Here is a 113,122-nt window from a genome sequence, read left to right as displayed (position 1 = left end):
ATGGAAAGCCGCCTACAAGCGAGGCTTCGTCATGCAGGCTTCTCTGGCCGTGATCGGCGCCCTCCTCGGCGCCGTCGCGTGGTGGCAAACGGACCATTGGCTCTGGCTCGCCGGAGCGCTCGTGCTGATCGCCAACTGGCCTTACACGCTGATCGTGATGATGCCGCTCAATCGCAGGCTGATGGAGACCGATCCGGAAAATGCCGGTGCCGAAACGCGCGAAGGCCTTGAAACATGGGCGCGGCTGCATGCCAACCGCACCGTGCTCGGTTGCGCGGCGACCGCCATCTTCCTCGTTGCGTCGCTCGGCTGATCCGTTCGGTCAGGCGGAAACGGCGCTCACCGCGCGGCCGAGCGTCTGGAAGACCGCCCGGACGATGCCGGCATGGTCGAGGCCGGCATCGGCATACATCTTCTCCGGCTTTGCATGGTCGGTGAACTCGTCGGGCAGGATGAGCGGCCGCACCTTCAGCCCCGTATCGAGCAGGCCCGCATGGGCCAGGAAATGAAGGACGTGACTGGCGAAGCCGCCGATCGAGGCTTCCTCGACCGTGATCAGCACCTCGTGCTCGCGGGCAAGCCGGCGAACGAGATCCGTGTCGAGCGGCTTGGCGAAGCGGGCATCGGCAACCGTCGTCGAAAGACCGGCGGCGTCGAGTTCTTCCGCCGCGAGCAGGCAATCCTGCAGGCGCGTGCCGAGTGAAAGCAACGCGACCTTGGTACCTTCCTTGATGATGCGACCCTTGCCGATCTCCAATGACGAGCCGCGCGCCGGCATCTCGACGCCGACGCCGTTACCACGCGGATAGCGGAAGGCAATCGGACCCTCGTCATATTCGACGGCCGTGCGCACCATGTGGCGCAGTTCCGCCTCGTCGGCGGCGGCCATGACGACGAAGCCCGGGAGCGAAGCCAGGTAAGTGACGTCGAACGCCCCGCAATGGGTCGGACCGTCCGCGCCGACGAAGCCCGCGCGATCGATCGGGAAGCGAACCGGCAGCTTCTGGATGGCAACGTCGTGAACGACCTGGTCGTAGGCGCGCTGCAGGAAGGTCGAGTAGATGGCCGCGAATGGCCGCATGCCCTCGGTCGCAAGCCCGGCGGCGAAAGTCACCGCGTGCTGCTCGGCAATGCCCACGTCGAAGATGCGGGAGGGAAACGCCTCGCCAAAAAGGTCGAGGCCGGTGCCGCTCGGCATCGCCGCTGTGACGGCGACGATGCGCTCGTCCTCCCTCGCCTCCTGGATCAGGCTCTCGGCGAAGACCTTCGTGTAGCTCGGTGCGTTCGCCGGTGCCTTCGCCTGCGCGCCGGAGATGACGTCGAACTTGTTGACGCCGTGATATTTGTCGGCCGCGGCCTCGGCGGGGGCGTAGCCCTTGCCTTTCTGGGTGACGACGTGGATCAGGACCGGACCTTCGCCATTGTCGCGGACATTCTTCAGCACCGGAACGAGGTGCTCCAGATTGTGCCCGTCGATCGGACCGATATGGAAAAAGCCCATCTCCTCGAACAGCGTGCCGCCGGTGACGTAGCCGCGCGCATGCTCCACGGCCCGCGTGATCGCGCGGTCGGCGCGCTTGCCGAGATAGGAGGTGAGCTTCTTGCCGATGTCGCGGATGCCCTGATAGGTGCTGCCCGAGGCGAGCCTGGCGAGATAGGCGCTCATCGCGCCGGCGGGCGGCGCGATCGACATGTCGTTGTCGTTGAGGATGACGATCAGGCGCGCGTCGAGCGCGCCGGCATTGTTCATCGCTTCGTAGGCCATTCCGGCCGACATCGCCCCGTCGCCGATCACGGCGATGACATTGTTCCTGCCGCCCTTGAGGTCGCGCGCGACCGCCATGCCGAGGCCGGCTGAAATCGAGGTGGAGGAATGCGCTGCGCCGAACGGATCATATTCGCTCTCGGCGCGCTTGGTGAAACCCGAAAGCCCACCCTCCTGACGGAGCGTGCGGATGCGGTCGCGCCGACCGGTGAGGATCTTGTGCGGATAGGCCTGATGGCCGACGTCCCAGATGACGCGGTCGCCCGGCGTGTCGAACACATAGTGCAGCGCGACCGTCAGTTCGACAACGCCCAGCCCGGCGCCGAGATGACCGCCCGTCTGCGAAACGGCATCGATCAGTTCGTTGCGCAACTCGGCGGCGAGCTGGGGCAGATCGCTCTCAGGCAGGCCGCGCAGATCGGCCGGAATGCGGACCTTGTCCAGCAGCGGTGTTTCGGGGGGCGATTTCACGGGCTCTCAATCTTCTTTCCTTGAGCGTTTCCGGGAAATAGGACGTTGGGCACAGAATGTAAATGCGGGGCTTTGGCACAGCCTGAACCGCAAGTCGGCACTTACGCCTCCGGCAAGGGTACGAATTCCTCTTCGTCGCCGGGCACGATATCGAAGCGGCCGGTGCGCCATTCCTCCTTGGCCTGCTCGATCCGTTCCTTGGAGGACGACACGAAATTCCACCAGATATAGCGCTTCGAGCCGAGCGAATCTCCCCCGAACAGCATCACGATCTCGTCGCCCGGCTTGAAGACAAGCAGCCGGTCGCTCGGGAAACGGTCACCACCAGCCTGCGCCGGGCGGTTGGCAACACGCGGCGCACCTGAAAACCGTCGATGTCGCGCGCATTGGGAATCACCATCAGCTCGATGGCATCGCAGGCGAAGGCGTCGCCGGGCAGAGGATCGTTGCCGGGAAAGAAACTCATTCGCGTTTCCTTTCACACCAAGGCCGCGCCGGTCTGCCGGCACCCTAGGGCCAGGTCAGAATGGCAGCATCATAGCGCGAGAGACGGCGATCGAATGTCACGAACTGGAGATTCTCGATTATGGCCTGTGCCAGCATCACCCGGTCGAACGGGTCGGCATGAACCAGCGGCAGGCGCTCGACGAAAGCCGCATGGGTGGCGTTGACGTCGAGAAGGGAAAAGCCTGCGCTCTCGAACTCAATGATGGCCTGGTGTCCCGAGAGGGGTGGCGCATCGGGCCGGCGGAGCTGATGCTTGATCGCAATCTCCCACACAGCGACAGCCGACACCCGGACTTCGGCGCTAGGGTCTTCGATCGAATGGCGTATCGCGGCTGGAATGCGCTCTGGCCTGTTGACCGCCCAGATCGCGACATGCGTGTCTAGTAGCAGCCTCACTTCTTTTCGGTCTCGCCAAGGAAGAGCGCCTCGATCTCCGCATCCATGGCCTGAAACGCCTCGAAATCGAGGGGAGGATACTTGTCGCGGGCGAGACCCAGCCGGCGCTTCTTCTTCGCGCCCACGTCGAGCGGCACAAGCTTCGCCGCCGGCTTGCCGTTGCGCGCAATGATGATCTCTTCCTCGGCGCCGCTTTCGACGGCCTCGACGAGACGTGACAGCGACGTCTTCGCCTCAAGCATGTTCACCGTGGTCATAGCAAACGCTCCTTAGCCAATTCTAGCTAAGGTAATCGCTCCGGCGACAAGGTTCAAGCGGCGGCTCAGTCCGGATCGAGCGGCTCGACGCCCGCCGGCTTGCCGTCGCGCGAAAGGCGGATCTTCTCCACCTTGTCCTCGGCGGCCTTGAGCAGGCGGTCGCAATGGGCCTTCAGGGCCTCGCCGCGCTCGTAGATGCGGATCGACTGGTCGAGCGGCACGTCGCCGCGCTCCAGATCGTCGACGATGCGCTCGAGCGCCTCCAGCGCCTGCTCGAACGTCATCGCCTTGATGTCTTCGTTGGCCTGTTGTTCCGCCATGGGTTCACCCCTTCATGAGACGATCGACATGGGCAGCGACGGAGAATGCGAGCCCCTGCAGGTCGTAGCCGCCTTCGAGCAGGCTCACCAGCCTGTTGCCCGACCAGCGTTCGGCCCGCGACATGAGCTCGCCCGTCGCCCAGTCGAAATCGTCCTCGTTCAGATTGATTTCGGCGAGCGGGTCGCGATGATGGGCGTCGAAGCCCGCCGAAATGATGATCAGGTCCGGCCGGAAATCGTCGATGGCCGGCAGCACGCGCGACAGGAAGGCGTCGCGGAACACGTCGCCGCCCGTCTGGGCGGCGAGCGGTGCGTTGACGATGTTGCCCGCGCCGGTCTCGTTCTTCGCGCCGGTGCCGGGAAAGAGCGGCATCTGGTGGGTCGAACAGTAGAGCACCGACGGGTCGTCCCAGAATATGTCCTGCGTGCCGTTGCCGTGATGCACATCCCAGTCGACGATGGCGACGCGTTCGGCGCCGTGCGCCTTCTGGGCGTGGCGCGCGGCGATCGCGGCATTGTTGAACAGGCAGAAGCCCATCGCCGTCACCTTCTCGGCGTGGTGGCCGGGCGGGCGCGAGGCGACGAAGACGTTGTCCGCCGCGCCGGAAAAGACGTCGTCGACAGCGGCATTGGCGGCGCCGATGGCCGTCAGCGCGGCAAGCCAGCTCTTCGGGCTGACGGTGGTATCGGAATCGATCCGCCCCAGTCCCTCCTCGGGAATCACCGTCCTGATGCGCTCCACATAGTCTTCCGGATGCGCGTAGAGGATCGTCGCCGCGTCGCCTTCCGGCGACTGCTTCCGGTCCAGCCGATCGAATCGTTCGTCCGACAGCACACGTTCTATCGCCCGCAGCCTGTCCGGCCGCTCCGGATGGCCCGCCGGTGTCAGATGCTCAAGATAGATCGGATGCGTGTAGAGCCGGGTGGTCATACCCCGATATAGGACCGTTCGTCCGATTTGGCCACGGCCCATGGCTTGCGGCAATGCCGTGTTCAACAGGCTTCTGCGCGGCAAAAACGACAGCCGGACGCGGGCGTGGTCAGTGCGACGCGGCCGCGCGTCCGCCGGCGATCTTCCCGTGCCGTTCCTCCAGAAGCCCTTCCAGCAGGGCCTTGTACGCCTTCACCGCTTCCGCGGAGGTTTTCTGTGCATCGTCCGAATTGGCGATCCATTGCGCGGCATGAAGCGACGCACCGCTGATCAGCCTGGCCGCGGCCTCCGGGTCGACATCGTCGCGGACATAACCCTCTTCCTTGAGGCCGCGCAGGCTCTTCGTCATCGACGCGATGCAGCCGTCCTGGCTCGCCCAGAGCGACGGGTCGCCTAGGACGGCGGGACCATCGCGGTGAACGATGCGCTGGATTTCCGGATCGAGGGCGAGATCGAGATAGCAGGTGCATTCGATCAGGAAGGCCTCCCACGGGTCCGAAGCCTTGCTGGCCAGGGCCAGTGTCCGCTCCGACATCTCGCGGTCGAGCTCGGCCACCACGGCTTCCAGAAGCCCCTTCTTGCCACCGAAATGATGGTAGAGCGCGCCGCGCGTCAAGCCGGCCTCGGCCGTGAAGTCGTCCATGGAAGCATCGGCATAGCCGACCGTGCCGAAGGCCCTCCGGCCAGCGGCGATCAGCTTTGTCCGCGTTTCAGCGATCATCTCCGTGCGAGGTCTGTGCGCCATTGTCTGCCTCAATCGACATACGTGTCGTATGCCAATTGACATACGACACGTATGTAATTATTTGAAACTCATACGCTCCGTATGTAGTCACCCGCGGACGAAAAATCGAGGAGTTTCTTCAATGTCCAATCCCTATGCGGAAATCTTCAGGGCCAAGGGGGCCAAGGGTTTCGCCGCCGCCGGCTTCGTCGCGCGCCTGCCGATAGCGATGGCGCCGATCGGCATCGTCGCCATGCTGTCGCAAACCCATGGCGAATATTGGCTGGCGGGCGCGGTGTCGGCGACGTTCGCCTTCACGAACGCCTTCATCGCCCCGCAAATCTCGCGCCTCGTAGACCGCGTCGGGCAGACACCCGTGGTGATCCCCGCAACGATCGTCTCGGTCGCCGCATTCTTGGTGCTCATAACCGCGACCAACCAGGACTGGCCAGCCTGGACGCTGTTTGCCTCCGCCTTCTTCGCCGCCACGATGCCGAGCATGCCGGCGATGGTGCGCGCCCGCTGGACCGAAATCTTTCGCAATCGTCCCGAATTGAATACTGCCTTCGCGTTCGAATCGGCGGCGGACGAACTGGTCTATATCTCCGGAGCCTCGATCTCCGTCGGACTGGCGGTCGCCCTCTTCCCGGAAGCAGGCATGCTGACCAGCACCACGTTCCTTGCCGTCGGAACAATTGCCTTCATCCTGCAGCGATCGACCGAGCCCAAAATCCGAGGGGCTCACGAGGACGCCCCGCAGGTGTCCGCGATCCGGCTGCGCTCGGTGCAGATCATCACAATCGCCCTCATTTTCGTGGGGTCCATCTTCGCGACGGCGGAGGTAAGCGCCGTGGCGATCACGAAGGAGCTCGGCCAGCCGGGCGCCGCGAGCGTCGTCATCGGCGTCTACGCGGTGGGCTCGTTCGTCGTCGGCCTGATCCTCGGCGCTCTCAACCCGCGCATGCCGTTGCAGCGACAATTGTTGATCGCCGTGAGCGTGCTTGCCCTCACGGCGCTGCCCCTGCTCGTGGCCGGCACCTCGGTAACGCTCCTCGCGTTTGCAGTCTTCGTCAGCGGCATCGCTGTCTCGCCGACCTTCATCACCGCTTTCGGCCTGATCGAGCGGTGTGTGCCGGAATCCATGCTCACGGAAGGGGTGACCTGGGTGATGACCGGCATCGGCATCGGCATGGCCCTCGGCGCCTTCGTCACCGGCTGGGTCGTCGACAATTTCGGTGCGCAGAACGGTTTCTGGGTGTCCGTGGCGGCCGGCGCCGCGACCGTCCTGACCGTGGCGATCGGCCAGAAGAGCCTCGCCGGCGCCCGGCATGGACATGCCTCGCAAGCCGTGGCGCTGCCCGCGGAGTGATCGGCACATGCGGCAGGTTCAGGCGGCCCGCCTGAACCTGCTTCGCCTACAGGATTTCCGTGGCGCTGATTTCGATCCCGAAGCCCTCGAGGCCGATATAGTGGCGCTCGCGCGAGGCCAGCAGCTTGATGGATCCGATGCCGAGATCGCGAAGGATCTGCGCGCCGAGACCGATTTCACGCCATTCGCTTTCGCGCCGCAAGGCTTCCTCATGCGCCTCGCGGTCGTCCTGTCCAGGACGCTGCCGCTGCTGATGGGCAACGCCCACGGAGCCCGCGCGCAGATAGACGATGACGCCTCGCTTCTCGTCCGCCATCGTCTTCATGATGTCGTTCAGCCGTGTGCTTCGGCCGAACACGTCCTCGACGACGTCCTCGGTGTGCAGCCTGACCGGTATTTCATGGCCGTCGCGAATATCCCCGAAAACGATCGCCAGGTGCTGCATCACCTCCCAGGGAAGACGGTAGGCGTAGGCGCGCGCCTTGCCGACCGGCGTCTCCACGTCAAAGCAGGCGATGCGCTCCACCAGCGTTTCCTGCCGCTGGCGATAGGCGATGAGATCGGCGACGGAGACCTGCTTCAGCCCATGCTTTTCGGCAAACGCGGAAACCTGCGGGCCACGCATGACCGTACCGTCGTCATTGACCAATTCGCAGATGACGCCGACGGGAGGAAGGCCCGCCAGCTTGCAGAGATCGACCGCCGCTTCCGTATGACCGGAGCGCATCAACACGCCGCCCTCGCGCGCGACGAGCGGAAAGATGTGGCCGGGGCGAACGAAATCGGACGCACCGACATTGCCGTTCGCCAGATTGCGCACGGTGAGCGTGCGGTCCTCGGCGGAGATGCCGGTGGTCGTGCCGTGCTTGAAATCCACGCTGACGGTGAAGGCGGTCGAATGCGGCGCATCGTTTTCGGCCACCATCGGAGCAAGATTGAGCCGCTTGGCCTCCTCACGCGGCATCGGCGCGCAGACGATGCCGGAAGTGTGGCGCACGATGAAGGCCATCTTGTCGGGCGTGCAATGGACGGCGGCGACGATCAGGTCGCCCTCGTTCTCGCGCCCGTCATCGTCCATCACCACGACGATCTCGCCTTTTTCAAAGGCCCGCAGCGCCTCGACTATCTTCTTCTGGTCATATGCCATTCGTGCGATCGTCCCGAACCGTGCCGTCTCGATTATACGCCCCGGCCGGTCTGGCCGCGATGCCGCAGATAGTGGTCGGCTATGGTGCAGGCAAGCATCGCCTCGCCGATCGGAACGGCGCGGATGCCGACGCATGGATCGTGCCTGCCCTTGGTGCGGACGTCGACCTGCCTGCCGTCCTTATCGATGGAAAGGCGCGGCGTGAGAATCGACGAGGTCGGCTTCACTGCGAAGCGGGCGACCACCGGTTGCCCGGTCGAGATGCCGCCCAGGATGCCGCCGGCGTGATTGGACAGGAAGATCGGCTTGCCGTCGTTGCCCATGCGCATTTCGTCGGCGTTCTCCTCGCCGGTCATCCGCACGGTTTCGAAACCGTCGCCGATCTCGACCCCTTTCACCGCATTGATCGACATCAGGCTCGACGCGATGTCCTGGTCGAGCTTGGCGTAGACGGGCGCGCCGAGGCCGGGAGGCACGCCTTCCGCCACCACCTCGATCAGCGCACCGATGGACGAGCCGGCCTTGCGGATTTCGTCGAGATAGTCGGCGAAGCGGGGCACGGCCTGCCTGTCGGGCGTGAAGAAGGGATTCTCCGCATCCTCGATGAAATCCCAATCCCAATTGGCGCGGTCGATCTCCTTGTCGCCCATCGCGACGAGCGCGCCGCGAACGACCAGTCCCGGCACCACCTTGCGGGCGATCGCGCCGGCCGCCACGCGCGCCGCGGTCTCGCGCGCGGAGGCGCGGCCGCCGCCGCGATAGTCGCGGATGCCGTATTTCACGTCATAGGTGTAGTCCGCGTGGCCGGGCCGGAACTGCCTGGCGATCTCGCCATAGTCCTTCGAGCGTGGATCGACGTTCTCGATCATCATCGAGATCGGCGTTCCGGTCGTCACCAGGGTCTCGCCATCCTCGTCCATCAGCACACCGGAGAGAATGCGCACCTCGTCCGGCTCGCGGCGTTGGGTGACGAAACGCGACTGGCCGGGCTTGCGGCGGTCGAGCTGGTGCTGAATTTCCGCCTGGGTGAAGCGGATGCCGGGCGGGCAACCATCCACGACGCAGCCAAGCGCCGGACCGTGGCTCTCGCCCCAGGTGGTCACGCGAAAGAGATGGCCGAATGTATTGTGCGACATGCCGTGTTCCTAAGCGGCCGCAGGCCGCTCGCTTCGTGTTTTCCCGCCCGCTTCTATTGGCGTTTTCAACAGGGGTCAAACGATCCGCGAGAAGGGTTGAACTTTTGACACAATCGCTGTTCTCCATGGGAGCAGGAATGCGTCCCCGAAGCGGACGTCAATGGAAAGGCATCATGATGCGCATCGTTTCCGGATTGCTAGCGGCGTTTTTGATCGCCTCAAGCCTTTCGTTGTTTTCCGGCGTAGCACTGGCGGCCGATGACGAAGGCAAGATCGTCTCGATCGACCGCCAGGAGCTCACGATTACGCTGGACAACGGCAATTCCTACAAGCTTCCCGGCGAATTCGACGTGGAGGCGTTGCAGGAAGGCATGGAAGTGCTTCTGGCCTACGACACGGTCGACGGCGAGAAGCTCGTCACGGACATGGAAATCGAGTAACGCTCAGATCCATTCCAGCCGGCCGTCGCTCATCCTCAGGATTCTGTCCTGGGGAATGGTGAGCGCCGAGCATTCCTCTGGACCCAGTGACCCTGTCAGCCTGAATATCGAGCGTATGACGCCGCCATGGGTGACGCAGACGGTCGGCCCCGCGATCTCCTCGACGAAGGAACGCACGCGCGCGGCCAGCATCTCGTAGCTCTCCGCATGCTCTCCCGGCGGCAGGAAGTGCCATTTGTCGGCGTCGCGGCGGGCGGTGCAGCCTGGATCGACAAGCTCCAGCTCGTCGAAAGTGTGGCCCTGCCAATCGCCGAAATGGACCTCGATCAGGCGATCGTCGGTCTCATAGCCTTCCGGCGGCAGGCCCATCGCCCCGCGGATGCGTTCCATCGTCTCGCGCGTGCGGCGCAATGGGCTCGCAACGAAGCGGAAATTTTCGGGCGTTCCGATCAGGCCGGCCAACCGCCGTCCGTTGCCGTCGGCCTGCGCGCGGCCGACCGCATTGATGTCCGTGTCGGCCTGCCCTTGCAGCCGGTATTCTGCGTTCCAGTCGGTCTGGCCGTGGCGCACGAAATAGCAGATGAAGTCCATGATCCCCGTTTTCAGGCGCGCGGCGGCCGTCAGTCCTTCACCACCGAAATGTCGGGCGCGTCGACCGCCTTCATGCCGACCACATGGTAACCGGCATCGACGTGATGCACCTCGCCGGTAACGCCGCGCGAAAGATCGGAAAGCAGATAAAGGGCGGAATCGCCGACCTCCTCGATGCTCACCGTCTTCTTCATCGGCGCGTTGTATTCGTTCCACTTGAGGATGTAGCGGAAATCGCCGATGCCGGACGCCGCCAGCGTCTTGATCGGCCCGGCGGAGATAGCGTTGACCCGGATGTTCTTCGAACCGAGATCGACGGCGAGGTAGCGGACGCTTGCCTCCAGTGCGGCCTTGGCCACACCCATCACATTGTAGTGGGGCATGACTTTCTCGGCGCCGTAATAGGTGAGCGTCAGCATCGAGCCGCCATCCGTCATCAGCGCCTCGGCACGCTGGGCAACCGCCGTGAACGAATAGACGGAGATGTCCATGGTGCGCTGGAAATTGTCGCGCGTGGTCTCGACATAGCGGCCGGTGAGCTCGTCCTTGTCGGAGAAGGCGATGGCGTGGACGAGGAAGTCGAGCTTGCCCCACTTCTTCCGGATGCCTTCGAAGACGGCATCGACGCTCGCGAGGTCGGTCACGTCGCAATCGCCGGCAATGTGGGCGCCGAGTTCGGCGGCCAGCGGCTCGACGCGCTTCTTGAACGCTTCGCCCTGATAGGTCAGCGCCAGTTCCGCACCCTGATCGACACAGGCTTTGGCAATGCCCCAAGCGATCGAGCGATTGTTCGCGATCCCGAGGACGAGGCCGCGCTTGCCTGCCATAAGGCCGTTTCCTGCTGCCATTGGACGTTTCTCCGCAAAATCATGTGGTTGCTGTGCCTATCGCACAGCAACCCTGGAGCTTCAAGCGCGGAGAAGTCGCTTCTAGCGGGCGTCAACCGTCTTTCAGCTTACGCATCAGCGCTTCCAGCTCGTCATTACCGCCTTCCGGCAGCATGATGCCGACATGGGCGTAGAGATCGCCGTGGCCGCCCGCCTTCAGCGGCAGGCCCTTGCCCTTGATGCGCAGCTTGCGGTCGGAGCTCGACCAGGCGGGAACGGTCACGGCAACCCTTCCGGTCGGCGTGTCGACCGCCACTTTCGCGCCGAGCACCGCGTCCGCCAGCGGCACCGGCACATCGACATGCAAGTCCCGGCCGTCGACGCGATAGCGCGAATCGCGCTTGAAGCGGATCTTCACCAACGCATCGCCGGGATTGCCGAACGGCGCAGGAGCGCCCTGCCCCTTCAGGCGGATCGTCTGGCCGTCCTCCACATAGGTCGGCAATTTCACGCCCATCCTGCGGCCGTCGGGGAAGACTGCCGTGACCTTCGTGGCGTTCGCCGCCTCCTCGATGCTGACATCGAGCGCGATGTTCACATCCGCTCCGGCTTGCGGCGCCTGCCGCCGGGCATGGGAGGCCCCGGCACCCGGGTGCTGCTGCGAAAAGGCGTGGCCGAAGATTTCACTGAAGATGTCGCCGGCATCGCCGAACGTCTCGCCGCCGCGCGGCCCGGAAGACCGGAACTCGAAATGCGTGCCGCCAGGCCCGCTCTGCGTGCTTCGAAAACCCGCGAACGGATCGCCGCCGGCACCGCCCTCGAAGCCGGTGAAGCGCGGCTTGCCGCTCGCGTCGATCTCGCCCTGGTCGAATTGCGTGCGCTTCGCCTCGTCGCCGACGATCTCGTAGGCCTGGTTCACCTCCGCGAAGCGGTCCTTGGCCTTGGGATCGTCCGGGTTCTGGTCCGGGTGGTATTTCTTGGCCAGGCGGCGGAACGCCGACTTCACGTCTTTAGCAGAGGCGTTCTTCGCAACGCCCAAAACTTCATAGGGATCGCGCATGGTACCTTTCTGCCCGAACGGGGAAAATGAAATGGGTTGTCGCGGATAATATGCGTTCGCCTAGGAACAAATTCCAGTGAAACCGCTATTCGACCCGATCGAACGAGTTCATGGACCATATCTTCGTCGGTCCGAGACAGGCGCGGCCCGCGTAGAGACTAACCCCGTCGAAGCTCTCGCGCGAGGCCACGAACTGCCGGCACAACATGCCCTGGTCGCGCATTTCGATGATCTGCCCGATGGATCCCTGCGAGCCCGTCTCGACATTGGCCCAGCTCAGCGCGCCGCCGGCGATCGCTTCTATGTTGGCGGAGGTGACGGCATTGCGGATGGTCGTCTCGTCCGAAACGCGCACCGGATCGGGCAACACCACCGGCTTGGGCGACACCGAGCCCGTCACGATGCTGCGGTCGACGGCGATATCCTCAAGGGTCACACCCCTGGACCCGCACGCGGAAAGGATCGCGACGGCGCCAAGACACAGCAATATCCCCGGACCGATCGTCAAACTTCCAGAACGCCCCATTCAGCGAAAAACTTGCGCTCCGCGCAGCCATCGACGTCCGCCGTCCAACCGCGCGCATACGAGCGTTCCTTATCGCCGAGGCAGAGTTAACAGACGGTTCCCCGGCAGCCTCGGCCTATCCCATGACTTCCAGGCCGAGCTTGCGCTGCAATTGTTCGACGCGCCGCCTGAACAGGGCGTGGCGCTCATCGGGAGGCGTCACGGACAACACCATTGCGAGAAGCTGTTCCTTCTCGCCTTCGTCCAGGCGCGACTTCAACAGCAAGGCCGTCTTGTCGATGACCGTGGGCACGTCCGCTACCTGGTTGGATGCCCATTTCGCGTAGGCGATCGCTTCGTCCAATGCCTTCTCGCTCGCCGCGATCGCGCTGATCTTGTTCCGAACCCGCTTTTCCAAGGCGTCGGAAACCACGACGTCCTCGGCCGCTATCGCCATGACGACGGTCGCGGCCGCGGTGACGGGATCGTCTATCGCGGTGACCGGAGCCAGCGCCGCCTTCTTGCGAAGCTTGTTTCGCCGCAGATTTCCCTGGACCCGGCCGACGGCATCGGCGACCTCGCCCGCGGCCTCCTTCATGAATTTAAGCCGGTACCACCAGATCGCGCCGACGCCCAGCAGGCCAAGAATAGCCAAGACAATATGCATCCCCGAAAACTCCAGCATATCGAAAATGCCGGCATAGCTTAAAACGCCATTGCTCGCCAGAGTTGTTCCGATGCGATTTTCCAAGAGAACAGCGCTCAAATGCACCTTGCAGCGCAGGCACGGGAGAGGCTAACACATGGCCCGAGCATGCGTCGGAGGCTAGGGGCCTCGTTTACGAAACTTGACGCATCGATTCGGAAGCTCGCTTAAAAGGACCGATCTCGCGATATGAGCACCGAAGCAGAAGGCGACTTCACCGAGAGTTCCGAGCCCTACGCGCTCTTCGCTCGATGGCTGGAAGATGCGACCTCCTCCGAGCCGAACGATCCCAACGCCGTCGCGCTCGCGACCGTCGACGCCGACGGCCTGCCCAATGTGCGCATGGTGCTGCTGAAGGGATTCGACGAGAACGGCTTCGTCTTCTACACGAATTTCGAGAGCACGAAGGGAGGCGAAATCCTTTCTTCGATGAAGGCGGCGATGTGCTTCCACTGGAAGTCGCTGCGCCGCCAGGTGCGCGTGCGCGGCCCTGTCGAGGTCGTCTCCGACGCCGAAGCCGACGCGTATTACGCGTCGCGCCCGCGCGGCAGCCGCATCGGGGCATGGGCGTCGGCCCAGTCGCGCCCGCTCGAAAGCCGCTTCGCGCTGGAAAAGGCGGTCGCGCAATACACCGCGAAACATGCGGTCGGCGAGATACCGCGCCCGGCCCACTGGTCGGGCTTCAGGATCAAGCCGCAATCGATCGAGTTCTGGCACGACCGGCCGTTCCGCCTGCATGACCGGGTGATCTTCACCAAGGCCGGCGACGGTTGGGAGAAGGCGCGGCTTTATCCTTGAGGCGATCCGCCCTCTCGGAGGAGCGCGTCTAACCTTTCTTGCGGTTCATGAAGGCCATGAAAGCCTCGCGCGCCTCGTCGGATTTCAGGCGCGCGCGGAACTGCGCGCCTTCCTCCTTGATCCTTGCCACGAGAGCCTCGCGGGAACCGAGCATGAGGTCGCGCGCGATCCTGAGGGCCTCGGGCGGCTTGCGTGCGATCGCATCGGCGGCGGCAAGCGTCGCCGCCTCTAGTTCCTCCTCCGCGACGACGTCGTAGATCAGGCCGGCGGCCTTGGCTCGCTCGGCCGAAAACCCCTCGCCCAGCCCAAGCAGCGCGAAGGCGTTCTGCCGGCCGAGCACCGCCGGCGCAAGCAGGCTCGAGCCCGCCTCGGGCACGAGGCCGAGATCGACGAAGGGCGTACGGAACTCCGTGCGCGGGGTCGCCAGCGTCAGGTCGCAATGCAGGTTGATCGTCGTTCCGATCCCGACCGCGATGCCGTCGACGCCGGAGACGATCGGCTTCCCGGCGCTCGCGAGCGCCAGCAGGAAATCGTAGACCTCCGTTCCGCCTTCCCCGCCCGTGGCGATGGCCATGAAGTCGGCGAGATCGTTGCCGGAGGAGAAGGCGCCGGGGACGCCGAAAAGAACGCGCACCCGCACGTCCGCATCTGCATCGCTCTCAGCCAGCGCCTTTGCCATCGCCGCATACATGGCGCGGGTGATCGCGTTCTTCTTGTCGGGACGGTTCATCCTGACGATCGTAACGGCGCCGCGCTTTTCAACCAGAATATGCTCGTTCATCGTCGTCCCCCTTCAGGATGCGAGCGCGGCTTCGGCCGCTGCAAGGCTTTGCGATCCGCCGACGACGCGCTTGCGGAGGGCGGCGGCCTCGTCCAGCAGGTTCTCGGCGAAGAACCGGCAAAGCGCTGCGTTGGCCGCGGTCTCATCCACAATCGCGCCCTTCGCCAGGTAAACACCGCCGGCGGCGAGCGCGAAAAGCCGCAGATAGGGCGTCGCGCCGGCCAGCGCCTCCTCCATGCGACCCTCGGCGAGCGACGCCTTGAGGAAGGCGGTCGCCTCGGCAAGCTCGTCCAAAGCCTCGGCGCATTTTTCCGCCGTCAGCCCGAGCCCCTCGCGATTGGAGGCACGCACCGCTTCCACCGTCTCGCGCAATTCGTCGATATAGCCGTCCACATGCGCGCCACCGGACTGCGGCAGCTTGCGGGTGACAAGGTCGATCGCCTGGATGCCGTTGGTGCCCTCGTAGATCGGCGCGATGCGCGCGTCGCGATAGTAGGACGCGGCGCCCGTCTCCTCGATATAGCCCATGCCGCCGTGTACCTGGACGCCAAGCGACGCCACCCCCACGCCGACATCGGTGGAGAAGGCCTTCGCGACGGGCGTCAGCAGATTGGCGCGCTCCTGCCAATGGCGCTTATCTTCCCCCTCGCCCGCATGTGCCATGTCGAGGGCGTGCGCGCATGAATAGGCGATCGCGCGGGCCGCCTGGGTCAGCGCCTTCATCGTCAGGAGATTCCGCCGGACGTCGGCATGGTGGATGATCGGCGCCATGCCCTCGCCTTCAAAGTCGGGCGCCTTGCCCTGACGGCGCTCGTTGGCATAGGCGAGCGCCTTCTGGTAGGCGGCCTCGGCCACCGCCACGCCCTGGATGCCAACCGCGAGGCGGGCATTGTTCATCATGGTGAACATGCAGGCGAGGCCCTTGTTCTCCTCGCCGATCAGCCAGCCGACGGCGCCCGGCTCGCGTTCCTTCGCGAAGCCGTCGCCGTAGATCATGGTGCAGGTGGGAGAAGCATGGATGCCGAGCTTGTGCTCGATCGACGCGCAGAAGACATCGTTGCGCGCACCGGGCGATCCGTCGGCGTCCGGCAGGAATTTCGGCACCAGGAACAGCGATATGCCGCGCGTGCCGGCCGGCGCGTCGGGCAGCCGGGCGAGGACGAGATGCACGATGTTGTCGGTGAAGTCGTGCTCGCCATAGGTGATGAAGATCTTCTGACCGAAGATGCGGTAGCTGCCGTCTTCCGCGCGTTCGGCGCGCGCGCGCAGCGCAGCGAGATCGGAACCCGCCTGCGGCTCCGTCAGGTTCATCGTGCCCATCCATTCGCCGGAGACGAGCTTTTCGAGATAGATCGCCTTCAGTTCGTCGGAGGCGTGCTTGTCCAGCGCCTCGACCGCGCCCATGGTCAGCGTCGGCCCGATACCGAAGGCCATCGAGGCCGAGTTCCACATTTCGAGGGTCGCGACGCCGAGCATCATCGGCAGGCCCTGGCCGCCGAATTCGGCGGGCCCGGTCAGGCCGTTCCAGCCGCCCTCGATCCATCGCGCATAGAGTTCCTTCCAGCCCTTCGGCATGGTGACGGCCGCGTCCTTCAGGACAGCGCCCTCCTCGTCGCCGATCCTGTGGAGCGGCGCGACCTCTTCGCTGGAAAAGCGCCCGGCCTCGGAAAGAATGGCCTCGACCAGATCGTCGGAGAGGTCGCCGAAGCGGCCGGCCTCAATTTCCTTCCGCAGGCCCACCACGTGTTTCAACGTATGTGCGATCTGTCCGACAGGCGCGCGATACATGCAGTTCGAACCTCCCTCTAAGCCGCGCCGGACGGTTTTCCTGCGCGGGAATCCACCTAATTCAGCCGTTCAACCTGCTAGTTCCTTTTTACGTAAACGTCAAACGACCCTGGCCGCATCACGATGCAGCCGTTCGAAAGCTACATAGTGCGCGGGGACAAAGGCAATGCTCTCGCGTCCGGAAAACCGCCGCATCGAATGCGGCGCGCCCCGTGCCCGATGGCTTCGAAGCATTTCGTTAACCACGAAGATCCAAGATCGAACCTCATCCATCGGGAGGGTCCCGTCGCATGTCAGTATCCCGCGTCACGATCGCGACCGCGTGCGGCGGGCTTGCGGCATTGCTTGGCCTCGTCATGGCGGCAACGGCCTTCGCCTCGGATTTCTCCGCGCCCTGGAACCGCCGGGACCGCGCGATCGTCATAGACGCCTACGAGAACAATCCGATCGACTGGACGAAGCTCGCGACCGACAAGCGCATCACCGGCTTCATCAACAAGGGTTCCGACGGACTGCCGCCTCCCTATCGTTGCGAGGGCAACGAAACGGAGCAGCGGCTCTGCAAGGCGCTGTGGCTGCGCTACGCGGTCGCCAAGGAGCTCTTTCACACGCGCAAGGCGATGGCGAAGTCACTGGGCCTCGAATGGGGTGCCTATCACCTTGGCAGGCCCGGCAATCCGATCGACCAGGCCAATCATTTCATCGATTTTGCCCAGCCCGGTCCAGACGATCTGATCGCGATCGACATCGAGGACAACGATCCCGAGAAATGGATTTCGCTGGAGGACGCCGAGGAGTTCGCCCGGCACATCCAGCGGCGGCTCGGCCGCTTCCCGGTGCTCTACACGAACGGCTCGACAGCGCAGTTCATCGCCGATAACCGCGCCAAATATCCGCTGCTTTCCAGGCTGCCCCTCTGGTACGCCCGCTACAAGCCCGAGATCGGACTGCATTTTCCGAAGGGAAACTGGGACAGCTACGCGCTATGGCAGTTCTCCTCCAAGGCCAATTGCGACGACAGGAAATGCCCCTATCGCGTGCCGGGCACACAGAACGACATCGACGTGAACGTCGCCTCGATGGACGCCGAAAGCCTGCGGGAGGCGTGGCCGTTCGGCGGCTTGATCGAGGCGAGGGACTTGCTGGTCGCCAGCGTTCCCGTGCCGGTCCGACGCGAACTGGGGCTCGCCGGCGAGGTGACGATCACCTTTGCGGAAGTGTCGAACCCCGACTTCGGCGCGCTTGCGGCAGCGCCGCCATGGCCCCATGCGACCGGCCTCGCCGAAGTCCTGGCGGTCCGCCGCGACATCGAGCTCGGCTATCATTCCTCCCGCAGGGGACTCGCAGGGCTCGACAAGATGACGACCGGCGGCATCCGACTGCTCGACGCCGGAAAGGCGATCCGCGCCGGAGCGCGGTAGGCGACCTCCTCACCCGTCGGGGAACGGGTGGCAGGCTGCATCCGCTTCAGCGCTCCCTTTCCCGCTCCACGGCGCGCCAGCCGATGTCGCGGCGGCAGAAGCCCTCCGGCCAGTCGATCCTGTCGACCGCCTCGTAGGCGCGTCGCTGCGCCTCGGACACCGTTCCGCCGGTGGCGGTGACGTTCAACACCCGCCCGCCCGCGGCAACGAGCCTGCCGCCGTCCTCCAACTTCGTTCCGGCGTGGAATATCTCGATATTCTCGGCCTTCGCCGCGTCGAGGCCGGAAATGACGCTGCCCTTTTCCGGCGCGGCAGGATAACCCCGGGCCGCCAGCACCACCGTCAGCGCCGCATCGTCGTACCAACGCGCTGAGCTGTGCGCCAACTGGGCGTCGACGGCGGCATTCATCAGAACGAGAAGATCGTCCTTCAAGCGCATCATCAGCACCTGGCATTCCGGATCACCGAAGCGGGTGTTGAACTCGATCAGCTTCGGGCCCGTCTGCGTGATCATCAGCCCGACGAAGAGAACGCCCGTGAAGGGGGCGCCCATCTCCTCCATGCCGCGCATGGTCGGCTCGACGATCTCGCGCATGACGCGCGCCTCCATTTCCGGCGTCATCGCCGGCGCCGGCGAATAGGCGCCCATGCCACCGGTGTTGGGGCCGGTGTCGCCATCGCCGACGCGCTTGTGGTCCTGCGCCGAGCCGAAGGGCAGCGCGGTTTTTCCGTCGCAGATGCAGAAGAAACTCGCTTCCTCGCCTTCGAGGAACTCCTCGACCACCACCTCGGCTCCGGCGCTGCCGAATGCACCTTCGAAGCATTGGGCGACCGCGTCGAGGGCTTCGTCCAGCGTCATGGCGACGGTAACGCCCTTGCCGGCGGCGAGCCCGTCCGCCTTGACGACGATCGGCGCGCCCATGCGCTCCACATAGGCGCGGGCGTCCGCCGCGTTGTCGAAGCGGCCATAGGCGCCGGTGGGAATGTCGTAGCGCGCGCAGAGATCCTTGGTGAAACCCTTCGAGCCTTCAAGTTGAGCCGCCTTCTTCGATGGGCCGAAGACGCGAATGCCCGCTTCGGCCAGTTCATCGGCAAGACCGGCCACCAGCGGCGCTTCGGGTCCGACGACGACCAGGTCGATGGCGTTTTCCACGGCGAAGGAGACGATGCCGGCATGATCGGAAATCTCGATCGCGGCCAGTTCGGCCTCCTCGGCGATGCCTGGATTGCCCGGCGCGGCGTAGAGCTTCGTCAGCATCGGCGATGCGGCGATCTTCCAGGCGAGCGCGTGTTCGCGGCCGCCCGAACCGATAAGCAGAACCTTCATCGAAGCATTTTCCTTGCCGATCCCATCACTGCCGCCTCCGCTATTGCCATGAGAGGACGGGGTCAAGGCTTGCGCCGAATTTTGGAGGACAATTCGCCTGCTTGACGCCGCGGCATTCGCCTGCCACTCCACGGATCATGGAAAACATCCAGTCGAAAGAGGAGCAGGGCCGCGTCTCGGACGCGCCCTCGGGTCATTGGGTCTACCGCACGCTGTCGCGTTCGATGTGGCCCTACGCGCAACTGGCGCGCTGGGATCGCCCGATCGGCTGGTGGCTTCTCATGTGGCCGTGCTGGTGGTCGACCGCGCTTGCCGCCAGCGCCCACGCACAGCCCGGCGCGCCGCTCGCCGAGGTAATGCCGTCGCTTTGGCACCTTCTCCTTTTCGCGGCAGGCGCGATCGCCATGCGCGGCGCGGGCTGCACCTACAACGACATCGCCGACCAGGACATCGACGAGAAGGTCGCGCGCACCCGCTCCCGTCCCCTGCCCGCGGGCAAGGTGACGCGGAAGCAGGCATGGGCGTTCCTTCTCCTGCAATGCCTGGTCGGGCTTGCCGTGCTCCTCCAGTTCAATTCCTTCGCAATCGCGGTCGGCATCGCCTCGCTCGTGACCGTTGCGGTCTATCCTTTCATGAAGCGATTCACGAACTGGCCCCAACTCTTTCTGGGATTTGCCTTTTCCTGGGGCGCGCTGATGGGCTGGGCAGCGCATTTCGGAAGCCTGGAACTCGCTCCCGTCCTGCTCTATCTCGGCTCGATCCTGTGGGTGATCGGCTACGACACCATCTACGCGCATCAGGACAAGGAGGACGACGCGCTGGTCGGCGTCCACTCCACCGCGCGCCTCTTCGGCGACCGGACCAAGCAATGGCTGATCGGCCTCTACGGCGGGGCGCTGCTGCTTTTCGCCGTCGCCTTCGCGAAGGCGGAGGTGCCGATGCCCGCGCTTGCCGGACTACTCGCGGCCGGCGTGCACATGGCGCGGCAGATCCGGGTCCTCGACATCGACGACCCGGACCAGTGCCTGAAGCTCTTCAAATCCAACTCGGTGGTCGGCTGGCTGATCTTCCTCGGCCTGCTGGGCGGCGGCGTCTGGGCCGCCATTAGCCCGCAATTCTGAGCCGGTTCAGTTCCTGGCGATGATCTCCTCGCCATTGACGACGAGCCGCAGGCCGAGATTGCCCGATTTGCGCCGTGCGAGGAAACGGGGGCGGCGGCCGTTGGAGACCTTGCCCTTGCGCCGTGGTATCGCGGCGGCCGCGCGCATCGCGATGCCGAGCGATTCCTCCAGCGTCCGCGCCACGCCGTCCGCCTCGATCAGCAGCATCGGCAGGCGATAGGCATCGGCCCAGGCGCGCCAGTCGGCGGCGATATCGTCGAGGTTATGCGCCACCAGCAGCGGCACCGACAGCATCGGGTCGTTGTGGAGAAGCTCCAGCGTGACGGTCACGTTGCCCTCGCTGTCCTCCATCGCCCGCGCCGCCACGCCCTGGAAGGCATTGGCAGGCAGGATCACCGTGGCCGGCAGGCGACTCATCTCCAGGACACGCCTGATGGTCGCGCCGCGATAGTCGATGGTGAAATTGACGTCGCCGAGATCGTCGCGGGCCGCGTAGCTGACCGATTGCGGCAGCCGAAAGGGGTCGAGCCGCATGTTGCAGCCCGCCCACACGGGTTTTAGCCGGGTGTTCATATGTTGCGCCTTCCTGTCTCTCCTGAGAGCCGGTTTTCCGGTCTTCTCACGGGCAGATTTTTTCCTGCCTCGTTATGCGGGGAGACTAGCGGGCGGTCCTTACCGGTCGCCTTAAGAAGTTCGGTTAAATTTATCTAGACTTTTTGGATGGTTATCGATTTCCAACCTGGCGTAACGGCTCGGCAAGCTTTCTCACTAAAATCCTAAATCATCTTGCCGGGGTTCATTATTCCGGCGGGATCGAAGGCGTTCTTCACGCGCCGCATCAGATCGATGCCGACCGGCGGGGCCGTGGCGATCAGCTCGGCGCGCTTCATCTTGCCGATGCCGTGCTCGGCGGAGATCGAGCCGTTGAAGGCCCGCACGACGGAATGCACCGCGCCGTTGATTTCCTCATAGCGCGCGAGGAACGCGCCCGGCTCGCCGCCCGCAGGCTGGGAAATATTGTAGTGGAGATTGCCGTCGCCCATATGGCCGAAGCAGACGAGCCGCGCCTCGGGCTCTAGGCGCCGTACCGCCTGCCAGGCCTCGTCGATGAAATCCGGGATCGACGCGACCGGCACTGAGATGTCGTGCTTGATCGATGCGCCTTCCGGCTTCTGGCTTTCCGACATCGCCTCCCTGAGTTTCCAGAATGCCTGCGCCTGGGCGAGGCTTGCGGCGATGGCCGCGTCTTCGAGTAGCCCCGCCTCCATCCCCTCGCCCAATACCTCCTCGATCAGCTCGCGCGCGTCCTCCGCCGAACGGCCGGAGGAGATCTCCATCAGCACGTACCAAGGGTAGGCCGAGGCGAGCGGGGCGATGGAGCCCGGAATATGGGTGACGGTGAAGTCGAGCGCCCTGTCGATGATCAGCTCGAAGGCGGTGAGGCTCGCGCCCGCCCGCTCGGCGGCAAGGCCGAAGAGCTTGAGCGCGTCGGCCGGACTTTCCACACCTACCCAGGCGACCTCGCGCCCCTTCGGCTTCGGAAAGAACTTCAGTACGGCCGCTGTGATCACGCCGAGCGTGCCTTCCGCGCCGACGAAGAGGTTCTTCAGGTCGTAACCCGTATTGTCCTTCTTGAGCTTGCGGAGATCGTCGAAGACCTCGCCCGTCGGCAGCACGACCTCGACGCCGAGGCAAAGCTCGCGCGAGTTGCCGTAGGCGAGCACGCCGGTCCCGCCGGCATTGGAGGAAAGATTGCCGCCGATCTGGCAGGAGCCTTGCGATCCGAGAGACAGGGGAAAAAGCCGGTCCACCTCGTCGGCCGCGTTGTGAAGCGCGTCGAGCACGACCCCCGCCTCGGCCGTCACCGTGTTCGAGGCGAGATCGATCTCGCGGATGCGGTCGAGCCGAGACAGGGAGAGAATAACCTGCGCGCCGGACTGATCGGGCATCTGGCCGCCGACGAGGCCGGTATTGCCGCCCTGCGGCACGATCGCCGTTCGCGTCCCGGTCGCGAGCCGGAGGATGTCGCTCACCTCGCCGACGCTTCCCGGCCGCAGCACGAGCGGCGAAACGCCGCCCCACAGGCCGCGCGGCTCGGTGACGAAGGGCGTGATCGCGGCCGCATCGCGCAGTGCATGCCGCTCACCGACGATGGCGGCGAAACGTTCGATGATTTCGGAAGAAAGGACGGAGGCGGGCATTTCGGAAGCCATCTGCGGAACCTATGTGTGAGCGGACGGATTGGCGCGGGGCGCGGCGGCACGGCGAAGGCGATCGTTGACGGCCTCGCACAGCCCTTCCTCCGGGATCGGCTCTACGGCGATCATCCGCGCGCCGGAGCGATCGAGTTCCTGCAGATAGGCGTAGAGGTTGGCGGCCGCCTCGCGCGGGCGCGCGTTTTCGGAAAGGTTCAGCACCGCGACAGCCTCCTCCGCTCCCGCCGCGCGGGTCGGACCATAAGCAAGCAGCGCCTCGCCGTCGGCCACGTCCGTCGCGTTCAGCCTGATGCGCGCGCGCGGAGCGTAGTGCGAGGTGAGCATACCCGGCGCCTCGATGCCCGCCGCTCCGCCGCGGATCACCTTGACACCGAGCGCCATCTCGATCTCCTCCGCGGTCACGCCGCCCGGCCGCAGGATGCGCGGCGCCTCGGGCGTGACCTTCACGATGGTCGATTCGAGACCGACCGGGGTCGCCCCGCCATCCACGACGAGCTTGATCCTGCCGCCGAGGTCGGCCTCGACGGCTGCCGCGTTCGTCGGGCTGATACGTCCGGAGGAATTGGCGCTGGGAGCCGCGAGCGGCCTGCCCAGCCTGCCGACGAGGTCGCGGGCGAAGCCGCGCGGCATCCGCAGCGCCACCGTGTCGAGCCCCGCGCTGACCAGCGCATGGATGCCGTGCCCCTCGCGCAGCGGCAGGACCATGGTCAGCGGCCCCGGCCAGAAGCCATGCGCCAGAAGCCGCGAGGCCGGATCGAAAACGGCGATCTTCTCGGCCATCTCCATGCTCGACACATGGGCGATCAGCGGATTGAAGCGCGGCCTGCCCTTGACCTCGAATATCCGCGCGACGGCCTCGCCATTGGTGGCGTCGGCGGCAAGCCCGTAGACGGTTTCGGTCGGCAGCGCGACGACCTCGCCGGCCTCGAGCAGCGCGAGCGCGGGTTCGAGCGCTTCGTCCACGGGAAGGATTTCGGCCACGATCTGTTTACCCTGTTTCGAATGGACCTGCCTAGCGTGCGACACCGGGCTCGGCAAGAGCCGCGACGTCATCACTTGTTAATGCGCCGGCCCCTAGGCTTGCTGACCTTTTTCAAAACCGGCGACAACCGTCGGCATGCAGTCGGGAGTCCGCGGTGTCACGCGTGCTTGCAGCAATCATCTCCATTCCGCCCATGCTTGCCTCGGCGCATGCGGGCTCCTTCGTCGAGATAGACGCGACCGAAAAGCAAGGCGCCTCGATCTCGGTGATGGACGAGGCGGTCCTGCCGCCGCGAGCGGAGGCGGCTTCCCCCTCCGAAGCCGGCGAGATCGTCGCCGTTTCCCGTTCGGTCGTGGCCGTCGGCGCCGACGCCGCGCCCTCGATGGAAAAGGTCTCCGCAATCGGAGCGAAGCCCGGTTGGCGCGACATGGAAGTGCCGATGGTCATCCGCGGAGGCGTCGTCGACGACATCTTCGATAAGAGGGCAACGCCGGAAGCGGCTGCGCCTAGCGAAGCCGTCGACTCTCATCCATCCTCGAGGGTCGAGGCGCAAGCGTCTCCGGCGCCGCTCGCCGACGTGCCGATCCGAAGGCCTGAATAACTCCGGCCATGCCTTGACGCGCGCCGGTGCGCCCGCCACGATCTCCGCATTCGGGGAGCAAGGGGCAATGATCGAATTTACAGTGAACTTCGTCCTGAAGTTCTTCCACCTTTTCGGGCTGCTGCTGGGCGCCGCGGCAGGCTTCGGCTCGATGGCCGTGGCGCGCCAGGCGCGCCGCAGCGGCGGCAAGCCGCCGGCCGAGCTTCTGGCGCTGCGGCCGTTCTTCGCGCGGATGGCGCTGGCGGGCATAGCGCTTCTGTGGGTGACGGGCCTCGGTCTCTGGGCCTTCCGCTACGATTTCGTCCGCCTCGGGCTCGCCTTCGACCTGAAGATGCTGGTGGCGCTGCTGCTTCTCGCCGTCATCGTCGCGATCAACATGATCATGCGCCGTGCGACCGCGGCAGGCACGCCGCCACCAGCCTGGCTGCCCAAGCTCGGCATGACGACGCCGGTCCTGACGCTGACCGCCGTCGCGCTGGCTGTGTGGGTGTTTGTCTGATCAGCCAAATCTGGCATGGCCGTACTTACCCCTCCCCATGAGGGGTGGGGTAAAACCAGATCGAAAGGGCCGATCAGCCCGCGATTTTCGAGAAATCCGCGACCTGGCCGGTAGCGCCCCTGATGCGGGCGAGCAGCGCCAGGCGGTTCGCCCGGACACGCACGTCCTCGTCGTTCACCAGGACCGCCTCGAAGAAGGAATCGACCGGCTCGCGCAACGCGCTGAGCGCACGCATGACGGCCGAAAAATCTTGCATTTGAATCGCTTGCGCGGCTTCGCTCTCAGCCTGATTCACCGCCGAGAACAGCTTCTTTTCGGCGTCCTCGGTAAACAGTGCGGGATCGACGGCAGCGGCGACCGCCGTACCCTTCTTCTCCTCGGCGGCGAGGATGTTCGCCGCGCGCTTGGTGCCGGCGAGCAGGTTCGCGCCGTCCTCGGTGTCGAGGAAGATGCCGAGCGCGGCGACCCGGCTGACGACGAGCAGGAGGTCGTCATTGGCCGATGCCCCCTCATCCGGCTCGGCCATCGCCTCGCCACCTTCTCCCCGCTGGGGAGAGGAGGTCGCCAGCACGGCGTCGATCAGGTCGTGCCGCGCACCCTTGTCGCGCAGATACACCTTCAGGCGATCGTGGAAGAAGGAAAGGAGGTCGGGAAGTGCATCCGCCCCCGGCCCGGAAACGCCCTCGGGATTCCCGAGAACGAGAATGGCGGCCTGGCGGAGAGGCTTCAGCAATTCGAGCCGCACCCCATTCTCCACCACGATGCGGATAACCCCCAGCGCAGCCCTGCGCAGCGCATAGGGGTCCTTGCTTCCGGTCGGCTTCTCGTCGATCGCCCAGAAACCGACGAGCGTGTCGAGCTTGTCGGCCAGCGCCACCGCCACCGAAACCGGATCGGTCGGCACGACGTCGGACGGACCCTGCGGCTTGTAATGCTCCCCCATCGCGGCAGCGACCGAGGCGTGTTCGCCTTGCAGGAGAGCGTATTTGTGGCCCATCGTCCCCTGCAATTCCGGAAACTCGCCGACGACCTCGGTCTGCAGGTCGGCCTTGGCGAGCACGGCGGCGCGCTCGGCCAGATCGGGATCGGCGCCGACGATCGGCGCGATCTCGCGCGCCAGGCGGCGGATGCGCTCGACGCGCTCGCCCTGAGTGCCGAGCTTGGCGTGGAAGGTGACGTTCAAATGGTCGAGCCGTGCCATGCGCTGGTCGAGCGGCCTTGTCAGGTCGAGCCCGAACTTCTCCGCCGAGGCTTCCAGCTCGCCGAGATCCGGCAGGTCGTGCTGGTCGGTCTTCCAGAAATGCACGGCGTCGGAAAGGCGCGCACGCACGACCTTGCCGTTGCCGTAGGCGATCTCCTTGCCGCCGTCCTTCGCGTCGATATTGGCGGTGAGGATGAAGCGGTTGGAGAGCGCCCCCTCACCCTCGTCCTTCGAGGCTCGCGGCGCTTGCGCCTCAGGATGAGGGTTCGGGTCGGTGCGACCGTCCTCATGCCTAGGTGCCGGCGAAGCCGGACTCGACGCACGCGTCACGAAACACTTCTGGTTCGCCCGGATCGTCAGCCGGATAACCTCCGGCGGGATCGACAGGAACTCCTCCTCGAACTCGCCCATCAGCACGACAGGCCATTCGACGAGGCCGGCGACCTCCTCCAGCAGGCCCTCGTCCTCGACGAGCTCCAGGCCGGCGGCGAAGGCGATGTTCTTGGCGTCGTCGAGAATGATACGCTTGCGGCGCTCGGCGTCGAGCACCACCCTGGCGGCCTCGAGCTTGGCGACGTAATCGTCGAAGCGCCTGACCTCGATCGCCTGCGGCGCGTGGAAGCGATGGCCGTAGGTGAGGTTGCCGGCGCGGATCCCGTCGATCTCGAAATCGACCACCACCGGCTCCTCCGTCTCCGGCCCGAAGGTGCACAGGATGGACTGCAACGGCCTCACCCAGCGCAGCGAGCCCGGCTTTGCCGAAGCCGCGCCCCAGCGCATCGATTTCGGCCAGGGGAAGTCGCGGATGACGCGCGGCATGATCTCCGCGATGATCTCGTCCGCTCCGCTGCCGGGCTTCGAAAGATGCGCGACGTAGAAATCGCCCTTCTTCGGATCGGTATGGACATGGGCCTGCGACACGTCGGAGAGGCCTGCCTTGCGCAGAAAGCCCTGGATCGCCTGTTCCGGCGCCGAGGTGGAGGGACCCTTGATCTCCTCGCGCACGTCCTTCGAACGCGCGGTGAGACCGCGAATGTCGAGGGCTAGCCGGCGCGGCGTCCAATATTCGGTCGCCGCCTCGTAGGTCAGGCCGGCATCGACCAGGCCGTCGGTCACGAGCTTCTTCAGATCACCCGCGGCCTTGCGCTGCATACGGGCGGGAATTTCCTCGGAACGGAGTTCGAGAAGCAGGTCGGGCATCGATCAGCCTACGAGTTCGGCGGTGGTGCAGATGATGGAAAAGCGGTCGGAAAGCGCTGCCAGCTCGGCGGCATGAAGGTCGGCGGCCGCGATCGTTCCGCCGTCCAGGCGCGGCAGATCGCGGGTCGCCGACGCGTCACTGACCACGGTCGTCTGGAAGCCGAGGTCGAGCGCGGCACGGGCGGTGGAGGAGACGCACATATGGGTCATGAAACCGGCAAGGACGAGTTTCTTGCGGCCGATGGCGTCCAATGCGTCCTTAAGGCCGGTACCGGCAAACGCATTGGGAAGCCCCTTTTCGATCACCGTCTCTCCATCGCGGGCGGCAGCTTCGTCGGCAAGCTGGAACGCAGTCTTTTCCGGATCGAAGAGCCCACCGGGCCTGCCGCGATGCTGGACATGGACGACCGGCGCGCCCGCTGCCCTGGCGGCTGCCAGCAGCCGCGCGATGTTTTCCAGTGCCGGCCCGACGCCGGGCAGCGGCAGAATGCCGTCGACATATTCGCGCTGCGCGTCGATCAGCACCAGAACTGTGCCGGCCAGGTCCGGCGGCGTCAGGTCCGCGCCCGCGAGCTGAAGAAGCGTCTTTGCCATCACGCGGCACTCCTTGCGCCGACCATGCCGCCGGCCTCGGTTTCGAGAAACGCCTCGCCGCAGGCCTTGGCCAGGTTGCGAACGCGCAGGATGTAGCTCTGCCGCTCGGTGACCGAGATCACGCCGCGCGCGTCGAGCAGGTTGAAGGCATGCGATGCCTTGATGCACTGGTCGTAGGCGGGGAACACCATCTGGTGCGGATGGCCGTCCATCCTCTCCGCCCCTGCGGCCAGAAGCGCCTTGCACTCGGCCTCGGCATCCTCGAAGTGGCGGAACAGGATAGCCGTGTCGGCATGCTCGAAATTGAAGCGCGAATATTCCTGCTCAGCCTGCAGGAAGACGTCGCCATAGGTCACCTTCTCCGCTCCCTCGCGGCCGTTGAAGTTGAGGTCATAGACATTGTCGACGCCCTGCACATACATGGCCAACCGCTCGAGCCCGTAGGTGAGCTCGCCGGCAACCGGGGCGCATTCGATGCCGCAGACCTGCTGGAAGTAGGTGAACTGCGACACCTCCATGCCGTCGCACCAGCATTCCCAGCCGAGCCCCCAGGCGCCAAGCGTCGGGCTTTCCCAATCGTCCTCCACGAAGCGGATGTCGTGCAGCAGCGGGTCGATGCCGATCGCCTCGAGCGAGCCGAGATAGAGCTCCTGCAGGTTGGGCGGATTGGGCTTCAGGATCACCTGATACTGGTAATAGTGCTGGAGCCGGTTCGGGTTCTCGCCATAGCGCCCGTCCTTGGGTCGGCGCGAAGGCTGAACATAGGCAGCGTTCCACGGCTTCGGACCGAGCGCGCGGAGCGTGGTGGCGGGATGGAACGTTCCGGCGCCGACCTCCATGTCGTAGGGCTGCAGCACCACGCAGCCATATTCCGCCCAATAGTTGTGAAGAGTGAGGATCAGGCCCTGGAACGAGCGTGTCGGGTGCATATGCGCGGGCGGATTCGCTGTCACGGCGTGTCTCGGTTCAAGGTTTCAAAAACGAGGCACGTCGTAGAGCGGCACAGGATGGCCGTCAAGCCGACCATTCGGCGCGCCGGGCATTCGCACCGGCGCGGCTTCCCATCTCAATTCAGTTCGACGGAGCCGGCAGGTTCAGCTCCTGCCCCGGAACGATGCGGCCCGGATCGCCGCGAAGCTGCGGGTTGAGCCGCAACAGTTCCTGATAGCGGTTGCCGTCGCCCAGAACTTCCCGCGCGATCGACCAGAGCGACTGACCCGGCTGAACGGTGTGCCGCGAGGGCACGGCCGAGGCCGTCTCCACCGCCGGCTCGCCGGAGCCTTCGCGCCCGTCGGCCCTCTCGGGCATCGGCACGACGCCAGGCGCATCGGCCGGCGCCTCCGTCTCCGCGCGATCCTCGACGGGCGGAAGCCCTTCGACGAGCTTCTTCTGTACGGCGGCCAGAACCGTCTCGTCGGGGTCCATGTCCCTGGCGTGGGCCCACTGGAACGTGGCTTCGAGCTTGCGGCCCACGCGCCAATAGGCGTCTCCCAGATGATCGTTCAGCACCGGATCGTTGGGCATGAGACCCACGGCGCGCTCCAGCTCGCGCACGGCATCGTCGAAGCGGCTGAGCCGGTAATAGGCCCAGCCGAGGGAATCGACGATGTAGCCGTCGCTCGGCCGCAGCTCGACGGCGCGCTTGATCATGTCCAGCCCCTCGTCGAGGCGGATATTCATGTCGACCCAGGAATAGCCGAGATAGTTCAGGACCTGCGGCTGGTCGGGATAAAGGTCCAACGCCTTGAAGAAATTCGGCTCGGCCTTCTTCCACTCCTTCAACCGTTCATAGGCGATGCCGCGCTGGTAGAAGATGTTCCAGTCGGAGCGCTCCGGTTTCTCTATCAGCCCGACGGCCCGGTCATAGATGTCCGCGGCAGCGCGAAAATTCTCCTGGGAGGCATAGACGCCACCGAGCGCGAGATAGCCGCGCATATCCTCGGGATCGCTTTCCAGCACCGCCTTGAGATGCCCGATCGCCTCGTCGTGGCGGTCGAGATCGGCAAGGTTGAGCCCCATCTGGAGCTCGGCGATGCGCTTGACCGGAGAATCGTCGGGTATCTTCGCGTAGCTGTCGATCGCGGCTTCGGCATCGCCCTGCTGCTCGGCGTTGCCCGCGAGCTGCAGCAGCACGGCGTCGCTGTCCGGCTTCAGGGCGATGGCATATTGGAGATAGAGGCGGACGAAGGACTCGCCGCCGCCGCGATTGAGTGCGGTGGCGAGATTGAGCAGGGCCTCGGAAGCGCCTGCCTGCGCGTCGGCGACGAGCGGCTTCACTTCGGCGTCGCCCTCGATCTGCTCCTTCAGCGCCTCCACGGTCACGCGGCCCCTGGCAAACTCCTCGGCCTTGCCGATCACCTCGAGCGCCTTTTGCTTGTCGCCGTTGCGGGCGAGGAAGGCGGCATAGGATTCGAGCGAGCGGAGATAGGCTTCGGGCGCCGCGCCGGCCGCCGCCACATTGGTCAGCGTTTCCTCATAGGCCTGGCCGGCCCTGTCCTCGAGACCCGCGAAATCGGCAATCAGCGCGCGGTGATAGCTGAGGAAGAGCTGATACCAGTCGGGGCCCTCCATCGTGTCGATGAAGGCAATCGCATCCTCCGCCTCACCGGCCCCGGCCTTCGCCCAGGCGGTCATCAAGCCGGTGATGAGCCGGTCCAGGTCGGATTCCAGCGCCAGCTTGAGCCAATTCTGCGCCCCGGCGTAGTCCTTGCTGCGGACGGCATCGACGCCGAGCGCGAGCCGCGAGAAACGCTCCACTTCGGGCACTTCCTTGAGCTTTCGCGCGAAGGGAAGCGCCTCGTCGAACGAACCCTGCGAGATCAGGCCGAGAAGCAGGCTCTGCTGCAATGTCTGATTATCGGGGTCGAAACTCAGCGCGCGTTTGTAATAGGCGATCGCATTGGTCAGGTCGTTGTCGGTCTCGGCGATGCGAGCGGCGAGAAACGCGCCGGAAAGCGAGCCGACCCTCATCTCGCTCGCGCTTTCGCGCGCTGTCGCGGGTACCGATACGAGCGCGGCACCCGCCGCGAGACCGATGGCGGTGATCCAGTTCGTCGTCTTCAGCCGCATTTCCACCCTTCCTGCCGATCCGACATACATCGCGGAATCAGCAATGCTTGAAGGCGAAAAGGATGGCCTTTTTGCGATCAAGGTTCAATCCGCGCCATCTTCACGAAACGGTCAGGCGGATCGGCGCCCGCCCGGCCATCATTGGTAGATCGGCCGCAGGGGCTACGTCACCCGGCTGATGCAGAAGTCGATGACGTCCAGAAGCGCATTCTTCTGGGCCGATTTCGGCAACGGCGCCAGCGCGTCGCGCGCGATCTCACCGAAATGGCGGGCGCGGCCGATCGTGTCGCCGATCGCGCCGTGCTTGGCCATCAGGCCGCGCGCCTTCTCGAGCGCGGCATCGTCGCTCTGATCGTTCTCGATCGCCGATTTCCAGAACTCGCGCTCGGCCCCCGTGCCGCGGCGGTAACTGAGGATCACCGGGAGCGTCACCTTGCCCTCGCGGAAATCGTCGCCGACATTCTTGCCGAGATCCTTGGTGTTGCCGCCATAGTCGAGCGCGTCGTCGATCAATTGAAACGCAAGGCCGAGATTGGTGCCGTAGGAGCGCAGCGCGGCGCGGTCCGTCTTGGAGGCATCCGCTATCACCGGGCCGACCTCGGCGGCGGCGGAAAAGAGCGCCGCCGTCTTCGCCTTGATCACGGCGAGATAGTCGTCCTCGGTCGTGTCCAGATTCTTCGCCACGCCGAGCTGCATGACCTCGCCCTCGGCAATGACCGAGGCGGCGGCGGAAAGGATGTCGAGCGCTTCCAGCGAGCCCACTTCCACCATCATGCGGAAGGCCTGACCGAGCAGGAAGTCGCCGACGAGCACGCTCGCCTGGTTGCCCCAGATCATCCGGGCGGTGCGCTTGCCGCGCCGCATGTCGCTTTCGTCGACGACGTCGTCATGGAGAAGCGTCGCGGTGTGCATGAACTCCACGCTTGTCGCCAGCTTCACGTGGCCGTCGCCGGAATATCCGAACATCTGCGCGGCCGCGAGCGTCAGCATCGGGCGGAGACGCTTGCCGCCGGAGGAAATCAGATGGTTGGCGACCTCGGGGATCATCTGAACGTCGGAGCCGGCCTTCGACAGAATCAGCTCGTTGACCCGCGCCATGTCCTTGTGAGTCAGCTCGATCAGCTTCTCGATCGACGCGTTTTCGCGCTTGCTGCCTTCCAGATTGAGTACAACACCCACAGATAGTCTCCAGTCTGTCCGCCGCCCGGCAGTTGAAAATTGGCGGACTCTAGGCATTCTCACCCGTGACGGGCAAGTGGCGAATTGGCGCGCATGCCACAATTGCCTTATTTAGAGCCAATCAATTTTCCTAGATCAGGACAATCGACATGATGGAACTCATCCGCACCAACGACCCCGTCCTGATCTCCTTCGTGGAGGCGCTGATGCGCGACGCGGAGATCGGCTTCTTCGTGGCCGACCAGAATATGAGCATCGTGGAGGGGTCCATAGGCATCCTCCCGCGGCGCGTGATGGTCGACGGCGAGGAGTATGAGAGAGCACGCCAGATCCTGGTCGAGGCGGGCATTGCCGACGAGCTGAAGCCGTGACCAGCAACCCACCGGTCGACAAGGTGGAGATCGAACAAGGCTACACCGTCGACGCGTTCCATCGCGGCGACTTCATGCTGGTGCAGCCCCGCAAGGGTCATCGCGCGGGAATGGACGCGATGATGCTCGCGGCCGCCGTGCCCTCGTTCTTCTCGGGCCGGCTCGCCGATCTCGGCGCCGGCGCGGGCGCGGCCGGACTGGCGGCCGCCTCGCGTTGCGCGAGGGCGGAGGTCGTGCTCGTCGAACGCTCGGCGGAGATGGCCGACTGCGCCAGGCGCACGATCGCCCATCCGGCCAATTCCCGCCTGAGCGGCCGCGCGCGGGTGCTCGTCGCCGACGTCACGCTGACCGGCAAGGAACGGTCGGCGGCGGGCATGGAAGACACCTCCTTCGACTATGTCGTCATGAACCCGCCCTTCAACGCGGCTTCCGACCGCGGCTCGCCAGACGAATTGCGACGCTCGGCGCATGTCATGCATGAGGATATCTTCGAGAAATGGCTGCGAACGGCGGCCGCCATCACCAGGCCACGCGGCGGGCTCGCGCTGATCGCAAGGCCGCAGTCGCTGCGCGAGATACTCGACGCGCTGCAGGGCCGGTTCGGCGAAGCGCAGATCGTGCCGATCCTCCCACGCATCGACGAGCCCGCGATCCGCATCGTCATCCGCGCCAGGCGCGCATCACGCGGCGGTCTCACGCTGATGCCGCCGCTTGCCATCCACGATCCCAGGGGCGAGCGCTTTTCCGCGCGCGCCGACGACATCAACAACGGACGCACCTCACTCTTCGGAGATTAGCACCGATCGATATTGCGCTTTCGGCGCGAACACCTACATCCCCTTCGCAGCATGGAGAAACCCGCCCTGTGAGACGACTTTTCAGCCGCCTTCTTCCCAAATCGATGCGCTCCAACGCCATCACCATTCCGGTCATCCGTCTGCACGGCGCAATCATGTCGGGCGGAAGCCAGTTCAGGCAGAACATTTCGCTGGCGACAACCGCCGGCCTGATCGAGAAGGCATTCGCCTTCCCCGACGCTCCGGCGGTGGCGATCTCGATCAACTCGCCCGGCGGTTCGCCGGTCCAGTCGCGCCTCATCTTCAAGCGCATCCGCGACCTTGCGCGGGAGAAGAACAGGCGTGTCCTCGTCTTCGTCGAGGACGTCGCGGCCTCCGGCGGCTACATGATCGCCGTCGCCGGCGACGAGATCATCGCCGATCCGTCGTCCATCGTCGGCTCGATAGGCGTCGTCTCCGCGTCGTTCGGCTTCCAGGACCTGATCAAGAAGATCGGGGTGGAGCGCCGCGTCTATACGGCCGGCAAGAACAAGGCCGTCCTCGATCCGTTCCAGCCGGAAAAGAAGGAGGACGTGGAAAGGCTGAAGAAGCTGCAGCTTGAGATCCACCAGACCTTCATCGATCTGGTGAAGGATCGGCGCGGTGCCAAGCTCGCCGACGATCCAGACCTGTTCACCGGCATGTTCTGGACCGGCGGAAAGGGACTCGAGCTCGGACTGGTGGACGGACTCGGCGACATGCGCGCCTTCCTCAAGGACCGGTATGGCGAGAAGACGCGGCTGCGGCTCATCACGGCGCCGCGCGGTCTCTTCGCTCGCAAGCTCGGCATTTTCGGCTCGAGCATGGGCGGCGGCGCCCCAGAACTCGCCGCGGCCGCTGCCGAGAGCGTGATCGATGCGGCGGAAGAACGCGCCCTCTGGTCCCGCTTCGGCCTTTGAAGGACGGCGCAAAGAAGGTAGGATAGCAGCCTGTAGTCCAGCCGTTTCCAAGAGAGAGGAGACTGCGACATGCCACAATTGATCTTCTTCGCAATCATCGCGATCGTAGCCTATGTCGGCTACAGGTCCTTTCTGAAGGAAGCGGAACGGGTGACCGCGAAGGTGCGCCGCGCCGAACAGGAGGCGCGCACGGGCACCCAGGGAACGCTCGTCCGGGATCCCAAGACCGGCGAATACCACCTGGCAAAGGACTGAGGGAGCTTCCTTCTCCTTCCGCGCATGCCCGACACGATCGTTCAACCCGCCCCGGCCAAGGTCAATCTGGCCCTTCACGTCACCGGCAGGCGGGCGGGCGGGTATCATCTGCTCGACACGCTCGCGGTCTTCACCGAGCTGGGAGACGTCGTCACCGTCGCGTCTTCCGACCGCGACAGCTTCCTGATCGAGGGCCGGTTCGGCGACGCTTTGGCGGCCGACGGCGAGAACCTGGTGCTGCGCGCGCGCGAAATGCTGCGCGGGCTCGCATCCGCCCGGAGCGGCCCCGTGGCGATCCGATTGCGCAAGGACCTCCCGGTCGCTTCCGGGATCGGCGGCGGCTCGAGCGACGCGGCGGCGACGCTGAAGGCGCTGCGCACGCTGTGGAACCTCGACATTTCGGACGCGGCACTCGCCGAAGCCGCGCTGCATCTCGGCGCGGACCTGCCCATGTGCCTCGCCGCGACGCCGCTTCTGGCGCGCGGCATCGGTGAGAAGCTGACGCCTGTCGACGGTTTTCCGCGCCTCGATCTCGTGCTCGTCAATCCCGGCGTTTCGGTCTCGACCCCGGAAATCTTCCGGGCGCTCCACAGCCGCGGAAATCCGGCCCTGCCAGCGCTTCCCCGCCATCTCTCGGGCGAGACGCTAACCGGCTGGCTCGACCGAGCACGCAACGATCTCGAAACTCCGGCGCGGAAGATCGCCCCCGTGATCTCCGAGGCGCTTGACGCGCTTGCGGAAAACGGCGCCCGCATCTCGCGCATGTCCGGCTCCGGCGCGACCTGTTTCGGCATCCATGACGACGCGGCCGCCGCCGCGAGAGCAGCGGAAGCGATCGCAGCCCGGCATCCGGGCTGGTTCGTGGCCGCGACAACGACGACAAGGGAGCTTGAAGCAGATGCCGTCGCTTGACGAGACACGCCCCTTCATTCCCGTCGGCATAGCGGTTCTCACCGTGTCGGACACGCGTTCCATCGAGGACGACCGGTCGGGCCGGACGCTCATCGAACGCATCGGGGCGGCCGGGCACCGGCTCGCCGCGCGCGCGATAGTCACCGACGATGTCGAGGCGATCCGCGAGACCGTTCTCGCCTGGTCGCGCGATCCCGCCGTCGACGTCGTCATCACCACCGGCGGGACCGGCTTCACCGGCCGCGACGTGACGCCCGAGGCGCTCGAGCCGATCTTCGAGAGGAGGATGGACGGCTTCTCCGAGGTGTTTCACCGCATCTCCTACGACAAGATCGGCACGTCGACGATCCAGTCGCGCGCGACCGGCGGCGTCGTCAACGCCACCTTCGTCTTCGCCTTGCCCGGTTCGCCGGGCGCCTGCCGCGATGCCTGGGACGGCATCCTCCGGCAGCAGCTCGACTATCGTCACATGCCGTGCAACTTCGTGGAGATCATGCCTCGGCTCGGCGAGCACCTGAAGCGCGGCGGAGGGAAAACGGCGTAGCTTCGAGGAAAGCCAAGCCGCTTACAGCCACGAGACGCCTTTCGGAGTCGTCCACCGCTCAATGCGGACTGGCCGTCGGTCGCACGACGATCTCGCTCATCGACATCCTCGGACTGGCCGTCGCATAGGCGATCGCCCGGGGCCACCGCGGAATGACTTCATCGCGTCGCGCGCCGTCCTTCGCCGCTCCGCTAGCGGTCCGGCGCCACCACGATCTCGGCGGCGAGCCTGCGGGCCGCAACCGGGCGAGCGATTGCCAGCCGCCCTCCCCCCGCCAGGTCCAGCGCCTGTCGCTTGGTGAGAATCAGCCCGTCGAGGAACGGCCGCCTTGCCGAGAATATCCGGGCGAGGAACGGCAGGCGCGAATGCCGCGACCGCGTAAAGCGCGCCGGACCCGCGGCGGCGCCATCCGCATGGATCACGACCGCCTCCATCCAGCCATCCATGAGGCGTGCGCCGGGCTCCAAAAGGAGCAGCCAGTCGCTCTTCGCCTGGCGGATGCCGGCCGCGAGGTCGGACCGCGCGAGGAAGTGACAGCCCGCATGTTCGGCCACGCGATGGGTATGGTCGCTCGAGCCGTCGTCGCACACGATGACCTCGCGCACCACGCCCTCCACGGCACCGCCCACGAGCGACGCGAGCGTGCGCGCGAGCGCCTCCTCGTCATTGCGGGTTTCGATGAGGACCGAAAGCATCCATTCGCAATAGCTTAAACGCCGCGCCGACGCCAGTTCCCGGCCGCTTGAGAGAAAGTTCTTGCTTTGTTCTCGTTTGCGAAATAGGAATAGATTCATCATCTCGGCGAGTCGCCAAGGCGAATCATGCGCTTCACGGAGCCTGTGGACATGGAACCGATCATACGTGCCGACGTTGCTGCCTTCGCAAGCGGAGGCTCCGCAATGGCCAATGCAGTGATCGACGAAAGCGGCATGCGGGTCGGTTTCGACCGGCGCCGCGGTCGTGGATCGGGCATCAACCCGTCCGGCCGCTTCGAGCCGTTGACGCGGCATGTTTTCGACGACGGCTGGGAAACGCTCGAGGAATTGCCCCCTTTCAAGACCGAGGTTCAGGTCGAGAAGCCGCGCACGATCATCACGCGCAACGATTCGCCCGACATCTCCTTCGACCGCTCCATCAACCCTTATCGCGGCTGCGAGCATGGCTGCGTCTATTGCTTCGCGCGTCCCACGCACAGCTATATGGGCCTGTCGGCAGGGCTGGATTTCGAATCGAAGCTCTTCGCCAAGCCTGACGCCGCGAAGCTGCTGGAGCGCGAACTGTCGAAGAACGGCTACGAGCCGCGGACGATCGCGATCGGCACCAACACCGACCCCTACCAGCCTATCGAGAAGCAGTGGCGCATCATGCGCGAGGTGCTGGAAGTACTGGAGGCGCACAACCATCCCGTCGGCATCGTCACCAAATCGGCGCTCGTCATGCGCGACATCGACATCCTCTCGCGCATGGCCGAGAAGGGCCTGGCGAAGGTCGCGCTGTCGGTCACCACGCTCGACCGCAAGCTCGCCCGCACGATGGAGCCGCGCGCCGCGACCCCGCCTCGGCGGCTCGAGACGCTGCGAGCGTTGAGCGAGGCCGGCATCCCGGTTTCGGTGATGGTCGGTCCGGTCATCCCCGCGCTCAACGACCAGGAGATCGAGCGCATACTGGAATCCGGCAAGACCGCCGGCGCAACCGAAGCCGGCTACGTCATACTGCGCCTGCCGCTGGAGGTCAGCCCGATCTTCAAGGACTGGCTGTTGCGGCACTATCCGGATCGCTACCGCCACGTCATGTCGCTCGTGCGCTCGATGCGCGGCGGCAAGGACTACGACGCGGAATGGGGCAAGCGGATGCGGGGCTCCGGCCCATATGCGTGGCAGATCGGCCGCCGCTTCGAGATCGCCGCCAAGAAGCTCGGCCTCAATGTCGAGAGGCGCAAATTGCGCACCGACCTCTTCAAGGCACCCAAGAAGGAGGGAGAGCAACTGGCGCTCTTCTGACAGCTATCCGCCAAGGCCGCGAAGCCGGCTGCAGGCGTCACCGATCCCGTCCGGCCTTTCCTGTCCCCCTCAAGCCGACGGAACCTTCCCGCGCCGCCTCCCCTTATCGGTCGGGAAGGACTTGCGGAGAATCGGAGCCGATGCGAGCATTGCCGCACCATGTCTCGCACGCGCTCCGATTCTCCAACTCTTTTCGAACTCCCCATCCGCCCGGATTTCTCCTTCGAGCGCCAGGCTCTGCGCGAGGGCCAATGGCCGGTCGCCGGCACGGACGAAGCCGGCCGGGGTCCGCTCGCGGGCCCCGTCGTGGCGGCCGCGGTCATTCTCGACCCGGAACGAATCCCGGAGGGCCTCGACGATTCCAAGCGCCTCGTGATCGAGGAGCGGGCGGAGCGGTTTGCCGAAATACTCGCGACCGCCCGCGCCGTGTCGGTCGCGTCGGTTTCGGCACTTTCGATCGATGCGGCAGACATTCGCAAGGCAAGTCTGGAGGCTATGCGCCGCGCCGTGGCGACGCTTTGCGTGCGCCCGCTGCTGGTACTCGCCGACGGGCGCGACGTGCCGCCCGGCCTCCCCTGTCTCGGCCGTGCGCTGGTGAAGGGCGATCAGCGTTCGCAATCGATCGCGGCGGCCTCGATCGTCGCAAAGGTGATGCGCGACCGCATGATGATGCGCGCCGGCGTCTGCGACATCCGCTATGGTTTCGAGCAGCACATGGGCTATGCGACGGTGCGCCACCGCACCGCCCTGGAAACGCATGGGCCGGTCATGCGCCTCCATCGCATGTCCTTCGCGCCGTTCCGCGAGTAGGCGCACCAATCCAGGCGCGACGCGATCCTTCAGATCAGCCGACCTCGTTTCTAGGGCGTTTCCAGATGAAATGGAATCGTCGCTTGGAACGCCCCTCCACCACGCTTCGCGCGGTCCTTCAGGGCGAGCCGCTTGTCTCGCCCGTCCTTCGAATCCCCTGCTCCGCAGGGGAGGAACCAGCGTCGCGGCCGGCCGCTTCATGGAGGAGGGGGACCACGAAGTGGTGGAGGGGGGCGGTGAAAACCTGAACTGCCCTAGCCCTTGCTTTTACACATGCTCCGAGGCCGGATCCCAGCGCGTCGGCCGCTTCGCCAAAAATGAAAAACGCCGCGCGGCAGAGCCGGCGGCGTTGATCGTTCGAAAATCCCGACAGATCAGTTGAGACGAGTCTTCACGTCGTCGAGCGCGGCCTTGAAAAGCACCGCATCGGCCTTGGCGTCCACCTTGTCGGCGAGCAGACGGCCGGCGGCGGCCACCGCGATGTCGACGGCGCTCGCACGCACCTCGTTCACCGCGTCCCGCTCGGCCTGGGCGATCTTCTGCTCGGCAAGTTGGGTGCGGCGCGCGACATAGTCTTCCGTACGCTGCTTGGCCTCTTCCACGAGCTGATCGGCCTCGCGCTTGGCGGCGGCGACGATGTCGCCGGCTTCCTGCTCGGCTTCCTTGCGGCGACGCTGATACTCGGCGAGAAGCTGCTGCGCTTCCTCGCGCAGGCGGCGTGCCTCGTCCAGCTCGTTGCGGATCCTTTCGGCGCGGGCGTCGAGAGAGCGCCCGACCATGCCCGGAACCTTGAGATAGACGAGCAGCGCCAGGAAGATGACGAGGCCGACCGTTGCCCAGAATGTAGCGTCCATCGTCCTAGCTCCTCGCCGCCTTGACCGCGGCCGAAACGGCCGACTTGTCCACCTTGGCTCCGACGAGCTCCTGAACGATGGCGCCCACCGTGTCCTCGGCTATCGTGCCGACGTCGCTCATCGCGGCATCCTTGATGAGCGCGATCCGCGCTTCGGCTTCGGCAAGCTTCTTATCCAGGCTGGATTCGACCCGCTTGCGTTCGACTTCCGCGTCGGCCTTGGCGTTGTCGCGCGCTTCCTGGCCGATCGCGTTCGCCTTTGCCTTGGCGGTGGCGAGCTCCTGCTCATAGGCCGCGACGGCCGCGTCGGCTTCTTCCTTCATCCTCGCCGCCTGGTCGAGATCCTGGGCGATGCGATCGCTGCGCACCTCGAGGATGCCGCCGATGCGGGGAAGAACCACCTTCTGCAGGAAAAGGTAGAACAGCCCGAACGTGATCGCCAGCCAGAGGATCTGCGAGGGATAGGTCGAGGAATCGAAGGGCGGGAACGCGCCCCCGGCCTCGTGAGCAACGCCGGTTTCGCTATGCGTCTCAGATTCCTGCGCGAATGCAGGTGCCACGAACATGCACTGCCCCTGTCATTGATGAGCCGGCCGCCCGATTGCGGCCGGCAAATATGGCTTCAGGCTTAGACCGCGAAGAGCAGCAGAAGCGCGATCAGAAGCGAGAAGATGCCCAGAGCTTCCGTAACGGCGAAGCCGAAGATCAGGCGGCCGAACTGGCCATCGGCAGCGGACGGGTTGCGCAGCGCGCCGGAAAGATAGTTGCCGAAGATGTTGCCGAGGCCGAGCGCCGTGCCGGCCATACCAAAGCATGCCAGACCAGCGCCGATGTACCTTGCTGCTTCCGCTTCCATGTCAGAACTCCTTTGATGAACTTGAGATTGCGGTTTTTCGATTGGCGAGAATTCGCCGTTGAACTTGTGCCCGTCAGTGGCTCGGATGAACTGCGTCGTTCAGATACATACAAGTCAGGACTGCAAACACATAGGCCTGGAGGAAGGACACCAGGAATTCGAGACCGGTCAGGGCGACCGTCATGAACAGCGGCAGGATGGCGCCGCCGATGCCGAGCGCACCGAGCGCGCTGAGCGAGGTGATGAAGCCCGCGAACACCTTCAGCGTGATGTGCCCGGCAAGCATGTTGGCGAAGAGACGGACCGAGAGGCTGACCGGGCGCGACAGAAACGAGATCAGCTCGATCAGCACGACCATCGGCAGCACCGCCTTCGGCACCCCGCTCGGGACGAAGAGATGAAGAAATTTCAGCCCGTGTTTCCAGAAGCCGTAGACCACCACCGTTCCGATGACGAGCATGGCAAGGGCGAAGGTCACGATGATGTGGCTGGTGACGGTGAAGAAATAGGGAATCATGCCGAGCATGTTCGCCACGAGCACGAACATGAACAGCGAGAACACGAGCGGAAAAAACCGCATGCCCTTCGTTCCGGCCGCATCGCGCAGCATGGACGCGACGAACTCGTAGGACATCTCAGACACCGACTGCAGGCGGCTCGGAATGAGACCGCGGCTCGACGTCGTCAGATAGAGGAACGCCCCCGCGGTCGCGACCGTCGCCACCATGAAGGCGGAGGAATTGGTGAAGGAAAAGTCGAGCCCGCCGACTTCGATCGGAATCCATTTGGAGATTTGAAACTGGTGGATCGGATCGTCGGCCACTCGGTCATCCTCGTTTCGTCACGTGCCGCCTGGCACAGTCATTTCTTTTCCGGATGAGCCTTCCGGCTCTCTTCCGCCTTAGGCCCGGGTTCCGCCACCAGCCCCGCAGAGCGCAGGACGTTCAGAACGCCGGCGACAAAACCCAAGAGCAGGAAGATGATCAGACCCCAGGGCGACGTTCCCGCCACCTGATCGATGAACCATCCAAGCCCTGCCCCTACAGCCACACCAGCGATGAATTCGCTCGAGAGCTTCATTGCTTGACCGAAACCCGCCATGGAGCCGGTCCCGGATTTGTCTTGCCCCTCGTCCGTCTTCGGCCGCCTCGCGGCCAGTGCCGCTTCAAGCTCTCGCTTGCGGCGCACGAGGTCTTCATCGCGAAGGTTGCCTTCGGCCGATTTGCCCGAGCCGGTCTTTCCGGTTTCGTCTGGCCCATTCGTCCCGGCCATCGCAACCTCCTGCCCCGCAAAGCGCCTTTGGCTCTCCGCTTCTAAGTCGCGCGCAACATAGTTAGGGGCATTGCGCCAGTCAAGCCGAGTCGGGGAGACTCGACCGCTGTATTTTCCAATGTAGAATCAGAGAGATAGCCATCTGCGACAATGCGCCCGCCCCCGGCGGAAGCAAGGATGGGGCGAATCCCCGCTTTTCGGGGCCTCGGGCCGGCGGCGCTTAGCTCCAGCCACCGCCATAGGTGCGGTAGAAAATATGCAGTCCGATCTTCTTCACCTTCTCCATCGTGCGCGCCCAGCGCGGATGCACGTAGGTGGCATGGTAGTGCGTCGCCGAACCTACTTCCGGGATGAATATCTTGCCCGCCGTCACCGCCATGGCGATGTCCTGGGCGACCTTGTAGTTATAGGGGCTGCGCACGCGCGGCCGCGTGCCGTCGCAGGCGAAGGAAAACTGGCAGCGGTTGCGCCAATTCTCGTTCTGATAGACGACCCCGCAGATCGTGGCGGGATAGGCTGGGTTGCGGACGCGGTTGAGAATCACCTGCGCCACCGCGGCCTGACCCTTCAGATCCTCGCCGCGCGCTTCGAAATAGATCCCCTCGGCAAGGCATTTCTGCTCCTTGTCCGAAAAGACGCTGGCCGGCAGCGGCTTGCTCATCCACGCATGGTCGCCCTGCGCAATCGGCGGGACGAAGCGGCCGGCGTTGGGATCCTCGTCCTTCAACAGGCTCGCAAAAGGCGAAGCGGCCGCGTAGTCCGGCTCCGACGGCGCATAGGCCGTCGCGAGGACGTCGGCCTTCTCGCTGGTGATAAGCGAGGCCAGCATGGCGGGAACGCCGGGATCGAGCTTCTTCTCCTCCTTGAGGTGGAATGCGCCGGCGATCTGGATTTCATGGCCCTTTATGTCGGGTGCAACGAAGGCCATCCTCAATTGGGGGGCGACGCCGGTATCCAGGAGCGAACTGGTGCGATCGAAGACGGAGCCGGCGGAAAAGGATTTCGGCGGGGCCACCGGCGCCACGTTGACGATGCGGCCGCGCTTCTCGCCGCGGTTGACGCGCAGCTCGTCCGGCGTCTCGCTGACGCTTCCGTTCTTGCCCACGAAAGCCACCGAACCGACGCCGGGCGCCTGCAGGCCGCTGCCCGAGAGCGATCCCGTCATCGTCGAATCGACGAACGGCATCTCCGCCTGATGGACGGAACCTGCCACCGATTTCTCGACGAACGCGCCCCAGCGCTCCTTCTGCCCTTCCAGGCCGGAGACGAAGCTCACCATATCCTGATAGGCGACCGCGGACGGGAAGCCCATCCATATGCCGAGGCCGATTATCAGGGGAGCAGCAAGAGAACGCTTATTGCCGGCGATGTCTCGCCTGCGCAAAAACTGTCGACGCAGCACAGAAACTCTCCAGAAACGCACCACAACCCAATCGCCGGCGATAGTGATGCATTAACCTTGATGGAGCGTTAACGGAGTGTGTGAGGCGTCAATGTGGCGGGCACTACGTGACGCTGCGGCAGTTGAAAATATCGTGATCGACCGGCTCAGCCGCGCTTCTTCGCCCGGCCCGCAAACGGGTTTTCCGACGCGCGCAGAACCATGCGGATCGGAACGCCCGGCATCTGGAAGGTTTCGCGCAGGCCGTTGACCAGATAACGGATATAGGATTGCGGCATCGCCTCGGGGCGCGAGCACGACAAGACGAAACCGGGCGGCCGCGTCTTGACCTGGGTGATGTATTTGATCTTCAGCCTGCGTCCGGCGACGGCCGGCGGCGGATGATGCCCGACGACGCCTTCGAGCCAGCGGTTGAGCCTGCCGGTGGAAACGCGGCTGTTCCAGACGCGGTGGGTCTTCTCGATCGCCTCCATGAGCTTGTCGAGCCCGCGTCCGGTCTCGGCCGAAATCGGCACCGCCTGCAGGCCGCGCACCTGCGGCAGCAGACGCTCGGTCTTCTCGCGCAGCTCCGCCAGCAATTCCTGGCGGTTCTCGATCATGTCCCATTTGTTGAAGGCGAGCACGGGCGCGCGGCCTTCGCGAATGATGAGATCGGCGATCTGGAGATCCTGCTTCTCGAAGGGAATCGTCGCGTCGAAGACGATGACCACCACCTCGGCGAAGCGAATGGCGCGAAGTCCGTCGGCCACGGAAAGCTTTTCCAGCTTCTCCTGCACCCGCGACTTGCGACGCATGCCGGCCGTGTCGAAAAGCTTGATCTTGCGGCCGCGCCAGTCCCAGTCGACCGAGATCGAATCCCGGGTGATGCCGGCTTCTGGTCCCGTCAGCAGCCGTTCCTCGCCGACCAGGGCATTGATCAGCGTCGACTTGCCGGCATTGGGTCGCCCGACCACCGCGATCCGCAACGGCTTCGTCTCGTCGTAGGCGGGGAGGATTTCGGCGTCAGGGTCGTCGATGTCGTCGCCGACCAGGCCGCTGGTCGCGGCCGTCGCGACCGCCTTGTCCTCTTCCTCCTCGAAGGCGCGCTCCTCGCCCAAAACGGCGATGATCGCCTCGCGCAGGTCGGGCATGCCCTCGCCGTGCTCGGCGGAAATCGGAATGGGCTCGCCAAGCCCGAGCTCCCAGGCCTCCAGCATGCCGCCCTGCGCCCCGCGCGCCTCCGCCTTGTTGGCGACCAGCACCACGGGCTTGCCGGTGCGGCGGACCACGTCGGCAAAGGTGCGGTCGTCGGGCATCAGCCCGACCTTGGCGTCGATGAGGAAGAGGACGAGGTCGGCCTCGTCGATCGCGGTCTCGGTCTGGGCGCGCATGCGTCCCTCGAGCGTCGTCGCGCCGGCGTCCTCGAGACCGGCCGTGTCGATCACCTCGAAACGCAGATCATAGAGCTTCGCCGGATGCACGCGACGATCACGCGTGACGCCCGGCGTGTCGTCGACGAGCGCGAGCTTGCGCCCCACCAGCCTGTTGAAAAGCGTCGACTTGCCGACGTTCGGCCGGCCTATGATCGCGATCTTGAAGCCCATCGCGGCGGATCAGGAAGCAGCGCCGGAGCCGCGGATGAGTTCGGCCATCAGCGTAGCTCTCTGCCGCGTGTTCGCGGGCGCGGTCTGGTCGTCCGTGATCTGGTCGAACAGGGCCAGCGCGTCGGTCGCCCGTCCTTCCTTCCACGCCGCAAGGCCGAGCGCCTCGCGCGCCGAATGACGCAGCGGATTGGTGTCGGCGGTCAGGGTCTCCACACGGGAGGAGACGTCCGCATAGGAGCCGTGGTCGACCAGGAGGAAGGCTGCGCGAAGGCGCGCCATGTCGCGGATCGACATCGGCACGGAACCGTCGGCCGCGACCGCATCGAATGTGGATACGGCGCCCGCGGCGTCACCCGACTGCGCGGCAAGCGTCGCGGAACGCATGCGCGCCAGCACCGGATAGGCGCCATAGCCGCTTTGCTCGAGTTCCTTCAGGGCCGCCAGCGCTTCGTCGGTCTTGCCGTCGCTGGCAAGCGCGAGGGCCTGCGTATAAGCGTCGCCGGAACGGTTCGCGCGCACTTCGTTCCAATAACGGAAGCCGACATAGGCACATGTCAGGAGGATGATCAGCACCGCGGCAGCTATGGCGATGGGGCCATAACGTCTCCACAGCGCCTTCGCCTGATCCTGGCGAAGCTCCTGGTTTACCTCACGAATGAAACTGTCGTCGGACATCGAGCTAACAACCCCGCAATGTTGGCATGGGTTTTAGCGGAATTTCGTTGGCATGGAAGGGGGAGGGAAGAAAAAGCCGCAGACCGCCTGCGGCACGGTTTCGCATCATCGCCACAATTGCCCCGCAGTTTGCCGCGCTTTCAACCTATCCGAGTTGCACCTCCTCGATGATTGTTTCGCGTTGTCTGCTTTCCCTTGCGCTTGTCCTCACACCATCGCTCGCAATCGCGGACGAGCGGCCGCAATATGTCGTCATATCCTTCGACGGCGCGCTCGATGTTCCGCAATGGGAACGCAGCCGGGCGCTGGCGCGGAAAACCGGGGCGGAATTCACCTATTTCCTTTCCTGCGTCTACCTTCTGTCGCGCGAAACCAGGAACGTCTACCAGCCGCCGGGCATGAGCGCTGGCCGGTCGAATGTCGGCTACGCATATTCCAAGGACGACGTCGCCGCCCGTCTCGGCCAGGTCTGGAACGCGCATCTCGAAGGGCACGACATAGCCAGCCATGCCTGCGGCCATTTCGATGGTGGAAAGTGGAGCAAGGCTGACTGGCTTCAGGAGTTCGCCGAATTCCGCAAAATTCTGGTTGATAGCTGGAAGCTCAACGATATTCCCGGCGAGCCGGAAGGCTGGCGCGATTTCGCCACGCGCGACATCGTCGGTTTTCGCGCACCCTATCTTTCGGCGAGCAAGCAGCTCTACGCCGCGCTTGCCGCCGATGGCTTCGCCTATGACGCGAGCGGCGTGTCGAGAGGCCCGGCACAGCCGGACGTCGAGGACTCGACGCTGCGCTTCTCCCTGCCGATGATACCGGAGGGGCCGAAGGCACGGCCGGTGATCGCCATGGACTACAATCTCTATGTCCGCCATTCCGGCGGCAAGGAGACGGCCGACGAGGACGGCGCATTCGAGCAGCGCACGCTCGATGCCTTCAACGCCGCGTTCGAGGCGCAGTACCGTGGCGAGCGCGTACCGCTCCAATACGGTTTTCACTTCACCCTGATGAATGGCGGCGCCTATTGGCGCGCGCTGGAACGCTTCGCCGAAAAGGTCTGCGTGAAGGCGGAAGTGCGCTGCGTCAGCTATCGCGGCTACATCGACGAGGCGATCCGTGCGGAAGTGCCGGCGGGCGGCTGACGCCGCCACGCCTCACGCATCCTGCGCGGCCTCGCGCTCCAGGAAGCGCCGGTCGATCTCGGGCAAGGGTTCTCCCTCGATCGTCGCTTCGAAAGCGCGCAGGCGCTTGTAGATGGAAAGCAGCTCGACGATCGTCGTCCAGGACGTCACCAGATATTGGAACGACATCCGCACCTGCTCGAAGACGTTGAGGATCTGCGTCATCACGCCGAGCGTCAGCTTGCCGGCGACGATCGACGGCGCGAGCACGAAGGTGCCGAATATGTTGTCCGCCTGCAGGTAGAAGATGCGGGCGATGTTGAAATACATGTAGTGGAAATAGAGCCGGAAATAGTTGCGCCGCACATTGTGGAAGAGCTGCGCGACGGAGACCGGGTCGGCGCGATTGGAATCGTCCTCGCCATAGACCAGCTCCTTTCGATAAGCCGCCTCGACGCGCTGGTTGCGGAATTCGAGCCCCGGCAGCTTGATGCCGACAAGCGCGAGGAAGGCGGTTCCGAAGACCGACCAGAACACGGCTGCGACGACCAGGGCGTAAGGCACCTCGCCGACGAAAGGCAATTCCGTCACGTCCGCCGACAGCGTGAAGAGCACCGGCAGGAAGGCGATCAGCGTCATGACCGCGCGGACGAGATTGACGCCCAACCCTTCCATCACGGTGGAAAAGCGCATCGTGTCTTCCTGGACGCGCTGCGCCGCGCCTTCGATGTGCCGGAGCTTGTCCCAGTGAAACATGTAGTATTCGTTCATCGCCGTGCGCCAGCGGAAGATCCAGTGGCTGACGAAGAAGAGGCTGAGGACGCCGACCGTGACCGCCACGAAGGCGATGCCCGCGAAGACCAGCATACCGGAATAGAGTTGGCCGATGGTGACCGGGGCGGTCTTGGCCAACGCCTGCTGGATGAGGTCGTAAAAAGGTCCATACCAGGCATTCACCGCCACATTGACCTCCACCGAGAAATAGGTGGTGAAGATGATCAGCGCGGAACCCAATATCGACCACATCTGCCAGCGATGTGGCCGGTACCAGAACCAGAACGCGGCGAAGAGGCCGACGGCCACCGTGTAATAGATGTAGAACCAGAGAAATGCCGAAGACCAGAAAACCTGGACGCCGATGATCGGCTGCTGGCCTTGCGCAAGCGGCGGCAGCCCGAAAACCGCGCCGAATTGCGCGCCGCCGAAATACCAGAGAAGAATTGCCAGCAGGCTCCACACCACAGCAGAGGTGAAGAACAGCCTTGGCTGAGGAAAAAACGATACGAACACTGTGGGATTCCCGTAATGTGATCGATGGGAGCCGTTCGACCTTCGATGGATCTTCGCCAGGTCTTATCGGCCGTTTGACACCGCCACAAACGGCGCGAAGTGCGGCAAAAGCAAGGAAACGCCAGCTCGGCACGCTTGTCACGCCTTGCGCGCGGCGACCCCGAACGCAGCGGTGACGACGAGCGCGAACGCGGCGAGCAGCGACGGAGCGACGAAACTTCCGGTCCTGTCGGCGACGATGCCGGCGACGATCGGGCCGAGTATCTGCCCGACGCCGAAAGCGGCCGTCATGAGCGCGAGCGCGCGGCGCTGGGCAGCGCCCGCCAGCTCGCGCCCGAGCTGCAGGCCGATCGCCGTGACGGCGATGAAGGTTCCGCCGAGCAGCACCGCCGCGATGAGCGGACCGGCATAGCCGCCGAGGCTGACGCTCGCCACCACGCCCACGGCCTCGACCACGCAGCCGGCGGCGAATACGGCGGTCAGTCCGAAGCGGCGCGCCAGACGGTTCCAGATCCACACCGAAGGCAGGCCGGCAAGGCCGGTCGCGAGCCAGACCACGGATTCGAACAGCGGGCCCGCGTCTCCCTGCCGGACGATTGCAACGAGGAACGTCGCGGTGACGATATAGCCGAAGCCGAATATGCCGTAGGCAATGATGATCTTCGTGAGCGCCGCGTTGCGCGGCAGCGGCGGCTCGGCCTGTGGCCGACCGACAGCGACCTTGTCGCCGTCGACGAGAAGCAGGACGACCAGGAAACCCGCCGCCGAAAGCGCCCCGGCCCAGAGCCAGCTGGCCGTCCACGCGGCATCGGCGAGATGGAGCGCGCCGGTCATGACCGCGGAGGCCGCGATGCCGAGCCCGACCCCGCCGAAATGCCAGGCCTGCAGATCGCTCCTGCCGGCCTGTGCGAGGCGCATGAAGATGATCGTGGTCAGGAATACCATGACGAAAGCGCTGGCCAGACCTGCCAGAAACCTGATCGCGACAAAGGAAGCGAGTTCGCCGGTCAGACCCATCAGGGCGGCAAGCAGGGCGCTCGCCGCCAGGCTGCCCATGGCGAGCAGCCGCTCATGACCGCGTGCCCAGGCTCCCGCCGCCAATATCGCTCCCAGGAGGTACCCGGCGTAGTTCGCGGATGCGATCAATCCGGCGTCGGAAGCGGACAGGCCGAGACCGTCCATCATGCCGGGCAGGATGGGCGTGTAGACGAAGCGTCCGATACCCATGGCGACGGCCATGGCGAGCATGCCGGCAACCGCGTAACGGACGGAGGAGCGCGAGGATGAGTCCATGTCCGCGCAAACTATTTGCTCGGGGCGGCGGCACAACCCGAAAATCGTGCTGGCCCAAGAATCCGTCCCGCGATGGACCTCATGCGGCGATGCGTTGACCCAGCGACCTCGAGCCAGGGCCTGAGCGACCGTCAGCCTTCCGACGCCAGCGCCTGCTCGTAAAGCTCGGGCTTGAAGCCCACCAGGATCCCGCTCTCCAGTTCGAGCACGGGACGCTTGATCGCCGAGGGATTCGCAATCATCAGCGCTACCGCACGATCGGCGTCGAGACCCGCCTTCTCCTCGTCCGGAAGCTTGCGGAAGGTCGTGCCCGCGCGGTTCAACAGGATTTCCCAACCGAGCTCATCGCGCCAGCGCGTGAGGCGGGCGCGATCGACACCCGCCGTCTTGTAGTCGTGGAAAGCATAGTCGACACCATGATCCTCAAGCCATTTGCGCGCCTTCTTCACGGTGTCGCAATTCTTGATGCCATACATGGTGATCGTCATTCATTCGTCCTTTCGTTGGCGTCGCGCCATCATCGGCAGGAGGCCGCATGGAGATCATCGAAGCGCAGCATCCCCGAGATAGCAGAACGACGCCTCAAACCGCCAGCGGCCATTCCTCAACCTCATTGTAAATCCCGAGCCCAACCTCGCTGTGGATCAGGAAAAACCGGTCGAAGACGACGGTGATCGGTTCTATCGGCTGCATGGGAACCGTCTTGAACCCATAGAACAAGGTCATATGAGGCCTGAAATGTGCCACAGCCCTCAGGCCGTTCCTCTCCATTGCCACGCCAAGTTTTCTGTGGAGCTCGAAAAGCCCCTCCCCTTCGCACAGAAGCACCAGCGGCCGGCGGCGCGGCGCGCCTGTCGACGGCGCGCCCTCGAAACTCCCGATCGAACGGAAGACCGCCTCGAATGGCGGCATCGCGATCGCTTTGCCCGCCTGCGTCGCCGCATAGACGAACTTGGTACGAAGGTGGGGATAATCCCCAACATGCTGCAGCGAGACATGCAGCCTCTCCTCACGCAACAAAGACCCCGTCAATTGATTGTCACACACGAAATCGCTCGCGAGCCGCACCACGGACGCACGCGCACAAGCCTTCGGAAACAGCAGGAAGATCAGCCGCTCCGGCCGCCTCGGTCTGCGAGGCAGCGGATCGCGGCAAAACTCGAACACACCTTGCATTGGCACATGCCCATTTACTCAGCAGCGCCGCACCTGTTCCTTTGTGGAACAAATAGTGAACATTTGCAATATGGGAGCGTCGATGATCCATGTTCCGGAAAACGTTCGGCAGTCAGCCCGCCGTTTCACCGGCATGACCGCGCCGCACCTCGTCGGCGACGGCGCCGTTCAATATTTCCTCGAACTTCTCCAACGCCCTGGCGACGACGGCGCCATCCATCACGCGATGATCGTAGTGAATGCGGACGGTCACGGATCCGTCCTTGCCGATCGTGCCGTAATTGAGAAGCGTGGTCAGGGGCGTGAGCGGATTGAGCGATTCCGCGCCAAGGCCCGAATAGACCGAAAACTGGAACGTGCCGAAATAATTCGCCCGTTGGCGGCCGAAATTCAGTCCAAGCCACATGACGAATCGCCGGAGCGGGGTCGGCATTCGCGCGAGTTTCAAGGCGCGGCGGAAATCCCTGACCTCCATCACCGGAAGTGTTCGGGCTTCCTTGAGCAAGGCTTCGAGCTCCCCGATCGAATGGTGCTCCGGTCCCTTGATGCGGCTCAGAAGCACCGCCCGTTCACCGTCATGCTCGCGCTCATAGGCGACCGAGGCCACGCTCGTCGGATATTGGTAGAGCTGCGGCCAGGGCAATTTGACATAGGCCTGGCGAAGCTCCGGCGTGGAGCGGGCAAGAAGTGCGTAGCCCTTGAGAAAGAGTACGCTCCAGGAGGGCCTCGCCTCCTGCCCGGCCCTGGCCTGGACCAGGGGCCGGATGTTCATCTGGCGTTGAACCGTGATCCTCGGCACCCCGATCGAGAACCTCATCAGGTCGCCGACGAGGCGTCTGGGCGCCGAGAGTTTTATCGCGCGGCCTCGCATCTGCCCCCTGCTAGTAAAGGTAAGGGATCAATCTCTTGGTTCTTCCCATATAGTCGCGATACTGCTCGCCGAAGCTCTCCAGCATCATGCGTTCCTCCTTGCCCACCCTTGCAAAGAAAAGCACCGCGAAGCCGGCAAGGCCGGCCAGCCCCGCGACCCAGTTCGGCAGCAGGAACGCCTGGCCAAGCCCCATGAGCAGAAACGAGGTGTACATCGGGTGGCGGACGAAGGCGTAGGGCCCGTCGCAGATCAATTTGTGGCGCTCGCGGATTTCGAGGGTGATCGACCAGTAGCGTCCGAGTTCCTTGTGTGACCTTCGGAACATCCACAGCGCCGCGATGAAAACCACCGCCCCCAGGGCGACGGACCAAAGGCTGGCGGGACGGTCGGCCGCCTGGGGAATTCCGGTGACGAGATAGAATATCGGCAGGATCGCCATGCCGAACAGAGCCGCCATGAGAGCCACGGTATCCGAAAGCGAGCGCTGGTCGCTTACCACGCGCGTCCGCTTGGCGCGCCGCTCGAAAGGGTATCGGATGATATACCATGCGACGATGCCAAGCACCCAAACGACCTCGCCGGCTGAAGCCATCGTAATGCTCACCTCGTCACATCATCTCCCGCCGAATCGCCTTGCGTCCAAACGTACAAGAAGCGACCCATCCCTTGCTAGAGCATCGGACCAGCTCGAAAATCGGAGGCCAACGTCCAATGCCGTTCAAATCATAATACGTCGCCAAGGCATGGCCATCCAGCCTTTTCGATCGCCGGCCGGGCGGCGAGCTCACTGAGCGGTTTCCAGGGGACCGGTGTAGCCCGTGCCCCCGTTCATCTCTCTCAGCTGGATGATGAATTGCTGCGGTCGAAGCCAGATGAAGGGCGTCTTGTATCCCATGGAGCGGGCGATATCGGCGACGAAGGCGTTGCAGTTATAGAGGGCCGCATGCCACATGGGCGAGCTCGCCTGCAGATTGCGTATGAAGGCGACGACCTTGCGGTATTCGGCTTCGCTCAGCATGACCCGCCAGCTCGCCGAGCGGTATTCGTCTTCCAGATCGCCGTCGCTCTCGCCGGTTTCGGCCGGAACGGGCATGACGTGCCCCAGCACATAGGGCGCGGCGCTGTCCGAAGCCGGGTGAAGACCTGCCACCTCGGGATTGATCATCCTGCCCGACTGGTCGAGGCGGCCGAAAATGACATAGGAATGGCCATAGCTGAGAGCGTATCGCGAGCGGTACTCGATGAAGTAGCGCGAATTCGTGACCTGGTTCTGTTGCGCCGAACCGGCCGCGCCGCCATTGCCGCCGTCGGGGCGCGTCTGTGTATCTCCGCCTGTCTGGCACGCCGCCACGATAATCGCGAGGAAGGCTGCAAACAGTAGACGGCTGCTTACCAATATCATCTCGTCCCTGAACCTGGAGTTCAGAAGTAAAGCCACCCGGACGCCTGACCTACGCGGTGGCGTACCTCAAGGCCAGCCTGCCAGGGCTGGAGATGTGTCGGGAAGGGCCCGATTGGACCCTTCCCGAAAACCGACCAAGGCCAGTTGCTACTTGTAGACCGGAGGCTGTTCCGGAACCGGCTCAACGACTGGCGGCGGAGCTTTCCCCTTCCCCTTGCCGATCGTGTCGCAGGCGCTCAGGCCGGAAACCGCGAGGACGGCAACTATAGCGATTAAAAATCTGCTCATTTAGCTATCCTTTCAAGAGACGGAAAAAGACCGCCATATGTACAGAACTAGTAATAATGGTGATTCGTTCCAGTGCCTAGTGCAGGAAAGCAACAGTTTGCATCTAGTTTCCGTAACGGAATGTTACATAAAATGCAATGAGTTGAAGCCGTTTCAGCATCCGATGCATTCGAACCGTCTCATATGACCACCACCGTCGACTTCACCTCGGCGCGCTCATAGAGATGAGTTATGTCGTCATTGGTCAACCGGATGCATCCGCTCGACACGGCGCTGCCGATCGTCCATGGCTCGTTGGTGCCATGCAGCCGGAACATCGTGTCGCGACCGTTGCGGTAGAGATAGAGCGCACGCGCGCCCAGCGGGTTGTGAAGGCCGCCACTGACACCGCCGGCATATTGCACGAGATGTGGCTTGCGCCTCATCATGTTGGCGGTCGGCGTCCAGGACGGCCATTCGGCCTTGCGACCGATGGTGGCCTTGCCTTTCAGCGTCAGCCCCTCCTCCCCGACCCCGACGCCGTAGCGGGTCGCCCAACCGTCTTCCTCCAGGAAATAGAGGTAACGCTCGGAGGTGTTGACGATGATCGTTCCCGGGCTCTCGCCGGGATATTCATATCTGACGCGTGTCCGCCTGAATGCCGGATCCACGCCCGCCTGAGCCGGAGACGCGAACGACAGGGGCTGGTCCGACTGCCCCATCGACGTGCATCCCGAAGTCAAAAGCGCCAGACCACCCAGCATAATTCCCCGTCGCGTAAGCGTGGCCTTATTCATTTGCCGATCTCCGAAACCGGGCGGACCGGATGAGATCGTAAACGGCAGCAATGTACGGATGAACGCATTGTCATTGGTCGATGCTCGTCTTTCTTGAGGATGGTCAATTCTTCCGGGCATTCGTCTTTCCAAGATTTTCCCGAGCCCGGTATTTCGCCATCGCTCCGATGAGTTCGAGAGGAATGGGCTTGTTCTTGGGAAATTGCACGGTGGATTTGGACTGCGCGTAGGGGCGAAGTTCCTCCTCGAACGCCGTGAACACGCTGAAAGGCGGCGGGCAGGAAAGCGAATAGTGCTTCGCGTAGGCGGAGAAATAGAAGACCCAGCCATGAAACTTGAGCGCCGGGATCTGGTAGCTGATCACTTCCTCGGCTTCGGGTACCGCATCTTGGATAGCGCTGCGTATTGCCTCGAGATTTTCCCGAACATCGGGCGGAAACGTCTGGATGTATTCGTCGATGCTCTTGAAATCCGTCTTGGCCATGGGTCCCCTCCACAGCTTAAACGATAAACCTGCAGTCATAGTAGCATGCATTTACCGCCTGTCCCATCACGATATAGTGGCGGCCGCTTCCCTTCCCCCTCCCCGAAGAGGCACGTCGGCGGAGGGCTTCCTAGTAGCAGTTTCACATCGAGCGGCTTGCCAGGATGAATAAATATGATAATTAGGCTCATATTAGGAGCGCTGGCCGGTCGAATGAATGACCGCGGCGCGCTCGCTGGGACACCGTCGGACAAGCCGACCAGATGAAGCACTTCATCACAATAGCTCGTCAGGCAGGCTTGTCATCCTCAACATCACGCGTGGACGGCTTACGACATTGAGTTATCGGCATTCGATGACTTGCCATACGGAAGGCATTCGGGCGCTGGCGCCGGTCAAATGGCGCGGGCTCGACGGCCTGATGAGCGTCTTCTGGGACGCGGAAGGCCAGCCCGGCGCAACGGGCTACTACCTCTCCCCCGATCCGCGCATCGTGTTCTTTTTCAACGACGTGTCGTCGCAGATCCGCATGTCCAACGTAGGCGGAGGTTTCGAGCGGCATTCCCGACCGATGACGCGCGCGATCTATGTGCCTGCCGGCGTGCCGCTGTGGACCAATTTCACGTCCATGCATCGCTTCTCGCATCTGGATCTGCATGTTCACAAGGACCGGCTGTTGAGATTCCTGTCACCGTCGGTCGGATTGTCGGTGGCACAGTCGGCGTTGCGCCGTCCGGTGGAAATTCAGGATGTCGCGGCTATCGAAGCGCTGGCGGGCCTGCTGGTCGACGAAGTGTCGACGCCCTCGAAACATGCGGTCTACGCGGAAAGCCTCGTAGGCAGCATCGTAACCGGCCTTCTGGATATTCCCGAGCATGACAGCGAGCCCGCCAATGGCAGGCTCACTCAAGCGCAGATGAACAAGCTCGTCTCGCGCGTCGACGCCCGCGGCGATTGCCGCCTCACCGTTGCAGAGATGGCCGCGACGGTCGGTCTGTCCGAAAGCTGGTTCGCCCACGTCTTCAAGCAGACGACCGGCAAGACCCCATTGCAGTGGCAGCTTGGAAAGCGCATCGATCTTGCACGAAAGCTGTTGCTGGAAAGCGACGCGTCGGTGGCAAGCATCGCCGCCCAGCTCGGGTTTTCAGACCAGGCTCACCTGACGAAGGCGTTCCGGCAGATCGCCGGAGAAACGCCAGCCGTATGGCGGCGCATGCAGCGGATCCGCTGAACCGGGACGTCCCATCCGAAAAATGAGCTTCGGACGGGACGGGGCCGTCACCAGGTGTGGCGCAGCGTTGCGTAAACCGCGCGGCCGGGATTGTAGAAATCCGCTCCGAAGCCGCCATTGGCGATGTGTTTCTTGTCGAACAGATTGCTGACATTCACCTCGAGCGAGGTGTTTTCCTGGACTTTGTAGCTGAAAGCGGCATCGAACACGATGCTGCTTCCAGTCCCGGCGGTGTTTGCGTCATCGAAGTAATAAGAACCTTTGTAACGCGCGCCGAGACCGAACGTCATGTCGCCACGGGCCCCCTCGCCTTCCAACGTATAGTTGGCCCACAGCGACGCAATATGCTTTGGCACCATGGCCAGGCGATTGCCCTTGTTGCCGGTATCGCCGTCCTCGATGATCTCGGAATCGAGGTATGAGTATGCCGCGGTCAGGCTGATATTGTTCGTCAGCTCCGCCTTGGCCTCGAGATCCAGTCCGCGGACGCGGACTTCGCCGATCGTGGTTTGACGCGGGAAAGGATCGGTGACGTTGACGGTGATGTTCTTCTTGGTCAGATCGTAGACGGCCGCACTGAACAAGGCGGGAAAACCTGCGGGCCGATATTTGACGCCGACCTCGAACTGCTCTCCGCGCTCGGGCTCGACGCCTACGGTCGGCGGAGCGACGGACTCGGCGTAGCTCGCATAGGTCGCAAACTCATCGGTCACCTTGTAGGTCAGACCCAGGCGGCTCGTGAACTCGCTGTTGTCGCCCTCGGCCACAGTGTTTGTGAGCTTGTTTGTCTGCGTGGTGTCGAGCCAGTCATTCCGCAACCCGACAGTCGCGATGAATCTTTCCGCGAAGGTCAGATCCTGCTGGAAATAAAGGGCCGTGGTCTTCTGGTCGCTTTGCGTGCCGACGATGGCCGGAAGCGATCCCGGCGCTCCGGTAAAGACGGGATCGGTCCAGTCTATGTCCGGCGCAGGTCCCCAATATGTGTCGTTGTCGGACGACAGGGAATTGTATTCGACACCGACGAGCGTGCGACTGTCCACATTGCTGAAGCTCGTATCGTATTGCAGGCGCGCATCGACGATGAAATTCTCGCTCGAATAATCGTTGGCGAAGAAATCCCGGCCGGCAATCGTGGAGCCATCCGTCGGCGTGCGGGCAACATAGGCGTAGCCGAAGTCGGTTTTGGTATCGCTGTAGCGAGCGTTCGAGCTGAAGCTCAGACCGGAGCCGAAATCATGGTCCAGCATGACGCTGACCGTGTTTCTGTTCGTGCCGCGATAGTTGAAATCAGGTTCCCCGAAAAAACGGCTTCTGTCGAAATTCGAGCCCACCGGATGGCCGCCGCTGCCGGGAACGCCGTCGCGATTGAGGTGATCGTAGACGACGGTCAGGCTGGTGGCGTCGCTGGGACGCCATGTCAGGCCGCCCATGAAAAATTTCTGATCGTCTCGCGAATAGTCGTACTCGTCGTCGGCATCCCTGAACTTGCCGGTAAACCGATAGGACAGCGTGTCGTCACTGGTGATGTTGTCGCCGAAATCGAAGCCGACCTCCGCGCGCTTGAACGATCCGCCGGTGACGAAGGCCTCGCCGAACCTCTCATGCTTCGGCCGCTTGGTGACATAGTTCACCGAACCGCCCGGGTCCGCGACGCCGAAGAGCGTGGAATTCGCGCCCTTCAGTACCTCCACGCGCTCGAAGGCATAGGCTTCTTCCCGGACACCGCCGAAGGGACGGCCCAGCGTCAGCCCGTCGCGATAGGTGTAGGCGTCGAAGCCCCGAATCTTGAAGAAGTCGAACCTGTCATCCGATCCGTAGAAATCGGTGGTCACGCCGGCGGTGTACTGCAACACCTCCTCGACGCTCTGCGCGCCACGTTGCTGGATCTCCTTGGCGGTGATCACGGATACCGAAGCCGGCGTGTCCAGGATGTCGGTGGCCATCTTGCTGCCGCTGGAGGTCTGCGTGGCGACGATCGACCTTGCATCGTCATCGCCACCGGTCCCCTCGACGGTGATCGCTTCGAGTACCGTGACGGGACCGGAAGCCTCGACCTCCTGGGCCAGCAATGAGGCCGGCGTGAAAGCGACGATCGCCGTACCCAGAAGTGTCGCATTCCGATAGCGGATGAGGACCGGTCTCTTGCTGCCGTCCGTTGTTTCGATATGCATGGTCGAGTTCCAGAAGTTGATGTTGCCGACAGGCGGCTATGGAGCGCCGACCTTGCCGGGAATGCGTGCCTTGGGGATGATCATGGGAAGCATTCTAACCACCCGGAGCCCCTGGCCGCGGTCACCGGCGGAAAATGCCTGATATCACCTGATGGCGCCAATAACTTGAGAGACCTTATCCAGTATTGTAGATTCCTGCGGTTTTGTAGAAACCCACGGAAACTTCGCCGCTCTTTCCCAGAGGCGTCGGCACCGGAGTTGACGTTGCCCATTGAAGCTGAGAATGGAGGTCAACTTAAAGCGTCTTGGAGTTATGCCGTTGCTGCGGTTTTTCCGTTCGTCCGTACCCTTGGCCGCGACATGGCTGTCGATCATTGCGTTCAGCTACGCCTGGGCCGGGGACGGCACCTCCTATCCCATCGTCATCAAGCATGCGCTGGGCACGACGACCATCGCCGAAAAGCCCGAACGGGTGGCGACGGTCGCCTGGGCGAACCACGAAGTTCCATTGGCGCTCGGAATCGTGCCGGTCGGTTTTGCCGCAGCCAATTTCGGCGATGACGACGGCGACGGGGTCCTGCCCTGGGTGGCCGAGAAGCTGGCCGAGCTCGGCGCCGACAAGCCGGTGCTTTTCGACGAGGGCGACGGCATCGATTTCGAGGCGGTCGCCGCCACCAATCCCGATGTGATCCTGGCATCCTATTCCGGCCTGAGCCAGACCGACTACGACACGCTGAGCCAGATCGCTCCGGTCGTGGCCTATCCCGAATCTGCCTGGGGCACCGACTGGCGCGAAATGATACGCCTCAACAGCGCCGGGCTGGGCATGGCCGCCGAGGGCGAGACCCTGATTGCGGAGATCGAGGCCGAAATCGACGACGTGGTTGCCGGATACCCGGATCTTCAGGGCAAATCGGCGATGTTCATCACTCATCTCGATGCAACCGATCTGAGCACGGTCAATTTCTACACCACCAATGACACGAGGGTGAAGTTCTTCGCCGATCTGGGATTGAAATCGCCGAAAAGCGTCGTGGAGGCTTCCGCTCCCGGCCGGTTTTCGGGCGCCATCAGCGCGGAACTGATCGATGCGTTCGATGACGTCGACATCGTCGTGACCTATGGCAGCCGGGAGCTGCTCGATGCGCTGGCGGCCAACCCGCTCACGTCCAGAATGCCGGCCGTCGCCAATGATGCGGTTGTCATGCTGGGCGGGGATCCCCTCGGCACGGCCGCAAATCCGACGCCGCTTTCGATCTCGTGGGTGTTGAAGGATTACGTGGCCTTGCTCGCCGGGGCTGCCAGACATTCCCAATGACGAGCAACCAAGTCGAACCATCCGGCCGGCCCCTGCTTCCGGGCAGGTCGAGCCGTATGCAGAGCCTCTGGCTGGCCGTGCTGATCGCGGCCCTCGCGGTGCTGTGCCTTCTCTCGGTAGGCATCGGCACGCGCGAAATTGTCTGGAGCGATGTCGTCGCGGCCCTTGGCGGCCAGGTCGACAGCATCGGCCAGGCCGCCGTCACGGTGCGAATTCCGCGAACCCTCCTTGCCCTGCTCGCCGGGGCAGCGCTTGGACTGGCGGGAACGATCATGCAGGGCGTGACACGCAACCCCCTCGCCGATCCAGGCATTCTGGGCGTCAATATGGGGGCGTCGCTCGCCGTCGTCATCGGCGTCGCCTGGTTCAACATCGCCTCCGCCTATGCCTATATCTGGACGGCCATTCTGGGCGCCGGATGCTCGGCGGTCTTCGTCTATACCATCGGCTCGATGGGACGGGGCGGAGCGACGCCCCTCAAATTGGCGCTCGCCGGTGCAGCCACCTCCGTCGCCTTCTCCTCCCTGGTGATTGCGGTGGTGCTGCCGCGAAACGACATCGCCGGCGGCATCCGTTCCTGGCAGATCGGCGGCGTGGGCGGAGCAACCTTCGACGGCATTTCCCACGTGCTGCCGTTCCTCGCGGTGGGTTTTGTCATCAGCCTCATGTCGGCACGAAGGCTGAACTCGCTGGCCCTGGGCGACGAGCTCGCGGCCGGGCTTGGTGAAAATGCGGCCGTGGCCCGCGCCGTCGCGGCGTTCGGCGCGATCCTGCTGTGTGGAGCAACCACGGCGGTTTGCGGGCCGATCGGCTTCGTGGGACTGGTCGTGCCGCATCTGTGCCGTTTGCTGGTCGGGGTCGATCATCGGTGGCTGCTGCCGTTTTCCGCGCTGATCGGCGCATGCCTGCTGATTTCCGCCGACATCGTCGGACGGATCGTCGCCCGACCGGCCGAGCTTGACGTCGGCATCGTCACCGCCTTTGTGGGCGCGCCGTTCTTCATCTGGATTGTCAGGCGCCAACGGGTCCGCGAGCTGTGACGACGCTTTCCTCCACGACCGGTTCCATCGTCGGCAGCCGGCGCCACCGCGCTCGCAGGCGCCATGTCGTGATCGCCGTTCTGCTGATCCTTCTGGCAGCATTCTTCGCTCTGACCCTGTCGCTGGGGCAGTCCTTCACGCCGCCGGGCGAAGTCATTCGCGTGCTGCTCGGCGAGCAGGTGCCCGGCGCAAGCTTCACCGTGGAACAGCTACGGCTGCCGCGCGCCGTTCTCTCCGTCCTCGCCGGGCTGAGCTTCGGGCTGGGCGGCGCGGCCTTCCAGATCATGCTGCGCAATCCCCTCGCCAGTCCGGACATCATCGGCATCAACTGGGGCGCGAGCGCCGCGGCCGTGTTCGCCATCGTCGTCTTGTCGTTGAAAGGACCGGCCGTTTCGATCCTTGCGGTGACCTCCGGCCTGGGTGTCGCGCTGCTGATCTATGTCCTGTCGTTCCGGAACGGCGTTGCCGGAACGCGGCTCATCCTTGTCGGGATCGGCGTGTCGGCCATGCTGGAAAGCTTCATCGCCTATATCCTGTCGAACGCGCCCGCCTGGAACCTGCAGGAGGCGATGCGCTGGCTGACGGGCAGCGTCAACGGCGCGCAACTCGACCAGGCGCCGCCGCTTCTGTTGGCGCTTGCCGTGCTCGGGGGGCTTCTGCTGAGCCAGGCGCGAAACCTGGAGGCGCTGAGGCTGGGCGACGACACGGCCGCGGCGCTGGGCGTCGGGGTTGCCAGGACCCGCATCATCGTCATCGTCTCGGCGGTCGGCGTGATCGCCTTTGCGACCGCGGTGACGGGACCGATCGCCTTCGTCGCCTTCCTCTCCGGGCCCATTGCGGCCCGCACGATAGGGAACAACGGATCGCTGTTGATTCCGGCGGCGCTGGTCGGGGCGCTGCTTGTGCTGGCGGGCGATTATTGCGGCCAGTTCCTTTTGCCGAGCCGCTATCCGGTGGGCGTGATCACCGGCGCGCTGGGTGCCCCCTATCTGATTTTCCTGATCGTGCGCGCCAATCGGAGCGGAGCCTCGCTATGATCACCAATTCCCTCGTCGCGAGCCAGCTTTCGGCGGGCTATGGCGACAACATCATTCTGGACGGGCTCGACCTCGCGGTGCCGCCCGGGAAGATTACGACGATCGTCGGCGCCAACGCTTCCGGCAAGTCCACGCTCCTGCGCACGATGTCGCGGCTGATCTCGCCGCGCCACGGACATGTGCTTCTCGACGGCAAGTCGATCCACCGCACGCCGTCGCGGGAACTGGCTCGCAGACTGGGACTGCTTCCCCAGTCTCCGATCGCACCGGAAGGAATCGTGGTCGCCGACCTCGTCAGCCGCGGAAGACATCCTCATCACGGCACGTTTTCGCGCTGGACGGCCAAGGACGACGAAGCCGTGGCCGCCGCGCTCACGGCCACCAAAACCGCCGAGCTTGCGGAAAGGCCGATGGAGGAGCTCTCGGGTGGGCAACGCCAGCGTGTCTGGATAGCCATGGCGCTGGCGCAGCAGACCGAGATTCTGCTGCTGGACGAGCCCACGACGTTTCTCGACATCAGCCATCAGGTCGAAGTGCTGGATCTACTGACCGATCTCAACCGTACGCGCGGAACAACGATCGTCATGGTGCTTCACGATCTCAATCTCGCGGCGCGCTATGCGGACTACCTCGTCGCAATGGCGGAAGGGCGGCTGCACGTCTCCGGCAAACCGGAAGATGTGCTGACGGAGGAGAACGTGAGGCAGGTCTTCGGCCTTGAAAGCCGCATCATCACCGATCCGACCTCGGACAGGCCGATCATGCTTCCGATAGGCCGGCATCGCATGACGACGGGGCAAGCTCGCTGACGACCCGTCGATGCGTGCGCTGACGACCGGCTCTCCAGCCAGCGCCTTGAATAACCAATCTGATTGAAAACCTCGACGGTTCCGGCAAAAGCCGGCCGGCTAGCCTAGGCTTTCAGATGCAGCGTGACCAGCACGGCGCTGGTTGCATCGGCGTCGAAATCCGCCGCTATGCGAAGCCATCCGCCGAAATGTTTTACGCGCAGCCCGGCGATCTGATCCTTGTGCGCCGGCATTGCCGCTTCCGTTCCCTCGGCAATCCAGTGCATGCCGTCAGGTGAGATCTCGACGCGGACTTTCGGCTGGCTTCCGGTCGGCTCCTTGAGCGCGCGCACGAAGAAGACGGCCTCATGCGCCCAGCCGGCCTCGTAGGGCTCGCTCGCCGCGGATCCCGCCCAGTGTTCGTTGCGGGCGACGATGGCGGTGATATTTTCCGGCAGCATCAGAAATCCCCCGAAATGCAGATCGAATCGACATAGAGGAAGGCGCGCTTGTCGGTATCGGTTTCCGCGAACAGCACGAAGTTCAACATGCACCAGAGGTTCTTCATCGCCGGTATGCGGATCGAATCGAAGGTCGACAGGTCGAATTCGCGGTCGTTGCAGCGGAAAGACAGGGCCTTCATCGCATCGAGGTCGAAGTCGAAGCAGAGATAGGTCCAGTTTATCTTGGTGGCGATCTCGTTGTAGCAGAGGCGTTGGTCGCCCCCGGGCAGATCCTCCCACCCCTCGGGCGCCAGGTGATAATGGCTCATTATCTTGTCGCCGCCCATCGGATGGAACTCGGTGGTGCGCTGCTTGAACTGCCATTTCTGTATGTGCCTGCCGTCGAGCGCGTTGAGGAAGCGCAGATGCGGCATCACCCGTTCGCCGCCCTTGTCGGTGTCCCCCGACTGGAGATCGAACAGGAAGCCGACCGACCGCACGTCGGTCTCGCTGAGCTTCAATTCGCGCGCCTCGGGCTTGAAGGTGAAATAGGCCTCGAAGCGAATCCTGCCGCGATGGCGGAAGGTGTGGCGCTTGATCGCCGCGTTCTGGGCTCCCACGCGCGGGCGGGTTGCGATCTTCAGCGCATAGGACGAGCCCATGCCTCCGTGCGAGCCGGCATCCCAGTGCGGCAAGGTCGACAACATGGCGCTGGTGTGCTGCGCATAGCCGGGCAGCATCGTGTCGAGATCATCCTGATAGTTGCCGACAAGCTGCGACCAGCCGCAATGACCGTTCGCGAATTCGTCGTGACTGATGATGCGCGGCAGGGGATCGAAACGGCTTAGCTTCGGATTGGCGTGCAGCATTGCGAGCCGCATCGCTTCGGTCATTTCCTTCGTCGTCTGTGTCATCTTGAACCCCTACTGCACGCGAAGACGGGCGACCGCGTCCCAGTCGACCTCGATGCCGAGACCGGGACCGGTCGGCACGGGCAGCATGCCGTTCTTCTGACGGTCCGCGCCGGGAGGCGAGCCGGTGATCCAGGTCTTGAACGGGCTCTCGTCCGTCTCGCATTCCATGGCCTTCACATTCGGCATGGCGGCGGCGAGATGCACGCTCGCGGTTTCGCAGACGATACCGGACATGCCGATATGCGGCGCGTATTGAACGTCATGCGCGGCGGCGAACTCGGCCATCCGCCTGGTTTCCGTGATGCCGCCGGATCGGGCGACGTCCGGCTGCAGGTAGGACAGGGTGCGGTTGGAGACGAGCCGCATCGCCTGGTCGAGCGTATAATTGCTCTCTCCCGCCGCCAGAGGCGTGTCGCAGCGGCGGTGAAGCTCCTCGTAGCCCGCCTCGTCCTCCGGCCGGACCGGTTCCTCGAACCAGAAATAGCGATTGGCGCTCAAGGCGCGGCCGACCTCGACGGCCTCCTCCAGCGAATAGGCCCAATTGGCGTCGACGCACAGATCGATGTCGTCGCCGGCGCGCTTGCGCAGGAGTTCGATGCGGCGACAGGCATCCTTCACCGGGTTGGCGATCTTGATCTTGATGCGGGGAAACCCCTTTTCCAGATAGCGGTCCAGTTCGCGTTCCATGAACGCGTCGTCGCCCCAATTCACCGATGCCGCGTAGCAGGGCACCTCCGTACGGCCCATGCCGCCCAGCAGACGATAGATCGGAAGGTTGGCAACCTTGCCCAGAATGTCCCAAAGGGCGATGTCCACGCCCGAGATGGCTTCGAACAGCATTCCACCCGCACGGCCCGAGAGCGCCCGGCGCATCGTGCGCCAATGGGCTGTGATGTCGGTCGGGTTCTGGCCGACGAGGCGCGGCTTCAGCGATGTCTCGATGACGTCCGCATAGGCGCGCGGCGAAAAGCGGGCAAGGGCCTCGCCGACGCCGGTGATGCCCGCATCGGTGCGCACCTCGACGAGAACGATGGAAACCTCCGAATACTTGCCCCACGAGGTGACGGTCGGCTGAGGCAGCGTCTGCGTCAGCGGGTGGGCGATGATGTCGGTGATCCTGATATCCGCTCCGGGCGGTGCAGTCTCTGTCACGGAAGCTCCTCCAGCCAGTCGCGTCGAAATCGCGCGCGCTCTGCTTGTAGCCGTGAACAGGATTGCTTGGCAACTGATAAACTTAGTTGCTAAGTTGTCGACGTCATGTTACGGCTCGCCAACGAAAGGGAGGATCATGAGCGCGGACACGGGCAGGAAGACGTTTTTTTCAGCCAAGCCGGCGACACCGGCGCGGCTGGCCGACACGGTATCGGACGCGATCGCGACCGCGCTATTGGACGGGCGCATCGCGCCCGGGGACGCCCTGCCCGCCGAAGGCGAAATCGCGAAGGAGTTCGGCGTCTCCAAGCCGATCGCCCGCGAGGCTCTCCGCCAACTCACCTCCGCCGGCCTCATTTCCACGCAGCAGGGCAAGGTGGCACGCGCCAAGGAAATCAACGGCGAGCCGCTGGAGAGGATCTACGGCTACGCCGTGCGTTCCAGCCTGGAGCGGCTGCGCGAGGCGAACGAGATGCGCCGCGTCGTCGAGACGGGAATCGCGCGGCTTGCCGCCGAGCGCCGGGAGAAATCGGGCCTTGGGGTGATGGAGCGCGCGCTCAACGAGATGCGCCTCGCGCTCAAGGAGCCCGAGGGATTCACGGAAGCCGACATTCTCTTCCATCTCGGCATCGCGCTGGCGACCGGAAACACGATGATCCGGGTGCAGATGGAAGGCATGCGCGCCGTCCAGCGCGAGGTTTCGGAGCTGTTTTCCCGCCGATCCAATCGCACCGACGCCGACTGGGAAGCAACGATCGAGCGGCACAGGAAAATCTACGAAGCAATCATAGCCGGCGATGCGGACGAGGCGCAAAGACGCATCGAGATCCATTTCGAAGCCGCAGACATCGCATCTCTCGAGGTCGCGGACCGGCTCGGCAGGCAGGCGGGCGAACGGTGAACACGCCCCTCCCCCTGGCTGGGCGCCGCGCGCTGGTGACCGGCGCGGACTCGGACATCGGTGCAGCGATAGCCCGCGGGCTCGCGCGCCAGGGGGTGGACCTGATCCTGCATCATTTCGCGGGAGCGGAAACGGCAAGCCGGCTCGCCGACGAGCTGCGCGCCACGGGCCGCGGCGCTGCCCTCGTGCAACAGGATTTTCTGGACGCCGGATCCGTCGGTCCGTTCGCCAGAAGGCTGCTATCCGGTGCCGACGCGATCGACATTCTCGTTCACTGCGCCGCGATCGAGCGGCGGCGACCGTGGGCAGAGACCCCGCCGGGCCATGTCGAGCAGCACATGGCCGTCAACGTCGCGGCATTTCTTTCCCTGGCGAGCACGCTCGTCCCTCCGATGGCCGAACGCGGCTGGGGCCGGGTCGTGGCGATCGGCAGTGTGATGGCGGCGCGGCCGCGAGCAGAAACCGTCGCCTATGCCGCGACGAAAGCGGCGCTGTTCACGGCGGTCCGTGCGCTGGCCCGCGATGTCGCGCGCCACGGCGTGACGATGAACGTGGTGTCGCCCGGAGCGATCGAAACCGCGCGCATGGCGGAGCGCTACGCCGATCCGGATTTCCGCGCCGCCGTCACGGCGAAGATTCCGGCCGCGCGTCCCGGATTGCCGGCGGACATAGCCGGACCGGTCGCGTTCCTGTGTTCCAACGAAGCCGCCTACGTGACCGGCATCAACCTTCCGGTGGACGGCGGATGGACGATCGGCGATGCGCCGGGCGTTTTGCCGGGAGAAACAAAATGAGCGCGGACGTCGAAGTCCTGCATCATGCGCCCGACCTCGTCGGCGAAAGCCCGCTCTGGGACGCGCAAAACGCGGCGATCTGGTGGGTCGACATTCCCGGTCGCGCTCTTCGCCGCCTCGACCTTTCGGAGAACCGGGTCGTGTCCATGGCGATGCCGTTCCTGCCCGGAGCACTTGCGCTTTCCGATGGCGGAAAGCCGGTGATCGCCGGCGGCGGCGGATGGTACGGATTGGAAGCCGACGGTACGTTGAGGAAGCTCGCGGACGCGCCATCAGTCGCGAACGACATGCGTATGAACGACGGTGTCGTCGATACGGCGGGACGGTTCTGGGCGGGAACCGTGCCGTTGGCGCCGTCGACCGACCCGCGCGGCGCGCTCTACAGGCTTGACCGCGACGGCACGCACGAGGCGCTCGACGGTCTGCGAACACAGAACGGCACGGCCGTCTCGCCTGACGGCCGCACCTTCTACCTGGCCGACAGCCATCCGGATGTGCGGACGATCTGGGCGTTCGATCTGAATGTCGAAAGCGGCGACCTCTCCAATCGCCGGCTGTTTCACCGGCCCGAGCGCGGTAGGCCCGACGGCGCGGCGATCGATGCCGAGGGCTGCTACTGGTTTGCCGAAATCGATGCCGGCCGCATCGTGCGACTGAATCCCGACGGGTGTGAGATCGGCACCATCGAGCTGCCGGTCTCGCGGCCGACCAATCTCGCCTTCTACGACGAAGACTTGTCCTTGCTTGCCGTCACCTCGATGTCGGCAGGTCTGAATGAGGAGGACCGCGCGCGGGAGCCTTTGGCCGGCGCGTTGTTGAGCGTGGAGGCGGGAACGACAGGCTGGCCGCAGCCGAAATTGTCCCGATTGCCCGAGCCTTCGCCTGAAAGGATGGCAATCCTTCGAACCGGATAGAATCTCAAGGGAGGAGTGAAATGAAATCCGCACTGAAATGCATCACCGTGTCGGCGATGGCGCTCGGCATGATGTCGAGCGCCCTGGCAGCCGCCGAGCTTCGCTTCACGGTCTGGACCGGCAACGAGGCGCACCTGGCAATGCTCAACGGCATCGCCGAGAGCTTCAAGGAAACGCATCCCGACGTGACGGTCCGCTTCGAGACCATTCCGGCGGCGGACTACACGCAAAAGCTGACCTTCCAGCTCGCGGGCGGCAATCCGCCAGATGCCGGCTGGATGATGGAGGACGCCGCGCCGACCTTCGCCAATGCAGGCGTTCTGGAGGATCTGGCGCCGGCGCTCGACGCGGCCGAGGGCTACGATCTCGCCGACTTCTCGAAGCCCGCCATGGGCCTGTGGAGCAGTGAAGAACAGATATGGGGCGTTCCGTTCTCGACCTCGCCCTTCGTGATCTTCTACAACAAGGACATGTTCGATGCCGCCGGTCTCGAAGACCCGCTGGCGCTCGCCGCGAAGGGCGAGTGGGACATGGACAAGTTCCAGGAGGTCTCCAAGGCCCTGAAGGAGGCCAATGGCAAGTTCGGCTTCGAGTTCAAGGACGGCCAGGGCTACGAATCGCGCATCATGCACGCGCTGATGCCGCCGATCCGCGCCTATGGCGGCGACGTCTGGGCGGGCGGCGAATGCGGCTTCGACAAGCCGGAAGCCGTCGCGGCGGTCAAACAGCTCCACGACATGGTCTTCGTCGACAAGTCGATCGTGCCGCCGGGCGAGCAGGGAGATTATTTCTCCGGCAACGCGGCAATGACGATCAACCAGATCTCACGCGCCTCGCTGATGCCGAATGCCGGCTTCAAATGGGGCATCGCGCCGCTGCCCACCGGTCCGGGAGGCGAGTCGCCGGTCATCGGCCAGGCAGCCGTCGTGGTCTTCACCGCCAGCCGGCAGAAGGAACTCGCCGCCGAATTCGTCGCCCACATGACAAACGAAGCGAACGTGGCCGAGATGGCGCAGTTCTTTCCGCCGGCGCGCAACAGCGTGCTTGCCAGCGACGCCTTCGTGAACTCCAACGAGCTCATTCCCGCGGACCAGATGGCCGTCGTCGCCGACGCCATCGCCAAGGGCAAGGTGCTGCCTAGCCATGAGAGGAGCCCGCAGATCCTCGCGGCGATGAAGCCGCGCGTCGACGCGCTGTGGCGCGCCGACGCGAATGTCGAGGACTCGCTCAAGGCCGTCTGCGCGGCCATCCAGCCGCTGCTGTAGGAGCGGAACGTGGAACGGAAGCCGTCGACAGGTTCCGCGGCGCGGGGGAGCGCGCCCTGGCTCACGCTTAGAATGCGCGAGGCGATGGAGGCATGGCTCTTCCTCAGCCCCACGCTGGCCGGCTTTCTCATCTTCTTCGCGGGACCGCTGGTCGCGGTCGTGTGGTACTCGCTGACGGAGTGGAACCTGCTGACCCAGCAGGCCACCTTCGTCGGCCTCGACAACTACGACGACGCGCTGTTCCGCAATCCGGACTTCTGGCACGTGGTGCGCAACTCCGTCGTGTTCGCGCTGGGGCTCGTGCCGCTGAACATGGCGCTGGCATTGATGCTGGCGCTCGCGCTGACCCGGCGTTTCCGGGGCGTGGTGTTCTTCCGCACCGTGTTCTTCGCACCCGTCGTCACCTCTGCCGTCGCCTGGGCGATCGTCTGGAAGTTCCTGCTTCAGGGAGAAGCGGGCTTCGTCAATCAGATGCTCGCCGGGGTCGGGATTTCGGGGCCGAACTGGTTGCGCGAGCCCGACTGGGCGATGGTGGCGGTGATCGTCACCCGCGTCATCAAGATGGTCGGGCTGAACATGATCCTCTATATCGCCGCCCTGCAGGCCATACCGCGCGACTACGAGGCGGCCGCGCAGCTCGAGGGCGCGTCGAACTGGCAGATATTCCGCATGATCATCTGGCCGCTTCTGGGGCCGACGACGCTCGTCATCATGGTCATCACGACGATCGGCTCGTTCAAGGTCTTCGACCACATCTACCTGATGACCGGCGGCGGCCCGGAGAACGGCACACTGGTGCTTGCCTTCTACATCTACCAGCAGGGCTTCCAGTTCTTCAATGTCGGCTATGCCTCGGCGCTGGCCATGATCATGTTCGTCATCGTTCTGGCGCTGACCGTCGTGCAACTCGCCTTGCGCAGGAAGGACACATGATCGGCTCCCTCACCCAAAGGCAGCGCCGGATCGTCAGCCAGCTCTGCTGGACGATCTCGCTTTCCATCGTCGCGATCCCCTTCGTGTTCCCGTTTCTGTGGATGATTTCCTCGGGCTTCAAGGGGCCGACGGAGATATTCGGGCAGCCGAGCCTGATCCCGCGCATGTGGCGCTGGCAGAACTTCCTCGACGTGTTTTCTTACCAGCCTTTCGCCCGGCAGTACTTCAATTCGCTCTACATCGCCGTGGCGGTGACGTTGCTGACGCTGCTCGTTTCGTCGCTTGCCGGCTACGCGCTGGCACGGCTGCGCTTTGCCGGCTCGGCTCTCGTGGGGCTTTTCCTCGTCTCGGCGCTGATGGTGCCCGACGAGGTGACCATCATCCCGAACTTCTTCCTCATGCGCTGGGCCGGCCTGATGGACACGCACGGGCCGCTGATCCTGCTGCCGGTGTTCGGCTCGCAGGGCATCGTCGGCACCTTCCTGATGCGCCAGTATTTCCTGGCGCTGCCGAAGGAGCTGGAAGAGGCCGGCAAGATGGACGGGCTGTCGCGCCTCGGCATCTGGTGGCGCATCGCGCTGCCGATGTCGCGCCCGGCGCTCGCCGCCGTCGCCATCATCACCTTCCTGAATTCGTGGAACCTGTTCCTCGAGCCGCTGATCTTCATCTCCTCGCTGGAGAAATTCACCCTGCCGCTCGCACTGTCGAACTTCACCGACCCGTACGGCGCGCCGCTGTGGCACCTGCAGCTCGCGGCCACCAGCCTCGCCGTCGTGCCGATCCTCATCGTCTATCTGATCGCCCAGCGCCAGATCATCGAGAGCTTCGCTCTCTCCGGCGTCAAGGGATGAGGCCGGTGCCGCTTGCCATAGTCAGTTACCCAGACCGCTTCCGGGAGACCCCATGTCCAGCCTGACCCTCCGCAACATCCAGAAGCGCTTCGGGCGTGTCGACGTGATCCGCGGCGTCGATCTCGATGTCGCAGACGGCGAGTTCATCGTCTTCGTCGGCCCGTCCGGCTGCGGCAAGTCCACGCTGCTGCGCATGGTGGCCGGGCTGGAGGATATCACCTCGGGCGAACTGCTTATCGGCAAGCGGGTGGTCAACGAGGTCCAGCCGGCAAAACGCGGCGTGGCGATGGTGTTCCAGTCCTATGCGCTCTACCCGCATCTCAACGTGCGCGACAACATGGGTTTCGGGCTGAAGGTGCGCAAGGTAGTCGCGGCCGAACGAGAGAAACGCATCGGCGAAGCGGCCGCGCTGCTCAAGCTCGACGCGCTGCTCGAACGCTTTCCACGCGAATTGTCGGGCGGCCAGCGCCAGCGCGTGGCCATCGGCCGCGCCATCGTCGGCAACCCCGACGTCTTCCTGTTCGACGAGCCGCTGTCCAATCTCGATGCCGAGTTGCGAGTTCACATGCGCTCCGAGATCGCGGCACTGCACAAGCGGCTCGGCAACACGATGATCTACGTCACCCACGATCAGATCGAGGCGATGACCCTGGCCGACCGGATCGTGGTCCTGCGCGACGGGCTGGTCGAGCAGGTCGGCTCGCCACGCGAACTCTACGAGCGGCCCGACAACCTGTTCGTGGCGCAGTTCATCGGCAGTCCCAAGATGAACATCCTGCCGGTTTCCTCCGCCGCCGCCCTCGGCCCTGCGCCGGAGAACGCAGCGAGCGTGGGCGTGCGGCCGGAACATCTGCGTATCGTGGCCCCGGGTGAAGGCGCGGTTTCGGGCAAGATGGCGATCGGCGAATACACCGGGGCATCTTCGTTGCTTCATGTCGGGCTGGACAACGGCGAGACGAGCCTCGTCGTGCACGAAGGCGACGCGCCCGAGCCGGATTCGCCTGTCGGCCTGACCGCCGCGGCACATCATCTGCACTTTTTCGACCAGCACGGTCGCGCCTGCCGCAAAACCAACTGACCGCCGCCGAGCCGGCGGCGATCCAAGGGCTGCTGGTTCCGTCAGCGCGAACTCAGGAAATCGATGATGGCGCGGCGTTCGTCTGCGTTGTTGAAGCGCTGGACCATGCGGGTACCGCGCACCGTTCCGGTGGGATTGGCGAGATAGGCGTCCAGCGTCTCCTCGGTCCAGGTGATGCCGGACTCCCTGAGTGCCGGCGAATAGTTGAACCCTTCGACGCCTCCGGCGGCGCGATCGACAATGCCCTGAAGATGCGGGCCGGGGCCGTTCCTCGTCGTCTCGATCTGATGGCAGGCGCCGCAGCGCTGCTGGAACAGCCTTTCTCCCGCCGCGGCATCGGCTTCCTGGGCAACGGACGCGTCCGTTGCCCAGGAGGCTGCGACAAGCGCCAAAGCGGCGAACGCGACCTTTCTCATCCTTCCGCGCCCTTCAGTTCGATCTTGGCAAGCGGCAGGCTGCGGATACGCTGGCCGGTCAGCACGGAAGCGGCATTGACGACGGCCGGCGGCACACCGGGCACGCCCGGCTCGCCGATACCGCCCATCGGCGCGCCGCTCTCGACGATGCGCACATGCACGCGCGGCATCTGATCGGGACGCAGGATCGGATAGCCGTCGAAATTGCGCGCCTGCGGTATGCCGTCGACATAGACGACTTCCTCCAGCAGCGCCGAGGACAGGCCGAGGGCGACCGCCGAGTTCACCTGCGCCTCGATCACGGCCGGATTGACGATGCTGCCCGGGTCGATCGCCACCCAAACGTCGTGAACTGCCACCTCGCCGTCTTGCAACGACACCTCCGCGATCGTGGCGACCTCGCTGCCGAAGGGCGAGGCCATGGCGACGCCGCGCGCACGCGTCGTGCCGTCCCCGGCGGTGAAGGGTCCGCGCTTCCAGCCGCCCGAAAGCTCGGCGACGGTCTCCAGCAAGGCCCTGTGCCGCGGGCTTTCGGCAAGCAGGCGATGCCGCAGCTCGTACGGGTCCTGCTGGCCGGCATCGGCCACCTCGTCGAAGAACGTCTCGTAGAAGAAGTCGTTCATCGAATGGCCGACCGAACGCCAGAAGCCGATGATCGCGGGATCGTCCACGGGAAGCTGCGCGACGCGCCGGTTGGCGATCGCGTAGACCTTGCCCGCCATTCCCTCGACGGCGGAACTGTCGGCCTGGTCGGCCGCGCGGCCGAACCAGCGTCCCGACGGGCCCTCGCCGATCGCGACCGCTTCCAGCGCGACAGGCAGCCCTTCGGCATCGAGGCCGGCGCGCAGACGTGCGACCCCCAGCGGGCGAACCGCGTCGCGAAGGAATTCCTCCTCGCGGCTCCAGATCAGCTTGACCGGCCGACCGACCGCCCTCGAGAGCTGGATGGCCTGCGGGTAGGGATTGGCGGTCTGGTAGAGGAAGTGCCGGCCAAAGAAGCCGCCCAGCATCGGCGAGTGGATGATGACCTTTTCCGGCTCGATGCCCGCAAGCTTCGCCGCGTCGGCCTGGAACATTTCCGGCGCCTGGTTGGGAATCCAGAGTTCCAGCGTTCCGTCGTCGTTCCAGCGCGCGATCGCCGATGGCGGTTCCAACTGGCCGTGCACGAGGTACGGCGCGTCGTACGTTGCCTCCACGACGCGAGCCGCGCCGGCAAAGGCCTCCGCAACATCGCCTTCCTGCTCGAACGCGATGCCGTCTCCCTCCGTGGACTTCAGCGTCTCCCTGCGCGTCTCGGACGAGAAATCGGCCGGCATGGCGCGCGGCGTGTCCGGCGCGGGGTCGGTCCAGGTCACCTGCAGCGTTTCCACGGCACGGCGGGCCCGCCACCAACTGTCGGCCACCACGGCAACGGCGCCCGGCAGCGTGTGGATGGAATGCACGCCCGGCATGGCCTGAACCTCCGCCTCGTTGGCGAGCGCTTCCGGCTCGCCGCCGAGACGCGGGCTGTGCTGGACGGCGGCATGAAGCATGCCGTCCACCCGAAGGTCGATCGCATATTGAGCGCGGCCCGTGGACTTGTCGCGCACGTCGAGCCGCGGCACGGGCTTGCCTATCCAGCGGAAGGTGTCGTTTGAGCGCAAAGTGACATTCTCGGGCACGGGCAGCCCGGCCGCCGCCTGCGCCAGTTCGCCATAGGCGAGATGGCGCCCGGACGCGGCATGGGTTACTCGCCCCGGTTCGGTCGACAGCTCCGCCGCCGGCGCGCTGAGCTGTTCGGATGCGGCCTGGAGCAGCATCTGTCGAGCGCTCGCACCCAGCCGCCGCATCGTTTCGTAGCTGGAACGGACGGACATGCTGCCGCCGGTGAAACGGCCGCCGCCGAGGAGAAGATAGTCCGGACCGGGAGGCGCGCTTTCAACGACGAAGTTCGCCGGATCGACATCCAGTTCCTCGCCGACGATCTGAGCCATCGCGGTGAATACGCCCTGGCCGCCTTCCATGAAGGCGCTGCGGAACAGTACGGTGCTATCCGGACGGATCTCCAGGAAGGCATCGATGCGCGTCCCGGGCGTGACGGCGCCGGCGGTCTGTGCCCTGGCGCGCCCGACCGGCAGCGTGACCGAAAGCACCAATGCCGCGGCACCGCCGAGGAAACCGCGACGCGAGACGTTGAGCGGCCCGTCCTCGCCCTGCGCGGGCCGTCCGCTCCGGATTGGGGTCATGTCGTTCATGGTGTCCTCCTCACGCCCGGGCGGCCTGCCGAACGGCGGCCGAGATCGCATTGTAGGTACCGCAGCGGCAGAGATTCACCATGGCGGCCGCGATGTCCTCATCGGTGGGCTGCGGGGTCTGCTTGAGGAGAGCCGTGGCGGCCATGACCTGGCCGGACTGGCAGTAACCGCATTGCGGCACCTGATTGGCGACCCACGCCTCGACGACCTTCTGGCCTTCGGAATCCTGCTCGATCGCCTCGATCGTCGTGACCGTCATGCCGACGATGCTATCCACCGTCGTCACGCAGGATCGGGTGGCCTGCCCGTCGATCAGCACCGTGCAAGCGCCGCACTGGGCAACGCCGCAACCATATTTCGTGCCGGTCATGCCCAACTCGTCACGCAACACCCAGAGCAGCGGAGTGTCGGGTTCGACATCGATCTGATGCGTCGATCCGTTGATGGTCAGTTCCATGGCCTTCTCCTTTTGGTTCGCGAGAGAGCCAACACGACTGGCTGCCGGCTCGTCGAACCTGCAGTGTAACCGCTTTCGGTGACAGGAATAGTGCCGCTAATTCGCTTGCATTGATCGACGGGGAACATAAATCTACCGCGACCAACGTGCTGGAGCGGAAATGGCCAGGGAAGATTTCAACGACCTCTTGTGGTTCCTGGCCGTGGCCGAGGAGAAGAGCTTCACGCGCGCGGCGGCGAAGCTGGGCATCACGCAGTCCACCCTCAGCCATACGATCAAGCGGCTGGAGACGCGGATGGGCATACGGCTGCTCACGCGCACGACCCGCAGCGTGGCGACGACCGAAGCCGGCGAGCGCCTCCGGCAATCCCTGGCGCCCCGTGTCGCGGAGATCGAGGCGGAGATCGCCTCGCTCATGGAGTTCCGCGACAAGCCGGCGGGAACCATCAGGTTGACGCTTTCGGACCATGCCTTCGAGAACCTCGTGTGGCCAAAGCTCCGGCCGAAGCTCGCGAACTATCCCGACATCAAATTGGAGTTCAGCATAGACAACGGCCTCCGCAACATCGTCGAGGACGGCTTCGACGCCGGCGTCCGACTGGGCGAAAGCGTCGAGAAGGACATGATCGCGATCCGGATCGGACCTGACTGGCGCCTGGTTGCAGTGGCCTCGCCCGGATACTTCACCGCCAATCCCGTGCCGGAGCATCCGCAGCAACTGATCGGACACAATTGCATGAGTCTGCGCCAGACGCGGGGCGGTGGGCTCTATGCCTGGGAGTTCGAGAAGGGCGATCAGGAGCTGCGTGTCAGGGTGGACGGGCAACTGACCTTTAACACGACCCTTGCAATGGTGGACGCCGCCTTGAGAGGATACGGCATCGCCTTTGTCCCCGAGGATCTTGTGGAGCAGCACGTCGCGGCGGGCGATCTCGTCCAGGTGCTGGGCGACTGGTGCCTGAAGTTTCCGGGATACTACATCTATTATCCAAGCCGCAGGCAGAGCTTGCCGGCCTTCAAGGTCATCGTCGATGCGCTCCGGCACGCGGAGCCGTGAGCCGCGAGCGCATCACCTTCCACCTGCCGAGTTGGCACGCTCAAACGGTAAGCAGCACCTTGATGGCGCGGCGCTCGTCCATGGCGCGGTAGCCTTCCGCGACTTCCGCCAGCGGCAGTTCGAGATCGAAGACCTTGCTGGGCTTGATCCTGCCCTCGATCACCCGGTCCATCAGATCCGGCAGGAAGCGCCGGACAGGCGCCGGGCCGCCGAGCAGGCGCTTCTGGCCGAAGAAAAGCTGCTGGCCGTCGAACTTGACGCCATGCGGAACGCCGACATAGCCGATCGTGCCGCCGGGGCGGGAACAGGCCAGGGCCTGGTCGAAGGATTCCATCGTGCCGACGCATTCCAGCACCGAATCCGCGCCGATGCCCTTGGTGAGATCCCTGACGCGCGCGATCCCCTCGTCGCCGCGCTCCGCGACGATGTCGGTCGCGCCGAAGTCGAGGGCGAGCTTCTGGCGGCTCTCGTGGCGGCTCATCGCGATGATGCGTTCGGCGCCCATCTCCTTGGCCGCGAGCACGCCCATCAGGCCGACCGCGCCGTCGCCGACCACGACGACGGTCGAACCTTCCCGAACCTCGGCCGCGTCGGCGGCGTACCAGCCGGTTCCCAGCACGTCCGACGCGGCCAGCAGATCTGGCACGAGATCGGCGGAAGGAACCTCGGCGGTGGCAACGAGCGTGCCGTCGGCCAGCGGCACGCGTGCGTAAGGCGCCTGCGCCCCGCTCATGAACTCGCGCTGCACGCAGGAGGACTGGAAACCGAACTGGCAGTGCGGGCAGGTGTTGTCGGAAATGCAGAAGGAGCCGACGACGAACTGACCCGGCCGGACCGTGCGGACCTCGCTGCCGACCTCGACCACGACGCCGCAATATTCGTGCCCCATATGCATCGCGCCGTCCATCGGCTGCAGCCCGCGATAGGGCCACAGGTCCGAGCCGCAGATGCAGGTGGCCGACAGCTTGATGATGGCGTCGGTCGGGTGAAGGATCTCGGGATCGGCGACTTCCTCGCAGCGTATGTCGCGCGGCCCGTGGAGAACGGTTGCAAGCATTGTTCTTTCCTTTCGTTCGATATGCGTTGGAAGGATTAGGCGCCGTATTCGGTGTCGGCGACGTGCTCCATCCAGTCGACGGCCTTGCCGTCCTTCATTTCCTGGATCGCGATGTGCGCCATCGCGGTCTCGGGCGAGGCTCCGTGCCAGTGCTTCTCGCCCGGCGCGAACCAGACGACGTCACCGGGCCGGATCTCCTCGATCGGGCCACCCGCGCGCTGCACCCGGCCGAGACCCGAAACGACGATGAGCGTCTGCCCGAGCGGATGCGTGTGCCATGCGGTTCGGGCGCCGGGTTCGAAGGTCACCTGCGCACCTTGCACGCGCTCCGTGTCGAACGGGTTGAAGAGCGGATCGATGCGGACCGTGCCCGTGAACCATGTTTCCGGGCCCTTGCCGGAGGGTCTGGAGCCTGCGCGAATGATTTCCATCGGAATCTCCTTTTTGCCTGTCAGATGCGCCCGATGCGAAGCGGGAACTCGCCCGGCCCGTGCAAGGCCTCGTGGCCTTCGTCCAAACGGCCGAGCCTGATCAGCCCGTGGGACCAGCGATAACCGGCGTAGAAAAGCGCCAGATTGCCCCATGGAGCATAGTAGCAGAAGTCGTATGGCAGTTCGTTGCCGAACGGCCCGCTGGCGTCTTCGTCGAGTTTTCGCGGGAGGTAAGCGATCTTTTCGTTGTTGCTGTAATCCTTGATCGTGAGATCGAGTGGCAGCATGGAGAAGAAATCCCGCGCCGACGGATTGTCGTAGAGAGTGGCGGTCATGACCCGGCCGTTGAACGTCATTCTGATCCGCATGTCGGTGGGCTCCTGGCTGGCCGGGTTATGGCCCTGCTGGCTGCGGGCAAAGCGCGGCAGGACGGCTGTCGCGAACGGCGTTCCAAGCAGTGCCCGGCGGTTGAGCAGTTTTACCGTCATGGCAAGAACTTTCGGGTTGCCCGCCATGCGGCGAGTGCCAGAAGCGACGAGCCGCAGAGAAGCGCCGCGCCGAACGCGAACGCGCCCCACCAGCCGATCGTGTCGAAGAGCATGCCACCTGTTGCCGCGCCGCCGGTGATGGCGAGCTGTATGGTGGCGACCTGCAGCCCACCGCCGGCCTCCGCGTCGTCGGGCAGCGTGCGGCTCAGCCAGGTTCCCCAGCCCACGGGCGCGGCGGTGCCGAAGAAGCCCCAGGCGAGGAGCAACAGGGAGACGGGAAAGGGCATCGATCCGAGGGCGATCAGCCCGACGGCGAGAACGGCCATGGCCAACGGAATCACCGTCAGGATGCTGAACAGCCGCGTGCGCAGCAGCCGACCGGCAATCCACGTGCCCGCAATCCCCGCCAAGCCCATGATCAGAAGGATTGCCGAGAATGCGGGGACGGTGAGACCCGTCACGCCCTCGAGGAACGGGCGCAGATAGGTGAAGAGCGTGAACTGGCCCATGAAGAAGAACAGAATGGAAGCCATGCCAAGCGCGACGGGCCGTCGGCCAAGCAGCGTCAGCAGGTTGCCGGACGCTTTTCTTCCACGCGGAGGAAGCGGCGGCAGCCTGATCCACTGCCAGATCAATGCCAGCACGCCGAGCGGCACGACGAGAAAGAAGGCGCCGCGCCAGCCGACATAGGCCCCGAGAAAACTGCCCAGGGGAGCGGCAATCGTCGCCGCTATGGCGTTGCCCGCGTTCAGCAAGGCGAGACCACGCGGGACTAGGTCTTCGGACAAAAGCCGCATGACGATCGAGGTCGACATGGACCAGAATCCACCGATCGCAACGCCGAGCATCGCCCGTCCGACCATGAGAAGGGTGTAGTTTGGGGCGAAGGTGACCACGAGGCCGGAAAGGATCAGGAGCACCGTGAAGCCGCTCACGACAACCTTGCGATCGATCCGGCGCGTGAGACCGGCGACCAGCAGGCTGGTGACCACGGCGAAGGCGCCCGAGATCGAAATGGCCTGGCCTGTCCTGCCCTCGGTGATGCCGAGATCCGCGGCGATCGGGGAGAGCAGGCTGACCGGCATGAACTCCGACGCGATCAGCACGGTGACGCACAGCGCCATCGAGAGCACCGCGCCCCATGCGGCGGCGTCATCGGCGAGCCGAGTGTCGTAAGTCGTTTCCATGGCGGGCATCCTGAAAAAGGGCCGGCGGCGTTTCGCACCGTCGGCCACTGCAATGCCCGGGAAAATAGCGGCCCAATGCCGATCGGATTAGATGGGCCAATCCACTTGGACTTATCGACCCCAGTCATGAATAGGGGCCGATAACGCCCGATTTCCGGCCAAGGGTCAGGACCAGCTCAGATCATGCTCCATCATGGGCGTCGAACGGACGCGCTTGCCGGTTGCGAAAAAGATCGCATTGGCGACCGCCGCCGGCGTCGGAGGGCCGCCCGGCTCGGCGACACCTCCCCACCAGCCGTCCTCCGACAGGGCGAAGTGCGTCTCGACTTCCGGCATCTGATCGATCCGCATCAGATTGTAGCTGTCGAAGTTCAGGTTGGTGAACCTGCCGCCCTCCAGCCGAAGCCCGCCATAAAGGGCGTGGCTGAGTTCCCAGCAGGCGGCGCCCTCCATCTGTTCGGCGCAGTTCAGCGGATTGATGATGTAGCCGCTGTTCATCACGAGCACGATCTTCTCGATCCGAAGCTCTCCGCCGCGGCTCACCGACACGGTTGCGCAGGCGCCGCAATACGAGCCGTGGTCCTCGACGACGGCGACGCCCACCCCTTCGCCGCGCGGCAGGTCCGTGGTGAAGCCGGCAACCTCCTTCAGCTTGGCGAGAACCCTCTGCCATGGCTCGAGGTCCCTGGTCATCTCGATACGCCATTCGAGCGGATCCCAGCCGCCGGCGAGCGCCATCTCGTCGACGAACTGCTCGATGATGAAACCGTTCTGGTTCGCGCCCGGAGCGCGATGGGTGGTGGTCGGAATGTGGGCGGCCACGTTGTGGCGCTCATGCCGCCGGTTGGCGACGCGATAGGGCATGGTGCCGATCGAATAGTCGGCGGTGGCTGGCCCATGCCTTGACGCGCCCTGGTACGTGAACCACGCGGCACGCGAGAAGAACGCCTCGGGAAGACCGTCCTCGCCGAGCGCGGCGGCCAGTCGCGTATAGTGGGGCGGTCGCTGCTTGTCCTGGCTGATATCCTCTTCACGCGTCCAGATGACCTTTGCCGGGCGACCGAGTTGTTCGGAGATCACCGCGGCCTGTCGCGTCACGGCGGTATTGCCGCCACCGTCGCCGCCGAAGGCGCCACCGATGAAGACGGTGTTCACGTGAACGTCCCGCCTGTCGCGACCGAGCTGATCGGCGACGATTTCGAGCGCGGTCGTCTGATCCTGCGTCGGAGACCACACCTCGACGCGTTCGTCGGTGACGCTCACCGTCGCGTTTATCGGCTCCATGCGGGCATGCGTCTCGTAGGGGCGATGATATTCCGCGCTCACCACCCGGTCGGACGAGGCAATGACGTCCAACGTATCGCCGCCTTCCTCGTGGCTGACTTCACCGGTCTCCTCCCAAAGCCGGCGCGCCTCCGCAGCCTGGGTTTCATCGCTGACCTCGCCTTCGGGACCAAAATCCCATTCGATCGTGATGAGATCCAGCGCGGTCTTGGCGCGGTACCAGCTATCGGCGACGACCGCGATCGCATCCTGCAGGTGGTTCGGACCCGTCCGGCCTTCCTCGGCCCGGAACTCGACGACCGCGACGACGCCGGGGCGATCCTTCGCCGCCTCCGCGTCATAGCCGACGAGGTGTCCCCAGGGGACAGGGCAGTTCTTGACCGCTGCGTAGACCATGCCGTCCAGACGCGTGTCGATGGCGTAGTGGGCACCGCCGTTCACCTTCACCGGCACGTCCAGCCTCGCGACCTCCGTCCCGAGAAGCCACCACTGGCCAGGCGCCCTGATCTCGGGCTCCCGATCAAGCGTCACCCCGGCCGCGGCCGTCGCGAACTCGGCGTAGGCACCGCTGCGGTCGCCTGCCGCAAGCGTGCCCTGGCGCGCCGTCACTTCCGACCGGTCGATGCCCCATGCTTCGGCGGCGGCCTGCTTCAGCCGCTCGCGGGCCGACGCGCCGGCCCGCATGATGTGCGGATGCTGCATGCGAACGAGCTGCGATCCGTGCGTGGTGGTGACAATATATTCCCTGCCGTCATTGACGTGGCGGTTCATGTCCGCAAACACGGCATGGACGCTTTCCCACGGCACGTCGAGCTCTTCGGCCACCATCATGGAAACGGCGGTGAGAGCCCCCTGCCCCTGTTCCGTGTGCGGCACGCGAATGGTCACCGCACCGTCGGCGTCGATCGTCAGCCACGCGTTGATCTCGACGCCGTCCGTGGGAACCGTCCATGGCCTGGGCGCGACGACGGCGGCTTCGACGCCCGGTATATGAAAGCCGAGCATCATGCCGCCTCCGACACCAAGCGCCGAGCGTATCAGCGTACGGCGCGAAATCCCGGTATCGATCAAGGTCATCTCTCCCTCCTCAGGCTTGCGAGAGTTCGGCCGCGCGATGGATCGCCCGCCGGATGCGCTGGTAGGTGCCGCAACGACAGAGATTGCCGGCCATCGCCGCGTCGATGTCGCTGTCGGAAGGGTTGGGCGTTTCCATCAGAAGCGCCACAGCCGCCATGATCTGGCCCGACTGGCAGTATCCGCATTGCGGGGCGGTGTGCTCGATCCAGGCGCGCTGGACCGGATGGCTGTTGTCTTCGGAAAGGCCCTCGATCGTGGTGACTTCGTATCCGACCGCACTGTCGACGCTGGTGACACAGGACCTCACCGCCTGACCGTCGATATGGACGGTGCACGCGCCGCACTGGGCGATGCCACAGCCGAATTTGGTGCCGGTCAAGCCAATGGTGTCGCGCAACACCCAGAGCAGCGGTGTCTCAGGCTCGACATCCACGTCATAGGCAGCGCCGTTTACGTTCAACCTGAATGCCATGCCGTCATCTCCCCTTCTCGTTCAAGAATGTGCAAGCAAAGTCGGCATTTGGCTTCGGCGTCCGGACAAGGCCACGATCATCAGGACATGAATGCCGATCGAACTCACGGTTGCAGCTTGAGACAGGTTGCCACCTTTTATGGCGGCTTCTTGGCCTGGTTCGGCAGCTCGCCACTTCGTTATCGAGATTTGATCGCCGTGCATGTGTCAGCGGGAAGTCGCGATAAAGACGATCGCGGCAGCACGGCAATGATAAGTCAACGCGAATGTATTGACTAACCGGTCAGTCATGCGGTAGTCGCTTCCCGACTGACGGCGCTCCAGGGAGGGGTCGAAAGGAGGGTGACACCGTCCAGAACCAGCGGGGGGTTACCTTCACTCAGGCATCAAATTCAAGCGGTGAGCCGCGAACATCCTCCGGCCGCCGGCCGCAGGAGATTGGAGTGGAGAAACGGGATGAGACATTTCAGCTACACATTATTGGCCGCGTTCTGCTTTGTGACCGGCGCATTCGCGGGGGATTATCCGGAGCGGGAGATCCGGTGGGTTGTTCCTTTCGGCGCGGGAAGCGTGACCGACCTTACCGCCAGAAAGCTGGCGGAAGTGCTTGGTCAGAAGCTTAACCAGCCGGTCATCATCGAAAACAAGCCCGGTGCCGGTGGCGTGGTAGGCACGAAAGAAGTGGCGATCGCCAAGGCCGACGGCTACACGATACTTTACGGCTCCTCGGGCCCTCTCGGCATTCTGCCGGCATTGGATCCCTCGAAACTGTCTTATGATCCCGTGGACGGTTTCGACCACATCCAGGGAATCACCCGCTCCAGCCAAATCATCGTGGCCCGTCCGGACGCGCCGTTCAATACGATCAGCGAGCTGGTGGAATATGCGAAGGAAAATCCAGGCAAGCTCAACTTCGGATCGCCCGGCGTTGGTACCGCGCAGCACCTTGCCGGCGAAGTCCTGAAATCGGCTACGGGTACCGACATCGTGCACGTACCTTACACGACCGGCACCAACCAGATGGTCGATCTGGCCGCGGGCGTCATCGATCTGTCCTTCGAATACGCCGCGGTGGTGAAGCCCTATGTCGAAGACGGCAAGATGAAGGTCCTCGGAACGACGAGCACCGAGCGCGCGCCCGCGTTCCCGGATGCGCAAACCGTCGTCGAGGCGGGTCACCCGAACGCGGTCAATTTCGGTTGGACCATTGCTTCACTTCCGAAAGGCGCGCCCGACGAGGTCAAGGCAAAGCTCGAAAAAGCCTTTCAGGAAACCCTTCACGACGAAGGCATTCAGGCGTTCTTCGCGGCCGACTCGCGGGAGGCCCTGAGCGATGTGAACCTCTCCAATGCCCAGGAATTCGTGCGTTCCGAGATCGACAAGTTTTCCAAGGTCTCCGCGAGCGTGAAGCAGTAGCCTGCCCCTGACGCAATTCGAATGAAAACGGCGGCCGCGCGATCGCCGCGGCCCCACCATTCCCGTTCCAGAGGAGACGTTCGTTGCTGAAACGAGAAAGCCTCGTCGGCACCATCTTTGTCGTGATCGCCGCCTTCTTTGCCTTCCATGCCTTGCAGTTGCAGGTGGGCACGGTCGGTCGGATGGGGCCCGGCTATTTCCCGCTCGTCATTGCGGCGGTCGTGGGTGGGATCGGCGCCGTCATTCTCGCCATGTCCCTGCTTGACGCGAGCGCAACGACGGTCGTGAAAAAGATCAACTGGTCGGGACTGCTCATCATAACTGCCAGCGTTCTGGCATTTGCCGCTCTGGTCATTCCGGCCGGACTGTTCGTGGCGACGATCATGCTCGTCTTCATTTCGGATCTGGCCTCGCCGGGACGCAACTGGCTGCGGACGCTGATCCTGGCCCTGGTGCTCTCGACCGCGGCGGCCCTGATCTTCGTCAAGGGCATCGGCATGCAGATGCCGCTCCTGCCGTCATTGGGGTGAAGGAATGGATATCCTCGCAAATATCCAGCTCGGTCTGGCGACGGCGCTGCAGCCGCAAAACCTGCTCTACGCGTTTATCGGCTGCTTCATGGGCACGTTGATCGGCGTTCTGCCCGGGCTCGGGCCGCTCGCGACGATTTCGATGCTGCTTCCGCTCACCTACGCGCTCGATCCGGCCGCGGCGCTCATCATGCTCGCGGGCATCTACTACGGCGCGCAATACGGCGGTTCGACGACCGCTATCATGGTCAATCTGCCGGGCGAGTCCTCGTCGGTGGTCACGGCAATCGACGGTTATCAACTCGCGCGCAAGGGCAAGGCCGGCACCGCGCTGGCAACGGCTGCATTGTCCTCCTTTCTGGCGGGAACAATCGCGACGATTTTCATCGCCGTCATGGCGAAGCCGCTTGCCGACGTCGCATTCAAGTTCGGGCCCAGCGAGTATTTCGCGCTGATGCTCGTCGGACTGATCCTGGCAACCGTACTCTCCAATGCGCGGCTGATCGAAAGCATCGGCATGGTCTTTCTGGGCGTGCTCGTGAGCACGGTGGGGATCGACGTCAACTCCGGTGACGAACGTTTCACTTTCGGTGTCACCGCGCTCTTCGACGGTTTCGATTTCGTGGTCATCGCCATGGCAATCTTCGGCTTCGCCGAAATCGTGAAGAATTTGCAGGAGAGCGAAGACGGCAAGGGAACCGCCACTCCCCGCATCACGCGGCTGATGCCTACCCTAAGCGAACTGAAGGCGATGGTAGGACCAGCCCTGCGGGGAACCGCGCTCGGCTCGCTGCTTGGCGTGCTGCCGGGCGGCGGCGCCGCAATCGCCTCCTTCGCCTCCTATTCGCTCGAAAAGAAGATGCCCAACAAGGGTGGCGAGGAATTCGGCAAGGGGGCGCTGGCAGGCATTGCGGGTCCGGAGGCCGCAAACAATGCCGCGGCGCAGACCTCCTTCATTCCGCTGCTCACGCTCGGCATGCCCTCGAACGCCGTGATGGCGCTGATGGTCGGCGCGATGATGATTCACGACATTCAGCCCGGCCCTCGGGTCATGACCGCCGACCCCGCGCTTTTCTGGGGCCTCATTGCCTCGATGTGGGCGGGAAATCTCATGCTGGTGGTGCTCAACCTTCCGCTCGTGGGGGTTTGGGTGAAGCTTCTGAGCGTGCCGTACAAGCTGCTCTATCCTTCGATCATGCTGCTGTGCTGCATTGGAGTGTATTCGCTGAAGAACGACAGCTTCGAGATCTATCTCGCGGCCTTCTTCTGTGTGGCGGGATATCTGCTCATAAGCCTCGATCTGCCAGCGCCACCATTGTTGCTGGGCTTCGTGCTTGGACCGATGCTGGAAGAGAATCTGCGACGCGCGCTGCTGATCTCGCGTGGGGACGTAAGCGTCTTGTTCGCGTCGAACATTTCGATAGCACTGTATCTGGTCGGCGCCATCGCGGTTCTGTTGATGGTTGCCCCCTCGATCCGCAGAAAGAGGGAGATCATCGCCGAAGACTGACCTCTTTCCGCCGAAGGGTGGCGGGCCGTCACGGTGTGAACTGCGTGGCTTGCAACGTCGACCGTGCAAGGAACACCTCGATCACCCGCGCCACCCTCCGGCTCCTGAACGAGGTTGCAGCGCGGGTTGCCCGGAACGATCGTCGGGCGGCCCGCGGGAACCGCGGGCCGATCAAACCCGGTTCCCGGGCGCCGGCCCCCGAACGGCGCCGGCAATTCCGCGATGCGCTGCATCGAAACGGCACGGTGAGCGGCAAAGACCGGAAGCGCCGGTACGGGCGGCGCTTCGATCAGGTCATTGAGGAAGGCAGAAGCTGGACGTTCGCAGGCCGGGCCGGAAGTGCGGATCAGGCGCCTGATTGCCTCAATTCTCCGAGGATCGCCTGCGCCCGATCGAGGCGAACATGGCCTCCGCCCCTCAGACGCGATACCACCATGTCGATTTCGGCGCCTTGCGCTCCAGCGGCGACGGCAACGTTGCGGGCATGAAGCGACATGTGCCCTTTTTGGATGCCCTCGGCCGCGAGCGCACGAAGCGCGCCGGTGTTCTGGGCGAGACCGACGGCAACGATGACCTCCGCCAGTTCCTGCGCGCCCTTGACGCCGAGCAGCTTGACGGCCGCCTGCGCGACCGGATGGGTCTTGGTGGCGCCGCCGACGAGGCCGACCGCCATGGGCAATTCCATCGTGCCGACGAGATTGCCCGCCGCGTCCTTCTCGTAGTGGGACAGCGACGTGTAGCGGCCGCTCGCGGCGGCGTGCGAATGCGCGCCCGCTTCCACCGCGCGCGTGTCGTTGCCGGTCGCCAGCACCACGGCTGTAATGCCGTTCATGATGCCCTTGTTGTGGGTGGCCGCGCGATACGGGTCGGCTGCGGCGAAGGCATAGGCGTCGATAATGCCGTCGACGACGTCCGGGCCGCCGAGGGTCTGGCTGTCGTAGGTGGCACGCACGCGGGCCAGCCGCAGGTCCGCCTTGTTGGAAAGGATGCGCAGGCGCACGCGGGCGCCGGCGATCTCCGAGACGAGCGGAGCCAGCGCTTCCGCCATCGTGTTGACCGCATTCGCTCCCATCGCGTCACGGACGTCAACGATCAGGTGAAGCACGACATAGGTCCGGCCATCGGCCTCGACGATGCGGACCTGGATGTCCTTCGCGCCGCCGCCGAGCTTCACCAACAGCGGGTCCTGCTCGTTGGCGAGCGCGAGCAGATCGCCACGCCGCTCGTAGAGCCTCAGACGTGCACCGTGCGGATCCTCGGCGCCGACGAGCTGGATCTGCGCGATCATGATCGGCTGGTCGCTCGACGTGTGGAAGCCGCCGTGGATGCGCGCGACGGAGGCCATGTTGCTCGCCGCCGCGACGACCGAGGGCTCCTCCGTTGCCATGGGGATCAGGTAGTCGCGTCCGTTGACGGTGAAATTTGCCGCGACGCCGAGCGGGATGGACAGGGTGCCCACCACGTTCTCGATCATCCGGTCGGCGATCTCCAGCATGCTGCCTTCCGTCGCCGCGAGGCTCGCGAGTTCGCTCGCGGGCAGCCCGGTGAGTTCGACGATTGCCTTGAAGCGATCCGGTGGCGAAAGCTTGTAGAATCCCGGAATGCGGCTGTTGACGGACATGAAGCGAGTCTCCCTGCAGTTCACTTTTTCGGGAAACTAGGTGGCACTGCGCCTTGAAGACAATGTGCAGGCATCACACCCTCAAGGTGCCTGCCTGTGGCTTCGTCACACGGGATGGCGCCCGCTCGCTAGACCGCCCGCCCAAGAGCGTGAAGGCGCAACGCGACATGGACTTCCAGCGTCTTGGAGGGATCGCTCCAATCCGGATTGATGTGGGAGATCGTGTCCAGGCGCTGGCGCATCGTGTTGACATGAATGCCAAGCATCTCGGCCGCTTTCTGGACGCTGCGCCCGGTATCCAGGTAGGTGAGGAGCGTGATGGCGAGCTGGCTCTTGCGCTTCTCGTCCTGCTCCACGAGCGGACCGATCGCACCGCGCAGGAACGAGGCGATCGCATCCTCGCCCTTGTTCTGGAACAACAGCCCGTAGATCGAAAGGCTCCGTTCAAAGGTCACCCGGCCCTGTTGGTTGAGGCCGCGGATGAGGCTGAGGCATCGCCGCAGCCCCTCGTATTCACCCGGCACCTTGTCGAAGCTGGCGATCGGATCGGAAATCACGATGGTGACCCGCTGTCCGAAGGCTTCGTCCAGCTTTTCCGATATGCGCTTCGCCAACCGCTCGGGGTCGGACGTATTCGTGACGATGGCAAGGTCGCCGTTGAACTCGGCTGAAATCGTGTCCCGGCCGGCAAGCGTGGAGCGCAGTGCCGAGGAAGCCTGCGCCGAGGTAATGGTCAGCAGTTCCACCAGGATCACGGTCACCGGCCACGAGAGGCTGATGCCCGGCGGCAGCCGCCGGGCGCTTTCTGGCGAAAACGGATCGGTGATCCCGCGCAACAGCGCCGAGACCGTATCGGCGACGTTGCGGTGAGCGATCTGGGCGATGCGATCGAGCGACAAAAGCACGATGCCGGTCGCGATTGCGCTACGCTCCACCGTGCGGGTTTCGGGCGGCGAAAGCGGCCGACTGCGCGTGAAGACGAGCGCCCCCAACCGCGCCGAGCCGCCGATGACCGCCGCGACCAGGGTGGTCCCGCCATCCGCCGACATCAGCGCGACGGAGCGGCCCAGGCGGTCGCTTTCCCGCATGGCCTTCGCGAGCTCGTCATCGGTCAGCGAATCGGGGACGCTGCCGGAGATGAGCGTGCTGCTCTCGTCGATGACGCCGGCTTGTCCCTTGAGGAGGTTGGAGACACGGTTGACGAGATCGTCGAGCGTGCCGCCGCGGGCGATCAGCTCGGTGAGCTGCTCGTGCGCCACCGCGGCCTGCTCGATGTCGTCAGCCTTGGCCCTCAAGGCCGAGTTGGCGTCCTTGGCCAGGAGAAGCGCGCGCTGCGCCTCTTCGAGCAGCCTTGCATTGTCGATGGCGAGAGCGGCGAAAGTGCCGAGCGACGAAAGAACCGCCATCTCCTGAGGCGTGTATGACCGGACGTAACGATCGCCGACGAAGAGCACGCCCATGACGTAGGCTTCGAGCTCGAGGGGAATGCCGAGGATCGAGACGATGCCCTCGCCGCTGATCGCCCGATCGATGCCCATGTCGTGATCGAAGTTGCGGTCGGCGGAGTAGTTGTTCGAGTAGAAGGGCCGGCGTGTGCGGGCCACGCTTCCGCAGACGCCGATGTTGCGTGGAACGCGGATGCGGCCGAAATCCTGGGACATGACGCCCTCGGTCACGCGCACATAGAAGTCGCCATGTTCCTCATCCGCGGCCGACAGATAGGCGATGTCGCTGCCGACAAGCTGTCGGGCGCGCCGCACGATCGCCTGCAGGATCTGGTCGGTGTCGCGAAGCGCCGACAGGTCTCGCGCCGTCTCGTAGAGCGCCGAGAGCTCGACCTCGCGCTTGCGTTTCAGCTCGAAATTCTCGCGCAGCCGCAGCGCGGTGGCCATCGCGTCGCCCATGGAATCCGCGGCGACCTCGTCGCGCGCCAGGCCCTTTGCCGCATTGGCCAGTTGCTCGAAGCTGGAAAGCGGCGCCATGCCGTCGAGAAGCTCCAGCAGGCGCCGGTAGTAGAGCGCGACCTCCAGGCTTCCGTTCGCCTGATGACCGATCGGCACGATGTCGGCTTGGCGCGACATGCATTCTCCCACACTGGCGGCCTGTTTCACGTTCTGACGTAGCCCTAGCCGGACTGACACAGTTGCGTCCTTACGAGAATGTATTAATGGCACATAAGTTCACGCAACTCATGTGACTATTTAACATCTGTAGGAGGCGAGCATCCGGTTATGTGTCGCCTCAAAGGGAGCCGTGAGATGCAAAACAGCGTGCGTATCGTGGAGGTAGGGCCGCGGGACGGCCTTCAGAACGAGAAGGTCGCTGTATCCGTCGCGACGAAGCTCGAACTGATCGCGCGCCTCGTCAATGCCGGGCTCACCGCGATCGAGGTCGGCAGCTTCGTGTCGCCAAAGCGTGTCCCCCAGATGGCCGACACCCACCAGGTCGTCAGGCATCTGTCGCTGGACGGACCGACCCGCTACCCCGTCCTGGTGCCCAACGAGCAGGGCATGACGGCCGCGATCGCCGCCGGCGTCAGGGAAGTCGCCATTTTCGCCTCCGCTTCCGAGACGTTCTCGCACAAGAACATCAACTGCTCGATCGCCGACAGCATCGAGCGGTTCCGCCCCGTGATCGATATGGCCAAGGCCAAGGACGTCGCTGTGCGCGGGTATGTCTCCTGCGTGCTCGGCTGCCCGTACGAAGGCGCGGTCGCCGTCGATTCCGTCGTTTCGGTCTCGCGCAGGCTCGCGGACCTCGGCTGTTACGAAATCTCGCTGGGCGACACGATCGGCATCGGCACGCCCCGGCAGGCGCAGGAGGTCGCACGCGCGGTCGCCGGCGAAATCGACGTCGCCATGCTGGCCCTCCATTTCCACGACACGCGCGGCCAGGCGCTGGCCAACATCCTCGCCTGCCTCGAGGAAGGTATCTCGGTCGTCGACAGCGCCGTCGCCGGGCTCGGCGGCTGCCCCTACGCGCCGGGCGCGGCCGGAAACGTCTCGACCGAAGACCTTCTCTTCATGCTGCACGGAATGGGGATAAGCACCGGGGTCGATCTCGACCGGGTCGTCGCGGCGGGGCATTTCATCACGACGGCCCTCGGCAGGCCGTCGGGCTCGAAAGTGGCGCAGTCGATGGGCGTTGATCCGGCGTCCCGCGCCCTGTGTGCCTGACCCACCATCACGATGCGAAGCGATATGGCGAAGGGACATTGCCAGCGTCGCGACGATCACCGAGAAATTTCCGAGGAGGAACAGAATGACAGAACAAGCTGCAGGATCCGAGACCGGCAACGGCTCCGGTCCGCTCAGCGGCGTCACCGTGCTCGACATCACGCGCGTGGTGGCGGGGCCGTTCTGCTCGATGCTGCTCGCCGAACTCGGCGCGACCGTCATCAAGGTCGAGCACCCGGACGACCCGGACTATGCCCGCGCCTTCCCGCCGATGGTGTCGAACGACGACGAGGAGTTCAGCGCCTTCTTCGCCCAGTTCAACCGCAACAAGCTGGGCATAACGCTCAACATGAAAACGGACGAAGGCAAGGCGCTGCTGCGCAAGCTCGTGCGCCGCGCGGACGTGCTGGTGGAGAACTTCAGGCCCGGCACGATGGACAAGTTGGGCCTTGGATACGATGTCCTCCGGCATGAAAACCCGCGCCTCGTCTACACCTGCATCAGCGGCTTCGGGCGAACCGGACCGAACGCCTCGCGCCCAGCCTACGACAATACCGGCCAGGCGGCCGGCGGCCTGTGGTCGATGAACGGCTATGCAGACCGGCCGCCGGTGCGCGTCGGCACCATCATCGGCGACCTCGCGGCGTCGCTCTACGCCGCGATCGGCACGCTCGCCGCGCTTCGCAAGGCCGAGCGCGACGGCGAAGGCCAGGTGGTCGACATTTCGCAGCAGGACTCGGTTCTGACGCTGACGGAGAACGCCGTCGTCCGCTACACGACGAAGGGCGAAGTGGCCTCGCCGCTGGGCAACGATCACCCCTTCGTGCGTCCCTACGGCTCGTTCCCCTGCAAGGACGGCTATGTTTTCTTTGGCGGCTACACGGACAAGTTCTGGAAGATCACCTGCGAGATGTTCGGCGAACCGGAGATCGCCAGCGATCCCGAGATCGACACGATGGAGAAGCGCTTCGATCCGCAGGTGGCGGAACGCCGGGTGAAGCCGATCCTGGCGCGCTGGTTCGGCAAGTACACAAAGGCGGAGCTCGAGGAGATGGCAGGCGACCGCGTGCCGCTCAGCGCCATCAAGACCATCGCCGAGGTGGTGGAGGATCCCCATATCGCCGCGCGCGAGATGATCGTGAACGTGCCGGTCGCGGGCAAGCTGGTGCGCATGTTCGGGCTTCCCATCAAGCTCTCCCAAGCGGCGAGCCATGTCCATGTCAAGGCACCCGATCCGGGCGAGCACAATGCGGACGTCTACGCCCGGCTCGCGGGCCTGACCGCGGAAGACGTCGCCGGCCTGGCGAAACGGGGAGTGATCTGAAATGTCCATCGACCTGCAGCGTTCCGGCCATGTAGCGACGATCCGCATTGCGCGCCCCGAGAAGCTGAACGCGCTTTCCCTGGCGATGTACGAGGACCTGGGCAAGGCCTTCGTCGAGGTTCGCGACGACGATTCCGTGCGGGCCGTGGTGCTGACGGGTGCCGGTGAACGGGCCTTCTGCGTCGGCGCGGATCTGATGGAGTCCATTCCGGCACTTGCCAGCGACCGCTTCGACATCAGCGCCTGGGACCCGGCGCATCTGAAGGGGCTCGACTTCTTCAAGCCGATCGTCTGCGCGGTGCGCGGCCTGTGCATCGGCGGCGGTTTCGAGATCATGCTGGCCACCGACATCCGCATTGCCTCGACCGATGCCGTGTTCCAACTGCCCGAGCCTTCGCACGGCTTCGTGCCGGCCGGCGGCACGCTGGTCAGGCTTGTGCGCCAGATCGGCTATGCGCATGCAATGGAGATCCTGCTCTCGGCGCGCCGCTTCGGCCCCGAGGAAATGCGCGCGAAGGGCGTGGTCAACCAGGTCGTCGCGCCCGACAAGGTCGAGGCCGTGGCCCATGACGTCGCCGCCCAGATAGCGACGCTCAGCCCGGTCGCCATCCAGACGATCAAGGAAGCCGTGCTAAGGCTGCAGGATCTGCCGCTGGAGGAGGCTTTCGCGCAGGAGGCGAGGCTCGGCCAGCGCACCTTCACCAGCACCGATGCCAAGCGCGGGCTCCAAGCTTTCGCCGACCGGGCGGCGGGCGCGGACGGGAAAGACCCTGCCGCGAAGCGATAGCCACTCCGGCGACGGTTTGGGGCGCGCTCGTTCCTGCGCCGGCTGACGAACCCGGTCGTCATGCCGGACCATTCGCACCGCCGGACTCACATGGCGATTTGTCGAAGACAGACATTGCTGGTCCCGGCGGGTGTGTGTCCGCGACATTGAACGCTGGAGCACCGCTTACCTAAGCTCTCGGCATACCGATCGGCGACACGCATCCACGCGGGCTCGTCCAGAACGGAAGAGGGAGGAGCAAATGAACAAGACGGGAAGACTGGCGCAACTCTGTTTCCTGGCTGCCACGGTATCGGCCCTGGCGGCGACGACGGCGATGGCCCAGACGGGCAAGCTCAGCGACGACGTGCTGCGCATCGGCCTCATCGAGGACATGTCCGGCGTCTATGCCGACATCACCGGCAAGGGCGCGGTGACGGCCGCCGAGATGGCCGTCGAGGAATTCGGCGGCAAGGTTCTCGGCAAGCCCATCGAGGTGCTTTCGGCCGATCACCAGAACAAGCCGGACATCGCCGCCACCATCGCGCGCAAGTGGTTCGACGAGGACAAGCTCGATGCCGTGCTCGACGTGGCCTCCTCGTCGCCGGCGCTCGCCGTGCTCGAGATCGCCAAGCAGAAGGAAAAGATCATCACGCTGAGCTCGCCGGGCTCGCTTCGCATCACCAACGAAGTGTGCGGTCCTTATGTCGTTCACTGGGCCTATGACAGCTACGCCATCGCCCACAGCACCGGCCAGGCGTTGGTCGGCGCGGGCTTCGACAGTTGGTACTTCGTCACCGCCGACTATGCTTTCGGCCACAGCCTGGAGAAGGATACCGGCGACGTCGTGACCGCGCACGGCGGCAAGGTGCTCGGCAACACGCGGCTTCCGGTCGGTACGGCAGACTTCGGCTCCGCCCTGCTCAGCGCGCAGTCCTCGGGCGCGAAGGTGGTGGCGCTCGCCAATGCCGGGTCGGACACGATCAACTCGATCAAGCAGGCGGCGCAGTTCGGCCTTACCCAGGCCGGCCTGAAGCTCGCGACGCTCGCCGGCTTCATCAACGACGTTCACGGGCTCGGTCTCCAGGAGGCGCAGGGCCTCACCATCACCGAGGCATCCTACTGGGACATGAACGACGAGACCCGCGCCTGGTCGAAGAAGTTCTTCGACAGGGTGGGCGCCATGCCGAACATGCTGCAGACCGGCACCTATTCCTCGGTGCTGCACTACCTGCGAGCGGTCGAGGCGGCCGGCACCGACGAGACCGAGGCGGTGATGGCCAAGATGCGCGAGATGCCCGTCGAGGACATCTTCTACAAGGGCACAATCCGGCAGGATGGCCGGATGGTGCACGACATGTACCTGTTCGAGGTCAAGAAGCCCGACGAGTCCAAGGCTCCCTGGGACTACTACAAGCTGATCTCGAAGATCGACGCGGACAAGGCCTTCCAGCCGCTCGAAAAGTCCACGTGTTCACTGGTGACCAAGAAATAAGCGGTCGGGGAACCGCAGTGCGGCGGGACGCGGCAGACACGCGTATCCCGTCGGCATCCATCGAAAAAGGAGAAATGAAATGAATCGGCGGGAATTCAATATGATGCTGGCGGCCACCCTCGGCTCGACGGCATTCATGGGACAGTCGGCAATCGGCCAGGAGGCGGGAGAGACGCTGACCGCGATCATCCAGCCCGAGCCGCCGATTCTCAACCTGGGAATCAACCAGCAGACGCCGACCGGCGTCGTCGGCGGCAAGATGTACGAGGGCCTATTGTCCTACGCGAGGGACCTGACCCCGCAGCCGCTGCTCGCCGATTCCTGGGAGATCTCCGAGGACGGTCTGACCTATACGTTCAAGCTCGTCCAGAACGCCAAGTGGCATGACGGCCAGCCTTTCACCTCGGCCGACGTCCTGTTTTCCTGCAAGTCGCTGCTGCCGGAAACGCATCCTCGCGCCCGGGCCGTGTTCGATCGCTGCGAGAGCATCGAGGCGCCGGACGACTTCACCGTCGTCTTCAAGCTGAAGTCGCCGTTCCCGGCCTTCATCATGGCCTTCGAGACCGCGTCGGCGCCGATCCTGCCGCGCCACCAGCTCGAAGGGAAGGACTACCGCAAGGAAGGCGCCGAGCTGCCGCCGATCGGCACCGGCCCGTTCCGCCTCAAGGAATGGGTGAAGGGCTCGCACATCCATCTGACCGCGGTCGAGGATTACTACCGCCCGGACCAGCCGAGGCTGAGGGAGATATTCTACCGCGTCATCCCGGATGCCGCCTCCCGCGCCGTCTCGCTCGAGCAGGGCGAGGCGCAGCTCGCGCAGTGGCAGGATATCGAGCCCTTCGACGTCGAGCGCCTGTCGACGCTGGAGCATCTCGAGATGACGACCGAGGGCTACGAGTATTTCTCGCCAATGGTGTGGATCGAGCTCAACTGCCGCCGGCCCCCGATGGACGACAAGCGTTTCCGCCAGGCGCTGATGCATCTGATCGACCGAGATTTCGTGCGCGACCGCATCTTCTTCGGCCTCGCCAATGCGGCAACCGGGCCGATCTCGTCCTCGATGCGCTTCTACGACGCGAACGTGAAGGCCTACGAGCATTCGGTGGAGAAGGCGACCGCGCTGTTGGACGAGATGGGCCTGAAGCCTGGTGCCGGCGGCGTGCGCGTCAACCTGAAGTTCACGATGGTGCCGGCAGGCGAGGTCTGGACCCGCATTGCCGAATATGTCCGCCAGTCCTTCGGCGCTGCGGGCATCAACCTCGAACTGCAGAGCAACGATCTCGCGGGCTGGGTCTCCGCCGTCAGCAACGGCGACTTCGACATCAGCGGCAACCAGCTCTACCAGAACGGCGACCCGGCGCTGGGCGTGGCCCGCACCTACATTTCGTCCAACATCCGCAAGGGCGTCATGTTCTCCAACACCGCCGGCTATTCCAACCCGAAGGTGGACGAGCTCTTCGAGGCGGCCGCCGTCGAGCTCGACCAGACGAAGCGCCAGGAGCTCTACACCGAGGTCCAGCAGCTACTGGTCGAGGAAATGCCGGTGCTGTGGCTCTGCGAGCAGAAGTACCCGACGATCTACGATAACCGGCTGAAAGATGTCGTGACCTCGTCCACGGGCGTCAACGCCAATTTCGGCACGACGCATTTCACCGCCTGATCGCGCTTCGGACGCGCCGGCCCCCATGGCGCCGGCGCGTCGATTCCCAAGCGGCCCCAGGCCGAACCGATGATTACGACGCGGCCGGCGGCCGCGACAAAGGAAGTGTAGAGCCGACATGACTTCATATTTCGACGACAGCGAGATTGCCATTCTGCGGGCGTGGCGCCACAAGCTGCACCAGTTTCCGGAAATCTCGGGTGAAGAGGCCGAGACCGCGCGCGAGGTGGTCTCCTTCCTGGCCGACACCAGTCCCGACAAGGTCGTCACGCAGCTCGGCGGCCACGGCGTCGCGCTGGTCTACGAGGGCGCCGAGGCGGGGCCGACCGTGATGCTGCGCTGCGAGCTCGACGCGCTCCAGATCCACGAGATATCGGACCTTCCCTACCGCTCGCGCGTCGACGGCAAGGCGCACATGTGCGGCCATGACGGCCACATGACCATGATGGCGGCCGTCGGCCGGCACCTTGCCGGCAACAGGCCGGCGCGTGGACGCGCCATCCTGCTCTTCCAGCCGGCGGAGGAGACCGCGCACGGCGCCGAAGCCGTGCTCGCGGATCCCAAGTTCGGTGCGATCACGCCGGACTATTCCTTCGCGATCCACAACATGCCCGGCCTGCCGCTCGCCCATGTCGCGGTGGCGGCCGGCCAGATCACCTGCGCGTCGATGGGCCTGCGCGTGGAGCTCACCGGCAAGACCGCGCATGCGTCCATGCCGGAAACCGGCGTCTCGCCGGCAACCGCGGTTGCCCGCATCATCACGGGCCTGGAGAAGTTCCAGACGGGCGAGGTCGTCGCGCAGGGTTTCCAGCGCGTGACGCTGACCAGCGTCCAGATGGGCAAGCCGGTCTTCGGCATCACGCCGGGTTCGGCTGAGATCCGCATGACGCTTCGCCGGCCCGAGAGCGACAAGATGCCGGCGCTGCTCGAGGACGTGCTGTCCATGATCCGCGCGACCGCCGCCGAGGAAGGGCTGGCGCTGGCCCACACGACGCACAACTTCTTCCGCGCCTGCATCAACGATCCGGACGCCGCCGCGGCCTTCGAGACCGCCGCGGACCGCATGAACCTGTCGCCGGTGACCGACTACGTGCCGATCCGCGGCGCGGAGGATTTCGGCCTGTTCGGCTCGTGCTCGAAATCGGCGCTGCTCTTCATCGGCGCGGGCATGGACAAGCCGATGGTCCACAATCCCGACTACGATTTCCCGGACGAGCTGATCCCGGTCGGCGCCGGGCTTTTCCTCGGCGTCCTCGACCAGTTGCTGGGCTTCGCGCAGCCGGCCGGGCGCTAGCTACGAGGTTCGCAGCAAGCTGATGTCGATCATTACCCGCCTTTCGGCAAAGATCGTCGGGATCGTCTTCACGATCCTCGTCATCGCCACGATCAACTTCATCCTCATCCACGCGACGCCGGGCGATCCGGCGCTGGTGATCGCGGGCCAGTCGGGCGCCGCGGATCCGAAATTCATCGCCGATATCCGCGCCCAGTATGGCCTGGACCAGCCGTTCCTGGTGCAGCTCGGCACCTATATCGGCAAGGTCCTGCAGTTCGACCTCGGCTATTCCTACCGCCAGCGCGCCGACGTCAGCGTGCTCATCCTCGAACGGCTCGGCCCGACGCTTCTGCTCACGCTCTCTGCTTTCTTCGTATCGCTGATCGGCGGCGTCCTGTTCGGCGCCTTCGCCGGCAAGCGGCAGGGCACGTGGTCGGACCTCGCGATCTCGCTGGTCTCGCTGCTGCTCTATGCGACGCCGGTCTTCTGGCTCGGCCTCATGCTGGTGCTGGTCTTCTCGATCCAGCTCGGCTGGCTGCCGGCCTTCGGCTATGCCAGCGTCCGCGCCTCGAGCTTCGGCGCGCTCGAATATGCGCTCGACGTGGCGCGCCACCTGGTCCTGCCGGTGCTCACGCTGGCGGCAATCTACATGGCCGTCTACACCCGCCTCATGCGCTCCTCGCTGATCGAGGTCTCGCACGAGGACCATGTGCGCACGGCGCGCGCCAAGGGCCTGAACGAACGTCAGATCCTGTCGCGCCACATGCTGCGCAACGCCGCCGTGCCGGTAGTGACCTTCGCCGGCATGCAGGCGGGCGCGCTGATCGGCGGCGCCGTCGTGGTGGAGACGGTGTTCTCCTGGCCCGGCCTCGGGCGCCTCACCTACGATGCCGTGACGGCGCGCGACTATCCCGTCCTCCTCGGTCTCTTTCTCATCATGTCGGTCCTGGTCATCGCGACCAACCTTCTGACCGACTTCCTGCATCGGCTGATCGATCCGCGCGTCAACGGCCGATAGGAGAATTGCAATGCATGAATTCCTGCGCACCTTCCTGAACCGCCCCGCCGGCATCGTCGGGCTGCTGCTCCTGACGATGGTCTGCCTGCTTGCCATCCTGGCGCCGCTGCTCTACCCGGCCTCGCCCTGGGACATGGCCGGCGCGCCCTTCAGCCGGCCGGGCGAAGGCGGCATGCTGCTCGGCAGCGATACGCTCGGGCGCGACGTCGCGGCCGGTATCGCCCACGGCGCGCGCGTCTCCATCCTGATCGGCTTGGCATCGACGGTGACCGCGCTGTTCATCGGCGTCACGCTCGGCTGCATCGCCGGCTATGCCGGCGGGGTGGTCGACGGCGCGATCGTGCGTTTCACCGAGATATTCCAGACCATCCCGAGCTTCGTGCTGGCGATCCTCTTCGTCGCCATCCTGACGCCCTCGATCGGTACCATCATCCTGGCTATCGGGCTGGTGAGCTGGCCGCCGCTGTCGCGCCTCACCCGCGCGCAGGTCAAGACGGTGTCGCAGCGCGAGTTCGTCCACGCCGCACGCTGCCAGGGCCAGTCCACGCTCTCGATCGTGCTGCGCCATGTCCTGCCCAATGCGGTTTCGCCCATCATCGTCGCCGGATCGCTGACGGTCGCCGCGGCGATCCTGATCGAGGCCGCGCTTTCCTTCATGGGGCTCGGCGATCCGAACTTCATGAGCTGGGGCTACATGGTCGGCGCCGGCCGCACCGTGATCCGCCAGGCCTGGTGGATGAGCGTCTTTCCGGGCATCGCGATTCTGCTCACCGTGGTTGCGATCAACCTCGTCGGCGAGGCCCTGAACGACACCCTCAACCCGAGGATTTCCCGAGCATGACCGCGCCGCTGCTAGCCATCGAGAACCTCGTTCTCGGCCTGCCCGAGGGCGCGGACCGAACCCGAGCCGTGGACGGGATCAGCCTGAACGTCGAGCGCAACGAGATCGTCTGCCTGGTGGGCGAGAGCGGTTCGGGCAAGTCGATGACCGCGCACGCGATCCTCGGCCTCCTCCCTTCGAAGGTGAAGGCGCTCGAGGGCGCGATCCGGTTCGGCGATCGCGACCTGCTCGGCCTTTCGCCGCGTGAGATGCGCGCCCTGCGCGGCAGCCGCATCGCCATGATCTTCCAGGAACCGCTGACCGCGCTGAACCCACTGGCCAGGGTCGGGCACCAGGTCGCCGAGGCGATCCGCATCCATGGCCGGTCCGAGGGAGACGTCGGCGCGCGCGTCGTCGAACTCTTCGGCCAGGTCGGCCTGCCCGATCCGGCATCGATCGTCTCGGCCTATCCGTTCCAGCTGTCGGGCGGCCAGCGCCAGCGCGTGATGATCGCCATGGCGCTCGCCAACGATCCGGAACTGCTGATCGCCGACGAGCCGACGACGGCGCTCGACGTGACCACGCAGCGCCAGATCCTCGACCTGATCCTCAGCCTGCAACAGAAACGCGACATGGGCGTGCTCTTCATCACCCACGACATCGGCGTCGTCGCCGACATCGCCGATCGCGTCGTCGTGCTGCGTCATGGCAAGGTGGTGGAACAGGGGCCGGCGGATGCGGTGCTGGAGACGCCGCAGACCGATTATACGCGCGACCTGCTCGACGCGGTGCCCGGCCGCGGCGCCATCCGCTCGACCGGGGAGGAGCGCACGCCGCTGCTCGAGATCAAGGCGTTGCGGAAGGTCTTCACCACACGCCAGAACTTCTTCGCCAAGCCGCGCCGGGTGGTGGCCGCCGAAGGGTTCGACCTCGTCCTCAAGCGCGGCGAGACGCTTGCGGTCGTGGGCGAGAGCGGCTCGGGCAAGTCGACGCTGGCGCGCATGGTGCTGCGCCTGATCGAGCCGGACGACGGCGTGATCAACTTCGACGGAGCCCCGGTCCGCGCGATGAAGGGCGAGGCGCTGCGCCAGTTCCGGCGCAGGATGCAGATCGTCTTCCAGGACCCGTACGCTTCGCTCGACCCGCGCCTCAAGGTCGGCGAGAGCATCGTGCGCGGGCCGATGGCTTTCGGCGCCTCGCGTGCCGAGGCGACGGCCACCGCCACGCGCTGGCTGGAGAAGGTGGGACTGGGCGCACAGGCGCTGAACCGCTTCCCACACGAATTCTCCGGCGGCCAAAGGCAGCGCATCTGCATCGCCCGCGCGCTGGCGCTCGATCCCGCCTGCCTGATCGCCGACGAGGCGGTCTCCGCGCTCGACGTGTCGGTGCAGGCGCAGGTGCTGAAGCTCCTGTCGGATCTGAAATCCGAGATGGGGCTGAGCATGCTCTTCATCACCCACGATCTCAGGGTCGCCCGCGAGATCGCAGATCGCATCGTGGTGATGCAGAACGGCAAGATCGTCGAACAGGCGCCCGCGGCCGAGCTCTTCGACAAGCCGCAGGCCGATTACACGAAGCGGCTGCTTGCCGCGGTTCCCGGCCGCGATTTCTTCAAACGTCGCGAGCCGGCCGGCGCGGTCGTCTAGGGCATACGAAGGAGAAGCAGGGGACGGAGACCATGGACGACCGCACACGCGCCTTCATCGAGAAATCCACGCTGCTTTTCATCGCCTCGCGCAATGCCCAGGGCGCGATGGACGTCTCGCCGCGCGGCGGCCAGCCCTCGGTGCTGAGGCTGCGCGAGGACGGCGCCCTGCTGCTGCCCGACTATGTCGGCAACAAGCGGCTGGACACGATCGGCAACGTGCTGAGCAATCCGGACGTCGCGCTCGTCCTCCTCAACCGGCTCTGCGACGATTACCTGCGCATCTCCGCCCGCGCGAGCGTATCGCGCGGCGAGGACGACATCGCCGCCTTTCCCGCCGACGAGAGCCGCCCGCTGAGCGTCATCGTGCTCGTGCCGACCAGGATGGAGTTCGTGTCGAGCAAGGCCTTCGACGAAAGCGGCTTCTGGGTCGACCCGGCAGGCCGCAAGCCGACGCTCGACGTGCTCGACATCTATGCCAGGGATATCCAGTGGCAGACCGAGGGCGGGCGCCAGCCCGTTCTCTATGACGCCGACGCGGAGGGCCGCCTAACAGAGGCCGGCCTGCGCGACTTCTACGGCACGCCGAGCCCGCTGGTGCAGAAGAAAGTCTACGATACGGCCGGTCCGGGCTTCATGGGCTTCATCGACGACGCCCGCTTCATCGTCTTCGCGCATGAGAGCAAGTCGGGCGAGATCCTCGTCGACCTGGTGGGCGGATCGCCGCTGCGACGCGATGCGGACACGAACACACGGTCGCTCCTGCTCGATCTCGAACACGAAGGCTCGGCCATATCCGCCACGCCGCATTCGGCCGAGTTCGCGATTCTGGCGGCGGAGCCCGGCCGCTGCGACAACATCCGCCTCAACGGCACCTACCGCGAGGTCGCTTCCGCGCCGGAAGGACGGCGACGACTGAGCATGCAGCCGGAGGAGATCTACTTCCACTGCTCGGCAGCGCTGACGCGGTCGCGGATTTGGATGGATTCGCGGCCCGTCGCATGGAGCGGCAGGCGCGGTTTCACCTGCGTGGCACGACGGCAGGAAAGTCCCGACGTGGTCTCCTTCGTGCTGAAGCCGCGCGATCGCGCACCGATCGGAGACGCAGCGCCCGGTCAGTTCGTCACCATCTCGCTGCCGCATGACGACCCGAAGATGCCGCGCCGGCGCTGCTATTCGATCTCCGCGGTACCCGATGCCCATACGTTGCGCATCTCCGTGCGGCGTGTCGGCGACGGCGGCGTTTCCGCGCTGCTCCACGACAAGGTCGCGGTCGGCGACGAGGTCTTCGTCGGGCCACCGGGCGGGCATTTCGTCCTCGACAGCGCCCCGCTCCGCCCGATCGTGCTCGTCAGTGCCGGCGTCGGCATCACGCCGCTCCTGCCGATGGCGGAGCATCTGGCGCGCGAGGAGCCCGGGCGCGACGTCTGGTTCGTCCACGCCGCGCGCAACGCCAGGCATCACCTGTTCGGGGCGGAAGCGCGGCGCTTCGCCGAGATCAATCCCCGCATCAGGCTGCTGACCGCCTATTCCCGGCCAGAGGCGGGCGACGCCTGCCATCACGAGGGCCGCCTGGATGCGGCTTCACTCGCCAGGCACGTTCCCATCGCCGAAGCCGATTTCTACATCTGCGGCCCGGACGCCTTCATGTCCTCGCTGAGCCAGGGACTAATCGGCCTTGGCGCCGCACCCGAGAGCATACGCATCGAGGCGTTCGAGCAGAAGAGCGTCGGCGGCTTCGCCCAGGCGGAGGCGTTCGCCGGGCGTCCGCCCTGCGCCGTGACCTTCGCCCGCTCGGAAAAGCAGGCGACCTGGAAGCCGGAATGCGGGTCGCTGCTCGACCTCGCGCTGGCGAACGACATCGAGGTCCAGTATTCCTGCCGCAGCGGCGAATGCCAGTCCTGCACGCAGCGCGTCGTCAGCGGCGGCGCAATCTATCCTTCGGGCGAGGAGCCGCTGATCGCCCGCGGCCAGATCCTGCTCTGCCAGGCGATCCCGCGCGGCGACCTCGTCCTCGATTGCTGATCGGACATACGAAAGTGCCGGGCGAAGATCCGTGCCGACTTTCGGGAATCAACCGGCTCGTGCCGTAGGACGATCCGTTCCAGCGAACATGCCCGCCGACCTCGTTCCGTAGGATGCCTGGAAGAATGCATCTCCAAAGCCTTCCGCTGGATTTTTAAGCCTCACGCGTTATATATGACCATCTAGATGGTCAGGAGCGTGACATGGGCACGATCAAACTGGCGGACGCCAAGGCGCATCTGAGCGAACTCGTCGACCGCGTGGAGGCCGGGGATTCGATCGACATTACCCGACGCGGCAAGCCGGTTGCGCGCCTCACAGCCGTGGCTAGGCCGCGCAAGCGGATTGATGCCGCTCTGCTCCAGTCCTTGACGGCGACCATTCCGCCACCGTCCCAGAGCGCCGCCGATCTGGTGCGATCGATGCGGGATGGCGATCGTTACTGATGCTCTATCTCGACACGTCGCTGGTCGTCGCGGCGCTCTCCAACGAAGCCATGACCCCGCGTGTTCAAGGCTGGCTGGCGGAACAGGATCCGGCGCAGCTTCTGATCAGCGACTGGACCATGACCGAAATATCTGCGGCCATGGCCATTAAGCTGCGGGCAGGCCAGATCAGCCTGGAGCAGCGCGCGGCGGCGCTCGCGATGTTCAACAAACTGGTTGCAGAGAGCTTCACCGTACTGCCGGTGACGGGCGGGCATTTCCGCTCGGCGGCGAGGTTCGCCGACCACCACGCTCTGGGTCTGCGCGCCGGCGATGCCCTGCACCTCGCGACCGGGTCGGAGCATGGCGCCACAGTACACACACTCGACCGCCGGCTTGCCGAGGCCGGTCCGGTGCTCGGCGTGCCAACGCTGTTGTTGGCATGATCACAAGCCTCTCCTACCCAGTCGACCGCGCCTGGATGCCGCCGAATGATCGTTCGCCCGGCAATGCCGGCGAGGAGCGCGTCCTGGGAACCTTGCGGAAGCTGCAAAACGGCCGCGGAAATCGCCGTCGCCGATCGCCCCGTAACTCCCACTCAAAAGGTCAATTCTCGCCTAATACGTTGGTTTCGACGACTCGTCCCGCGGGCATCTGAAATGACGCACTCACAGCGAGAAAGTTCGTCGTGGAAGAAAGTCGGAAGCGATGCGGATAGAGCGGCGGAACGATCTTGATCTGCGGTTGATCGAGGCGTTCGCTGCGGTGATCGAGCGCGGCACGACCACGGCGGCCGCGGATCATCTGGGCCTGTCGCAATCCGTGGTCTGGAATGCCATTCGCACGTTCGAGGCGCAGATCGGTGTCGCGTTGTTCCGCCGTGCGGGCCGCAGGCTCGAGCCGACGGAAGAAGGCCTCTGTGTCTATGAGGAGATCCGACCGCTGCTTGGCGCCCTGGATGGCCTTGCAGGGCGATTGCGGGCCCTGAAGAAGCACAAGCGACGGCGTCTTGTGCTGGCCGCGACATCGGCCATGGGATGCGCCGTGGTTCCGATTGCCCTGCGTCGCTTCATGGCTGACGCGCCACAGGTCGAGATCAATCTGAACCTGGACAGTGCCGACGCGGTGGCCAGAGCAGTGGAGTTGGGGCTCGCCGATCTCGGGGTGGTACAGGGACCGGTGAGCCATGCCGCGCTGAAGATAACCGTGCTCGGAACGGCGGAACTGGTCGCGGTCCTGCCTCAGGACCATCTTTTGACGACACGCGCCGTGGTTGGACCAACCGATCTGGTGCGACATACGCTGATCGCGGGCGGTCCAGCCCTAACTCCGCTGATCCGGGGCGCTTTTTCACTTCAAGGTGTGCAATACGCGCCAAGTCTGAGCTGCGATCAAGCTGTGGGCGCCTGCGCGCTTGTCCATGCGGGCCTGGGTGTGGCGGTTGTCGACCCCTATTCGGCCGCGATGTCGAGGGGGCTCGCCCTGGTCACCCGACGGTTCTCGCCGACCACATCGTTATCGGCGGTCGCCCTGCAACGCGGTGGAGGCGATGAGGAGGATCCCCTCGCGTCGGCTCTGCTGCTCGTTCTGATGGAAGCCGTCGCCTCGCTGGCGCCCGCGGGATGGGGCTAGCGCCGAAAATCCCAGAAATCCGCGACAAGATTTACTTATCCGATTTAAAATTCATTGCCGCTCATCGTCCTTGGTTGAACGAGGTCGCCAAGTCTTCGTTTTCTCAACGGGTTAAACGAATTTGACCGGTATGGCTTGTCGCGCCGCCACACCCCGCAGCGGTTGTTGACGCCAGCCGGGGCCGCCGCACTACCATACTCCCTGTCGCAGAATTGTGACCGACAGGAGGCCCGAATGTTTCATTCCGCATCCTCATTTCATGGGCTCGCCCGATGAGCGCCGCAGCCGATTGCGTGCTGACGGGCGGCAAGATCTGGAAGGGCAAGGGGCTTGGCTTCGCTGAAGCCCTGTCGATCTCGCAAGGCAAGATCGCGGCGGTGGGAACCGCGGAGGAGATCGCGGCGCAGATCGGCCAGACGACGCGCGTCATCGAGCTTGACGGACGGCTGGCGACGCCCGGGCTTTATGACGCCCATCTTCATCTGCACATGTACGGCATTGCCATGGCCGAGGTCGACCTCCGCCCCAGCGTGGTTTCCACGCTCGCGGATCTGCTGGAGACCTTGCGCGCAAAGGCTGCAACCCTGCCCAAGGGCGAATGGATCACCGGGCGCGGATACGATCATTTCAAACTCGACGTCGGGCGCCATCCCTATCGCGAGGAGCTTGATGCGTCTTGCCCGGATCATCCCGTCTACATCGTGCGGACCTGCGGCCATCTTGCGGTCGCCAATTCCGCCGCCCTGGCCCTTGCGGGGATCACCGAGGACACCCCCTCACCCGAGGGCGGCCTTATCGAGCGTGCGAATGGCCGCTTGACCGGACTTCTGGCGGAGACCGGGCGCGAGCAGGTTATGAAGGTCCTGCCAAGGCTCGCCGTCGAGGAACTGGTCGATGCGATCGAGCGCGGCGGCAACAGGCTGCTGAGCCATGGGATAACCTCCTGCATGGAGGCCGCGATCGGCATTCGCGAGGGCTGGCCGGAAATGGAGGCCTATTTGGCCGCGCGCGCGCAAAACCGCCTGCCGGTCAGGGTCTATGGCTGCGTGATGGGCGACAAGACACGCTCGATCCTCGACAAGGTGACGGCGGCGGGCATGGTCACCGGCACGGGCGACGAGATGTTCCGCCACGGCCCGGTCAAGATTTTCACCGACGGCAGCGCAGGCGGACGCACCGCGGCGATGACCCGCCCCTATCTGGGCAACGACCCTGACGACAAGGGGCTTTTGTGCATTCCGGATCAGGAGGAGCTGAATGCCATGGTCCTGGCCGCTCATCGCGCGGGCTATCAGATGGCGATCCATGCCATTGGCGACGCGGCCATCGACGAAGTGCTGAACGCCTATGAGGCGGCTCTTGCGGACACGCCCTCCCCGAACCGCCGTCACCGCATCGAGCATTGCGGCTGGCTGCGCCCGGACCAGCTTCAGCGCATGATCGACATGCATGTCCTGCCTGTTCCGCAGCCGTCGTTCATGTATTGGTTCGGCGATCTCTATTGCACCCTCGCCGAGCGGGAACGCGTCGAGGCATCGCACCCCTATCGGGAATGGATCGAAGCGGGCCTGGAACCCTCGGCCTCCACCGATTGCCCGGTGACGGAAGTCGATCCGCGGCCGGTCATCTATAATCTCGTCACCCGGAAGACCGCTCGCGGAACCGTGCTCGGCGGGGACCAGAGACTCTCCGTGGAAGAGGCCCTTCATGCCTATACCTCGGCCTCGGCCTACGCCTCGCATGAAGACGGGGTGAAGGGGAAGCTCATACCCGGGCATCTGGGCGACGTCGCGATCTGGGACCGAGATTTGTTCGAGATAGAGCCCGAAGACATCCTCCAGGCCCGGTGCGACCTGACCATCCTCGGCGGCACCATCGTGCATGAAGGAAGCTGAGCGTGATCGAGACGATCCTCAACCGCCTTCTCGTCTCGATCCCGGTGCTGTTTGGAGTTCTTTTTCTGGGCTTTGCGTTGGTGCAGCTGGCACCGGGCGATCCCGCGCAGGTCCAGGCGGGACCGACGGCCACGCCAGAGGTGGTCGCGCAGATCCGGCAGGAGATGGGCCTCGACCAACCCGTTATCGTGCAATTCGGCCGCTATATCGAGCGGCTCGCGCAGGGCGACCTTGGACGCTCGCTCATCTCCAACAAGACCGTAGCCAGCGAGCTGATCGTCGCGATCGGGCCGACGCTGGAGTTGATGGTGGCCAGCCTCATCTGGTCGATTCCGATCGGGATCGCAATGGGAACGCTGGCCGCGGTCTGGCGGGGATCTCTGTTCGACCGCGCTATCATGGCGCTCTCCGTTGCCGGGGTCTCGCTGCCGATCTTCTTCATCTGCCTTGTGCTGATTCAGCTTCTGGGCGTCAAATATCCGATATTCCCCTTCATCGGTCGCGGCGGACCGCTTTGGACCGCCGAAGGGCTTCGTCATATCGCACTGCCCGCCATGTCGCTGGGGTTGATTTTCATCGGCCCGGTCGCGCGCATGACCCGCTCGTCGGTTCTCGAGGTCCTGCGCCTCGATCATGTGCGCACGGCCCGCGCCAAGGGCCTCACCGAGCGCGAGGTCATCCTCCGTCACGGCCTGCGCAATGCGCTGATCCCCGTGGTGACCCTGATCGGGCTGCAAATCGGCTATCTGCTGGGAGGTGCGGTCGTAACCGAAACCATCTTCTCCTATCCGGGCATCGGGCGGCTGGCCGTCGGCGCAATTCTGTCGGCTGATTTTCCGCTGGCGCAGGGGACGATCCTCGTGCTCGCCATCGGCTTCATCGTGGTGAACCTGATCGTCGACATCCTTTATGCCCGGCTTGATCCGAGGGTTCAGAAGAAATGACGACCATGGATGTCCGGAACGCCGCTCTCGTCGATCAAGCGCCGGCAAGGCGAAGCTGGTGGAAGGCGCTCCTCGCCGATCGCGGCGCGATGCTGGCGCTCCTGGTCCTGACGCTGATCGTCCTTGCCGCGGTTTTCGCCCCGCTGCTGGCGCCTTTCGATCCCAATGCCAACAGCCGCGCGGTCATGCAGCCGCCAGCCTGGTCGGAGCGCGGAAACTGGCAACACATACTGGGCACCGACGGACAGGGCCGGGACATCCTGTCGCGCATTCTCTACGGCACGAGGCTGACGCTTTTGATCGCGCTGGTCGCCATCGGCATCGGCGGCGTGATCGGTTCCGGCCTGGGATTGCTGTCGTCGATGTATCCCCGCCTCGACCCGTGGGTGATGCGGCTCAACGACATGATGCTCTCCTTTCCGGCGATCCTTCTAGGCCTGGCGATGGTCGCCGTCTTTGGTCCGGGCGTCTGGCCGATCATCCTGGCGCTTGCCGTTGCGTCCATCCCCGACTGCGCGCGGATCGCACGCTCGATCGGAATTGGCGTCATGAGCCAGGAATATATCGAGGCGGGGCGCGCGGTCGGCCTCACCGACTGGACGATCTTCCGGAAATACCTCCTGCGCAATTCCATCTCGTCGATCATGATCTTCCTGAGCCTCCGGTTCGGTCAGGTGATCCTGATCGGCGCGGCGCTCAGCTTTCTGGGTCTCGGCGCGCGTCCGCCGGCTTCCGAGCTGGGCATGATGGCCGCGCAAGGCCGGGATTTCCTGCTCTTTGCGCCCCATATCGTCGCCGTCCCCTCCGTCGCGATCTTCATCATCGTGCTTTGCGCCAATGTCACCGGCGATGCACTGCGCGACGTCCTCGACCCACGTTTGAAAAGCTGAGCAACAAAACAGGGAACCACGCCATGAAAAAGCTACTTCTCCACGGCTGCATTCTCGCCTTCTTAAGCTCACCTGTCGTCGCGCAGGAGATCAACGTCGTCCGCGAGGTCGACAGCAACAACTACGATCCGCACAAATCCACCGCGCGAGCAGCGGCGGAGGTACTCTTCATGGTCGGCGACACGCTGGTCTCGCTCGAGCCCGACATGAAGACGATCAGCGACGGTCTGGCGAAGTCATGGGAGGTCTCGCAGGACGGCAAGACCTACACCTTCCATCTCAAAGACGGGATCAAGTTCTGCGACGGCCGCGAGATGACCGCCGAGGACGTTGTCTATTCCTTCAAGCGCTGGATCGACCCGGAAACGAAATCCCCCGTCGAATGGCGTGCGGGTGAGGTGAAGAGCATCACCGCGCCCGATCCGAAGACCGTCGTTTACGAACTCGAGGCCCCTTTTTCGGAGCTTCTCTATCAGCTGACACAGAGTTTCGCGACCATCATCGACAAGGCCGATGTCGAACGGTTGGGAAAGGATTTCGGCGTGACGGGCCTCAACGGCACCGGGCCCTATTGCTGGGGGGAGTGGCTGCCGCGCGACCGCATGACCATCACCCGGCACGAGGGCTACGACTGGGGTCCGACTTTCTACACCAACGAGGGCGCGCCGCATCTGGCCAAGATCACATGGCAGATCGTGCCTGAGGAAAACACGCGCACCGTGGCATTGATGACAAGTCAAAGCCAGGTCACGCAATATATTCCCCAGATCGCGCTGGCGCAGCTTCGCAACGCGCCGAATATCGAGATCCATCGTTCGGACGAGGCGTTCTGGACCTGGTTCATCGGCTTCAAGGTCGACAAGCCGACGGTTGCGGATACCGCCGTTCGCCGGGCGATGAATCTCGCCGTCGACCAGGAAGCCCTGGCCCGCGACATCCTGTTCGGAGAGGTAACGCCTGCCTATAGCTATATCTCGGAAAACGCGCTCGACTGGGACAATTCGCTGAACGACTCGCTTCTGCGCTACGACCCGGAGGAAGCAAAGCGCATCCTTGACGAAGCCGGCTGGGTGCCTGGATCGGACGGCATCCGCGCCAAGGACGGCGTCAAACTGGAGCCTCTGACCTATATCCAGGGCGGTTCGACCTGGCAGAAGCTGGCCGAGTTCACTCAGGCCGAGTTGTTGAAGGTCGGCATCGGAATGCAGATCCAGATCTTCGACCCGACCATCTTCTGGGGCAGGGTCGCGACGCAGGAATTCGACGCCTTCGGCATGAGCTACCCCTATATATCCGCCGGCGATGCGCTCAATCTCTATTTCCTGTCGCAGAACATTCCGACACCGAACCGGATGAACTGGAACGATGAGGAAACGGACGATCTGCTGGCCGAAGGCCGCCATGCCACCGACGATGCCACCCGCGCCACGGCCTACGGCAAGGTGCTCAAGAAAGTTCACGACGCGGCTGTGTGGCTACCGCTTTACCACGAGCCGATGAACATCGTTCAGTCCAACCTGCTTGAGCCGATAGTGCCCCACAACAATTATGGCGCGGGTCTCTACAAGGGGCTGGACCTCAAGTTTCGCGACTGACGCGCTCCGCGGGGGCAGCCGGCGCGCCCCCGCAAAACTCGCAGGGGAATGAAGATGCATCAGCAAACTACCGTCATTCGCGACGCCGACTGGATCGTCGGCTTCAATTCGCAAACCGGCAGGCACCAGTTCCTGCGCGGACAGGATGTCGCCTTTTCCGGCGATCGGATCGTTCATGTCGGTGGCCGCTATGACGGTCCGAGCACCACCGAGATCGACGGGAGCGGCCGTATGGTGTCGCCGGGATTGGTGAACATCCATTCCCATCCCCTGTCGGAGCCCCTGAACAAGGGCTTTCTGGACGAGCTGGCCAGTGCCGGACTTTACCAAAGCTCGCTTTATGAATTCATGGCCCTCTTCGGACCAGATGATGAGGGGCGCCTCGCCTGCACCGAGGTCGCGCTTTCGGAGGCGCTGCTGTCCGGCGTGACCACGTTGGTGGACCTGTCCGTCCCCTATGAAGGCTGGCTTGATCTCCTGTCCCGCTCGGGCCTGCGCGCGGTCGCGGCTCCCATGTACCGCTCGGCCCACTGGTTCACACGAAACGGCCATGTGACCGAATATGAGTGGAACGAGGCCGCGGGCGAGGCCGCGATGCGCGCCGCGCTTGACGTGATCGACCGGGCGGATGCCGACCCGTCGGGGCGGCTCAGCGGGATGATCGCACCCGCCCAGATCGATACCTGCACCGCGGAGCTGATACGCGACAGCCATGCCGAAGCGCGGCGTCGAGGGCTCAAGATGCAGATCCATGCAGCCCAATCGGTGGTGGAATTCCAGGAAATCACACGCCGTCACGGACGCACGCCGATCGAATGGCTGGAGGATCTGGGCGTGCTCGACTCGCACACGATCATCGGTCACGCGATATTCCTCAACGATCATCCATGGGTCCATTGGCCGCAAGGCCGCGATTTGGAACGGCTGGCCGCTTCCGGTGCCGCGGTCGCCCATTGTCCGACGGTGTTCCAGCGGCGCGGCATGTCGCTCCGCAGCTTCGGGCGATATCTTCGCGCAGGCGCAACTTTGGGTATTGGGACGGACACCTATCCCCACAATATGCTGGAGGAGCTCCGCCATGCGCTCATCAACTCCCGCTTGATGAGCGGAAATGTCTTCGACCTGCGCACATCGGACGTCTTCGACGCAGCCACCGTCGGTGGTGGCCGCATCCTTGGGCGGAGCGATATCGGCCGGATCGAGGTCGGGGCCAAGGCCGACTTGTTCCTTGCCGATGTCACCCATCCCGCCATGCGACCCGTGCGCGATCCGCTGCGCTCCCTGATCTATGTCGCGGCCGAACGCGCGGTGACCGATGTGTTCGTCGACGGCCGGCAGGTGGTGCGCGCAGGCGAGGTTCTGGCGTTCGATCTGTCGTCGGCGCTTGGCCGGCTCGAGGCGGCGCAACGCCGCGCCGAGATCGCATTCACCGATCGTGACTTCAAGAAGCGCTCGCACCTTACGGCCTCGCCCCTGAGCTATGAGCTCGCGGATGGCTGAACCTCTTCTATCCGTGCGAAGTCTGGAGGTCCGCTTCCGTCTCGACGGGCGCAGCATGCGCGCGGTCGATGACGTCAGCTTCGATCTGCAAAAGGGCCAGACGCTCGGCATCGTCGGCGAATCCGGTTGCGGCAAGAGCGTCACGTCGCTGTCGATCATGCGGCTCCTGCCCTCCCCTCCCGCCCAGGTCGCCGCGGGCGAGGTGCTGCTGGAGGGCCGCGACCTGCTGAAGCTTTCGGAAAGGGAAATGCGGAAGCTGCGCGGCGGGCGTATCGGGATGATCTTTCAGGAACCGATGACCAGCCTCAATCCGGTCTACACCTGCGGCGACCAGATCATCGAGGGCCTCAGGGTTCATTCAGGCTTGAGCGGCAAGGCTGCGCGAGATCGCGCCATCGAACTCCTGGAGCTGGTCCGCCTGCCCTCTCCGGAAAAACGCATCGACGACTATCCTCATCAGCTGTCCGGCGGCCAGCGCCAGCGAGTGATGATCGCCCTGGCGCTCGCCAATGATCCCGCCGTGCTTATCGCCGACGAGCCAACGACCGCACTGGACGTGACAATCCAGTCCCAGATCCTCGATCTGATGCGTGACCTGCAGGAGCGGACCGGCACCGCGATCATGCTCATAACACACGACCTCGGCGTGGTGGCCGAGACCTGCCAGCAGGTGGTGGTCATGTATGCGGGGTCGGTCATCGAACGAGGGCCGGTCGACAAGATCTTCGCCGATCCGCAGCATCCTTATACGATCGGCCTCATGGCGGCCGTGCCGCGCATGGACGCCGGCCGTGCCCGGCTCGCGAGCATTCCCGGATCGCTTCCCCCGCCTTGGCAGAACATACCTGGCTGCCGCTTCGCATCGCGCTGTCCCCTGGCGGACAACCGCTGCCAGGCAGAAATGCCGCGCCTGCGCGAGGTCACGCCGGGCCACGATGTCGCTTGCTGGAAAGCCCCGATCGAAGGAGCAGGCTGATGGCCGATCTGCTGGAAATTCAGGGGCTCACCAAGCATTTTCCGGTCCGTCGGGGCGTTCTGCGCCGGCAGATCGGCACTGTGCAGGCCGTCACGGATGTCAGCTTCACCCTCAAGCGCGACGAAACGCTGGCCATTGTCGGCGAATCCGGTTGCGGAAAATCGACGCTTGGCCGCGCGATCCTGCGCCTCCTCGAACCCAGTGCGGGAACGATCCGCTTGGGCGGCGAGGATGTCACCAGCCTCGACCGCAGGGCGCTCCGGGCTGCGCGCAAGCGTATGCAGATCATCTTCCAGGACCCTTATGGATCGCTCAACCCGCGCATGACGGTGCGCGAGGCGCTGTCTGAGCCGCTCTTGCTGCACGGCATGGCCACGCCCGCAACGATCCGCGGCGAGGTGGATCGCCTGATCACGATGTGCGGCCTGTCCGCCTGGCATGCCGAGCGATATCCGCATGAATTCTCGGGCGGTCAACGTCAGCGGGTCGGCATCGCGCGCGCGCTGGCCACCAGGCCAAGCCTGATCGTCTGCGACGAGCCGGTCTCGGCATTGGATGTCTCTGTTCAAGCGCAGATCGTCAATCTCCTGCAGGACCTTCAGCGCGAACTGGGCCTCGCCTACGTCTTCATCAGCCACGATCTGGGCGTGGTGCGCCATATCGCCAATCGTGTGGCTGTGATGTATCTGGGCCGGATTGTCGAAGAAGCGCAGACCGATCAGCTTTACGGCAACCCGCGCCACCCCTACACGCGAGCCCTGCTTGCCGCGGCCCCTCGCGCGGATCCCGCGACAGCGCGTCACAAGCCGCCGATCGAGGGCGGAACCCCTTCCGCCATGGCTCTGCCTTCAGGTTGCGCCTTCCATCCTCGCTGTCCGCTGGCCATCGAGCGCTGCCGCACCGAACGTCCGGAAATCCGCGCGGTCGACCGAAACCGCGTTGCCTGCCATCGCGCCGATGAGCCGGTGACGGGAACCCTCGATCAGGCGCCCGGCCAGGGCAGTCCGGCACTTCTGCGCCGCCTTGCGATTCTCGAACGGCGACGAGCGGCGGGATGACGGAACCTTCTTGCAGGAATGGCGCGGAAAGTCTGGTCGGTAGTCTTTCCGCGGCCGGCGTCGAGGTCTGCTTCGCAAACCCCGGCACCTCGGAGATGCAATTCATCGACGCGCTGGCTCGCACGCCCGCGATGCGCTGCGTTCTGGGCCTGTTCGAGGGAGTTGTTTCGGGCGCGGCGGATGGCTATGCGCGCATGGCGGGCAAGCCTGCGATCACGCTTCTGCACCTCGCGCCCGGGCTCGCCAATGCGGGCGCGAACCTGCACAACGCCAAGAAGGCGCGCGCTCCGATTCTCAACATCGTTGGCAATCATGCATTGCGGCATCTGCGCTATGATGCGCCACTGACCGCGGACGTGGCGGCGACCGCCTCGGTTTTTTCCGATTGGGTGAGGACCGCCCAAAACTCTCAAACCATGGCGCGGGACGCGATCGAGGGACTGGCGGTGGCGCGAGGTCATCCGGGCCGAATCGCAACGCTGATCGTTCCGGCCGACATCGGTTGGGAAAAAGGCAGCGGCGGCGTTGCCCCGCTCTCCCCACAGGAAGCGCGCCCGCTCGACGAGATGACCGTCCGCCGCGCCGTCGCCGCCCTCGGGCCCGGCGCGGTGATCATCTGCAGCGGAACGGTTCTCGAGGATCCACATTCGACCGGGTTGCTGGCTGGCATCGCCGAAAAGACCGGCGCGGTCCTGCTCGCCCCGCCGTCAAACCGCAGGATAGAACGCGGTGCTGGGCGAGCCTCTATTCCGCGTATCCCCTTCGGCGTCGACGAGGCCATCGAACTGCTCTCCCCATTCCGACGCGCCATTCTCATCGAAACGCAGCCGCCGGTCTCGTTCTTCGCCTACCGCAACCGCCCCAGCCTGCTTTTGCCGGAGAATTGCGAAGTCATTCAACTCGCGGAATTCGATCAGGATGGGCGGCTGGCGGTACATGAGCTGGCCGACGCGATTTCGGCCGAGGCACCGCGCGGGAAAACAAAGCACCCACCGATCACCACTCCCACCGCGGGTCCACTGACGGACGACAATCTCTCC

112 protein-coding genes and 1 pseudogene (2 of these 113 running past the window's edge) are annotated in these 113,122 nt (G+C 64.6%); 54 read left to right on the top strand and 59 right to left on the bottom strand.

Translation table 11 applies throughout. The annotated features are described in order from the left end of the window. Window positions 1-313, top strand: the 3' portion of a protein-coding gene (locus tag XW59_RS04495; protein WP_246666014.1) for a DUF1772 domain-containing protein. The gene continues 92 nt to the left of window position 1, outside the view; only the last 313 of its 405 coding nucleotides appear in the window; its start codon lies beyond the left edge, outside the window; the stop codon is at window positions 311-313. A 9-nt stretch (window positions 314-322) separates the two neighbouring features. On the opposite strand, the gene dxs is transcribed toward XW59_RS04495, so the two are convergent. The 7 genes and pseudogenes from dxs to XW59_RS04460 form a co-directional block, all read right to left on the bottom strand. Continuing rightward, window positions 323-2,236: a 1-deoxy-D-xylulose-5-phosphate synthase gene (gene dxs / locus XW59_RS04490; RefSeq protein WP_047143567.1), complete on the bottom strand. Its 1,914-nt coding sequence runs from the start codon at window positions 2,234-2,236 to the stop codon at window positions 323-325. Window positions 2,237-2,337: 101 nt separating this feature from the next. Then, a pseudogene (locus XW59_RS04485) lies at window positions 2,338-2,702 on the bottom strand (pirin-like C-terminal cupin domain-containing protein). A 44-nt stretch (window positions 2,703-2,746) separates the two neighbouring features. Beyond that, window positions 2,747-3,139, bottom strand: coding sequence for a type II toxin-antitoxin system VapC family toxin (locus tag XW59_RS04480; protein ID WP_047143565.1), 393 nt, complete (start codon window positions 3,137-3,139; stop codon window positions 2,747-2,749). Beyond that, the gene (locus tag XW59_RS04475) at window positions 3,136-3,396 is read right to left on the bottom strand and encodes a type II toxin-antitoxin system prevent-host-death family antitoxin (RefSeq protein ID WP_047143564.1); all 261 of its coding nucleotides are present in this window, start codon (window positions 3,394-3,396) and stop codon (window positions 3,136-3,138) included. The genes XW59_RS04480 and XW59_RS04475 overlap by 4 nt, the downstream gene beginning before the upstream one ends. 65 nt (window positions 3,397-3,461) lie before the next feature. Beyond that, window positions 3,462-3,716, bottom strand: coding sequence for an exodeoxyribonuclease VII small subunit (locus tag XW59_RS04470; RefSeq protein ID WP_047143563.1), 255 nt, complete (start codon window positions 3,714-3,716; stop codon window positions 3,462-3,464). 4 nt (window positions 3,717-3,720) lie between these two features. Continuing rightward, window positions 3,721-4,647, bottom strand: coding sequence for a histone deacetylase family protein (locus XW59_RS04465; RefSeq protein WP_047143562.1), 927 nt, complete (start codon window positions 4,645-4,647; stop codon window positions 3,721-3,723). Between the two features lie 109 nt (window positions 4,648-4,756). Further along, window positions 4,757-5,392 (bottom strand): TetR/AcrR family transcriptional regulator, encoded by a 636-nt coding sequence (locus XW59_RS04460; protein ID WP_047143561.1) that lies wholly within the window; start codon window positions 5,390-5,392, stop codon window positions 4,757-4,759. 121 nt (window positions 5,393-5,513) lie between these two features. Between XW59_RS04460 and XW59_RS04455 the strand changes: the two genes are divergently transcribed. Continuing rightward, window positions 5,514-6,740, top strand: a complete 1,227-nt coding sequence (locus XW59_RS04455; protein ID WP_137326980.1) for an MFS transporter — start codon at window positions 5,514-5,516, stop codon at window positions 6,738-6,740. Between the two features lie 46 nt (window positions 6,741-6,786). Here the strand turns inward: XW59_RS04455 and ribB are convergent, their stop codons facing one another. Both ribB and aroC read right to left on the bottom strand, forming a co-directional pair. Continuing rightward, window positions 6,787-7,887 (bottom strand): 3,4-dihydroxy-2-butanone-4-phosphate synthase, encoded by a 1,101-nt coding sequence (gene ribB / locus XW59_RS04450; protein ID WP_047143559.1) that lies wholly within the window; start codon window positions 7,885-7,887, stop codon window positions 6,787-6,789. A gap of 32 nt (window positions 7,888-7,919) precedes the next feature. Beyond that, a complete protein-coding gene (aroC, locus tag XW59_RS04445) occupies window positions 7,920-9,023 on the bottom strand; it encodes a chorismate synthase (protein WP_047143558.1) in 1,104 nt (367 codons plus the stop codon). Window positions 9,024-9,199: 176 nt separating this feature from the next. Between aroC and XW59_RS04440 the strand changes: the two genes are divergently transcribed. Then, complete coding sequence (locus XW59_RS04440) at window positions 9,200-9,463, top strand: DUF1344 domain-containing protein (RefSeq protein ID WP_047143876.1); 264 nt, start codon at window positions 9,200-9,202, stop codon at window positions 9,461-9,463. 3 nt (window positions 9,464-9,466) lie between these two features. Here XW59_RS04440 and XW59_RS04435 read toward each other — a convergent pair whose 3' ends face one another. The 5 genes from XW59_RS04435 to XW59_RS04415 form a co-directional block, all read right to left on the bottom strand. Next, window positions 9,467-10,054 carry a histidine phosphatase family protein gene (locus tag XW59_RS04435; protein WP_047143557.1) on the bottom strand — a complete coding sequence of 196 codons (588 nt, stop codon included), beginning with the start codon at window positions 10,052-10,054 and terminating at the stop codon, window positions 9,467-9,469. Window positions 10,055-10,083: 29 nt separating this feature from the next. Beyond that, window positions 10,084-10,902, bottom strand: coding sequence for an enoyl-ACP reductase FabI (gene fabI / locus XW59_RS04430; protein ID WP_047143556.1), 819 nt, complete (start codon window positions 10,900-10,902; stop codon window positions 10,084-10,086). Between the two features lie 91 nt (window positions 10,903-10,993). Beyond that, window positions 10,994-11,941: a J domain-containing protein gene (locus tag XW59_RS04425; RefSeq protein WP_047143555.1), complete on the bottom strand. Its 948-nt coding sequence runs from the start codon at window positions 11,939-11,941 to the stop codon at window positions 10,994-10,996. Between the two features lie 85 nt (window positions 11,942-12,026). Beyond that, complete coding sequence (locus XW59_RS04420; protein WP_246665997.1) at window positions 12,027-12,377, bottom strand: RT0821/Lpp0805 family surface protein; 351 nt, start codon at window positions 12,375-12,377, stop codon at window positions 12,027-12,029. A 205-nt stretch (window positions 12,378-12,582) separates the two neighbouring features. Further along, window positions 12,583-13,101: a hypothetical protein gene (locus tag XW59_RS04415; protein WP_246665996.1), complete on the bottom strand. Its 519-nt coding sequence runs from the start codon at window positions 13,099-13,101 to the stop codon at window positions 12,583-12,585. 240 nt (window positions 13,102-13,341) lie between these two features. Here XW59_RS04415 and pdxH point away from each other — a divergent pair, with 240 nt between their 5' ends. Then, window positions 13,342-13,950: a pyridoxamine 5'-phosphate oxidase gene (gene pdxH, locus XW59_RS04410; protein ID WP_047143553.1), complete on the top strand. Its 609-nt coding sequence runs from the start codon at window positions 13,342-13,344 to the stop codon at window positions 13,948-13,950. 28 nt (window positions 13,951-13,978) lie between these two features. Here the strand turns inward: pdxH and XW59_RS04405 are convergent, their stop codons facing one another. Both XW59_RS04405 and XW59_RS04400 read right to left on the bottom strand, forming a co-directional pair. Next, complete coding sequence (locus XW59_RS04405) at window positions 13,979-14,731, bottom strand: crotonase/enoyl-CoA hydratase family protein (protein WP_047143552.1); 753 nt, start codon at window positions 14,729-14,731, stop codon at window positions 13,979-13,981. A 12-nt stretch (window positions 14,732-14,743) separates the two neighbouring features. Further along, on the bottom strand, window positions 14,744-16,519 hold the full coding sequence (locus XW59_RS04400; protein WP_047143551.1) for an acyl-CoA dehydrogenase: 1,776 nt from the start codon (window positions 16,517-16,519) through the stop codon (window positions 14,744-14,746). 356 nt (window positions 16,520-16,875) lie between these two features. On the opposite strand from XW59_RS04400, the gene XW59_RS04395 reads away from it, so the two are divergent. Continuing rightward, window positions 16,876-17,940 carry a GH25 family lysozyme gene (locus tag XW59_RS04395; protein WP_246666013.1) on the top strand — a complete coding sequence of 355 codons (1,065 nt, stop codon included), beginning with the start codon at window positions 16,876-16,878 and terminating at the stop codon, window positions 17,938-17,940. A gap of 46 nt (window positions 17,941-17,986) precedes the next feature. Here the strand turns inward: XW59_RS04395 and purD are convergent, their stop codons facing one another. Then, entirely contained in the window at window positions 17,987-19,267 is a 1,281-nt protein-coding gene (gene purD, locus XW59_RS04390; RefSeq protein ID WP_047143550.1) for a phosphoribosylamine--glycine ligase, read from the bottom strand. Window positions 19,268-19,404: 137 nt separating this feature from the next. Between purD and ubiA the strand changes: the two genes are divergently transcribed. Beyond that, window positions 19,405-20,388, top strand: coding sequence for a 4-hydroxybenzoate octaprenyltransferase (gene ubiA / locus XW59_RS04385; protein ID WP_047143549.1), 984 nt, complete (start codon window positions 19,405-19,407; stop codon window positions 20,386-20,388). A gap of 6 nt (window positions 20,389-20,394) precedes the next feature. On the opposite strand, the gene XW59_RS04380 is transcribed toward ubiA, so the two are convergent. The 3 genes from XW59_RS04380 to XW59_RS04370 all read right to left on the bottom strand — a co-directional run bounded on the left by XW59_RS04380 (window position 20,395) and on the right by XW59_RS04370 (window position 23,585). Continuing rightward, on the bottom strand, window positions 20,395-20,961 hold the full coding sequence (locus tag XW59_RS04380; RefSeq protein WP_047143548.1) for a DUF6101 family protein: 567 nt from the start codon (window positions 20,959-20,961) through the stop codon (window positions 20,395-20,397). Window positions 20,962-21,164: 203 nt separating this feature from the next. Then, window positions 21,165-22,601: an FAD-binding oxidoreductase gene (locus XW59_RS04375; RefSeq protein WP_047143547.1), complete on the bottom strand. Its 1,437-nt coding sequence runs from the start codon at window positions 22,599-22,601 to the stop codon at window positions 21,165-21,167. A gap of 9 nt (window positions 22,602-22,610) precedes the next feature. Next, a complete protein-coding gene (locus XW59_RS04370; protein ID WP_047143546.1) occupies window positions 22,611-23,585 on the bottom strand; it encodes an L-threonylcarbamoyladenylate synthase in 975 nt (324 codons plus the stop codon). Between the two features lie 155 nt (window positions 23,586-23,740). On the opposite strand from XW59_RS04370, the gene XW59_RS04365 reads away from it, so the two are divergent. After that, window positions 23,741-24,187 carry a hypothetical protein gene (locus XW59_RS04365; RefSeq protein ID WP_136067936.1) on the top strand — a complete coding sequence of 149 codons (447 nt, stop codon included), beginning with the start codon at window positions 23,741-23,743 and terminating at the stop codon, window positions 24,185-24,187. Window positions 24,188-24,254: 67 nt separating this feature from the next. Then, entirely contained in the window at window positions 24,255-24,686 is a 432-nt protein-coding gene (locus XW59_RS04360; RefSeq protein WP_047143544.1) for a hypothetical protein, read from the top strand. 73 nt (window positions 24,687-24,759) lie between these two features. Here the strand turns inward: XW59_RS04360 and glyS are convergent, their stop codons facing one another. The 5 genes from glyS to XW59_RS04335 form a co-directional block, all read right to left on the bottom strand. Continuing rightward, window positions 24,760-27,087, bottom strand: coding sequence for a glycine--tRNA ligase subunit beta (gene glyS / locus XW59_RS04355; protein ID WP_047143543.1), 2,328 nt, complete (start codon window positions 27,085-27,087; stop codon window positions 24,760-24,762). 3 nt (window positions 27,088-27,090) lie between these two features. Further along, window positions 27,091-27,681 carry a cysteine hydrolase family protein gene (locus XW59_RS04350; RefSeq protein ID WP_047143542.1) on the bottom strand — a complete coding sequence of 197 codons (591 nt, stop codon included), beginning with the start codon at window positions 27,679-27,681 and terminating at the stop codon, window positions 27,091-27,093. Then, a complete protein-coding gene (locus tag XW59_RS04345; protein ID WP_047143541.1) occupies window positions 27,681-28,634 on the bottom strand; it encodes a glycine--tRNA ligase subunit alpha in 954 nt (317 codons plus the stop codon). The genes XW59_RS04350 and XW59_RS04345 overlap by 1 nt, the downstream gene beginning before the upstream one ends. Before the next feature lie 118 nt (window positions 28,635-28,752). After that, window positions 28,753-30,750, bottom strand: coding sequence for a tetratricopeptide repeat protein (locus XW59_RS04340; RefSeq protein WP_047143873.1), 1,998 nt, complete (start codon window positions 30,748-30,750; stop codon window positions 28,753-28,755). A gap of 162 nt (window positions 30,751-30,912) precedes the next feature. Next, a complete protein-coding gene (locus XW59_RS04335) occupies window positions 30,913-31,929 on the bottom strand; it encodes a polyprenyl synthetase family protein (protein WP_047143540.1) in 1,017 nt (338 codons plus the stop codon). 149 nt (window positions 31,930-32,078) lie between these two features. On the opposite strand from XW59_RS04335, the gene XW59_RS04330 reads away from it, so the two are divergent. The 6 genes from XW59_RS04330 (at window position 32,079) to moaB (ending at window position 35,746) form a co-directional block, all read left to right on the top strand. Continuing rightward, the gene (locus XW59_RS04330) at window positions 32,079-32,300 is read left to right on the top strand and encodes a DUF2007 domain-containing protein (RefSeq protein WP_047143539.1); all 222 of its coding nucleotides are present in this window, start codon (window positions 32,079-32,081) and stop codon (window positions 32,298-32,300) included. Between the two features lie 74 nt (window positions 32,301-32,374). Beyond that, on the top strand, window positions 32,375-33,097 hold the full coding sequence (locus tag XW59_RS04325; RefSeq protein WP_082137418.1) for a methyltransferase: 723 nt from the start codon (window positions 32,375-32,377) through the stop codon (window positions 33,095-33,097). A gap of 68 nt (window positions 33,098-33,165) precedes the next feature. Then, entirely contained in the window at window positions 33,166-34,035 is an 870-nt protein-coding gene (locus XW59_RS04320) for a S49 family peptidase (RefSeq protein WP_047143537.1), read from the top strand. A 69-nt stretch (window positions 34,036-34,104) separates the two neighbouring features. After that, window positions 34,105-34,290, top strand: a complete 186-nt coding sequence (locus XW59_RS04315; protein ID WP_047143536.1) for a membrane protein — start codon at window positions 34,105-34,107, stop codon at window positions 34,288-34,290. 24 nt (window positions 34,291-34,314) lie between these two features. Next, window positions 34,315-35,202, top strand: coding sequence for a 4-(cytidine 5'-diphospho)-2-C-methyl-D-erythritol kinase (locus XW59_RS04310; protein ID WP_047143535.1), 888 nt, complete (start codon window positions 34,315-34,317; stop codon window positions 35,200-35,202). Continuing rightward, the gene (moaB, locus tag XW59_RS04305; RefSeq protein WP_047143534.1) at window positions 35,189-35,746 is read left to right on the top strand and encodes a molybdenum cofactor biosynthesis protein B; all 558 of its coding nucleotides are present in this window, start codon (window positions 35,189-35,191) and stop codon (window positions 35,744-35,746) included. Before XW59_RS04310 ends, moaB begins: the two co-directional genes overlap by 14 nt. A 191-nt stretch (window positions 35,747-35,937) precedes the next feature. Here moaB and XW59_RS04300 read toward each other — a convergent pair whose 3' ends face one another. After that, the gene (locus XW59_RS04300; protein ID WP_047143533.1) at window positions 35,938-36,441 is read right to left on the bottom strand and encodes a glycosyltransferase; all 504 of its coding nucleotides are present in this window, start codon (window positions 36,439-36,441) and stop codon (window positions 35,938-35,940) included. 150 nt (window positions 36,442-36,591) lie between these two features. Here XW59_RS04300 and XW59_RS04295 point away from each other — a divergent pair, with 150 nt between their 5' ends. Both XW59_RS04295 and XW59_RS04290 read left to right on the top strand, forming a co-directional pair. Then, window positions 36,592-37,746, top strand: coding sequence for a PA0069 family radical SAM protein (locus XW59_RS04295; protein ID WP_047143872.1), 1,155 nt, complete (start codon window positions 36,592-36,594; stop codon window positions 37,744-37,746). A gap of 159 nt (window positions 37,747-37,905) precedes the next feature. After that, window positions 37,906-38,556, top strand: coding sequence for a ribonuclease HII (locus XW59_RS04290; RefSeq protein ID WP_047143532.1), 651 nt, complete (start codon window positions 37,906-37,908; stop codon window positions 38,554-38,556). A gap of 374 nt (window positions 38,557-38,930) precedes the next feature. Here XW59_RS04290 and XW59_RS04285 read toward each other — a convergent pair whose 3' ends face one another. From XW59_RS04285 to XW59_RS04250, 8 genes are all read right to left on the bottom strand, one after another. After that, a complete protein-coding gene (locus XW59_RS04285) occupies window positions 38,931-39,410 on the bottom strand; it encodes a F0F1 ATP synthase subunit B (RefSeq protein ID WP_047143531.1) in 480 nt (159 codons plus the stop codon). 4 nt (window positions 39,411-39,414) lie between these two features. Then, window positions 39,415-39,975 (bottom strand): F0F1 ATP synthase subunit B, encoded by a 561-nt coding sequence (locus tag XW59_RS04280; protein WP_047143530.1) that lies wholly within the window; start codon window positions 39,973-39,975, stop codon window positions 39,415-39,417. A gap of 62 nt (window positions 39,976-40,037) precedes the next feature. Beyond that, window positions 40,038-40,265 carry a F0F1 ATP synthase subunit C gene (locus XW59_RS04275; protein ID WP_047143529.1) on the bottom strand — a complete coding sequence of 76 codons (228 nt, stop codon included), beginning with the start codon at window positions 40,263-40,265 and terminating at the stop codon, window positions 40,038-40,040. Between the two features lie 73 nt (window positions 40,266-40,338). Beyond that, the gene (locus XW59_RS04270) at window positions 40,339-41,088 is read right to left on the bottom strand and encodes a F0F1 ATP synthase subunit A (protein ID WP_047143528.1); all 750 of its coding nucleotides are present in this window, start codon (window positions 41,086-41,088) and stop codon (window positions 40,339-40,341) included. A 38-nt stretch (window positions 41,089-41,126) separates the two neighbouring features. Beyond that, a complete protein-coding gene (locus tag XW59_RS04265; RefSeq protein ID WP_047143527.1) occupies window positions 41,127-41,537 on the bottom strand; it encodes an AtpZ/AtpI family protein in 411 nt (136 codons plus the stop codon). 220 nt (window positions 41,538-41,757) lie between these two features. After that, window positions 41,758-42,849: a cell wall hydrolase gene (locus XW59_RS04260; protein ID WP_136067970.1), complete on the bottom strand. Its 1,092-nt coding sequence runs from the start codon at window positions 42,847-42,849 to the stop codon at window positions 41,758-41,760. A 236-nt stretch (window positions 42,850-43,085) separates the two neighbouring features. Next, entirely contained in the window at window positions 43,086-44,522 is a 1,437-nt protein-coding gene (der, locus tag XW59_RS04255; RefSeq protein ID WP_047143526.1) for a ribosome biogenesis GTPase Der, read from the bottom strand. Between the two features lie 9 nt (window positions 44,523-44,531). After that, a complete protein-coding gene (locus tag XW59_RS04250) occupies window positions 44,532-45,197 on the bottom strand; it encodes a tetratricopeptide repeat protein (RefSeq protein WP_047143525.1) in 666 nt (221 codons plus the stop codon). A 167-nt stretch (window positions 45,198-45,364) separates the two neighbouring features. Between XW59_RS04250 and XW59_RS04245 the strand changes: the two genes are divergently transcribed. Further along, window positions 45,365-46,336: a polysaccharide deacetylase gene (locus tag XW59_RS04245; protein ID WP_047143524.1), complete on the top strand. Its 972-nt coding sequence runs from the start codon at window positions 45,365-45,367 to the stop codon at window positions 46,334-46,336. Window positions 46,337-46,348: 12 nt separating this feature from the next. Here XW59_RS04245 and sbmA read toward each other — a convergent pair whose 3' ends face one another. The 10 genes from sbmA to XW59_RS04195 all read right to left on the bottom strand — a co-directional run bounded on the left by sbmA (window position 46,349) and on the right by XW59_RS04195 (window position 53,895). Next, the gene (gene sbmA, locus XW59_RS04240) at window positions 46,349-47,605 is read right to left on the bottom strand and encodes a peptide antibiotic transporter SbmA (protein ID WP_047143523.1); all 1,257 of its coding nucleotides are present in this window, start codon (window positions 47,603-47,605) and stop codon (window positions 46,349-46,351) included. A gap of 138 nt (window positions 47,606-47,743) precedes the next feature. Then, window positions 47,744-48,898 carry a YbfB/YjiJ family MFS transporter gene (locus tag XW59_RS04235; RefSeq protein ID WP_136067933.1) on the bottom strand — a complete coding sequence of 385 codons (1,155 nt, stop codon included), beginning with the start codon at window positions 48,896-48,898 and terminating at the stop codon, window positions 47,744-47,746. 131 nt (window positions 48,899-49,029) lie between these two features. Beyond that, window positions 49,030-49,386, bottom strand: a complete 357-nt coding sequence (locus XW59_RS04230) for an ArsC family reductase (protein WP_047143522.1) — start codon at window positions 49,384-49,386, stop codon at window positions 49,030-49,032. A 94-nt stretch (window positions 49,387-49,480) separates the two neighbouring features. After that, window positions 49,481-50,074 carry a 2'-5' RNA ligase family protein gene (locus XW59_RS04225; protein ID WP_052957976.1) on the bottom strand — a complete coding sequence of 198 codons (594 nt, stop codon included), beginning with the start codon at window positions 50,072-50,074 and terminating at the stop codon, window positions 49,481-49,483. Between the two features lie 112 nt (window positions 50,075-50,186). Then, window positions 50,187-50,945 (bottom strand): hypothetical protein, encoded by a 759-nt coding sequence (locus tag XW59_RS04220; protein ID WP_047143520.1) that lies wholly within the window; start codon window positions 50,943-50,945, stop codon window positions 50,187-50,189. Window positions 50,946-50,955: 10 nt separating this feature from the next. Beyond that, window positions 50,956-51,543, bottom strand: coding sequence for a protein-S-isoprenylcysteine O-methyltransferase (locus XW59_RS04215; protein ID WP_047143869.1), 588 nt, complete (start codon window positions 51,541-51,543; stop codon window positions 50,956-50,958). Window positions 51,544-51,729: 186 nt separating this feature from the next. Next, window positions 51,730-52,347: a hypothetical protein gene (locus XW59_RS04210; RefSeq protein WP_047143519.1), complete on the bottom strand. Its 618-nt coding sequence runs from the start codon at window positions 52,345-52,347 to the stop codon at window positions 51,730-51,732. A gap of 147 nt (window positions 52,348-52,494) precedes the next feature. Next, window positions 52,495-52,635, bottom strand: a complete 141-nt coding sequence (locus XW59_RS04205; protein ID WP_082137395.1) for an ABC transporter — start codon at window positions 52,633-52,635, stop codon at window positions 52,495-52,497. Between the two features lie 179 nt (window positions 52,636-52,814). Continuing rightward, window positions 52,815-53,411 (bottom strand): L,D-transpeptidase, encoded by a 597-nt coding sequence (locus XW59_RS04200; protein ID WP_047143518.1) that lies wholly within the window; start codon window positions 53,409-53,411, stop codon window positions 52,815-52,817. A 103-nt stretch (window positions 53,412-53,514) separates the two neighbouring features. Further along, window positions 53,515-53,895, bottom strand: a complete 381-nt coding sequence (locus XW59_RS04195) for a DUF1801 domain-containing protein (protein ID WP_047143517.1) — start codon at window positions 53,893-53,895, stop codon at window positions 53,515-53,517. A gap of 337 nt (window positions 53,896-54,232) precedes the next feature. On the opposite strand from XW59_RS04195, the gene XW59_RS04190 reads away from it, so the two are divergent. Further along, entirely contained in the window at window positions 54,233-55,126 is an 894-nt protein-coding gene (locus XW59_RS04190; RefSeq protein ID WP_136067929.1) for an AraC family transcriptional regulator, read from the top strand. A gap of 47 nt (window positions 55,127-55,173) precedes the next feature. On the opposite strand, the gene XW59_RS04185 is transcribed toward XW59_RS04190, so the two are convergent. Next, window positions 55,174-57,297 (bottom strand): TonB-dependent siderophore receptor, encoded by a 2,124-nt coding sequence (locus tag XW59_RS04185; protein ID WP_047143515.1) that lies wholly within the window; start codon window positions 57,295-57,297, stop codon window positions 55,174-55,176. Window positions 57,298-57,616: 319 nt separating this feature from the next. Between XW59_RS04185 and XW59_RS04180 the strand changes: the two genes are divergently transcribed. Genes XW59_RS04180 through XW59_RS04165 form a run of 4 tightly spaced genes read left to right on the top strand, consistent with a single transcriptional unit; the run spans window position 57,617 to window position 61,501 of the window. After that, the gene (locus XW59_RS04180) at window positions 57,617-58,615 is read left to right on the top strand and encodes an iron-siderophore ABC transporter substrate-binding protein (protein WP_246665995.1); all 999 of its coding nucleotides are present in this window, start codon (window positions 57,617-57,619) and stop codon (window positions 58,613-58,615) included. Further along, complete coding sequence (locus tag XW59_RS04175) at window positions 58,612-59,655, top strand: iron ABC transporter permease (protein WP_047143513.1); 1,044 nt, start codon at window positions 58,612-58,614, stop codon at window positions 59,653-59,655. The genes XW59_RS04180 and XW59_RS04175 overlap by 4 nt, the downstream gene beginning before the upstream one ends. Next, a complete protein-coding gene (locus XW59_RS04170; RefSeq protein ID WP_137326979.1) occupies window positions 59,652-60,692 on the top strand; it encodes an iron chelate uptake ABC transporter family permease subunit in 1,041 nt (346 codons plus the stop codon). Before XW59_RS04175 ends, XW59_RS04170 begins: the two co-directional genes overlap by 4 nt. Continuing rightward, window positions 60,689-61,501 carry an ABC transporter ATP-binding protein gene (locus tag XW59_RS04165; protein WP_047143511.1) on the top strand — a complete coding sequence of 271 codons (813 nt, stop codon included), beginning with the start codon at window positions 60,689-60,691 and terminating at the stop codon, window positions 61,499-61,501. The genes XW59_RS04170 and XW59_RS04165 overlap by 4 nt, the downstream gene beginning before the upstream one ends. 104 nt (window positions 61,502-61,605) lie before the next feature. Here XW59_RS04165 and XW59_RS04160 read toward each other — a convergent pair whose 3' ends face one another. From XW59_RS04160 to XW59_RS04150, 3 genes are read right to left on the bottom strand one after another with little or no spacing between them, the layout of a single operon-like run. After that, window positions 61,606-61,941, bottom strand: coding sequence for a hypothetical protein (locus XW59_RS04160; protein WP_047143510.1), 336 nt, complete (start codon window positions 61,939-61,941; stop codon window positions 61,606-61,608). After that, window positions 61,941-62,804 carry a DUF6772 family protein gene (locus XW59_RS04155; RefSeq protein WP_047143868.1) on the bottom strand — a complete coding sequence of 288 codons (864 nt, stop codon included), beginning with the start codon at window positions 62,802-62,804 and terminating at the stop codon, window positions 61,941-61,943. The genes XW59_RS04160 and XW59_RS04155 overlap by 1 nt, the downstream gene beginning before the upstream one ends. Window positions 62,805-62,846: 42 nt before the next feature. Further along, the gene (locus XW59_RS04150; protein WP_047143509.1) at window positions 62,847-63,989 is read right to left on the bottom strand and encodes a mandelate racemase/muconate lactonizing enzyme family protein; all 1,143 of its coding nucleotides are present in this window, start codon (window positions 63,987-63,989) and stop codon (window positions 62,847-62,849) included. A gap of 136 nt (window positions 63,990-64,125) precedes the next feature. Between XW59_RS04150 and XW59_RS04145 the strand changes: the two genes are divergently transcribed. The 7 genes from XW59_RS04145 (at window position 64,126) to ugpC (ending at window position 70,725) form a co-directional block, all read left to right on the top strand. Continuing rightward, complete coding sequence (locus XW59_RS04145) at window positions 64,126-64,890, top strand: FCD domain-containing protein (protein ID WP_047143508.1); 765 nt, start codon at window positions 64,126-64,128, stop codon at window positions 64,888-64,890. Then, entirely contained in the window at window positions 64,887-65,684 is a 798-nt protein-coding gene (locus tag XW59_RS04140) for an SDR family oxidoreductase (RefSeq protein WP_047143507.1), read from the top strand. Before XW59_RS04145 ends, XW59_RS04140 begins: the two co-directional genes overlap by 4 nt. Continuing rightward, on the top strand, window positions 65,681-66,598 hold the full coding sequence (locus tag XW59_RS04135) for an SMP-30/gluconolactonase/LRE family protein (protein WP_047143506.1): 918 nt from the start codon (window positions 65,681-65,683) through the stop codon (window positions 66,596-66,598). Before XW59_RS04140 ends, XW59_RS04135 begins: the two co-directional genes overlap by 4 nt. A gap of 20 nt (window positions 66,599-66,618) precedes the next feature. Beyond that, complete coding sequence (locus tag XW59_RS04130) at window positions 66,619-67,863, top strand: sugar ABC transporter substrate-binding protein (protein WP_047143505.1); 1,245 nt, start codon at window positions 66,619-66,621, stop codon at window positions 67,861-67,863. Between the two features lie 72 nt (window positions 67,864-67,935). Continuing rightward, window positions 67,936-68,796, top strand: coding sequence for a sugar ABC transporter permease (locus XW59_RS04125; protein WP_047143504.1), 861 nt, complete (start codon window positions 67,936-67,938; stop codon window positions 68,794-68,796). Further along, window positions 68,793-69,647, top strand: coding sequence for a carbohydrate ABC transporter permease (locus tag XW59_RS04120; RefSeq protein WP_047143503.1), 855 nt, complete (start codon window positions 68,793-68,795; stop codon window positions 69,645-69,647). The genes XW59_RS04125 and XW59_RS04120 overlap by 4 nt, the downstream gene beginning before the upstream one ends. 52 nt (window positions 69,648-69,699) lie before the next feature. Next, complete coding sequence (gene ugpC, locus XW59_RS04115) at window positions 69,700-70,725, top strand: sn-glycerol-3-phosphate ABC transporter ATP-binding protein UgpC (RefSeq protein ID WP_047143502.1); 1,026 nt, start codon at window positions 69,700-69,702, stop codon at window positions 70,723-70,725. Between the two features lie 41 nt (window positions 70,726-70,766). Here ugpC and XW59_RS04110 read toward each other — a convergent pair whose 3' ends face one another. The 3 genes from XW59_RS04110 to XW59_RS04100 are packed head-to-tail and all read right to left on the bottom strand — an operon-like array spanning window position 70,767 to window position 73,832. Beyond that, on the bottom strand, window positions 70,767-71,141 hold the full coding sequence (locus XW59_RS04110) for a cytochrome c family protein (RefSeq protein ID WP_047143501.1): 375 nt from the start codon (window positions 71,139-71,141) through the stop codon (window positions 70,767-70,769). Further along, the gene (locus XW59_RS04105; protein WP_136067925.1) at window positions 71,138-73,375 is read right to left on the bottom strand and encodes a xanthine dehydrogenase family protein molybdopterin-binding subunit; all 2,238 of its coding nucleotides are present in this window, start codon (window positions 73,373-73,375) and stop codon (window positions 71,138-71,140) included. Before XW59_RS04105 ends, XW59_RS04110 begins: the two co-directional genes overlap by 4 nt. A gap of 10 nt (window positions 73,376-73,385) precedes the next feature. Next, window positions 73,386-73,832: a (2Fe-2S)-binding protein gene (locus XW59_RS04100; RefSeq protein ID WP_047143500.1), complete on the bottom strand. Its 447-nt coding sequence runs from the start codon at window positions 73,830-73,832 to the stop codon at window positions 73,386-73,388. Window positions 73,833-73,992: 160 nt separating this feature from the next. Here XW59_RS04100 and XW59_RS04095 point away from each other — a divergent pair, with 160 nt between their 5' ends. Then, on the top strand, window positions 73,993-74,889 hold the full coding sequence (locus XW59_RS04095; RefSeq protein ID WP_047143499.1) for a LysR family transcriptional regulator: 897 nt from the start codon (window positions 73,993-73,995) through the stop codon (window positions 74,887-74,889). A 40-nt stretch (window positions 74,890-74,929) separates the two neighbouring features. Here XW59_RS04095 and XW59_RS04090 read toward each other — a convergent pair whose 3' ends face one another. The 6 genes from XW59_RS04090 to XW59_RS04065 form a co-directional block, all read right to left on the bottom strand. Next, on the bottom strand, window positions 74,930-75,946 hold the full coding sequence (locus tag XW59_RS04090; protein ID WP_047143498.1) for a zinc-dependent alcohol dehydrogenase family protein: 1,017 nt from the start codon (window positions 75,944-75,946) through the stop codon (window positions 74,930-74,932). A 35-nt stretch (window positions 75,947-75,981) separates the two neighbouring features. Continuing rightward, entirely contained in the window at window positions 75,982-76,377 is a 396-nt protein-coding gene (locus XW59_RS04085) for a cupin domain-containing protein (protein ID WP_047143497.1), read from the bottom strand. Window positions 76,378-76,397: 20 nt separating this feature from the next. Further along, window positions 76,398-76,892 (bottom strand): cyclophilin-like fold protein, encoded by a 495-nt coding sequence (locus XW59_RS04080; protein WP_047143496.1) that lies wholly within the window; start codon window positions 76,890-76,892, stop codon window positions 76,398-76,400. Continuing rightward, entirely contained in the window at window positions 76,862-78,052 is a 1,191-nt protein-coding gene (locus XW59_RS04075; RefSeq protein WP_047143866.1) for an MFS transporter, read from the bottom strand. Before XW59_RS04075 ends, XW59_RS04080 begins: the two co-directional genes overlap by 31 nt. 165 nt (window positions 78,053-78,217) lie before the next feature. Then, entirely contained in the window at window positions 78,218-80,413 is a 2,196-nt protein-coding gene (locus tag XW59_RS04070) for a molybdopterin cofactor-binding domain-containing protein (RefSeq protein ID WP_047143495.1), read from the bottom strand. A 10-nt stretch (window positions 80,414-80,423) separates the two neighbouring features. Next, a complete protein-coding gene (locus tag XW59_RS04065) occupies window positions 80,424-80,885 on the bottom strand; it encodes a (2Fe-2S)-binding protein (RefSeq protein ID WP_047143494.1) in 462 nt (153 codons plus the stop codon). 456 nt (window positions 80,886-81,341) lie between these two features. On the opposite strand from XW59_RS04065, the gene XW59_RS04060 reads away from it, so the two are divergent. From XW59_RS04060 to XW59_RS04050, 3 genes are all read left to right on the top strand, one after another. Continuing rightward, complete coding sequence (locus XW59_RS04060) at window positions 81,342-82,301, top strand: tripartite tricarboxylate transporter substrate binding protein (protein WP_047143493.1); 960 nt, start codon at window positions 81,342-81,344, stop codon at window positions 82,299-82,301. A gap of 83 nt (window positions 82,302-82,384) precedes the next feature. Beyond that, on the top strand, window positions 82,385-82,831 hold the full coding sequence (locus XW59_RS04055) for a tripartite tricarboxylate transporter TctB family protein (RefSeq protein WP_047143492.1): 447 nt from the start codon (window positions 82,385-82,387) through the stop codon (window positions 82,829-82,831). A 4-nt stretch (window positions 82,832-82,835) separates the two neighbouring features. Further along, on the top strand, window positions 82,836-84,341 hold the full coding sequence (locus tag XW59_RS04050; protein WP_047143491.1) for a tripartite tricarboxylate transporter permease: 1,506 nt from the start codon (window positions 82,836-82,838) through the stop codon (window positions 84,339-84,341). A 346-nt stretch (window positions 84,342-84,687) separates the two neighbouring features. Here XW59_RS04050 and XW59_RS04045 read toward each other — a convergent pair whose 3' ends face one another. Both XW59_RS04045 and XW59_RS04040 read right to left on the bottom strand, forming a co-directional pair. Next, window positions 84,688-85,962 (bottom strand): hydroxymethylglutaryl-CoA reductase, degradative, encoded by a 1,275-nt coding sequence (locus XW59_RS04045; RefSeq protein WP_047143490.1) that lies wholly within the window; start codon window positions 85,960-85,962, stop codon window positions 84,688-84,690. Between the two features lie 128 nt (window positions 85,963-86,090). Continuing rightward, entirely contained in the window at window positions 86,091-88,043 is a 1,953-nt protein-coding gene (locus tag XW59_RS04040; protein WP_047143489.1) for a GAF domain-containing protein, read from the bottom strand. Between the two features lie 177 nt (window positions 88,044-88,220). Here XW59_RS04040 and XW59_RS04035 point away from each other — a divergent pair, with 177 nt between their 5' ends. The 21 genes from XW59_RS04035 to XW59_RS03935 all read left to right on the top strand — a co-directional run. Then, entirely contained in the window at window positions 88,221-89,138 is a 918-nt protein-coding gene (locus XW59_RS04035; RefSeq protein ID WP_047143488.1) for a hydroxymethylglutaryl-CoA lyase, read from the top strand. 85 nt (window positions 89,139-89,223) lie between these two features. Then, window positions 89,224-90,462, top strand: coding sequence for a CaiB/BaiF CoA-transferase family protein (locus tag XW59_RS04030; RefSeq protein WP_047143487.1), 1,239 nt, complete (start codon window positions 89,224-89,226; stop codon window positions 90,460-90,462). A gap of 1 nt (window position 90,463) precedes the next feature. Further along, entirely contained in the window at window positions 90,464-91,249 is a 786-nt protein-coding gene (locus XW59_RS04025) for an enoyl-CoA hydratase/isomerase family protein (RefSeq protein ID WP_047143486.1), read from the top strand. 241 nt (window positions 91,250-91,490) lie between these two features. Further along, on the top strand, window positions 91,491-92,723 hold the full coding sequence (locus XW59_RS04020) for an ABC transporter substrate-binding protein (protein WP_047143485.1): 1,233 nt from the start codon (window positions 91,491-91,493) through the stop codon (window positions 92,721-92,723). Between the two features lie 79 nt (window positions 92,724-92,802). Next, the gene (locus XW59_RS04015; RefSeq protein ID WP_047143484.1) at window positions 92,803-94,383 is read left to right on the top strand and encodes an ABC transporter substrate-binding protein; all 1,581 of its coding nucleotides are present in this window, start codon (window positions 92,803-92,805) and stop codon (window positions 94,381-94,383) included. Window positions 94,384-94,501: 118 nt separating this feature from the next. Then, window positions 94,502-95,677 carry an amidohydrolase gene (locus tag XW59_RS04010; RefSeq protein ID WP_047143483.1) on the top strand — a complete coding sequence of 392 codons (1,176 nt, stop codon included), beginning with the start codon at window positions 94,502-94,504 and terminating at the stop codon, window positions 95,675-95,677. 22 nt (window positions 95,678-95,699) lie between these two features. Then, a complete protein-coding gene (locus XW59_RS04005; RefSeq protein ID WP_047143482.1) occupies window positions 95,700-96,677 on the top strand; it encodes an ABC transporter permease in 978 nt (325 codons plus the stop codon). Between the two features lie 10 nt (window positions 96,678-96,687). After that, a complete protein-coding gene (locus XW59_RS04000) occupies window positions 96,688-97,518 on the top strand; it encodes an ABC transporter permease (protein ID WP_047143481.1) in 831 nt (276 codons plus the stop codon). After that, on the top strand, window positions 97,515-99,143 hold the full coding sequence (locus XW59_RS03995; protein WP_047143480.1) for an ABC transporter ATP-binding protein: 1,629 nt from the start codon (window positions 97,515-97,517) through the stop codon (window positions 99,141-99,143). The genes XW59_RS04000 and XW59_RS03995 overlap by 4 nt, the downstream gene beginning before the upstream one ends. Before the next feature lie 32 nt (window positions 99,144-99,175). Then, window positions 99,176-101,167, top strand: a complete 1,992-nt coding sequence (locus XW59_RS03990) for a pyridoxamine 5'-phosphate oxidase family protein (protein WP_047143479.1) — start codon at window positions 99,176-99,178, stop codon at window positions 101,165-101,167. A 203-nt stretch (window positions 101,168-101,370) separates the two neighbouring features. Next, window positions 101,371-101,613 (top strand): type II toxin-antitoxin system prevent-host-death family antitoxin, encoded by a 243-nt coding sequence (locus XW59_RS03985; RefSeq protein WP_047143478.1) that lies wholly within the window; start codon window positions 101,371-101,373, stop codon window positions 101,611-101,613. After that, a complete protein-coding gene (locus XW59_RS03980) occupies window positions 101,613-102,038 on the top strand; it encodes a type II toxin-antitoxin system VapC family toxin (protein ID WP_047143477.1) in 426 nt (141 codons plus the stop codon). Before XW59_RS03985 ends, XW59_RS03980 begins: the two co-directional genes overlap by 1 nt. Window positions 102,039-102,300: 262 nt before the next feature. Further along, window positions 102,301-103,224 (top strand): LysR family transcriptional regulator, encoded by a 924-nt coding sequence (locus tag XW59_RS03975; protein WP_047143476.1) that lies wholly within the window; start codon window positions 102,301-102,303, stop codon window positions 103,222-103,224. A 272-nt stretch (window positions 103,225-103,496) separates the two neighbouring features. Then, on the top strand, window positions 103,497-105,119 hold the full coding sequence (locus XW59_RS03970) for an amidohydrolase (protein WP_047143475.1): 1,623 nt from the start codon (window positions 103,497-103,499) through the stop codon (window positions 105,117-105,119). A 2-nt stretch (window positions 105,120-105,121) separates the two neighbouring features. Continuing rightward, complete coding sequence (locus XW59_RS03965) at window positions 105,122-106,063, top strand: ABC transporter permease (RefSeq protein WP_047143474.1); 942 nt, start codon at window positions 105,122-105,124, stop codon at window positions 106,061-106,063. A gap of 5 nt (window positions 106,064-106,068) precedes the next feature. Next, on the top strand, window positions 106,069-106,953 hold the full coding sequence (locus tag XW59_RS03960; protein WP_047143865.1) for an ABC transporter permease: 885 nt from the start codon (window positions 106,069-106,071) through the stop codon (window positions 106,951-106,953). Between the two features lie 23 nt (window positions 106,954-106,976). Further along, a complete protein-coding gene (locus XW59_RS03955) occupies window positions 106,977-108,548 on the top strand; it encodes an ABC transporter substrate-binding protein (protein ID WP_047143473.1) in 1,572 nt (523 codons plus the stop codon). 54 nt (window positions 108,549-108,602) lie between these two features. After that, window positions 108,603-110,048: an amidohydrolase family protein gene (locus XW59_RS03950; RefSeq protein ID WP_047143472.1), complete on the top strand. Its 1,446-nt coding sequence runs from the start codon at window positions 108,603-108,605 to the stop codon at window positions 110,046-110,048. Then, on the top strand, window positions 110,041-111,024 hold the full coding sequence (locus XW59_RS03945; RefSeq protein ID WP_082137391.1) for an ABC transporter ATP-binding protein: 984 nt from the start codon (window positions 110,041-110,043) through the stop codon (window positions 111,022-111,024). The genes XW59_RS03950 and XW59_RS03945 overlap by 8 nt, the downstream gene beginning before the upstream one ends. Then, window positions 111,024-112,082 carry a dipeptide ABC transporter ATP-binding protein gene (locus XW59_RS03940; protein WP_047143470.1) on the top strand — a complete coding sequence of 353 codons (1,059 nt, stop codon included), beginning with the start codon at window positions 111,024-111,026 and terminating at the stop codon, window positions 112,080-112,082. The genes XW59_RS03945 and XW59_RS03940 overlap by 1 nt, the downstream gene beginning before the upstream one ends. Beyond that, window positions 112,079-113,122: the 5' portion of an acetolactate synthase large subunit gene (locus XW59_RS03935; RefSeq protein ID WP_047143469.1), read on the top strand. It continues 513 nt past the right edge of the window; only the first 1,044 of its 1,557 coding nucleotides appear in the window; its start codon is at window positions 112,079-112,081; its stop codon lies off the right edge, out of view. The genes XW59_RS03940 and XW59_RS03935 overlap by 4 nt, the downstream gene beginning before the upstream one ends.

This window comes from Aquamicrobium sp. LC103 (assembly GCF_001014615.2).
In the GTDB taxonomy this organism is placed as follows: Bacteria; Pseudomonadota; Alphaproteobacteria; order Rhizobiales; family Rhizobiaceae; genus LBCQ02.
The sequence above is the reverse complement of the archived record's forward strand: the minus strand, read 5'-3'. Positions and strand labels throughout refer to the sequence as shown.

Bases quoted from the DNA above. Each gene is read 5' to 3' on its own strand.
- XW59_RS04475 (WP_047143564.1), bottom strand. From the start codon at position 3,396: ATGACCACGGTGAACATGCTTGAGGCGAAGACGTCGCTGTCACGTCTC.
- XW59_RS04470 (WP_047143563.1), bottom strand. From the start codon at position 3,716: ATGGCGGAACAACAGGCCAACGAAGACATCAAGGCGATGACGTTCGAG.
- XW59_RS04465 (WP_047143562.1), bottom strand. From the start codon at position 4,647: ATGACCACCCGGCTCTACACGCATCCGATCTATCTTGAGCATCTGACA.
- XW59_RS04460 (WP_047143561.1), bottom strand. From the start codon at position 5,392: ATGGCGCACAGACCTCGCACGGAGATGATCGCTGAAACGCGGACAAAG.
- XW59_RS04455 (WP_137326980.1), top strand. From the start codon at position 5,514: ATGTCCAATCCCTATGCGGAAATCTTCAGGGCCAAGGGGGCCAAGGGT.
- ribB (WP_047143559.1), bottom strand. From the start codon at position 7,887: ATGGCATATGACCAGAAGAAGATAGTCGAGGCGCTGCGGGCCTTTGAA.
- aroC (WP_047143558.1), bottom strand. From the start codon at position 9,023: ATGTCGCACAATACATTCGGCCATCTCTTTCGCGTGACCACCTGGGGC.
- XW59_RS04440 (WP_047143876.1), top strand. From the start codon at position 9,200: ATGCGCATCGTTTCCGGATTGCTAGCGGCGTTTTTGATCGCCTCAAGC.
- XW59_RS04435 (WP_047143557.1), bottom strand. From the start codon at position 10,054: ATGGACTTCATCTGCTATTTCGTGCGCCACGGCCAGACCGACTGGAAC.
- fabI (WP_047143556.1), bottom strand. From the start codon at position 10,902: ATGGCAGCAGGAAACGGCCTTATGGCAGGCAAGCGCGGCCTCGTCCTC.
- XW59_RS04425 (WP_047143555.1), bottom strand. From the start codon at position 11,941: ATGCGCGATCCCTATGAAGTTTTGGGCGTTGCGAAGAACGCCTCTGCT.
- pdxH (WP_047143553.1), top strand. From the start codon at position 13,342: ATGAGCACCGAAGCAGAAGGCGACTTCACCGAGAGTTCCGAGCCCTAC.
- XW59_RS04405 (WP_047143552.1), bottom strand. From the start codon at position 14,731: ATGAACGAGCATATTCTGGTTGAAAAGCGCGGCGCCGTTACGATCGTC.
- XW59_RS04400 (WP_047143551.1), bottom strand. From the start codon at position 16,519: ATGTATCGCGCGCCTGTCGGACAGATCGCACATACGTTGAAACACGTG.
- XW59_RS04395 (WP_246666013.1), top strand. From the start codon at position 16,876: ATGGCGGCAACGGCCTTCGCCTCGGATTTCTCCGCGCCCTGGAACCGC.
- purD (WP_047143550.1), bottom strand. From the start codon at position 19,267: ATGAAGGTTCTGCTTATCGGTTCGGGCGGCCGCGAACACGCGCTCGCC.
- ubiA (WP_047143549.1), top strand. From the start codon at position 19,405: ATGGAAAACATCCAGTCGAAAGAGGAGCAGGGCCGCGTCTCGGACGCG.
- XW59_RS04380 (WP_047143548.1), bottom strand. From the start codon at position 20,961: ATGAACACCCGGCTAAAACCCGTGTGGGCGGGCTGCAACATGCGGCTC.
- XW59_RS04375 (WP_047143547.1), bottom strand. From the start codon at position 22,601: ATGGCTTCCGAAATGCCCGCCTCCGTCCTTTCTTCCGAAATCATCGAA.
- XW59_RS04360 (WP_047143544.1), top strand. From the start codon at position 24,255: ATGATCGAATTTACAGTGAACTTCGTCCTGAAGTTCTTCCACCTTTTC.
- glyS (WP_047143543.1), bottom strand. From the start codon at position 27,087: ATGCCCGACCTGCTTCTCGAACTCCGTTCCGAGGAAATTCCCGCCCGT.
- XW59_RS04350 (WP_047143542.1), bottom strand. From the start codon at position 27,681: ATGGCAAAGACGCTTCTTCAGCTCGCGGGCGCGGACCTGACGCCGCCG.
- XW59_RS04340 (WP_047143873.1), bottom strand. From the start codon at position 30,750: ATGCGGCTGAAGACGACGAACTGGATCACCGCCATCGGTCTCGCGGCG.
- XW59_RS04330 (WP_047143539.1), top strand. From the start codon at position 32,079: ATGATGGAACTCATCCGCACCAACGACCCCGTCCTGATCTCCTTCGTG.
- XW59_RS04325 (WP_082137418.1), top strand. From the start codon at position 32,375: ATGCTGGTGCAGCCCCGCAAGGGTCATCGCGCGGGAATGGACGCGATG.
- XW59_RS04315 (WP_047143536.1), top strand. From the start codon at position 34,105: ATGCCACAATTGATCTTCTTCGCAATCATCGCGATCGTAGCCTATGTC.
- XW59_RS04310 (WP_047143535.1), top strand. From the start codon at position 34,315: ATGCCCGACACGATCGTTCAACCCGCCCCGGCCAAGGTCAATCTGGCC.
- moaB (WP_047143534.1), top strand. From the start codon at position 35,189: ATGCCGTCGCTTGACGAGACACGCCCCTTCATTCCCGTCGGCATAGCG.
- XW59_RS04300 (WP_047143533.1), bottom strand. From the start codon at position 36,441: ATGCTTTCGGTCCTCATCGAAACCCGCAATGACGAGGAGGCGCTCGCG.
- XW59_RS04295 (WP_047143872.1), top strand. From the start codon at position 36,592: ATGGAACCGATCATACGTGCCGACGTTGCTGCCTTCGCAAGCGGAGGC.
- XW59_RS04290 (WP_047143532.1), top strand. From the start codon at position 37,906: ATGTCTCGCACGCGCTCCGATTCTCCAACTCTTTTCGAACTCCCCATC.
- XW59_RS04285 (WP_047143531.1), bottom strand. From the start codon at position 39,410: ATGGACGCTACATTCTGGGCAACGGTCGGCCTCGTCATCTTCCTGGCG.
- XW59_RS04280 (WP_047143530.1), bottom strand. From the start codon at position 39,975: ATGTTCGTGGCACCTGCATTCGCGCAGGAATCTGAGACGCATAGCGAA.
- XW59_RS04275 (WP_047143529.1), bottom strand. From the start codon at position 40,265: ATGGAAGCGGAAGCAGCAAGGTACATCGGCGCTGGTCTGGCATGCTTT.
- XW59_RS04265 (WP_047143527.1), bottom strand. From the start codon at position 41,537: ATGGCCGGGACGAATGGGCCAGACGAAACCGGAAAGACCGGCTCGGGC.
- XW59_RS04260 (WP_136067970.1), bottom strand. From the start codon at position 42,849: ATGGGCTTCCCGTCCGCGGTCGCCTATCAGGATATGGTGAGCTTCGTC.
- der (WP_047143526.1), bottom strand. From the start codon at position 44,522: ATGGGCTTCAAGATCGCGATCATAGGCCGGCCGAACGTCGGCAAGTCG.
- XW59_RS04250 (WP_047143525.1), bottom strand. From the start codon at position 45,197: ATGTCCGACGACAGTTTCATTCGTGAGGTAAACCAGGAGCTTCGCCAG.
- XW59_RS04245 (WP_047143524.1), top strand. From the start codon at position 45,365: ATGATTGTTTCGCGTTGTCTGCTTTCCCTTGCGCTTGTCCTCACACCA.
- XW59_RS04235 (WP_136067933.1), bottom strand. From the start codon at position 48,898: ATGGACTCATCCTCGCGCTCCTCCGTCCGTTACGCGGTTGCCGGCATG.
- XW59_RS04230 (WP_047143522.1), bottom strand. From the start codon at position 49,386: ATGACGATCACCATGTATGGCATCAAGAATTGCGACACCGTGAAGAAG.
- XW59_RS04225 (WP_052957976.1), bottom strand. From the start codon at position 50,074: ATGCAAGGTGTGTTCGAGTTTTGCCGCGATCCGCTGCCTCGCAGACCG.
- XW59_RS04220 (WP_047143520.1), bottom strand. From the start codon at position 50,945: ATGCGAGGCCGCGCGATAAAACTCTCGGCGCCCAGACGCCTCGTCGGC.
- XW59_RS04210 (WP_047143519.1), bottom strand. From the start codon at position 52,347: ATGATATTGGTAAGCAGCCGTCTACTGTTTGCAGCCTTCCTCGCGATT.
- XW59_RS04205 (WP_082137395.1), bottom strand. From the start codon at position 52,635: ATGAGCAGATTTTTAATCGCTATAGTTGCCGTCCTCGCGGTTTCCGGC.
- XW59_RS04200 (WP_047143518.1), bottom strand. From the start codon at position 53,411: ATGAATAAGGCCACGCTTACGCGACGGGGAATTATGCTGGGTGGTCTG.
- XW59_RS04195 (WP_047143517.1), bottom strand. From the start codon at position 53,895: ATGGCCAAGACGGATTTCAAGAGCATCGACGAATACATCCAGACGTTT.
- XW59_RS04185 (WP_047143515.1), bottom strand. From the start codon at position 57,297: ATGCATATCGAAACAACGGACGGCAGCAAGAGACCGGTCCTCATCCGC.
- XW59_RS04175 (WP_047143513.1), top strand. From the start codon at position 58,612: ATGACGAGCAACCAAGTCGAACCATCCGGCCGGCCCCTGCTTCCGGGC.
- XW59_RS04165 (WP_047143511.1), top strand. From the start codon at position 60,689: ATGATCACCAATTCCCTCGTCGCGAGCCAGCTTTCGGCGGGCTATGGC.
- XW59_RS04160 (WP_047143510.1), bottom strand. From the start codon at position 61,941: ATGCTGCCGGAAAATATCACCGCCATCGTCGCCCGCAACGAACACTGG.
- XW59_RS04155 (WP_047143868.1), bottom strand. From the start codon at position 62,804: ATGCGGCTCGCAATGCTGCACGCCAATCCGAAGCTAAGCCGTTTCGAT.
- XW59_RS04145 (WP_047143508.1), top strand. From the start codon at position 64,126: ATGAGCGCGGACACGGGCAGGAAGACGTTTTTTTCAGCCAAGCCGGCG.
- XW59_RS04135 (WP_047143506.1), top strand. From the start codon at position 65,681: ATGAGCGCGGACGTCGAAGTCCTGCATCATGCGCCCGACCTCGTCGGC.
- XW59_RS04130 (WP_047143505.1), top strand. From the start codon at position 66,619: ATGAAATCCGCACTGAAATGCATCACCGTGTCGGCGATGGCGCTCGGC.
- XW59_RS04125 (WP_047143504.1), top strand. From the start codon at position 67,936: ATGCGCGAGGCGATGGAGGCATGGCTCTTCCTCAGCCCCACGCTGGCC.
- XW59_RS04120 (WP_047143503.1), top strand. From the start codon at position 68,793: ATGATCGGCTCCCTCACCCAAAGGCAGCGCCGGATCGTCAGCCAGCTC.
- ugpC (WP_047143502.1), top strand. From the start codon at position 69,700: ATGTCCAGCCTGACCCTCCGCAACATCCAGAAGCGCTTCGGGCGTGTC.
- XW59_RS04110 (WP_047143501.1), bottom strand. From the start codon at position 71,141: ATGAGAAAGGTCGCGTTCGCCGCTTTGGCGCTTGTCGCAGCCTCCTGG.
- XW59_RS04105 (WP_136067925.1), bottom strand. From the start codon at position 73,375: ATGAACGACATGACCCCAATCCGGAGCGGACGGCCCGCGCAGGGCGAG.
- XW59_RS04100 (WP_047143500.1), bottom strand. From the start codon at position 73,832: ATGGAACTGACCATCAACGGATCGACGCATCAGATCGATGTCGAACCC.
- XW59_RS04095 (WP_047143499.1), top strand. From the start codon at position 73,993: ATGGCCAGGGAAGATTTCAACGACCTCTTGTGGTTCCTGGCCGTGGCC.
- XW59_RS04090 (WP_047143498.1), bottom strand. From the start codon at position 75,946: ATGCTTGCAACCGTTCTCCACGGGCCGCGCGACATACGCTGCGAGGAA.
- XW59_RS04085 (WP_047143497.1), bottom strand. From the start codon at position 76,377: ATGGAAATCATTCGCGCAGGCTCCAGACCCTCCGGCAAGGGCCCGGAA.
- XW59_RS04080 (WP_047143496.1), bottom strand. From the start codon at position 76,892: ATGGCGGGCAACCCGAAAGTTCTTGCCATGACGGTAAAACTGCTCAAC.
- XW59_RS04075 (WP_047143866.1), bottom strand. From the start codon at position 78,052: ATGGAAACGACTTACGACACTCGGCTCGCCGATGACGCCGCCGCATGG.
- XW59_RS04070 (WP_047143495.1), bottom strand. From the start codon at position 80,413: ATGACCTTGATCGATACCGGGATTTCGCGCCGTACGCTGATACGCTCG.
- XW59_RS04065 (WP_047143494.1), bottom strand. From the start codon at position 80,885: ATGGCATTCAGGTTGAACGTAAACGGCGCTGCCTATGACGTGGATGTC.
- XW59_RS04060 (WP_047143493.1), top strand. From the start codon at position 81,342: ATGAGACATTTCAGCTACACATTATTGGCCGCGTTCTGCTTTGTGACC.
- XW59_RS04050 (WP_047143491.1), top strand. From the start codon at position 82,836: ATGGATATCCTCGCAAATATCCAGCTCGGTCTGGCGACGGCGCTGCAG.
- XW59_RS04045 (WP_047143490.1), bottom strand. From the start codon at position 85,962: ATGTCCGTCAACAGCCGCATTCCGGGATTCTACAAGCTTTCGCCACCG.
- XW59_RS04040 (WP_047143489.1), bottom strand. From the start codon at position 88,043: ATGTCGCGCCAAGCCGACATCGTGCCGATCGGTCATCAGGCGAACGGA.
- XW59_RS04035 (WP_047143488.1), top strand. From the start codon at position 88,221: ATGCAAAACAGCGTGCGTATCGTGGAGGTAGGGCCGCGGGACGGCCTT.
- XW59_RS04030 (WP_047143487.1), top strand. From the start codon at position 89,224: ATGACAGAACAAGCTGCAGGATCCGAGACCGGCAACGGCTCCGGTCCG.
- XW59_RS04025 (WP_047143486.1), top strand. From the start codon at position 90,464: ATGTCCATCGACCTGCAGCGTTCCGGCCATGTAGCGACGATCCGCATT.
- XW59_RS04020 (WP_047143485.1), top strand. From the start codon at position 91,491: ATGAACAAGACGGGAAGACTGGCGCAACTCTGTTTCCTGGCTGCCACG.
- XW59_RS04015 (WP_047143484.1), top strand. From the start codon at position 92,803: ATGAATCGGCGGGAATTCAATATGATGCTGGCGGCCACCCTCGGCTCG.
- XW59_RS04010 (WP_047143483.1), top strand. From the start codon at position 94,502: ATGACTTCATATTTCGACGACAGCGAGATTGCCATTCTGCGGGCGTGG.
- XW59_RS04005 (WP_047143482.1), top strand. From the start codon at position 95,700: ATGTCGATCATTACCCGCCTTTCGGCAAAGATCGTCGGGATCGTCTTC.
- XW59_RS04000 (WP_047143481.1), top strand. From the start codon at position 96,688: ATGCATGAATTCCTGCGCACCTTCCTGAACCGCCCCGCCGGCATCGTC.
- XW59_RS03995 (WP_047143480.1), top strand. From the start codon at position 97,515: ATGACCGCGCCGCTGCTAGCCATCGAGAACCTCGTTCTCGGCCTGCCC.
- XW59_RS03990 (WP_047143479.1), top strand. From the start codon at position 99,176: ATGGACGACCGCACACGCGCCTTCATCGAGAAATCCACGCTGCTTTTC.
- XW59_RS03985 (WP_047143478.1), top strand. From the start codon at position 101,371: ATGGGCACGATCAAACTGGCGGACGCCAAGGCGCATCTGAGCGAACTC.
- XW59_RS03980 (WP_047143477.1), top strand. From the start codon at position 101,613: ATGCTCTATCTCGACACGTCGCTGGTCGTCGCGGCGCTCTCCAACGAA.
- XW59_RS03975 (WP_047143476.1), top strand. From the start codon at position 102,301: ATGCGGATAGAGCGGCGGAACGATCTTGATCTGCGGTTGATCGAGGCG.
- XW59_RS03970 (WP_047143475.1), top strand. From the start codon at position 103,497: ATGAGCGCCGCAGCCGATTGCGTGCTGACGGGCGGCAAGATCTGGAAG.
- XW59_RS03960 (WP_047143865.1), top strand. From the start codon at position 106,069: ATGGATGTCCGGAACGCCGCTCTCGTCGATCAAGCGCCGGCAAGGCGA.
- XW59_RS03955 (WP_047143473.1), top strand. From the start codon at position 106,977: ATGAAAAAGCTACTTCTCCACGGCTGCATTCTCGCCTTCTTAAGCTCA.
- XW59_RS03950 (WP_047143472.1), top strand. From the start codon at position 108,603: ATGCATCAGCAAACTACCGTCATTCGCGACGCCGACTGGATCGTCGGC.
- XW59_RS03945 (WP_082137391.1), top strand. From the start codon at position 110,041: ATGGCTGAACCTCTTCTATCCGTGCGAAGTCTGGAGGTCCGCTTCCGT.
- XW59_RS03940 (WP_047143470.1), top strand. From the start codon at position 111,024: ATGGCCGATCTGCTGGAAATTCAGGGGCTCACCAAGCATTTTCCGGTC.